Source organism: Streptomyces sp. So13.3, from assembly GCF_005860785.2.
Taxonomy (GTDB): Bacteria; Actinomycetota; Actinomycetes; order Streptomycetales; family Streptomycetaceae; genus Actinacidiphila; species Actinacidiphila fildesensis.
On record NZ_CP048835.1, the window covers coordinates 113,944 to 228,993 of the forward strand.

The 115,050-nt window shown below is 69.0% G+C and carries 102 protein-coding genes and 17 pseudogenes (1 of these 119 only partly in view); 66 read left to right on the forward strand and 53 right to left on the reverse strand.

Features of this window, described 5'->3' with window-relative positions:
• Positions 1-91, reverse strand: partial view of a hypothetical protein gene (locus C8250_RS00550; RefSeq protein ID WP_138358320.1) — the 5' portion only. Its footprint begins 497 nt before the window's first position; the window shows 91 of its 588 coding nt (coding positions 1-91); the start codon lies at positions 89-91; the stop codon falls past the left edge of the window.
• Positions 92-1,095: 1,004 nt separating this feature from the next.
• Between C8250_RS00550 and C8250_RS00560 the strand changes: the two genes are divergently transcribed.
• From C8250_RS00560 to C8250_RS00580, 6 genes and pseudogenes are all read left to right on the forward strand, one after another.
• Complete coding sequence (locus C8250_RS00560) at positions 1,096-2,661, forward strand: molybdopterin-dependent oxidoreductase (RefSeq protein WP_244808921.1); 1,566 nt, start codon at positions 1,096-1,098, stop codon at positions 2,659-2,661.
• A gap of 76 nt (positions 2,662-2,737) precedes the next feature.
• The gene (locus C8250_RS00565; RefSeq protein WP_138358314.1) at positions 2,738-3,397 is read left to right on the forward strand and encodes a fasciclin domain-containing protein; all 660 of its coding nucleotides are present in this window, start codon (positions 2,738-2,740) and stop codon (positions 3,395-3,397) included.
• A 529-nt stretch (positions 3,398-3,926) separates the two neighbouring features.
• Positions 3,927-4,040, forward strand: a pseudogene (locus C8250_RS43115) (zf-HC2 domain-containing protein); the annotation flags it as partial.
• A gap of 100 nt (positions 4,041-4,140) precedes the next feature.
• Complete coding sequence (locus C8250_RS00570; protein WP_138358312.1) at positions 4,141-4,503, forward strand: hypothetical protein; 363 nt, start codon at positions 4,141-4,143, stop codon at positions 4,501-4,503.
• Positions 4,504-4,529: 26 nt separating this feature from the next.
• Entirely contained in the window at positions 4,530-5,720 is a 1,191-nt protein-coding gene (locus C8250_RS00575) for a TniQ family protein (RefSeq protein ID WP_187144667.1), read from the forward strand.
• A 29-nt stretch (positions 5,721-5,749) separates the two neighbouring features.
• The gene (locus C8250_RS00580; protein ID WP_138358308.1) at positions 5,750-7,207 is read left to right on the forward strand and encodes a LysR family transcriptional regulator; all 1,458 of its coding nucleotides are present in this window, start codon (positions 5,750-5,752) and stop codon (positions 7,205-7,207) included.
• Positions 7,208-7,335: 128 nt separating this feature from the next.
• Here the strand turns inward: C8250_RS00580 and C8250_RS00585 are convergent, their stop codons facing one another.
• Complete coding sequence (locus C8250_RS00585; protein ID WP_187144668.1) at positions 7,336-7,569, reverse strand: hypothetical protein; 234 nt, start codon at positions 7,567-7,569, stop codon at positions 7,336-7,338.
• Positions 7,570-7,995: 426 nt separating this feature from the next.
• Here C8250_RS00585 and C8250_RS43120 point away from each other — a divergent pair, with 426 nt between their 5' ends.
• Positions 7,996-8,418 (forward strand): hypothetical protein, encoded by a 423-nt coding sequence (locus C8250_RS43120; RefSeq protein WP_244808922.1) that lies wholly within the window; start codon positions 7,996-7,998, stop codon positions 8,416-8,418.
• Complete coding sequence (locus tag C8250_RS44380; protein ID WP_269289582.1) at positions 8,361-8,714, forward strand: phosphatase PAP2 family protein; 354 nt, start codon at positions 8,361-8,363, stop codon at positions 8,712-8,714. The genes C8250_RS43120 and C8250_RS44380 overlap by 58 nt, the downstream gene beginning before the upstream one ends.
• 101 nt (positions 8,715-8,815) lie before the next feature.
• On the opposite strand, the gene C8250_RS00595 is transcribed toward C8250_RS44380, so the two are convergent.
• From C8250_RS00595 to C8250_RS00605, 3 genes are all read right to left on the reverse strand, one after another.
• Positions 8,816-9,970 (reverse strand): MFS transporter, encoded by a 1,155-nt coding sequence (locus C8250_RS00595; protein ID WP_138358335.1) that lies wholly within the window; start codon positions 9,968-9,970, stop codon positions 8,816-8,818.
• Positions 9,971-10,056: 86 nt separating this feature from the next.
• The gene (locus C8250_RS00600) at positions 10,057-10,962 is read right to left on the reverse strand and encodes a M56 family metallopeptidase (protein ID WP_244808923.1); all 906 of its coding nucleotides are present in this window, start codon (positions 10,960-10,962) and stop codon (positions 10,057-10,059) included.
• Positions 10,963-11,014: 52 nt separating this feature from the next.
• On the reverse strand, positions 11,015-11,395 hold the full coding sequence (locus C8250_RS00605) for a BlaI/MecI/CopY family transcriptional regulator (protein WP_138358304.1): 381 nt from the start codon (positions 11,393-11,395) through the stop codon (positions 11,015-11,017).
• Positions 11,396-11,749: 354 nt separating this feature from the next.
• Between C8250_RS00605 and C8250_RS00610 the strand changes: the two genes are divergently transcribed.
• The 5 genes from C8250_RS00610 to C8250_RS00630 are packed head-to-tail and all read left to right on the forward strand — an operon-like array spanning position 11,750 to position 16,267.
• Complete coding sequence (locus C8250_RS00610; protein ID WP_138358302.1) at positions 11,750-12,430, forward strand: response regulator transcription factor; 681 nt, start codon at positions 11,750-11,752, stop codon at positions 12,428-12,430.
• 1 nt (position 12,431) lies between these two features.
• Entirely contained in the window at positions 12,432-13,922 is a 1,491-nt protein-coding gene (locus C8250_RS00615) for a HAMP domain-containing sensor histidine kinase (RefSeq protein ID WP_138358300.1), read from the forward strand.
• A gap of 57 nt (positions 13,923-13,979) precedes the next feature.
• Positions 13,980-14,924 (forward strand): ABC transporter ATP-binding protein, encoded by a 945-nt coding sequence (locus C8250_RS00620; RefSeq protein WP_138358298.1) that lies wholly within the window; start codon positions 13,980-13,982, stop codon positions 14,922-14,924.
• A complete protein-coding gene (locus tag C8250_RS00625) occupies positions 14,921-15,805 on the forward strand; it encodes an ABC transporter permease (RefSeq protein WP_203218415.1) in 885 nt (294 codons plus the stop codon). The genes C8250_RS00620 and C8250_RS00625 overlap by 4 nt, the downstream gene beginning before the upstream one ends.
• A gap of 3 nt (positions 15,806-15,808) precedes the next feature.
• Positions 15,809-16,267, forward strand: a complete 459-nt coding sequence (locus tag C8250_RS00630; protein ID WP_138358296.1) for a hypothetical protein — start codon at positions 15,809-15,811, stop codon at positions 16,265-16,267.
• 237 nt (positions 16,268-16,504) lie between these two features.
• Here C8250_RS00630 and C8250_RS00635 read toward each other — a convergent pair whose 3' ends face one another.
• The 4 genes from C8250_RS00635 to C8250_RS00645 form a co-directional block, all read right to left on the reverse strand.
• On the reverse strand, positions 16,505-17,266 hold the full coding sequence (locus tag C8250_RS00635) for a hypothetical protein (protein WP_244808924.1): 762 nt from the start codon (positions 17,264-17,266) through the stop codon (positions 16,505-16,507).
• Positions 17,260-17,601 (reverse strand): hypothetical protein, encoded by a 342-nt coding sequence (locus tag C8250_RS43130; protein ID WP_244808925.1) that lies wholly within the window; start codon positions 17,599-17,601, stop codon positions 17,260-17,262. Before C8250_RS43130 ends, C8250_RS00635 begins: the two co-directional genes overlap by 7 nt.
• 736 nt (positions 17,602-18,337) lie before the next feature.
• Positions 18,338-19,702, reverse strand: a complete 1,365-nt coding sequence (gene ltrA, locus C8250_RS00640; RefSeq protein WP_138359627.1) for a group II intron reverse transcriptase/maturase — start codon at positions 19,700-19,702, stop codon at positions 18,338-18,340.
• 591 nt (positions 19,703-20,293) lie between these two features.
• Complete coding sequence (locus C8250_RS00645) at positions 20,294-21,739, reverse strand: NF041680 family putative transposase (RefSeq protein ID WP_138359647.1); 1,446 nt, start codon at positions 21,737-21,739, stop codon at positions 20,294-20,296.
• A 409-nt stretch (positions 21,740-22,148) separates the two neighbouring features.
• Here C8250_RS00645 and C8250_RS00650 point away from each other — a divergent pair, with 409 nt between their 5' ends.
• Positions 22,149-22,730: an IS5 family transposase gene (locus tag C8250_RS00650; protein WP_269290382.1), complete on the forward strand. Its 582-nt coding sequence runs from the start codon at positions 22,149-22,151 to the stop codon at positions 22,728-22,730.
• Entirely contained in the window at positions 22,691-22,930 is a 240-nt protein-coding gene (locus C8250_RS44385) for a transposase (protein ID WP_269290385.1), read from the forward strand. Before C8250_RS00650 ends, C8250_RS44385 begins: the two co-directional genes overlap by 40 nt.
• Here the strand turns inward: C8250_RS44385 and C8250_RS00655 are convergent.
• The 5 genes and pseudogenes from C8250_RS00655 to C8250_RS00675 form a co-directional block, all read right to left on the reverse strand.
• Positions 22,896-23,390 (reverse strand): hypothetical protein, encoded by a 495-nt coding sequence (locus tag C8250_RS00655; RefSeq protein WP_138359645.1) that lies wholly within the window; start codon positions 23,388-23,390, stop codon positions 22,896-22,898. The two genes, C8250_RS44385 and C8250_RS00655, sit on opposite strands and share 35 nt — an antisense overlap.
• Before the next feature lie 581 nt (positions 23,391-23,971).
• On the reverse strand, positions 23,972-24,454 hold the full coding sequence (locus C8250_RS00660) for a helix-turn-helix domain-containing protein (protein ID WP_138357052.1): 483 nt from the start codon (positions 24,452-24,454) through the stop codon (positions 23,972-23,974).
• Positions 24,455-24,556: 102 nt separating this feature from the next.
• A pseudogene (locus tag C8250_RS00665) lies at positions 24,557-24,952 on the reverse strand (NADP-dependent phosphogluconate dehydrogenase); the annotation flags it as partial.
• Positions 24,953-25,094: 142 nt separating this feature from the next.
• Complete coding sequence (locus C8250_RS00670) at positions 25,095-25,973, reverse strand: alpha/beta fold hydrolase (RefSeq protein ID WP_138357051.1); 879 nt, start codon at positions 25,971-25,973, stop codon at positions 25,095-25,097.
• A gap of 478 nt (positions 25,974-26,451) precedes the next feature.
• Positions 26,452-27,009 (reverse strand): annotated as a pseudogene (locus C8250_RS00675) (TetR/AcrR family transcriptional regulator).
• Positions 27,010-27,183: 174 nt separating this feature from the next.
• Between C8250_RS00675 and C8250_RS00680 the strand changes: the two are divergent.
• The 4 genes from C8250_RS00680 to C8250_RS00695 all read left to right on the forward strand — a co-directional run bounded on the left by C8250_RS00680 (position 27,184) and on the right by C8250_RS00695 (position 31,391).
• On the forward strand, positions 27,184-28,683 hold the full coding sequence (locus C8250_RS00680; RefSeq protein WP_138357050.1) for an MFS transporter: 1,500 nt from the start codon (positions 27,184-27,186) through the stop codon (positions 28,681-28,683).
• A 224-nt stretch (positions 28,684-28,907) separates the two neighbouring features.
• Positions 28,908-29,996, forward strand: coding sequence for an IS110 family transposase (locus C8250_RS00685; RefSeq protein ID WP_138357049.1), 1,089 nt, complete (start codon positions 28,908-28,910; stop codon positions 29,994-29,996).
• 242 nt (positions 29,997-30,238) lie between these two features.
• Complete coding sequence (locus C8250_RS44660; RefSeq protein ID WP_306665066.1) at positions 30,239-30,463, forward strand: hypothetical protein; 225 nt, start codon at positions 30,239-30,241, stop codon at positions 30,461-30,463.
• Positions 30,464-30,821: 358 nt separating this feature from the next.
• Entirely contained in the window at positions 30,822-31,391 is a 570-nt protein-coding gene (locus tag C8250_RS00695; RefSeq protein ID WP_138357048.1) for a TetR/AcrR family transcriptional regulator, read from the forward strand.
• 39 nt (positions 31,392-31,430) lie between these two features.
• Here C8250_RS00695 and C8250_RS43135 read toward each other — a convergent pair.
• A pseudogene (locus C8250_RS43135) lies at positions 31,431-31,888 on the reverse strand (TetR family transcriptional regulator); the annotation flags it as partial.
• 151 nt (positions 31,889-32,039) lie between these two features.
• On the opposite strand from C8250_RS43135, the gene C8250_RS00705 reads away from it, so the two are divergent.
• The 3 genes from C8250_RS00705 to C8250_RS00710 all read left to right on the forward strand — a co-directional run bounded on the left by C8250_RS00705 (position 32,040) and on the right by C8250_RS00710 (position 34,365).
• Positions 32,040-32,558, forward strand: a complete 519-nt coding sequence (locus tag C8250_RS00705) for an NAD(P)H-binding protein (RefSeq protein ID WP_232486206.1) — start codon at positions 32,040-32,042, stop codon at positions 32,556-32,558.
• A 117-nt stretch (positions 32,559-32,675) separates the two neighbouring features.
• Positions 32,676-32,801: a hypothetical protein gene (locus C8250_RS44390; protein ID WP_269289655.1), complete on the forward strand. Its 126-nt coding sequence runs from the start codon at positions 32,676-32,678 to the stop codon at positions 32,799-32,801.
• Between the two features lie 538 nt (positions 32,802-33,339).
• A complete protein-coding gene (locus C8250_RS00710) occupies positions 33,340-34,365 on the forward strand; it encodes a hypothetical protein (protein ID WP_138357047.1) in 1,026 nt (341 codons plus the stop codon).
• Positions 34,366-34,441: 76 nt separating this feature from the next.
• On the opposite strand, the pseudogene C8250_RS00715 reads toward C8250_RS00710, so the two are convergent.
• Positions 34,442-34,639: pseudogene (locus tag C8250_RS00715) on the reverse strand (zinc-binding dehydrogenase); the annotation flags it as partial.
• Between the two features lie 395 nt (positions 34,640-35,034).
• Here C8250_RS00715 and C8250_RS00720 point away from each other — a divergent pair.
• The 3 genes and pseudogenes from C8250_RS00720 to C8250_RS43140 all read left to right on the forward strand — a co-directional run.
• Positions 35,035-35,928, forward strand: a complete 894-nt coding sequence (locus C8250_RS00720) for an aldo/keto reductase (protein ID WP_138357045.1) — start codon at positions 35,035-35,037, stop codon at positions 35,926-35,928.
• Between the two features lie 124 nt (positions 35,929-36,052).
• Positions 36,053-37,560 (forward strand): annotated as a pseudogene (locus C8250_RS00725) (DUF4246 domain-containing protein).
• Between the two features lie 333 nt (positions 37,561-37,893).
• Positions 37,894-38,103 (forward strand): annotated as a pseudogene (locus tag C8250_RS43140) (helicase); the annotation flags it as partial.
• Positions 38,104-38,316: 213 nt separating this feature from the next.
• On the opposite strand, the pseudogene C8250_RS00730 reads toward C8250_RS43140, so the two are convergent.
• Positions 38,317-38,688, reverse strand: a pseudogene (locus C8250_RS00730) (hypothetical protein); the annotation flags it as partial.
• A gap of 74 nt (positions 38,689-38,762) precedes the next feature.
• Between C8250_RS00730 and C8250_RS00735 the strand changes: the two are divergent.
• From C8250_RS00735 to C8250_RS00760, 6 genes and pseudogenes are all read left to right on the forward strand, one after another.
• Positions 38,763-39,068 carry a CU044_2847 family protein gene (locus tag C8250_RS00735; RefSeq protein WP_138357044.1) on the forward strand — a complete coding sequence of 102 codons (306 nt, stop codon included), beginning with the start codon at positions 38,763-38,765 and terminating at the stop codon, positions 39,066-39,068.
• A gap of 957 nt (positions 39,069-40,025) precedes the next feature.
• Positions 40,026-42,677 carry a tetratricopeptide repeat protein gene (locus C8250_RS44665; protein ID WP_138357043.1) on the forward strand — a complete coding sequence of 884 codons (2,652 nt, stop codon included), beginning with the start codon at positions 40,026-40,028 and terminating at the stop codon, positions 42,675-42,677.
• 55 nt (positions 42,678-42,732) lie between these two features.
• Positions 42,733-42,864: a hypothetical protein gene (locus tag C8250_RS44395; protein ID WP_269770873.1), complete on the forward strand. Its 132-nt coding sequence runs from the start codon at positions 42,733-42,735 to the stop codon at positions 42,862-42,864.
• Positions 42,865-42,938: 74 nt separating this feature from the next.
• Positions 42,939-43,574 (forward strand): VOC family protein, encoded by a 636-nt coding sequence (locus C8250_RS00750; RefSeq protein ID WP_138357042.1) that lies wholly within the window; start codon positions 42,939-42,941, stop codon positions 43,572-43,574.
• Positions 43,575-43,661: 87 nt separating this feature from the next.
• Positions 43,662-43,799: pseudogene (locus C8250_RS00755) on the forward strand (transposase); the annotation flags it as partial.
• Positions 43,800-43,873: 74 nt separating this feature from the next.
• A complete protein-coding gene (locus tag C8250_RS00760; protein WP_187145372.1) occupies positions 43,874-44,050 on the forward strand; it encodes a hypothetical protein in 177 nt (58 codons plus the stop codon).
• Positions 44,051-45,757: 1,707 nt separating this feature from the next.
• Here C8250_RS00760 and C8250_RS00765 read toward each other — a convergent pair.
• The 6 genes and pseudogenes from C8250_RS00765 to C8250_RS00785 all read right to left on the reverse strand — a co-directional run bounded on the left by C8250_RS00765 (position 45,758) and on the right by C8250_RS00785 (position 49,344).
• Positions 45,758-45,976, reverse strand: a complete 219-nt coding sequence (locus C8250_RS00765; protein ID WP_187144671.1) for a hypothetical protein — start codon at positions 45,974-45,976, stop codon at positions 45,758-45,760.
• A gap of 635 nt (positions 45,977-46,611) precedes the next feature.
• Positions 46,612-47,223, reverse strand: a complete 612-nt coding sequence (locus tag C8250_RS43155) for a zinc-binding dehydrogenase (protein WP_244808927.1) — start codon at positions 47,221-47,223, stop codon at positions 46,612-46,614.
• 178 nt (positions 47,224-47,401) lie between these two features.
• Positions 47,402-47,596, reverse strand: a pseudogene (locus tag C8250_RS43160) (quinone oxidoreductase); the annotation flags it as partial.
• Between the two features lie 38 nt (positions 47,597-47,634).
• The gene (locus C8250_RS00775; RefSeq protein ID WP_244808928.1) at positions 47,635-48,603 is read right to left on the reverse strand and encodes an alpha/beta hydrolase; all 969 of its coding nucleotides are present in this window, start codon (positions 48,601-48,603) and stop codon (positions 47,635-47,637) included.
• Positions 48,600-48,890 (reverse strand): YciI family protein, encoded by a 291-nt coding sequence (locus C8250_RS00780; RefSeq protein WP_138357055.1) that lies wholly within the window; start codon positions 48,888-48,890, stop codon positions 48,600-48,602. Before C8250_RS00780 ends, C8250_RS00775 begins: the two co-directional genes overlap by 4 nt.
• 46 nt (positions 48,891-48,936) lie before the next feature.
• The gene (locus tag C8250_RS00785; protein ID WP_138357039.1) at positions 48,937-49,344 is read right to left on the reverse strand and encodes a nuclear transport factor 2 family protein; all 408 of its coding nucleotides are present in this window, start codon (positions 49,342-49,344) and stop codon (positions 48,937-48,939) included.
• Between the two features lie 343 nt (positions 49,345-49,687).
• Between C8250_RS00785 and C8250_RS00790 the strand changes: the two genes are divergently transcribed.
• The 8 genes from C8250_RS00790 (at position 49,688) to C8250_RS00825 (ending at position 55,995) form a co-directional block, all read left to right on the forward strand.
• Positions 49,688-49,990, forward strand: coding sequence for a 4-oxalocrotonate tautomerase family protein (locus tag C8250_RS00790; RefSeq protein ID WP_138357038.1), 303 nt, complete (start codon positions 49,688-49,690; stop codon positions 49,988-49,990).
• Positions 49,991-50,022: 32 nt separating this feature from the next.
• On the forward strand, positions 50,023-50,457 hold the full coding sequence (locus tag C8250_RS00795; RefSeq protein WP_187144672.1) for a heme-binding protein: 435 nt from the start codon (positions 50,023-50,025) through the stop codon (positions 50,455-50,457).
• Positions 50,458-50,521: 64 nt separating this feature from the next.
• Positions 50,522-51,355, forward strand: coding sequence for an alpha/beta hydrolase (locus tag C8250_RS00800; RefSeq protein WP_138357036.1), 834 nt, complete (start codon positions 50,522-50,524; stop codon positions 51,353-51,355).
• 155 nt (positions 51,356-51,510) lie between these two features.
• Positions 51,511-51,789, forward strand: a complete 279-nt coding sequence (locus tag C8250_RS00805; RefSeq protein WP_138357035.1) for a WhiB family transcriptional regulator — start codon at positions 51,511-51,513, stop codon at positions 51,787-51,789.
• 86 nt (positions 51,790-51,875) lie between these two features.
• Positions 51,876-52,211, forward strand: coding sequence for an STAS domain-containing protein (locus C8250_RS00810; RefSeq protein WP_187144673.1), 336 nt, complete (start codon positions 51,876-51,878; stop codon positions 52,209-52,211).
• Between the two features lie 52 nt (positions 52,212-52,263).
• Positions 52,264-53,100 carry an alpha/beta hydrolase gene (locus tag C8250_RS00815; protein WP_138357033.1) on the forward strand — a complete coding sequence of 279 codons (837 nt, stop codon included), beginning with the start codon at positions 52,264-52,266 and terminating at the stop codon, positions 53,098-53,100.
• A gap of 391 nt (positions 53,101-53,491) precedes the next feature.
• Positions 53,492-55,810 carry an AAA family ATPase gene (locus C8250_RS00820; protein ID WP_138357032.1) on the forward strand — a complete coding sequence of 773 codons (2,319 nt, stop codon included), beginning with the start codon at positions 53,492-53,494 and terminating at the stop codon, positions 55,808-55,810.
• Complete coding sequence (locus C8250_RS00825; protein ID WP_187144674.1) at positions 55,777-55,995, forward strand: helix-turn-helix transcriptional regulator; 219 nt, start codon at positions 55,777-55,779, stop codon at positions 55,993-55,995. The genes C8250_RS00820 and C8250_RS00825 overlap by 34 nt, the downstream gene beginning before the upstream one ends.
• A 279-nt stretch (positions 55,996-56,274) precedes the next feature.
• Here the strand turns inward: C8250_RS00825 and C8250_RS44400 are convergent, their stop codons facing one another.
• The 5 genes from C8250_RS44400 to C8250_RS00845 all read right to left on the reverse strand — a co-directional run bounded on the left by C8250_RS44400 (position 56,275) and on the right by C8250_RS00845 (position 59,554).
• The gene (locus C8250_RS44400) at positions 56,275-56,406 is read right to left on the reverse strand and encodes a hypothetical protein (RefSeq protein WP_269770875.1); all 132 of its coding nucleotides are present in this window, start codon (positions 56,404-56,406) and stop codon (positions 56,275-56,277) included.
• Between the two features lie 143 nt (positions 56,407-56,549).
• Complete coding sequence (locus tag C8250_RS00830; RefSeq protein ID WP_244808929.1) at positions 56,550-57,254, reverse strand: restriction endonuclease; 705 nt, start codon at positions 57,252-57,254, stop codon at positions 56,550-56,552.
• On the reverse strand, positions 57,251-57,454 hold the full coding sequence (locus C8250_RS00835; protein WP_138357029.1) for a hypothetical protein: 204 nt from the start codon (positions 57,452-57,454) through the stop codon (positions 57,251-57,253). Before C8250_RS00835 ends, C8250_RS00830 begins: the two co-directional genes overlap by 4 nt.
• 49 nt (positions 57,455-57,503) lie before the next feature.
• Positions 57,504-58,832: a hypothetical protein gene (locus C8250_RS00840; protein WP_138357028.1), complete on the reverse strand. Its 1,329-nt coding sequence runs from the start codon at positions 58,830-58,832 to the stop codon at positions 57,504-57,506.
• 182 nt (positions 58,833-59,014) lie between these two features.
• Positions 59,015-59,554 carry an ATP-binding protein gene (locus tag C8250_RS00845; protein WP_138357027.1) on the reverse strand — a complete coding sequence of 180 codons (540 nt, stop codon included), beginning with the start codon at positions 59,552-59,554 and terminating at the stop codon, positions 59,015-59,017.
• Positions 59,555-59,767: 213 nt separating this feature from the next.
• On the opposite strand from C8250_RS00845, the gene C8250_RS00850 reads away from it, so the two are divergent.
• On the forward strand, positions 59,768-60,316 hold the full coding sequence (locus C8250_RS00850; protein ID WP_232486208.1) for a GNAT family protein: 549 nt from the start codon (positions 59,768-59,770) through the stop codon (positions 60,314-60,316).
• Positions 60,317-60,398: 82 nt separating this feature from the next.
• Here C8250_RS00850 and C8250_RS43165 read toward each other — a convergent pair whose 3' ends face one another.
• From C8250_RS43165 to C8250_RS00865, 4 genes are all read right to left on the reverse strand, one after another.
• A complete protein-coding gene (locus tag C8250_RS43165; protein ID WP_232486209.1) occupies positions 60,399-60,602 on the reverse strand; it encodes a hypothetical protein in 204 nt (67 codons plus the stop codon).
• Positions 60,603-60,688: 86 nt separating this feature from the next.
• Complete coding sequence (locus C8250_RS43170) at positions 60,689-60,982, reverse strand: transposase family protein (protein WP_306665067.1); 294 nt, start codon at positions 60,980-60,982, stop codon at positions 60,689-60,691.
• Between the two features lie 501 nt (positions 60,983-61,483).
• Complete coding sequence (locus tag C8250_RS00860; RefSeq protein WP_138357026.1) at positions 61,484-63,850, reverse strand: non-reducing end alpha-L-arabinofuranosidase family hydrolase; 2,367 nt, start codon at positions 63,848-63,850, stop codon at positions 61,484-61,486.
• 597 nt (positions 63,851-64,447) lie between these two features.
• Entirely contained in the window at positions 64,448-65,998 is a 1,551-nt protein-coding gene (locus C8250_RS00865; protein WP_138357025.1) for a sigma-70 family RNA polymerase sigma factor, read from the reverse strand.
• 926 nt (positions 65,999-66,924) lie between these two features.
• On the opposite strand from C8250_RS00865, the gene C8250_RS00870 reads away from it, so the two are divergent.
• The 4 genes from C8250_RS00870 to C8250_RS00885 all read left to right on the forward strand — a co-directional run bounded on the left by C8250_RS00870 (position 66,925) and on the right by C8250_RS00885 (position 69,770).
• Positions 66,925-67,065: a hypothetical protein gene (locus C8250_RS00870; protein ID WP_187144675.1), complete on the forward strand. Its 141-nt coding sequence runs from the start codon at positions 66,925-66,927 to the stop codon at positions 67,063-67,065.
• A gap of 698 nt (positions 67,066-67,763) precedes the next feature.
• The gene (locus tag C8250_RS00875) at positions 67,764-68,381 is read left to right on the forward strand and encodes an expansin EXLX1 family cellulose-binding protein (RefSeq protein WP_306665068.1); all 618 of its coding nucleotides are present in this window, start codon (positions 67,764-67,766) and stop codon (positions 68,379-68,381) included.
• A 97-nt stretch (positions 68,382-68,478) separates the two neighbouring features.
• Positions 68,479-69,009 (forward strand): SigE family RNA polymerase sigma factor, encoded by a 531-nt coding sequence (locus C8250_RS00880; RefSeq protein ID WP_138357023.1) that lies wholly within the window; start codon positions 68,479-68,481, stop codon positions 69,007-69,009.
• The gene (locus C8250_RS00885) at positions 69,006-69,770 is read left to right on the forward strand and encodes a hypothetical protein (RefSeq protein ID WP_138357022.1); all 765 of its coding nucleotides are present in this window, start codon (positions 69,006-69,008) and stop codon (positions 69,768-69,770) included. The genes C8250_RS00880 and C8250_RS00885 overlap by 4 nt, the downstream gene beginning before the upstream one ends.
• Positions 69,771-69,822: 52 nt before the next feature.
• Here the strand turns inward: C8250_RS00885 and C8250_RS00890 are convergent.
• The 3 genes and pseudogenes from C8250_RS00890 to C8250_RS00900 all read right to left on the reverse strand — a co-directional run.
• Positions 69,823-70,091 (reverse strand): annotated as a pseudogene (locus C8250_RS00890) (RICIN domain-containing protein); the annotation flags it as partial.
• A gap of 351 nt (positions 70,092-70,442) precedes the next feature.
• Positions 70,443-72,194 carry a cellulase family glycosylhydrolase gene (locus C8250_RS00895; protein WP_138357021.1) on the reverse strand — a complete coding sequence of 584 codons (1,752 nt, stop codon included), beginning with the start codon at positions 72,192-72,194 and terminating at the stop codon, positions 70,443-70,445.
• A gap of 169 nt (positions 72,195-72,363) precedes the next feature.
• Positions 72,364-73,143, reverse strand: a pseudogene (locus C8250_RS00900) (X2-like carbohydrate binding domain-containing protein); the annotation flags it as partial.
• Positions 73,144-73,857: 714 nt separating this feature from the next.
• Here C8250_RS00900 and C8250_RS00905 point away from each other — a divergent pair.
• From C8250_RS00905 to C8250_RS00925, 5 genes are all read left to right on the forward strand, one after another.
• Entirely contained in the window at positions 73,858-74,868 is a 1,011-nt protein-coding gene (locus C8250_RS00905) for a GlxA family transcriptional regulator (RefSeq protein WP_198359397.1), read from the forward strand.
• Complete coding sequence (locus tag C8250_RS00910; protein WP_138357019.1) at positions 74,865-76,583, forward strand: thiamine pyrophosphate-binding protein; 1,719 nt, start codon at positions 74,865-74,867, stop codon at positions 76,581-76,583. Before C8250_RS00905 ends, C8250_RS00910 begins: the two co-directional genes overlap by 4 nt.
• A complete protein-coding gene (locus C8250_RS00915) occupies positions 76,555-77,208 on the forward strand; it encodes an SRPBCC family protein (protein WP_138357018.1) in 654 nt (217 codons plus the stop codon). Before C8250_RS00910 ends, C8250_RS00915 begins: the two co-directional genes overlap by 29 nt.
• On the forward strand, positions 77,205-78,221 hold the full coding sequence (locus tag C8250_RS00920; RefSeq protein ID WP_138357017.1) for a ketoacyl-ACP synthase III family protein: 1,017 nt from the start codon (positions 77,205-77,207) through the stop codon (positions 78,219-78,221). Before C8250_RS00915 ends, C8250_RS00920 begins: the two co-directional genes overlap by 4 nt.
• A gap of 320 nt (positions 78,222-78,541) precedes the next feature.
• Positions 78,542-79,588 (forward strand): GDSL-type esterase/lipase family protein, encoded by a 1,047-nt coding sequence (locus C8250_RS00925; RefSeq protein ID WP_138357016.1) that lies wholly within the window; start codon positions 78,542-78,544, stop codon positions 79,586-79,588.
• Between the two features lie 363 nt (positions 79,589-79,951).
• Here the strand turns inward: C8250_RS00925 and C8250_RS00930 are convergent.
• From C8250_RS00930 to C8250_RS43185, 4 genes and pseudogenes are all read right to left on the reverse strand, one after another.
• Positions 79,952-80,777 (reverse strand): annotated as a pseudogene (locus C8250_RS00930) (glycoside hydrolase family 3 C-terminal domain-containing protein); the annotation flags it as partial.
• A 190-nt stretch (positions 80,778-80,967) separates the two neighbouring features.
• Positions 80,968-81,309, reverse strand: a complete 342-nt coding sequence (locus tag C8250_RS43175; protein ID WP_244808930.1) for a transposase — start codon at positions 81,307-81,309, stop codon at positions 80,968-80,970.
• 74 nt (positions 81,310-81,383) lie between these two features.
• A pseudogene (locus tag C8250_RS43180) lies at positions 81,384-81,752 on the reverse strand (transposase); the annotation flags it as partial.
• Positions 81,692-82,129, reverse strand: a complete 438-nt coding sequence (locus tag C8250_RS43185; protein WP_346268795.1) for a transposase — start codon at positions 82,127-82,129, stop codon at positions 81,692-81,694. The gene C8250_RS43185 and the pseudogene C8250_RS43180, both read right to left, overlap by 61 nt.
• Before the next feature lie 128 nt (positions 82,130-82,257).
• On the opposite strand from C8250_RS43185, the pseudogene C8250_RS00940 reads away from it, so the two are divergent.
• The 3 genes and pseudogenes from C8250_RS00940 (at position 82,258) to C8250_RS00950 (ending at position 85,752) form a co-directional block, all read left to right on the forward strand.
• Positions 82,258-83,233, forward strand: a pseudogene (locus C8250_RS00940) (IS5 family transposase).
• 53 nt (positions 83,234-83,286) lie between these two features.
• A complete protein-coding gene (locus C8250_RS00945) occupies positions 83,287-83,847 on the forward strand; it encodes a TetR/AcrR family transcriptional regulator (RefSeq protein ID WP_138351636.1) in 561 nt (186 codons plus the stop codon).
• Positions 83,848-84,555: 708 nt separating this feature from the next.
• A complete protein-coding gene (locus C8250_RS00950) occupies positions 84,556-85,752 on the forward strand; it encodes a hypothetical protein (protein ID WP_138351637.1) in 1,197 nt (398 codons plus the stop codon).
• Positions 85,753-86,234: 482 nt separating this feature from the next.
• Here the strand turns inward: C8250_RS00950 and C8250_RS00955 are convergent, their stop codons facing one another.
• From C8250_RS00955 to C8250_RS00965, 3 genes are all read right to left on the reverse strand, one after another.
• Complete coding sequence (locus C8250_RS00955; RefSeq protein ID WP_138351638.1) at positions 86,235-87,683, reverse strand: WGR domain-containing protein; 1,449 nt, start codon at positions 87,681-87,683, stop codon at positions 86,235-86,237.
• Between the two features lie 207 nt (positions 87,684-87,890).
• Entirely contained in the window at positions 87,891-88,727 is an 837-nt protein-coding gene (locus C8250_RS00960; protein ID WP_138351639.1) for an ABC transporter permease, read from the reverse strand.
• Positions 88,724-89,728 carry an ATP-binding cassette domain-containing protein gene (locus C8250_RS00965; RefSeq protein ID WP_138351640.1) on the reverse strand — a complete coding sequence of 335 codons (1,005 nt, stop codon included), beginning with the start codon at positions 89,726-89,728 and terminating at the stop codon, positions 88,724-88,726. The genes C8250_RS00960 and C8250_RS00965 overlap by 4 nt, the downstream gene beginning before the upstream one ends.
• A gap of 121 nt (positions 89,729-89,849) precedes the next feature.
• On the opposite strand from C8250_RS00965, the gene C8250_RS00970 reads away from it, so the two are divergent.
• A complete protein-coding gene (locus C8250_RS00970) occupies positions 89,850-90,557 on the forward strand; it encodes a TetR/AcrR family transcriptional regulator (RefSeq protein WP_138351641.1) in 708 nt (235 codons plus the stop codon).
• A 48-nt stretch (positions 90,558-90,605) separates the two neighbouring features.
• Here C8250_RS00970 and C8250_RS00975 read toward each other — a convergent pair.
• Positions 90,606-90,764, reverse strand: a pseudogene (locus tag C8250_RS00975) (SAM-dependent methyltransferase); the annotation flags it as partial.
• Positions 90,765-91,003: 239 nt separating this feature from the next.
• Here C8250_RS00975 and C8250_RS00980 point away from each other — a divergent pair.
• The 7 genes from C8250_RS00980 (at position 91,004) to C8250_RS01010 (ending at position 95,539) form a co-directional block, all read left to right on the forward strand.
• Positions 91,004-91,183 (forward strand): hypothetical protein, encoded by a 180-nt coding sequence (locus tag C8250_RS00980; protein ID WP_138351643.1) that lies wholly within the window; start codon positions 91,004-91,006, stop codon positions 91,181-91,183.
• Between the two features lie 262 nt (positions 91,184-91,445).
• A complete protein-coding gene (locus C8250_RS00985; RefSeq protein ID WP_198359432.1) occupies positions 91,446-91,946 on the forward strand; it encodes a SigE family RNA polymerase sigma factor in 501 nt (166 codons plus the stop codon).
• A 17-nt stretch (positions 91,947-91,963) separates the two neighbouring features.
• On the forward strand, positions 91,964-92,611 hold the full coding sequence (locus C8250_RS00990) for a hypothetical protein (RefSeq protein WP_138351645.1): 648 nt from the start codon (positions 91,964-91,966) through the stop codon (positions 92,609-92,611).
• 264 nt (positions 92,612-92,875) lie between these two features.
• On the forward strand, positions 92,876-93,484 hold the full coding sequence (locus tag C8250_RS00995) for a hypothetical protein (RefSeq protein ID WP_138351646.1): 609 nt from the start codon (positions 92,876-92,878) through the stop codon (positions 93,482-93,484).
• Between the two features lie 178 nt (positions 93,485-93,662).
• On the forward strand, positions 93,663-94,559 hold the full coding sequence (locus C8250_RS01000) for an aminoglycoside phosphotransferase family protein (RefSeq protein ID WP_138351647.1): 897 nt from the start codon (positions 93,663-93,665) through the stop codon (positions 94,557-94,559).
• Between the two features lies 1 nt (position 94,560).
• Positions 94,561-95,142 carry a hypothetical protein gene (locus C8250_RS01005; protein WP_187144676.1) on the forward strand — a complete coding sequence of 194 codons (582 nt, stop codon included), beginning with the start codon at positions 94,561-94,563 and terminating at the stop codon, positions 95,140-95,142.
• Positions 95,143-95,368: 226 nt separating this feature from the next.
• Positions 95,369-95,539: a hypothetical protein gene (locus C8250_RS01010; protein WP_187144677.1), complete on the forward strand. Its 171-nt coding sequence runs from the start codon at positions 95,369-95,371 to the stop codon at positions 95,537-95,539.
• Positions 95,540-95,584: 45 nt separating this feature from the next.
• Here C8250_RS01010 and C8250_RS01015 read toward each other — a convergent pair whose 3' ends face one another.
• The 7 genes from C8250_RS01015 to C8250_RS42900 all read right to left on the reverse strand — a co-directional run bounded on the left by C8250_RS01015 (position 95,585) and on the right by C8250_RS42900 (position 103,697).
• Positions 95,585-95,878 (reverse strand): DUF1330 domain-containing protein, encoded by a 294-nt coding sequence (locus tag C8250_RS01015; protein WP_138351648.1) that lies wholly within the window; start codon positions 95,876-95,878, stop codon positions 95,585-95,587.
• Between the two features lie 112 nt (positions 95,879-95,990).
• The gene (locus C8250_RS01020; RefSeq protein WP_138351649.1) at positions 95,991-97,451 is read right to left on the reverse strand and encodes an MFS transporter; all 1,461 of its coding nucleotides are present in this window, start codon (positions 97,449-97,451) and stop codon (positions 95,991-95,993) included.
• 26 nt (positions 97,452-97,477) lie between these two features.
• Positions 97,478-97,936 (reverse strand): MarR family transcriptional regulator, encoded by a 459-nt coding sequence (locus C8250_RS01025; protein ID WP_232486225.1) that lies wholly within the window; start codon positions 97,934-97,936, stop codon positions 97,478-97,480.
• A gap of 207 nt (positions 97,937-98,143) precedes the next feature.
• Positions 98,144-98,911, reverse strand: coding sequence for a phosphotransferase (locus C8250_RS01030; protein ID WP_138351863.1), 768 nt, complete (start codon positions 98,909-98,911; stop codon positions 98,144-98,146).
• 304 nt (positions 98,912-99,215) lie between these two features.
• Positions 99,216-99,656: a hypothetical protein gene (locus C8250_RS01035; RefSeq protein ID WP_138351650.1), complete on the reverse strand. Its 441-nt coding sequence runs from the start codon at positions 99,654-99,656 to the stop codon at positions 99,216-99,218.
• Between the two features lie 180 nt (positions 99,657-99,836).
• A complete protein-coding gene (locus C8250_RS01040; protein ID WP_187144678.1) occupies positions 99,837-100,895 on the reverse strand; it encodes an LPXTG cell wall anchor domain-containing protein in 1,059 nt (352 codons plus the stop codon).
• A gap of 1,329 nt (positions 100,896-102,224) precedes the next feature.
• Complete coding sequence (locus C8250_RS42900; protein WP_203218417.1) at positions 102,225-103,697, reverse strand: polysaccharide deacetylase family protein; 1,473 nt, start codon at positions 103,695-103,697, stop codon at positions 102,225-102,227.
• Between the two features lie 819 nt (positions 103,698-104,516).
• On the opposite strand from C8250_RS42900, the pseudogene C8250_RS43190 reads away from it, so the two are divergent.
• The 5 genes and pseudogenes from C8250_RS43190 to C8250_RS01065 form a co-directional block, all read left to right on the forward strand.
• Positions 104,517-104,776, forward strand: a pseudogene (locus tag C8250_RS43190) (protein phosphatase); the annotation flags it as partial.
• 551 nt (positions 104,777-105,327) lie between these two features.
• On the forward strand, positions 105,328-106,149 hold the full coding sequence (locus C8250_RS01050) for a class I SAM-dependent methyltransferase (protein WP_138351652.1): 822 nt from the start codon (positions 105,328-105,330) through the stop codon (positions 106,147-106,149).
• 349 nt (positions 106,150-106,498) lie between these two features.
• Positions 106,499-107,314 carry a class I SAM-dependent methyltransferase gene (locus C8250_RS01055; RefSeq protein WP_187145233.1) on the forward strand — a complete coding sequence of 272 codons (816 nt, stop codon included), beginning with the start codon at positions 106,499-106,501 and terminating at the stop codon, positions 107,312-107,314.
• Between the two features lie 889 nt (positions 107,315-108,203).
• Entirely contained in the window at positions 108,204-108,626 is a 423-nt protein-coding gene (locus C8250_RS01060) for a peptidase inhibitor family I36 protein (RefSeq protein WP_138351654.1), read from the forward strand.
• Between the two features lie 354 nt (positions 108,627-108,980).
• Positions 108,981-110,585, forward strand: a complete 1,605-nt coding sequence (locus C8250_RS01065; RefSeq protein ID WP_138351655.1) for a hypothetical protein — start codon at positions 108,981-108,983, stop codon at positions 110,583-110,585.
• A gap of 326 nt (positions 110,586-110,911) precedes the next feature.
• Here the strand turns inward: C8250_RS01065 and C8250_RS01070 are convergent, their stop codons facing one another.
• Positions 110,912-111,793 (reverse strand): hypothetical protein, encoded by an 882-nt coding sequence (locus tag C8250_RS01070; protein WP_138351656.1) that lies wholly within the window; start codon positions 111,791-111,793, stop codon positions 110,912-110,914.
• Between the two features lie 116 nt (positions 111,794-111,909).
• Between C8250_RS01070 and C8250_RS01075 the strand changes: the two genes are divergently transcribed.
• Complete coding sequence (locus C8250_RS01075; protein ID WP_244808931.1) at positions 111,910-113,418, forward strand: serine/threonine-protein kinase; 1,509 nt, start codon at positions 111,910-111,912, stop codon at positions 113,416-113,418.
• Between the two features lie 228 nt (positions 113,419-113,646).
• Here the strand turns inward: C8250_RS01075 and C8250_RS01080 are convergent, their stop codons facing one another.
• Positions 113,647-113,874, reverse strand: coding sequence for a hypothetical protein (locus tag C8250_RS01080; protein WP_138351657.1), 228 nt, complete (start codon positions 113,872-113,874; stop codon positions 113,647-113,649).
• A 408-nt stretch (positions 113,875-114,282) separates the two neighbouring features.
• Entirely contained in the window at positions 114,283-114,930 is a 648-nt protein-coding gene (locus C8250_RS01085) for a hypothetical protein (protein ID WP_138351658.1), read from the reverse strand.
• Positions 114,931-115,050 lie beyond the last annotated feature (120 nt).

Here is a 115,050-nt window from a genome sequence, read left to right on the forward strand (position 1 = left end):
GCATCGGATCAGGCAGCACCGGCAGGTCCACCCCGACCGTGCGCAAACAGGCATGGATCTGCGCGGCATTTAACATCGGATCATCCGTCACGAACAGGACCTTCCAACGACACGGCCAACTGCCTCACCAGCGTGCCGGTACCCACGGCGGTCCCGGGACGGGTACGGCCCGATTCACCCCGCTCGAGTCCCGGACGGCGGTAGTGCGGGCAGTGGTTGATGTAAGGGCGAACACGTCGACGTATACAGCGAACCTGGCCGGGCGCGGGCCTCTGGCCGAACGCCCGTCGGAGCCAGAACAACCTACTACGGCCGGGGCAGGCACCCGTCCCGTCGATCCGGACGAAGGCGAGTGGATTTTCGCCTGCGAAATCACGGAAAGACAGCGGGTGGGCAGCCTTTTGTCAGGGCCGTCTCATAGACGGACAGCGACCCGGCCTCGGCTGCAACACCGCGTGCGCTCCGCGCTCGGCCAACACCGCCGCCCTCGCCTACGGAAACGGGCTGCGGCCCTGCCCGCGACTGCTGCCCAGCCTTCGGAAGGACGTCGCGTTCGCGGCCGTAGCGGCAACGTCGAACACCGTCCCGTCCACCGCCAGGCGCCCGTTCGACGGCCACGGCAGTCCCGCGAAAGCAACACCCGAAACGAATCCGGACCCAGCCGCAGGCGGGCCCAGACGATCGCCGCCGCCGTCGGCAACCGCCACGTTTTCGCCGCCCAGCTCTCACGTTCCAGACGCCGTACCAGGAGCCAGGCCACCTCCTCATAGCCCTGGCCGAAGAAATGGAACACGACCACCCCCTCCACCCGGGACGCGAGGCCACGCCAGGGGCCCGCGCGCATCCCGATACAGGGAACTCCCATGATGCCCCTCATCGCGCTTCGTCTCTGCTCGCTCGTCGAGAAGCATCTGCCCGGACCGCTGCCCGTGCGCGCGCGGGCGTGGGACGGCAGTGAGGTAGGGCCGTCCCAGGCGCCCGTGGTCGTCCTGCGATAGCCCAGGACTCTGCGCCGACTGTTGTGGCAACCCGATCGGGTGAAGGACCAATCCGGCTCAGGACCCGCTCCGAATGCCCCCTGTGACAAGGAATCGGATGAGCGACCTGCTGCTCGGCGCGGTAAGCGGAGAACTGGCGGCAGCCGTCTCGCTGGCCGCCGCCGAGCTGGTGGCGGTGGCCGTCGGACCGCAGGCGTCGCCGGTGACGGCGATCGGCGGAACGGCGATCGACGCGACTCCGGTCGAGGTGAAGGACTGGGCGATCCGGCACTTCGGCACCTCGGACAAGCTGGTGCTGCAGTTGGGCATCGTCGCCGCACTGGCGCTCTTCGCGGCGGTCGTCGGCATCGTCGCCGTGCGCCACCGCGTGGCGGGCGTCATCGGCGTGGCGGTCTTCGGCGCGGTCGGCGCGGTGGCGGCGGTCCGGCGGCCGGTCGGTGTGTGGACGGACGCGTTCCCCTCGCTCGTCGGCGCGGTCGCCGGGGCGGCGGTGCTGTGGCTGCTGGCCGGCCGGATCCGCGGGAAGGGCTCACCGGCCCCCGGCGATGCCGGGGCACCCGGGGAGCCGTCCGGTGCCTTCGACCGGCGCGGGTTCCTGATCGCCGCGTCCGCGGCGGCCGCGTTCTCCGCCGTCGGAGGCACCGTCGGGCGGCGGCTGAACTCCACCGACGCGGCGGCTGTCGCCTCCCGGGACGCCGTACGACTGCCCGCCCCGCTGTCGGCGGCGGGGCGGGTACCCGCGGGAGCCGATCTGCGGATCCCCGGGATGCAGCCCTTCACGACGCCCAACGCGTCCTTCTACCGGGTGGACACCGCGCTCACCGTTCCCCAGGTGAACGCCGACAGCTGGCGGCTGCGGATCCACGGCAAGGGCGTCACCAAGCCGTTGGAGTTCACCTATCAGGACCTCCTGCGGCGCCCGCTGATCGAGCGCGACATCACGTTGACCTGTGTGTCCAACGAGGTCGGCGGACCGTACACCGGCAACGCCCGGTGGATCGGGGTGCCGCTCGCCGCACTCCTGAAGGAGGCCGGGGTCCGTCCGCCGTCCGCCGGTGGTCCCGCCGATCAGCTGGTGGCGCGCTCGGTGGACGGGATGACGCTCGGCAGCCCGGTCGAGACGGTCCTCGACGGCCGGGACGCGATGCTCGCGGTCGGGATGAACGGCGTACCGCTGCCCTTCACCCACGGCTTTCCCGTCCGAATGCTCGTCCCCGGCCTCTACGGGTACGTGTCGGCCTGCAAGTGGCTGACCGACCTGGAACTGACCACCTTCGCCGACTTCGACGCCTACTGGGTCCGGCGCAGCTGGTCCCCGCAGGCCCCCATCAAGACGTCGTCCCGGATCGACACCCCCCGGCCCTTCGCCTCCCTGAAGGCGGGACCCGTGCCCGTCGCGGGCGTCACGTGGGCCCAGCACAAGGGTGTCGACAGGGTCGAGGTGCGGATCGACGGCGGTGAGTGGCTGGCCGCGAGGCCCGCCACGGAGGACACCGCCGACACCTGGCGCCAATGGTCCTACCTCTGGGACGCCAAACCCGGTTCGCACCGCATCGAGGTCCGCGCGACGGACCGCACGGGCTCGACCCAGACCGAAGAGCGCCAGGGCACCGTGCCCGACGGCTCGACGGGCTGGCACTCGGTGGTGGTCACCGTGGAGTGAGTTCCGCGCACCACATCACCCGACCACACCACACCATAACCATCCGGTCTTACCGGGCATTCTCAGGAGAATTCGCGTGTACACCACCACTCGTATCCGTCGTGTCGCCCTCGTCTCGGCCGCCGCCGCCGTCCTCGCCGTCACCGCGTCCGCCTGTTCCGACAGCGGCAGCGACAGCGCCAGCGACAAGACCACTGCCGCGCAGACCACGACGGCCATGCCGCCGTCGTCCGCCGCGGGCGACACGACGAACGCGTCCGCACCCTTCGGCCCCGCCTGCGCCGGGGTGCCGAAGGACGGCGCGGGCAGCTTCGACGGCATGGCCAAGGACCCGGTGGCCACCGCCGCCTCGCACAACCCCGCGCTGTCCACCCTGGTGACCGCGGTGACGAAGGCCGGACTCGTCGACACGCTCAACAGCGCGTCGAACATCACGGTCTTCGCGCCGACCAACGACGCCTTCGCCAAGATCCCGAAGGCCGACCTGGACAAGGTGCTCAACGACAAGGCGACGCTCACCAAGATCCTGACCTACCACGTCGTGGGCCAGCCGCTCACCCCGAACCAGCTCACCAGCGGCACGTTCCCGACGCTGGAGAAGCAGTCCCTCTCGACCAAGGGCTCCGGCGAGTCCTACATGGTCAACGACACCGCTAACGTGGTCTGCGGCAACGTCAAGACCGCCAACGCCAACGTGTACATCGTCGACACCGTTCTGATGCCGCCGGTCTCCTGATCGGGACCTGCCGCCCCGGGCGACCAATTCGCCCGGGGCCCGGCGACGAACCAGTGGTGTGACGACCACTGCTCGGAGGTGCGTATTCACGCGATAGCCCACGACAACGGACCCGTGGCGCCGGGCCCCGGAAGCCTGGAGACCCTTCTCGAACGGGTCTCCAGGGGGGACAAGGAGGCGTTCAACGGCGTCTACACGGCCGTGAAGAGGCGGCGTGACGCCCCAGCGTCATGAGGCTCGCCCAGCGAGGGGCGTCGATGGGGTCCGCTCAGTTCGAGCTCGTGCGACCGGGAGCAGCGGGCCCCGGTCCGCGACCCCACCCCGGACTTCGATTTCGTGTCGGAGCAGGTCGCTGGAGCGCAAACCAGTGGGCTGCAGCCTGGAGCATCTGACCGAGCTGCAGCGCGAGTCGGTCGACGTGGCCTATTACCGGGGATAGACCTGATGTGCTGGGAACAGCGCTCGGCACCGTCAAAACCCGCCTGCGGGACGGGCTCATCCGCCTACGGGACTGCTTGGGGGTGACGTCGTGACCGACTCCGCCGATCTGCACACACTGACCGGCGCCTACGCACTCTCCTCCGCCGAGGCGGACGAGCTCTCTCGACATCTCGCCGAGTGCCCCGCCTGCGCCCAGGAAGTGCATCGGTGTCGAGCTGAGCAACCGCGGCCTGTACTCCGAGGGCAACTCCCGCGGCACCATCACCCTCGCCCAGACCGCGCGCCGCACCACCCCGCTGACGATGGAGCCGTTCGTCGTCACCAACGACAAGCACCGCCGTGAGTGGCGCAGTATGCTGCTCGCCCTGGAGAAGCGGATCGTGCTGTGCCGGAAGTTCCCCGGCATGCTCGCCGACGACCTGTCCGACTACCTCTACATCCGCACCACCGGGCACATCGGCTCGTTGATGACGCTGATCAACCGTGGATGCCAGCGCGCCGCACGCACCGGCACCAAGCTCCTCGACGTCGACCTCCTCGACCAGGTGAAGCTCGATGCGGCGGCGGAGCGGGCGCGCAAGGCGCTCCCGAAGAAATTCGAACGCGGTCGCATGACGACCAAGCCCAATCCTGGGCGCTCGCGCACTGCGAAGCGCGTGGCGTGAGCTTCGTCCGTACGCTACCGATCCGCGTGGCACCGGTGTCGGGAGAAGCACTGGACTCCTGGGTCGAGGCGATCGCGCACCGCACGGACATCTACCTCAAAGACCTCCTGCCCGCCCTGGGCTTCCTTCCGCGCCACGAGGGGCTGTCACCGGCCCGGTGGGACTGGTCGGGGATGCCCACTGACGTGGAGCTGGAGTCGATCGCGTCGGCCACCGGCATCGCGTCCGGGCAGGTGCACCGGATGACGCTGCGCCCCTACGACCAGCGCGCCCTGGTGCTCAACCCGCACAGCAGGCGTGTCGACCAGCGGCTGCTGTGGGGCCGCGCGCGGGGCTCGCGCTACTGTCCTGTCTGCCTGGCCGAGAGCGGCGGTCGCTGGCAGGTGTCGTGGCGGCTGGGCTGGTCGTTCGCCTGCCTGGTGCACAACCGGCTGCTGGCCGACGACTGCCCTGGCTGCCTGCGCCCGCAACGCATGCGCCCGCACAGCGGCTACGGCATCCCGATCCCCGGCCGGTGCGCGAACACAACGCGGGGCAGCGACAAGCACCCCCGCTGCCACCACGACCTGACCACGGCCCCCAGCCTCCCGTTCCCGGCCGAATCTCCGGTGATCCAGGCTCAGCACCTGCTTGCCACCTGCATCGACACCGGCAGGGCCGACTTCGGGATCTACGCGGCCGACCCCCAGCCAGCCCGGGTCGCCCTCGCCGACATCCGCGCGCTGGCCGCCCGCTTCCTCATGGTCACCTCCCGGGCAGCGGATCTGATGTCCGACACCTGCCTCACCCGCGACATGCCCGCCGAGATCGTCACCCGCATGCCCACCCAGGAACGCGCCTCGCGCTTCCCCGACCGCCCCGGCGCATCGGCGCCACCGGGGGCGCCGTCGACAGCCGCGGCCGTTCTTGCCGCACTGAACATCCTCAACCAGCCCGCCTTCGCTGAAGCCGGCCAGCGCATGAGGACCTTGGTGGAAGCCGTCTCGCAGGTGTCGCCCCAGGCGGCCCTGACCGTGAGCACGTGGGGCGCCGACATCGGCCCTCTTCTCAAGTCCGTGCACCTTGCCGCTGCCCTGCACCGCCGGCCGCTGAGCGAGCAGTTGCGCCATCGAGCCGTCACTTCGGCCCCCAGAAGCCACCCGCCGACGCGGGCCCGGCGACCCAACGCGCCCGCAAGATCCCCACTCTCGCCTGGCCGGGCTGGTGGCTACGGATAGCCCCCGCGCAAGGCGCGTTCGACACGATCATGCGTCAGGCCCTGTCCGCGATGCTCTTGATCGTCGGCAGCCGTATGGACAGGAAGGCAGCCTTCACCAGCCTCGGCTCTCACCTCAACTCCAGCCACATGTCCCGCATGCTGCGCGTGCTGGAGCAATCAGGCCACTGGGATGCCGTCCAAGAAGCACTCACCCGCGTCAGCGACTACCTCGACAACACCGACATCCCCATCGACTACCACCGGCGCCGACACCTGGACTTCCGCGAGCTGCTGCCCGACGAGCAGTGGCACAGTATCTGCCGCACCGTGGGCATCGCGGCAGGCAAGCAGCGCAGAGCCGGCATCGTGCGCGCGGTGCTCGTCGAACGCCTCAGCACACAACCCACCCCCAACACGACACCTCGAACCGTGCGCGACCACAAGGTCGACTTCCCCGTCTGGCACACCCCCGCCCTGGCCGAAGCCCTCGACGACGTGGCCCGCGCCTTCCTGGACCGCCACCACCTCGCCCACGAACCACTCACCTGGCAGCCACCCACAACCCTGCTCGACGGACTCGGCCTGCCCGGATGCGACCCCCACACCGTCGACCTCGCCCGACTGCACCAGCTCATCCGCGGCCATTCCCAGTCACCCACCGCGGCCGCGCAGGAACTCGACACCACGCCCGAAGCGATCCGCTACCTCCTGGCCCTCCACCCGGCTCCCACCACCCAGCGCACAGCTCACGGCTGGCGACCCAATGCGGCCCTGCGTTATGCACGGGAGACACTGCCACCCGACGACCTCACCGGCCTCTACACCGTGCAGCGGCGCACACTCCAACAGATCGGTGACCAAATCGGGGTGAGTGCACGTGTGATCGCCAACCTCGCCGACGAATACGGCATCTCCCTACGTCGCCCACGCGAACCCGGACACAATCGAACTGTCGACATCGACCGGGAATGGCTGCAAGAGCAGTACCTCGTCCATCAGCGCTCCGCTACCGATCTCGCGGCCGAGCTGGGCATCGGCGCATCCACTCTGCTCAAGCGAATCAAGGAAGCCGGAATACAAACCCGCACACGTGGTGGACGAAGCCACCAAGGCGTTATCCACCGCGATACCGAACTCCAACACATCCCGTTACCGCTGCGGCCCGCACTCACCGGCAGGCTGGGCCGAACTCGCCTCGAACTCTTCGCAGCTGCGGCCCCCTATGGCAGTCTCGCCAAAGCCGCCCAAGCCCTCGGCGTCGTTGGCGCCACCCTCCGAGCTGCCATCCATCACGTTGAAGCAGACCTCGGCCTCCACCTCGTCGGACGCGCCACCCCCACTACGCCGATGCAGCTCACCGACCCAGGACGCCGCATCCTCGCCGTGATCCACGCGTGGCAACACGGCGAAGGCGCTCCGGCACCAGCGTTCTCGGCGACGGACCTGCCTCCGCCCGCAAGGCCGACCCCGCCCACCGCATCGCCGATCAAGAGGACAAGAAGGTGAGACCAGACGTGCGTTTCCGGCGAAGTAGCCCAGCAGTGTGAAGCGGATGCCGCAGGCCAGGCCGCCAGGGGCGTTGAACAGCAGGAAGCGCCGGTAGGGCATGTGCGAGATCCCGGCCAGCGCGGGCGTCATCGCGCGGAAGATGGCGATGAACCGGCCCAGGAAGACCGCTTCGGGGCCGCGGCGGCGATCAGGTCCTGGGCCTTGGCGACATGATCATGGTGGGAGCGCAGAGGGCCGCACTTCAGGATCCTCAGTCCGAAGTGGTGCCCGACCTCGTAGCCGAGGCTGCCGGCGATCGCGGCGCCAACAACCACTACCGCGAGCCACCACACCGAAACCTTGCCCTGGCTGGTGAGCACCCCGCCGAGGACCACCGCGGTCTCGCCGGGCAGGTCGAAGCCAACGCACAGGGCGTCCTCGCAGAAGACCAGGGTTGGCGACGACGGCGTATGCCACGGGTCCGGACAGGCCCCCGAGCCAGTCGGCGATGGTGTTCATGGGGCTGACCTCTCGCGCATTCGCGCAGTCCCGGCCGTGTGCGGCGGTGGGGTGGAACCACAAATGACTCTACAGCGTGTAGTAGTTTATGTCGGGCGGTCGCCGCTACATCATCTCAGCGCCACCTTCGCGTCACCTTCCCCCAGGGGGCGTGGGGTCGTGCGCGGGGTGATGGGCGGCGCCCGCTCCGCAAGGGTGTTGCCCCGCTCCTGGAAGGACTCCCCGCATGCCGTACGTGCGTCACTGGTTGCGCTACTCAGTTCTCCTGTTCGTGGCAGCGATCGCCGATGGGGCTGGCGGCGGCCCACACCTCGCTGATCCAGCCGCACGACCTGAAGTGGGACCAGCACCTGGAGGACGACACCCGCTCAGCGGCGCTGACGCCGGTAATGAAGGTGGTCAGTGACATCGTCTCCCCAGCCGGCGGGCTGGTCATCCTGGCGCTGTGGTGCGGCTGGCTGCTGATCCGCCGCCATCAGCCGGTCCAGGCGGTCTCGACGTTCCTGGTGGTGGCGGTGGGCTGGAACAGCAGCGAGGTCGCGAAGATCCTGGTGGCCCGCAATCGGCCCCCGATCGCGGCCGTCCACTCCCTGGACTCGGAGATCGGCTCCAACAGCTTCCCCAGCGGCCACATAGCCTTCACGTCTCCGCCGTGGTCGCCGCCTGCATCCTGGCCCGCCACACCCGCCACCGCCTCCCGGTTGCTCTGATCGGCGCGGCCGCCATCGCGCTGGTCGGGTTCTCGCGCCTGTACATCGGCGCGCACTACCCCACCGACGTGCTCGGCTCGCTGCTGGTGTCCAGCTCCGCGATCATCTTCCTGACCGGGCTGTGGCACACCTGGCTGCTGCCGCGCCTGCACACGATCCCGGTCGTCTCCCCGCTGCTGGCGCGCTTCGGCCCGCTGGAAGTCCAGCCCACCACCTCGCAGGCATCCCCTGCCGACGGGTTCGGCTGCCGATACCGGATCCAGTCGAGCCGACGCCACCGCCACGCCGCCCGCTGAACCAGGCGCGTCCGCTTTGGCTGGTCCCGTGCCGTGCCGTGCCGCGGTGGCGCTCGGTGTGGCGGCCCTCCTGGCCCCGGGGAGCCGTTGGTGCGAACAGGCTAGGGTCCGGGCTCACTGTTCTCCTGTGCTGTCTCGCGTCGCCGGGTGATGGGGAAGGACGCGATGACGGTCAGGGCGGCCAGGGCGGCGAAACCGCAGGTCAGGGTGGTCAGTGCGGCGACGCCCGCGACCAAAAGCGGTCCGCCCGCATCGCCCAGTTCGCGGCCCAGTTCGGCCGCGCCCATGGTCTGCCCGACCCGTTCGGGTGCGGTGGCGGCGGCCAGGGCGGCAAAGCCGAGCGGGGTGATGAGCCCGGTGCCCGCGCCGATCAGCACCGCGGCCGGCAGCAGGCCGAAAAGTCCCGGGAGCATGGCGAAGCCCAGGCCCGCACCGGTCAGGAGCAGGCCGGAGCGCAGGCCGGAGGCGGTGGTGATGGTTCCGCTGTCCAGGGCGCGGCCGGCCCGGGGCTGGACGAGGGCTGCGGTCAAGGCCAGCACGGAGACCGCAGCGCCGGTGGCCACGGTGCCCAGCCCGGCAGCGGCCCCCGACTGGGGCAGGAAGCCGACGCCGACCGACAGGGCGGCGGTGGCGAAGGCCAGTGCGGTGGTGGGGCGCAGGAAGCTGGGGCGGGTGAGCCGGCGGGCCAGGTCGACGACCGTCTGACGCTGCTTGGGAATCGGCGCCACCGCCGGTACGCAGATCCCCGTCCACAGTGCGACCGATCCGGCCAGGACGGCCATCACGGTGAACAGCAGCGGCAGGCCGCCGCCGTAGACCAGGGCGCCGCCCAACAGAGGGCCCGCGGTGTAGCCCAGGCTCTTGTAGAAGCCGTAGGACCCGAACGCCCGCCCGTACTTGGCCTTCGGATTCAGCCGGGCCACCAGGGCGGAAGCGGCCGGGGAGAACGCGGACGCAGCGGCGCCCTGGCCAAGACGCGCGAGCCACAGCAGCGCCGGGTCGCCGGCTACCGCGAACAGAGCTGAGAAGGCGGCGAAGGCGACCAGCCCGCCCAGGAGCACCGGGCGGGCTCCGATTTTGTCGGCCACGGTGCCGAAGACCGGCTTGAGGAGGACTTCGGCGCCGTCGTACAGGGCCAGCAGGCCGCCCAGGACCAGGAGCGACTCGTGGTGGTGGGTGGTGAAGGAGCCGAGGTTGGCGGCGATGCCGTGCGCGCCGAAGGCGGTGGTGAACCCGGCCGCGTACAGCGGCCACATCCGCCAGCGCGCCGCAGCGCCCGCAGCGGGGGGACGCGTGGTGCTGGAGGCGGCCCGCTCCGCGCGGTCATCGTCGCCTGCGGGGCTCACCACGTGCGCGGGTTGACCGGGGCGGCGGTGGTGTCGGCGTGTATGGCGTGTTCGAACAGCTTCTCGGTGTCGTGGGCGGCCTCGGCCAGGCTGGTGCAGCACAGTGCGAGCAGCAGGGCGAAGACCACCAGCGGCATCCGCCGCCGTCCAGGTGGCGGGGCAAGCAGGGCCTTAACCCGGCGTGGCACCGGGCCGCCGGTAGCGGCGAGCAGTGCGGCGGAGGGAGGACTGGTGTTCTTCTTGGCCAGGGCTGCGCGTGCCAGGGCGCGGGCCACCACGGTCCGGTCGCCGACCGCCAGGGCTGCGTCCTCGTCCGCCCAGCGCTCGACGGTGAACGCTCCCCCGGCTGCCAGGGGCCGCAGCAGCGGGCAGGCAGCGGAGGCGAGTTGCAGGGTGACCAGGAAGAAGTGGTGCTGGTGGCGCAGGTGAGCGCGCTCGTGCGCCATCAGGGCTTCGCGTTCGGTGGGCCCCACGGTTTGCAGCATGCCGGTGGACACCACAATCCTGCCGCCCGGCCGGGAGAGGCCGGGCAGGGCGAAGGCTTCCAGGCGGGCGTCGTCGATCACGGCCAGTTCGGTGTCCCCGGGCATTCGGTGGCACTCCTGGTACGCCTGCACGAGCACCCGGCCGCGCCACCACGAGGCCAGGCCCAGGGCGATGGTCATCACCGCCAGGACCGCGCCGGACACGGCTGCCACCGTTACGGGAAGGGGGTCCTGGGCGTGCAGGACCGTGGTGGACCACTGCCCGAAGAACGCCACCAGGGGGATCTGGCCGAAGCCGATGAATGTCAGCAAGGCCAGCGTCCCGGCCCAGCCCGCCACCGCGACCACGGCCGCGCACAGCAACGACCAGGATGCCGCGCGCGGCGGCAGCCGGTGTGCCAGGCGGGGCGAGAGCACCGCCAGTAGGGTACTGACCGCGAAGGGGATGTAGACCCTGATGCGCACCGGGTCAGTGCCCCAGGTCCCCGCGCAGCAGGCGCTGCATCAGCTGCTCGTCCCGCTCGCTCAGCTCGGACACGAAGCGGGCCAGTACCGCTTCGCGGTCCGATCCGTGCTCCAGTAGGGAGACCATCTTCTCCGCGGTGTGCGCGGCCTCGTCGCGCACCGGGGTGTAGGCGTACCCGCGCCCCACACGCCGGCGGATGAGCATGCCCTTGTCGTGCAGCCGGGCCATGATCGTCATGACCGTGGTGTGCGCCAGGTCCCCTGGCAGTGCCTCGTTGACCTGGGCCGACGTCAGCTCGTCCGGCGCCGCCCACAGCACGCCCAGCACATCGCTCTCCAACTCGCCGGCGGCCCGCCGTCCGCCGCTGCGCACTGGATCACGCATGGCTCACCGTCTCCTTCGTCTGCAGGTCCGCTCGCTGCCGCCCTGCCACCGGTCGGTCGCTTACATTGCGGTGACCGCGCGCAGTGCGGCCAAGGCCAACCCAGAGGTTAGCCTCCACGTGCGCCGCCGCGGGGTCGGCTGCGCGCGGACCGGCCACCCAAGCTACTACACGATGTAGATAAGCTGTGCGAGTGCCAGCAAGCCGGGGATCTCCAGGGGCGTCCGGGATGCGGAGGCGGCACAGCTAGGCCGCGGGCCGGTTCCGGGTCACGCCCAGGGCGGCATCGTGGGCCTGCGCGACATGGCCGGGCACGCCGGTCGGTTAAAGGTGGCCATTGCCCGGAAGGGGGAGCGGTGCGAGTTCTCGTGGTGGAGGACGAACGACGGCTGGCCGATCTGCTCGCCCGTGGGCTGCGGGAGGCCGGTCACAGCGTCGATGTGCGGCACAGTGGTACCGAGGGGTTGCAGGCCGCGGTGGTCGGCGATTACGACGCGGTGGTGCTGGACGGGATGCTGCCGGGCCTGGACGGCACGGCGGTGTGCCGGGAGTTGCGCCTGCGCCGCCTGTCCGTGCCGGTGCTGATGCTCACCGCCCGCAGTGAGATAGCCGACCGGATCGCCGGCCTGGACGCGGGCGCCGACGACTACCTGCCCAAGCCGTTCTCCTTCGACGAACTGCTGGCCCGGCTGCGGGCCCTGCACCGGCGTTCCGGCGGGACCGCCGAAGGATCCGAGCTGCACGCCGGCGACCTGGTGCTTGACCTCGCTCGGCGACGGGTCTTTCGCGGGGGCACGGAGATCGAACTGACCGCCAGGGAGTTCGACGTGCTGGCGCTGCTCCTCAGCCGCGCCGGGCAGTGCGTCACCCGCTACGAGATCCTGACCGAGGTGTGGGACGGCGAGAGAGACCTGCGGTCCAATGTCATCGACGTCTACATCGCCACGCTCCGCGCCAAGGTCGACAAGCCCTTCGGACGGCACGCGATTGAAACCCTGCGCGGTGCCGGCTACCGCCTGCAAGCGGACGGCGGCTGACATGCCGACAGTCAGCGCAGTACTGCCGGAGCAGGCCGACCGGTCGGCCCCGCGACGCCGACCGGTCGCCGCCGCCTGGGCCAGGCTCCCCTTGCGGGTGCGCCTGGTGGCCGGGTTCGCGGCGGCGATCCTGCTGGTGCTCACCGGGGCCGGCGCCTTCGTGTACCTGCGCGTCGAGTACGCCCTGGACCTGCGCATCAACGAAGATCTCAGTGGTCAGGCCGATCAAGTTAGCGCCGGCCTCGCCAAACCGGGCGGCACTCTCGACGCCGGGGCGGCCCGCTCCTACTTCCAGGTCCTCGACTCCACCGGCCGGGTCCTGGCCCACGGCCCCGGCGTGGCCGACACCTCGTTGCTGCGCCCGCAGGAGCTGGCGGCAGCGCTTCACGGCCCGCAGCTGGCAGATCGCGGCGCCCTGCTGCCGATCAGCACTCATCCGCTGCGCCTGTACGCGATCCCCCTCGCACCCGGCGCTGTCACCGCGGCGGGACCGCCCGCCGTGGTAGTGACCGCGGTGCGCCGCGACCAGCGCGACGAGGCGCTACGCGAACTCATCGGCCAGCTGGCGCTGGCGGACCTCGCCACGCTGGTCATAGCGTCGCTGGTCGGCTATCGCATGGCCCGCGCGGCACTGCTCCCGGTAGAGCGCTACCGGGCCGAGGCGGCCCGTATCGCCGCTGGCGCCACCGGTGTTCGGCTGGCCGTTCCGGACGCTTCGCACGACGAAGTCGCCCGCTTGGGCCGCACACTCAACGACATGCTGACCGCCCTGGACGCCGCACTGGAGCGCGAGCGGCGCTTCGTCAACGACGCCAGTCACGAACTGCGGACTCCGTTGACGCTGCTGTCCACCGAACTGGAACTGGCCCTGCGCCGCCCACGGATCAAGGAGGAGATGGAGCAGGCACTGCGGGCCGCCGCCGCTGACACCGCGGACCTCATCGCTCTGGCCGAGACCCTCCTGACCGTGGGTGTCCAGCCGATGGGCGGCCACCGTACGACGGCGGTGGATGTCGGCGAGCTCGTGGCATGCCTCGTCGACCGCTACCGGGCCGCGGCCGCCCCCAGAAACCGGGTCCTGCTCAGCGAGAGCGCCCCAGACCTGACCGTGCGCGGGGACGCGGCACGACTGGCCCCGGTCCTGACCAATCTCCTGGACAACGCCCTGCGGCACGGCGCCGGAATCGTCACCGTCACCGCCTGCGGCGATCAGGGCGCGGTCCTGCTACTGGTGCATGACCACGGCCCCGGCATGGACCCGCTGTTCGTGCCGCACGCCACCGAGCGGTTCGCCCGCGCCGACGCCTCCCACACCTCACCGGGAACCGGTCTGGGCCTGTCCCTGGTGCACTCCATCGTGCGCGCACACCGCGGCGGCCTGCGGATCTGCTCCAGCACCGTGCACCACCACGTCGACGGCGACCACAATCCTGCCTGCCGCCACCGCGACACCGGAACCACCGTCACCGTGATCCTGCCCGCAACCGCCTGAACCGGCCAGGACCCGCCTTCATCGCACCTTCATGTGCGATCTCTAGCGTCGGGGCGCATGAGCCAAGCGCTGGCGGTCAATGCCGCCGACCTGACCAAGACCTACGGGGCCCTGACCGCCCTGGACAAGATCAGCATCCAAGTCGCCGAAGGCGAGGTCTACGGAATCCTGGGCCCCAACGGCGCGGGCAAGACCACCTTCCTGCGGATGCTGTTCGGCCTGATCCGCCCCGACAGCGGCACCCTGGACGTCTTCGGCCGCTCCTGGGACACCCACGGTGTCAAGGTGCTCGACGGCGTCGCCGGATTCATCGAGAGCCCCAAGTTCTACCCGGGCCTGACCGGCCGCCGAAACCTCCAACTCCTGGCCGGCCTGGACGGCGGAGCGACCACCGAACGCATCGACGAGGTCCTCGACACCGTCGACCTGACCGAGCGCCAGGGCAGCAAGGTCGGCGGCTACTCCTTCGGGATGCGCCAACGCCTCGGTGTCGCCGCATCCCTGCTGCGCGACCCCAAGCTGCTCGTCCTGGACGAACCCGCCAACGGCCTGGACCCTGCCGGAATCCGCGACATGCGTGCCCTGGTCAAGCGCCTGGCCGCCAGCGGCCTGACGGTGCTGCTCAGCAGCCACGACATGGGCGAGGTCGAGCACATCTGCGACGACGTCACCATCATGCGCACCGGATCGGTCGTCTACCACGGCTCGATCGCCACCCTGCGCGAACAAGCACCCGCCCAGGCACACCGCCTCACCACCACCGACGACACGGCGGCCGAGAAACTCGCCCGCGACCAGGGCCTGGACGTCACCCGCACCGACGACACCCTCGCTGTGCGCGGACCGCAGGACCACATCGACAAACTCATCAGCGCCATCCTCGGCGAGGGCATCGCGCTGCGCGGCCTGAGCCTGGACGAGGCGCCGCTGGAAGCATTGTTCTTCATGCTCACCGAGCCCACCTCCCTCGACACCCCGGCCAGCAGCGGAGCGCATCAGTGAACGCACCCACCACCACCGCACCGGGCACCACAACAGTGCCCACCATCGGCCCGGCCCCCGCCCGGCGGCCCGGCACCGGGACCGCCCTGCGCTGGGAGATCACCAAACTCGCAGCCCAGGCCCGCAGCCGCTACACCCTCCTGGGCTGCGTGCTGGCACCGATCGCCATCGTGCTGGTCTTCAACGGCCAGCAACAGACACCCAAGGACACGATCTTCGGGCGGCAGATCCACACCAGCGGCTTCGCCATGCCACTGTTCCTCCTAGCCTTCGCCTCACAGTGGATCTTCCCCGTGCTCGCCTCCCTCGTCGCCGGCGACATCTTCGCCAATGAGGACCAGCACGGCACCTGGAAAACCATCCTGACCCGCTCCGTCAGCCGCACCCAGATCTTCTGGGCCAAGACCATCACCGCGACCCTGTTCACCCTCGCCGCAGTGACCGTCCTGGCCGCCAGCTCCATCATCACCAGCGTGCTCCTCATCGGCACCCAGCCGCTGACCGGACTCAGCGGCCAGCTGATCGCACCTGACACGGCACTTCAACTGGTCATCACCTCCTGGGCCACCGCCCTGCCACCCCTGATCGGCTTCACCGCCCTGGCGATCCTGCTCTCCGTCACCACACGCAACCCCTCCGCCGGAGTCGCCGCACCCGTCGTCCTCGGGCTGGTGATGGGACTGCTCGGCAGCATCGGCGGAATCGACCTCACTCGCCAGTTCCTACTGACCACACCCCTGGACACCTGGCACGGGCTGCTCGCCGCCCACCCCTTCCACACCCCGCTGGCCATCGGCCTGGCCGTCAGTGCAGCCTGGACCACCGTGTGTCTGGGCTGCGCCTACATCTCGCTGCGCCGTCGCGACATCACCGGAGGCTGACCCATGAACCGCACCCGCACACTCAAGGTCGGCGTGATCCTCGCCCTGGCCGCCGCGGTCATCGCCGCCACGACCGCCGCCGGAAGCCCCGACGTCACCCGCACCCGCGTCGAACAGGCGCTAGCGCCCACGTTCGCCAACCTCTACGTCCAGCAGGCCGGAATCCTCGGTGTCCCCGGGATCACCGCCGCCGGGATCGATGCCTCCGCCCACTGCGACCGCGGCGGCCCGAAGGTCGCCGACGTTGGCTCCGGCGCCGACTGGATCTGCATGATGACCTTCCACGACGACCAGCACAAGGTCCAAACCGGTAAGTTCGAACTGCAGATCAAGGCCGACTCCACCTTCGTCGCCGGCGGCCCCTCCAAGCTCATTGGACTGGTCACCATCACCGACAAGACCGGCACCGACGTCCCCAACCCCGTCTTCGAATTCGACGGCGCCCTGAACCCCAACGGCTAGCACTCCCAACCTTTACCAGTTCACCCTGTCCCATCGTAAACGTGCGGCGTCGAAACCTGACTTGGCAGCTTTCGACGCCGCGCGGACGGCATGATGCCTTCTCCGATGCCGAGGCCACCCCGATGAGACGAACCATCATGGGGACACGCACTGAGACAACGTCAAACGACCTGGTGAGCCCGTTGCCAGAGGACATCTGATTCGGGAACCTACACGTACGTTGGTCGGTCGCTCACGTCATAGTCCGTCGCGCCGTTCCGGCCCGTAAGGGCTCCATCCCTGGAGGTACGGCTTGAGTTCCTCCGGCGTGAGTTCACGTGTGTGCGGCATTTTCGGAAGCCTGCCCAGGGGGTCGATCGACCTCGCGTACCCCCCTGCCCACTCCAACCAGCGTCGAGCCGAGTCCAGTGTCGTCTCGTCCGCAACACCCTCCAACTCGCCGATGCGACGTTCCAATGCCATGCAGTACGCACGGAGGGCAGCGGCCTCCTGCCAGCGCCCGGCTTCTTCGCGCAGCACCTGGGCAAGCTGTTCACGAACAGCTTGTTCCTTCGCCACGTCCATGGCAGCTTGCCAACGAAGTGCACGTTCCGCGCTGGCCTGCTGCTCGTCCTGCCTGCGCCGAGCGTCCTCTACCGCCCGCGCCTCGATCTCTCCAAGGATCACGCCCAGGGCTCCTTCGAGCGTCCGGGTCTTCCGATCCCGCCAACGACCGGGCCGACCGGCCAAGCCGTGGGCGAGCTCCACGACGAGACGAACGGAGCGCTCCGGATCTGTGGACTCCGGAAACTCCTGTCTGACGGTGACCGCACATGCGAAGGAGCCGACAGCGACGTCCACTCCGCCCTCGCGCGGGTAGAAGAACGACCCGGCCTTCCGCACCTCGTACCCTCGCCGGACCGCCTCAGCCGCCAGACCCTGCAACAGCAGGAGCGACCTACGGCGCAGCGCAGACGGCATGACAAATCGGCGCTCATCGTCTTTGAGCGCGGTCACCATCGGGTGCAGATGCACCGTCGCGCAGGGATAGGAACAGAACCCCCGCGGTCCTTCGGCGGCTGACTCCGTGCGTTGGGATGCGGGCCCTCCGCGAGGAACAGTTCCAGCCCCGGCCCGCAGTACGGGAGCTTCTCGATGCGTTTGCCCACCGGTTCCAGACCGTGCCGCTTCGCATAGTTGACAACACGCCGCCACTCCGCGACCTCGTCGTCATCGGGAGCGGTGATCCGGATACGCCCTTCGGTGACGAGCCGCTCGACCAACTCCTGCGCCTTCGCCCGCCGGGCCCGCGCGACGGGCCGCTCGCTGTAGGGCGCCCGAGGCTTGGCGGGCACCGTCGGCTCCCTCCCGCCAGCGACTGCAGAGTCATCGTCGATCATCAGAAATCTACGATCCCGCAAAGATCCACCGAGCACCAGTCACCTGACATCAAGGTTCCAGCACCCTCGTCGACAACAGGGCCTTCGACGAGCCCGCATTGGCGTATAGAGCCGAAAGGGCGGCCGTCAGCACTGGGAGTCCTCTGGGACTTTCCTGGGACTTCCGACCCCATCAACCGGCACGAACGTGAAACAGCTGAAAGGTCATTCACGCAGTTCAGCTGGCATCAGCCCCTCATCGCGGCAGGTCACCGCGTTCGCAGGTCCCTTCCGCGACATCTGACTGGGCGAATGCGGACACCTCCTCTGAGCGCTTACGCAAAGCGAATCGGCACGACCCACACCTGCACCGCCAGACGAGACAGGCGATGCTCCTACGGCAGTACCTCTTGGGCAGAATTTGGGGAGTGCGAGCGCCTCTGGGAAACGTGTGGGGAGTATCAACTGCACAACCGGGCACGAGCTGAAAGATCCAGAAAGACGGATCCGCCCAGGCCAGAGCCCTGCTCAGCGACATCACCCAAGGTCAGAGCCGCCAGCTAGACAACTTCACGCAGAAAGTGCCTTCCCGCTGGAACGACAGAGACCTTAGTAGGGTCGGGGACTGGCGCGGTGGCTGACGCTCCGTTTCCAGTCCCCGCCGCTTCAAACCGTGCATGCAGTTCTCCCGCACACGGCTTTCCGACATCGTTCACCGGCTGGCATGCGCCGTCGCCCTGCGCACATTTCCGGTAAGACGGTAGACACCGAGCCGAGTGATCCACCCGTACGTAAATCGGGTGGCCCAGTTCCTGCCCGCGAGTCTGTGTTTCGCGCTGGCGAAAATCGCCAGCCGCTCGTGGACGTAGCCATCAACTACGTTGAACTTCCGCCCGGAGTTCCCGTTGCGGAAGTACGCAGCCCAGCCCCGCAGCACGGGGTTGAGATCGGCTACCACAGCGGATACTGGCCGTTCAGTCTTCGAACGAGCGGTCGCCGCGCGGACTTTGTCCCGCAGCACCCGCATCGCTCTGGCCGAAGGCCAGCGTTGCAAGTAGTACTTGCCCCGCCATTTCCACGACTCCATCTTCCGGTGGTGGAAGCCAAGGAAATCGAAGCCCTGTCCGCCTCCGGTGAGGCAGATGATGCCGGTCTTCTCCGGGTGCAAGCGCATCCCGAGCTGTTCCAGCACTCGCGCCGCCAATTCACGGGCCTGTTCAGCCCGTTGTGCGGTCGGCGACAGGACCACGAAATCATCGCAGTACCTCACCAGTGTCCCCAGCCGGCGGCCTTCGCTCTGCCACGCCTCATCGAGAACGTGCAGCGCGATATTCGCCAGCAACGGGGAAATCGGTGAGCCCTGTGGGGTTCCTGCCCCGGTCGGGGATGTCACCCCGCCCTCCAGAACTCCCATCCACAGCCAGGCCCGGATCAGCTTCAGCATCGACCGGTCCACCACACGCCGTGCCACCTGGGCCATCAGCGCCTCATGGTCGATCGTGCCGAAGCAGTCCCGGATGTCGGCCTCGAACACCCACTCCCGCCGCTGGTTCGCCGCGACGCGCACGGCTTCGCACGCGTCGATCGCGGACCGTTTCGGCCGAAATCCGTAGCTCGCCTCGGTGAACTGGGCTTCGAATACTGGTTCCAGGACCAGTTTCGCGGCCGTCATCACCACCCGGTCCGCCACGGTGGGGATCGAAAGCGGCCGGAGCTCGCCCGGCCGCCCCGGTTTGGGAATCTGGACCCGTCGCAGCACCGACGGACGATACGTATGCGTCCGTAGTCTCTGCGAAAGGTCCTGGAGGAATGCATCCACCCCCGAGGCTTCCACCGCCTCGACGGTCATGCCGTCCACACCGGGGGCTCCTCGGTTTGCGCACACACCGGCCCATGCCCGCCTGAGAACGTCCATGCGGTGGACATGGCCATACAGGGTATGAAACCGGCGTTCGGGTTCTTGCTTGGCACAGCGGTAAAGCGTCCGCTGCAGGGTTCGGACCTTGTCCAGAGAACGACGGCCCGGTCCTGCGGCGCCTTCCTCCCGGCGGATGGAACTAGCCGAAACGGCACTCATCCGAGTCCCTCCATGTTCGCGAATCGCATCGATGAAGCAGGGGCCCTTCGCTCCCAGCGGGTTGTGTTGTCCCGCCGATCATCACTACTACGACCCCCTCCGACTGCCTCTCGGCAACCCTCCATTTCCCGGTTCTGCCGGTTATAGGAAGGTCACGCTTCCCGGGCCGCAAACCCGGGGCCGAGGAGGCTCTCTCCAGTTCCCAGGACAACCTTCCGACCATTCCACGCCCCTTACGCCGGGAGGTTCTTCGGCGACCGCTCCAGGTCCGAGATCGCCTTCCGTGGCCTTCGCCAAACAAGCACAGGCTCGGCTCCTCCTTGGCCCGCCCATGGGCGGGGGTTAAATGACGACGCTGCAGGCTTCACTTCATGTTGCGGACTGGTCGGTTGCACGCCCCCGGAGGGCGCTTGTCACTCCACTTCGACGCCACCATTTCGGGTGACGCCGGGAGTCAGCTACCGGGGACCCTGGCGTCTCCCCGGACCGGACTTTCACCGGCTGGCTATCCTGAGCTTGACGTCCGGTTACATCACCCTCATCCCTTCTGAGCTGCGATGACGCCCGGACTGCTGGACGTACGCTTGAAATTTAACCTTTGTGGCCTTTAAGGCGATTGCGTTCAGTGATGCTCTCGGGGCGTCTGGTCGTTTTGCCCACATCGTGGCGGGTGGCGGGATGGCGGTTCTTCGAGCCGACTGGACGGCCTGGCCCGGGTGTTGAGGGTTTCGGTGCACGGGCAGGACTGTGCAGGTGCGGGCGGAGGTTGCGAAATCCCCGGCGGACGCGGGCCGGGGTGAGCCGGGCGGGCTCCGTTCGCTTCTCCCACGGGCGACGAAGGTCGGCGGCGGCTTCGCGGAGGAGCCTGAGCTGGGTGTGGGCCGCGATCACGAGCCACGTCCAGCGGTCCGCAGCCTCGGGGGTGCGGAGCTTGGGGCGGGTCCAGCCGAACGTCTGCTTGATCATGCGGAAGGTGTGCTCGATGTCGAAGCGGCGGAGGAATGCCTGCCAGCGCAGATCGACGTCCTCACCGGTCATGCCGGTCTTCGAGGACCACAGCCAGACCGGCTGCGGGTCCTGGCCGCTGGGCAGTCTGTCGACCGCCAGGCGGATCTGGGTGCCCTCGATGATGGGGAGCTCACCGGTGTGGTCGATCCATGCACAGCGGGTGGTCAGATGTGGATGGAGACGGTCGAAGGCCACAGCCCGAGCGGTGCCGTAGCGGTCGGTGACCTGCATGGTTTCCACGTCCGGGGCGCCCCAGGTGTCCGGATCGGCGAAGCGGAACACTCCTCCGTGCCGGGTCGGGCGGCCGGCCCGGCGGGTGCGGGGCGGCGGCGGGCGTCGCATGACACGGTCGGAACGCATCCGGCCCAGAACCTCGACAGGCAGACCCGCGAGGAGGTGGGCCAGGCGCGGGGCGTCGTAGCCGGCGTCGAGGACGATCAGGACGTCCGGATCACCGGGCTCCCACTGGCCTGCGTCGATCAGGTCGGTGACCACGCGGCGGACCTGGGCCGCGGTGACCTCGGCGACGTCGTCGTCGGGGCCGAGCCGCCTCGCGTCCAGGAGTTGGCACCAGGAGGTGCGGCCGGTCTCCAAGGCGGCCACGAACGAGTACGGCCAGCCGGGCACGAGCTGGTCGCTGGAGCGCCCGCTGCGTCCGTAGACGTGGCAGAACAGCCGGTCCGGGCTGCACGGGGCGTCGGGCCGCAGCCAGTGGGTCACGTCGACCGCGAGGACGATCCGGTTGTCGGCGGCCTTGGGCTGCGGCAGCATCGCCAGAGCGTGCCGCAACCCGTCCACGTCGATACGCCCGCAGTTCAGCGCGTCGTACAACGCGCCGTGCCCGCGCCGGTGTTCGGCCAGCAGCGTCAGGTCAACCGGCGAGGTCACCGGTCCGTTCTCGCAGAGCATCGCGTCCGTGAGCTCGAACAGAGTGTCACCACGCCGGGTCAGGGACGCGTAGAAGTCCTCCCGGAAGTGTGACGTGAAGTCGAGTGCCTCGTGCCAAGCATTGTGATGCAGCAGACTCACCCCTGCGGCCTTCGTATGAGTGCGGTTCGGTGACAGAACGCATGCTCATGCGGAGGCCGTCCGCCTGTCCGGTAAAGGCCCAGGTGAGTGATGGTGTCCTACTCGATGTTCGAGTCCGGACCATAAATAACAAGCTTAGAAGCTGTTGCGCTATCGATCTTGAGGAACGTCGGTTCGAGTGATGAGCCTCGGTCGGGTGGTGTTGGGTTGTGGTCCGCATGAAGGCAGGGCCTCCGGTGCAGCTCGTGGTTGTCGAGACCGTTGAGCGCGCCGGGAGGCCCTGTTGTCCCAGTTCTATGCCCTGGCCGCGGCTGGCTCCAACTTCGTTGCGCGTGGGTGTGATTGTCTCGCGCACCGGTTCGGGAATGCGGCGGATCATCCGCACAGGCGGTCGAGGTATCCCTCGGATATGACAGACGCGGAGTGGGTGCAGGTTCGTGATCTGCTGCCGGTGCCGGGGTGGTTGGAGGGCCGGGGCGGGCGCCCGGAGGCCTACTGTCACCGGCAGATGGTGGACGCGGTGCGCTACCTGGTCGCCGGCGGCATCACGTGGCGGGCGATGCCTGCCGACTTTCCTGCCTGGGACCGCGTCTATGCCTTTTGGCGGCGCTGGCGTGACCAAGGCTGGATCGCGGAGTTCCACGACCGGCTGCGCGACCGGGTCCGCGAGGCCGCCGGCCGGGATACGGAACCGACTGCGGGCATCATCGACGCCCAGTCGGTGAAAGGAGCCGCTTCGGTGCCGGCCGCGAGCCGGGGCTTCGACGGCGGCAAGAAGGTCAACGGCCGCAAGCGCCACATCGTGGTGGACACCCTCGGGCTGCTGCTGGCAGTGAGTGTCACCGCGGCATCGGTCACCGACCGGGACGCCGCACGCACGGTGCTGACCCGCCTGCACCAAAGGCACTGGCCCTGGCCCGGGTATGGGCGGACGGCGGCTATACCGGGCCACTGGTCGACTTCACCCGCAGCACCCTGCGGATCGCGTTGACGGTGGTCAAACGCAGCGACGACTTGTCAGGGTTCGTCGTGCTGCCCAAGAGGTGGCTGGTGGAGCGCACGTTCGCGTGGCTGATGCGCTCACGCCGACTGGCCCGCGACTACGAAACCCGCACCGACAGCTCGCAAGCGATGATCTGGTGGTCGATGAGCATGGTCATGAGCCGCCGCCTCGCCCGCCCACGACGCTGAACATTCCCGGGCTCGCTTCGGCCAACCAGCCCCGCACCGCCAGGCGCTTCGTCTTCGACCGCACCCCCTCGACCTTCGCGGGAACCGGCTCCAGGCCAAGTGCTACCGCCAGCTGCCGGCAGTCCATCGCCCCGCCGCCGGACCTGCCCCGCTCCTGCAGGATTTCCATGATCCGCCGGTAGCCCGGGGCCAGAGCATCAGCCTCAAGCCCGTCCCGCCGCACCGGCACCACCGAACCGGGCCCCGCCGCCGCGACCTGCACCGGCCGCTCGCCGGCCCCAGCGAGTGACGAATCCTCCGCGCTTCCGCGAGGTTCCGCGAGGATCTGGCCGACTGTCTCCCGAGCGATCACGAACCGCTCCCACACAGCCTCTGCCTCACCCAACTCAGCCTGCAAGACCTCCACCCGCTGCCGGGCGGCACGCTCACGCTCTTCCAACAAACCCATCACCGACGGCACCCCAGCACCTCCACCGAAGAGACGACACGACACCTCATCCCTGCCGCCAAGATGGCAATGTCATGCCTGACCAGCGGAAACACAGCGATCACTCGCGGAAAGACAACAGCTTCTTACGTCCCGGCACCACCCCGATGATCAGGCGCAAACCCCCTGATCAGGTGGAACCCATACACCACCACCCCGGACGTGACCTCCACCGGAGGGCTTCGCCATCCGCAGTGGGCGGAATCCTAACGGACGACGAGCGGGATCTCCGACGGCTGGGGCACAGGCTTTTCGGCCACTTGTCGGACCTCCACAAGTCCTTCGACGCCGGGCGGCACGCGCCTCGGCGTAAGTCCCGCGGAGTTGCCGTCTGCGATGCGGGTGCCGACCGTGCCGTTCTCCGGCATGCGGTCTGGCGTCACGTCCACACCGAAAGGACTCGCCGCCGCAGTCATGGACTGGCTCTTCATGGGTGTCCGGCATCTGCGAGCAGCCGCCGCTTCGCGCCGGACCCGCTTGGAACGGCCACGCTCGTGGCAGCGGACGCCGCCTCAACCGACAGGCCGGATCGCCGGTTCTCCAGGAAGCTGCGCCTACACGCCCCACGCCTCTCGAAGCGCCCTGCCGCCGGCCGTCCGCAGGATCTCGGTGACCAGGTCTTCATCTGAGCGGCCGCACTGGGTCGCCAGGCGCCGCAGTCGCCGACGGAGCAGGGCCGCGACCTCCTCGTCGTCACAGGCGGCAGCGCAACCCTGGAGGAAGAGTTTCGCGAGTTCACCATCGTGGCGCCGCATGAGCCGGAGGCGGTTCGAGGGAGCGCCCGCATCCGCTCGGAGCGAGCCGCCCTCGCCGACGTCCAGCAGGTCGAAGCCGTGCTCGAGCACCGCCAGGAACAGTGCGCCCTTGGACCCGAACAATCGGAACAGGTACGGCTGGGAGAATCCGCATCGTGCAGCGATCGCCTCCGTGGTGGTGCCTTTCAGACCGCACCGGGCGAACTCGCCGACAGCGCGCTCAAGCACCTGTCGTCTGCGCTCGGCAGAAGCGGTCCGCGGACCACGAGCCGGGCTGTCCATAGTCCCATCTCCCAATCAACTGGCTGCGCTTGCAGCACCATTCACATGACGTTTGCCGTATATATGGGTCTGCCGCGTCCACACTGCCGGACCAGGTCCCGTTCACGCCGCGGTTTCAGGGCGGTCGGGCTGGGACCAGTGGGTAGGGAAGGCGCCGGGCCGTTCGGTGCGCTGGTAGGTGTGGGCACCGAAGTAGTCGCGGGCCCTGGAGGAGGGCGGCGGGCAGCCGGTCGGCGCGCAGGGTGTCGTAGGAGGACAGAGCCGCGGAGAAGGCGAGGACGGGGATGCTGCGGCGGGCGGCGGAGGCGACGACCTCCATGGCACCTGGGCGTCGGCGGTCTCCGCGGTGAAGCCTTCCTCGGTCAGCAAACTGACCAGGTTCGGCTCGGCGGCGTGGGCGACGCGGATGCGGTCGAGGAACGAGGCCCGGATGATGCACCCGCCGCGCCAGATTCGGGCGACCGTACCGAGATCGATCTTCCAGCCGTACTCGGCGGCCAGAATAGCTCCCTCGCGCGAGCCGCACCGCGTGTGGGAGTGCTGTCGGCCCCGACCGAGGTCATGGCCCAGCTCTGCGTCGCAGTCTGGGGCCGATGACAACCGCCCGTCGACCGCACGACCGATCATCAGGCCCTCGCAGTCACGCCACCGCGTTCAACAGGTCGGCCAGCACGCCGGGCCTTTCCAGGGCGATGAAGTGGCCCGTTCCTGGCACCTGCGTGAATTCGGCGGCAGGCAGCAGCTCCTTGTTGGCTTCCCGGTCCGAGCGCCGGGACCAGTCCTTCTCCCCGTAGACGAGGTGAATCGGGGCCCTGACCTCCCGGTAGCGCGAGCGGGCCGCGATCAGGCTGGGCAAGCTCTGGTACACGGCCCGGGCCACGGTCGGGTAGCCGGGGCGGCTGCCCACCTGAAGGAGTTCGTCCACGTAGTCCGCCCGCAGAGCGGTCCTGTCACCCAGGCCGCCCTGCAGGACCCTGCGGAGAACGGGCTTGGGCTCCACTCCAGCGATCACCGGGCCCACCCCCGGCGTGAGAACACCGCTGACCACCAGACGGGCGAGGAGACTGGACCGGGCGATACCGTCGCGGAAGTCGTACGCATTCACGGCCACGACACGCCGTACCCGCTCCGGCAGATCAGCCGCCGTGGTCAGAGCTAGCACCGCCCCCAAGGACTCCCCGACCATCGTCACATCGCGGAGGTCGAGTTCGGTCAGGAGCCGTTCAACGCCCGCGCGCATCGCCGGCTCGTCGTACGACGCACCGGAAACGATCTCGGAGTAGCCCATCCCCGGAAGGTCGAGGGCGTACACCGTGTACCGATCCGAGATCAACGGGATGAGGAAGCGGAAGTGCTCGGCCTGCGTGCGCACGGTGTGCAGCAGGACCAGGGGGGCACCGGTGCCCGCTTTGAGGTAGCGCAGCGTCCCCTCGCGGTTCGGGGGTCCTCCGCGCGGGGCGATGGTGTGGCTGGTGGCCCCCGGAATGTGGATCGTGGGACGCGTCTCCTGATCGGGCATGACGCAGACTCCTTCTCTCCCGGGCATTGGGGGCGCGAGTACCCCACATGCGAAACCGATCGGTTTCCAGTCATCGTAAACCGATCGGTTTCCACGCGCAAGCGCGGGATCCGCGAAGACGGCCTTGGGGGCCGGCTTGTTGGCGTGCGTCTCCGCCGGCCCGTCGGTCTCCTTGATGCCGAACCGCGCATGGAAGCGCGCGAGTGGGCCCGAGGCCCACCAAGCCGCCCCGCCCAGGAGTTTCATGACGGCCGTCCCCAGCAGGATGCGCACCACCAGCACGTCCGTCAGGGCCGCGAACACCATGCCGGCACCGAAGAGCTCCATGGTCAGCACGGCGCTCATCTCGATCGCCGCGAGCCGTCCTCATAGACCGCCGACTCGCCGCCGAAGTACGCGTGGGCGCCCGGCGGCGCCGGGACCGGAACAGTAGGTGCCCCGGGTGCGGGCAATCTCCCGGCAGGCGGTGGGTCGCCGGTCAGCGGTTGTCAGGTAGGGAATTGCCGCCGCCGGTGGCATCGAGGAATGTGCCGGCGGTCGCGACAGCGAGACCGTCGAGACGCCGTGCGTGTACGACAGACCAGGCGCTGGCTCCGTCGAACACAAGGGTCAGCCGCCTGGCCAGCTGGGCGGGGTCGGCTGCGCCGCCGCGTTCGGCTTCCCGCCGAAAGAACGCGGTCAGCCTGTCCTTCTGTCGACGGGCGACCAGACTCGCCGGATGCTCGGGCGACTTGACTTGGACCGCCGCAGCGACGAACGGACAGCCACGGAAATCGTCTCATCGTTCGAGGGCTTCCAACCGTTCGAAGACATGCAGAATCCGTGCTCGCGGCGGACGGTCGTCATCATCGGCTGGCAGCAGAAAGGCCGCATAGTCGAACGCCGCGCGTTCCCGCAGGCCGGCTGCCACCAGTTGATCCTTGCTGCCGAACAGTTGGTACATCGAACCCTTCGACACCCCGGCGGCGCGGCACAGCGTGTCGACGCCGATGTGGACGCCCCGTTCGTGGAACAGCTGCGCGGCCACGTCGAGCAACCGGTAGCGGTCGAGACAGCACCGGCAGTCAGCGCGGGCGTCGGCCTTGTCGGGTCGCTCACAGGTCGGAGACTACCCGTTTACTTGCATTGTGGAAACCGATCTGTTTTCCTGAGTGGAAACAGATCAGTTTCCGACGGGTGTTCGGCCTATGACCAGCGATAAAGGGGAAAAATGACTACCACCTTCGATCGTGGGGCGCCTGCCTCCGGGAAAACAGACTCGGGCCGTCGCGGCTCACATGCCATGCGCTGGTGGGTGCTTGTCGTGCTGGGCGTGGCACAGCTCATGGTCACGCTCGATGCGACCGTCGTGAACATCGCGCTGCCCGCAGCGCAACATGACCTCGGTTTCAGCGACGGCAGTCGGCAGTGGGTCATTACGGGTTACGCCCTGGCATTCGGCAGCCTGCTGCTGCTCGGTGGCCGACTCGGTGACCTGTTCGGCCGGCGTACCACCTTCGTGACCGGCCTCGTCGGTTTCGCGGGCGCATCCGTCGTCGGCGGCGCGGCCACCAGCTTCGAAATCCTCGTCGCGGCACGTGTAGCCCAAGGTCTCTTCGCCGCGCTGCTTGCGCCCGCGGCCCTCTCACTGCTCAGCGTGACCTTCACCCAGCCGTCCGAAAGGGCGAAGGCCTTTGGCATCTTCAGTGCGCTGGCCGGTGCGGGCGGCGCGATCGGGCTGCTGCTCGGCGGCATGCTCACCGAATGGGCGTCGTGGCGCTGGGTGATGTACGTGAACGTCGCCTTCGCGGCCGTCGCGCTGGTCGGTGCGCTGTTGCTGCTGGCCAAGCCCGCGATCACCGAGCGGCCCAAACTCGATATCCCGGGCACCATCACGGTGAGCGCCGCGCTGTTCGCCATCGTCTACGGGTTCGCGCACGTCGAATCCACCAGCTGGACCAACCCGGTCACCATCGCCTCCATGATCGCCGGCGTGGTGCTGCTCGCGGTATTCGTCTGGCTGGAGTCCTGGGTCGCGCATCCGCTGCTGCCGCTGCGACTCGTGCGGGACCGTACCCGCGGCGGTTCGTTCCTGGCGGTGTTCGTCATCGGCATGGGGATGTTTTCGATCTTCCTGTTCCTGACCTATTACTTGGAGGCCAGCCTCGGCTACTCGCCGATCAAGACCGGTCTGGCGTTCCTGCCGATGGTCGCGGGCATCGTTGCCGCGTCGACCACGGCGCCTGCGCTGCTGCTGCCCAGGGTCGGCCCGAAGATCGTGATCAGCGCCAGCTTCCTGGTCGCCGCAGCCGGTATGGCCTACCTGACCCAGCTCAAGCTGGACAGCACCTACGCCGCCCACATCATGCCCGGCCTTATCTTGTTGGGTCTCGGCCTCGGCGGGGTGATGACCACCGCGTTCCAGGGCGCGACCGCAGGCATCCACCACGAGGACTCGGGCGTCGCCTCGGCGCTGATCAACACCGGCCAGCAGGTGGGCGGTTCGATCAGCACGGCGCTACTGACCACCGTTGCCTCATCGGCCGCGACCCACTACCTGTCCTCGCACAAGGCCGGCGCGCTGACCGCGGCGCAGGCCGGGGTCGAGAGCTACACGGCCACCCTGGCCTGGGGCGCCGGGTTCTTCGTGGTCGGTGCGGTGCTCGCGGCGTTCCTGATCCCGAATAAGGCCCTGGCGCCGTCGGAGGGCGAGCCCGTGATCGCCCACTGACAGTGAGGATGTTCATGAGCGTCTCCCGGCGGGGTCTGACCCACCCACTGACTGACCTCGGGTCCTCAACGGGATCTGTCGACTCTGTCCGGGAGACGCTCGTGTGCAGCCACCGGACCGGCCTGCGTGACTTCATAAGAGCCTGGCCAGAGGCCCCATCACTGTCTTCTCCGCCCGCTCGGCCGGTGGCTGCCGCCCTGACCGCTCGAGTGGAGAGGACGGCGATGTCCACCATCGCACAGCAGGACCGCGAGATCACCGGCGGCGTCGACACGCACAAGGACACCCACACCGCGGCGGCCATCGACTCGGCGGGGCGCCCGCTGGGCGCCGAGCAGTTCGAGGCGACAGCGGCCGGCTACCGCAAGCTCCTGGCCTGGCTCCACTCGTTCGGCACCCTGGTGCTGGTCGGGGTGGAGGGCACCGGCGCCTACGGGGCCGGACTCGCCCGCTACCTGCACGAGCAGGACGTGAGCGTGGTGGAGATCGACCGCCCGGACCGCAAGGCCCGCCGCTGGCAGGGCAAGTCCGACCCGGTCGACGCCGAGGCTGCCGCCCGCGCGGCTCTGGTCCGACGCCGTACCGGCATACCCAAGCAGCGCGACGGCCAGGTGGAGGCTCTGCGGAGCCTGCGCGTCGCCCGCCGCAGCGCGGTCCGCCAGCGAGCCGACGTGCAACGGCAGATGAAGACTCTGGTCATCAGTGCGCCGGAGGAACTGCGCGCCGCCCTGCGCGAGCTGGGTGACAAGCAACTGATCGCCACGTGCGCGGCCTCCCGACCCGACGCCGAGCGCGCCGGGGAGCCCGCCATCGCGGCCAAACTCGCCTTGCGCTCCCTGGCCCGCCGCCACCAGCGGCTCACCGAGGAAGTCGGCGAGCTCGACGATCTCATCGACCCGCTGACCTCGGAGATCGCCCCGACCCTGCTTGCCCTGAACGGCGTGGGCTCCGACGTCGCCGGGCAACTGCTGGTCACCGTCGGCCAGAACCCCGAACGCCTCCGCTCGGAGGCCGCCTTCGCCATGCTCTGCGGCGCCGCCCCACTTCCCGCCTCTTCCGGGCGCACCCAGCGCCACCGCCTCAACCGGGGTGGCGACCGAGCGGCCAACTCGGCCCTCTACCGCATCGTCCTCTGCCGCCTGCGCTGGGACGAACGCACCAAGGAGTACATGGCACGCCGGACGAAGGAGGGCCTGTCGAAGAAGGAGATCATCCGCTGCCTCAAGCGGTACATCGCCCGCGAGATCTACCAGATCCTGACCGCCCCCACGCCGACGACCATCACCGCAGAGCAGCTCACAACCGCCGCTTGACATCCATAAGAGCATCCCTGAATCCACCGGGGATACGCGGTTGATCACAACGAGTGGTCAGTGAGAAATGCCCTGCTACCTGCGATGATTGGTGTTCTCAAGGCACAAATCAGCGAAGGAGGACCGGGCATCTCCGAGATGATGCCCACTTCTACCCGCGCGATTCGTCTTCAGAAATCTGATCATCACAGGTAGCGGGCACCTTCCGTCAACACGGCGTCAGATCCACGATGTGGGCTGAAATGCCGAGGCTGATGGGCATGCTGGTCATGGCGGGCGCGGTCGGCCTCATGGGGGTGGACGCCTCCTACCTGCCGCCGCTGTGGCTGTACTCGGTGTGCGCCATCGCGGTCTCCGGGATCGGTGCGCTCACCCTCCTTGCCGTGTTCGGCACGCCCGGCATGCTGGTGGTCACGCTGTTCCATGTCGCGAGGGCGGTGCCGACGGCCGGTGCCACCGCCCCTTGAGGCGCTGTCCGTCTTCTACCGCTTCCTCGCGGAGTTCGAGCCGCTGCGGCAGATCACCAGCGGTGTCCGCTCGATCCTCTTCTACGGCGCCCAGGGTGATGCGTGCCTGGCCCGAGGCTGGGGGATGATGGCTGTCGGCGTCATCGCAGCCGGCACTCTTCGGCTTCGGGGTGACGGGCTGGTACCGCCAGGGGCTGCACCGCGGCCCCGCCGGGACGAAGCCCGAGAAGACCGCCGCCCCGGCGTAGCGAAACCGTACTCACCTGCCCGCTCGGCCATGGGCGGTGCGAAGATCGCCGCCCAAAGCTTCGTAAACCGATCGGTTTCCATTTCGTCGGAAGCGAGTTAACCTCGCAGTATGACCACCGAGGCGAAGTCAAGTTCCCGAGAGCGGCTGTTGGAGGCGGCGGCCACGCTCACTTACCGAGATGGTGTCGGCATCGGCGTCGATGCGCTGTGCAAGGCTGCGGGGGTATCGAAGCGTTCCATGTACCAGCTGTTCGAGAGCAAGGACGAACTGCTGGCGGCGAGCCTGGAGCGACGAGCCGATTCCTACGCTGCGACGCTCCTGCCCGAGGCGGACGACGGCCGTTCACCCCGCGAGCGAATCCTGCACGTCTTCGAGCAGCTGGAGTCGCAGGCCGGTGCACCCGACTTCCAAGGCTGTCGGTACCTGGCCGTTCAAATCGAGCTCAAAGACCAGAGCCACCCTGCGAGCCAGGTGGCCCACCGGGTCAAGGAGAACCTGACCGCCTTCTTCCGCGCCGAGGCCGAACAGGGTGGGGCGAGCGACCCGGATCTGCTGGCCAGGCAGCTGACCCTGGTCTTCGACGGCGCCAGTGCCCGCGCGGGAATCGGAGCCGACACCCCGACAGGGCTCATCGCTCCCACGGTGGCCACCCTGCTCGATGCGGCAGGCATGCGCTGACGCATCGCCTATGCGAGCAGGCTCGGTGACCGATGTGCTCTACGAGTTGATGCCGGCCTCCGGCGACCCGAGCAGCCCCCAAGGCTTCATGCCCTCTTCCCGGCACTCGGGGGAAGCCCCCATGGCCGTAAGAGTGCTGATGAGCATGCCGCGAGCCAGGAAGGTCGTGGTCTCGTTGACATCGACGACCAGCGGCAGGTGCACGGTCTACCAGAGCCTCATCCAGCCGGCCCGGACGAGCTCGCCGATCTGGCCATCGCCCTGCGCCTCGGCGGCTGCCGCGAAGGTGTGTCCCCGCATCTGCATCAGGAGCGTTTCGGGGCGCGTGGAGATCAGCTGCGCGCAAGCGCCCGCCATCGCGTTCAGGGCCTGCTCGCCCCCATCCCTTTCGCCGCCCTCTCGAAGGCCAGGCGAGTGTCTTCCATGCTCCGCGCCAAGGCGGCGACGAAGATCGCCTTCTTGCCCGGGAAGAGCCGGAAGAGGTACGGCTGCGTGACGGCATGGACGGCGTGTTCAAGCACGGCTTCGAACGGACCGCCGCACCCCGTGCAGGGCACATCCTGCACCTCAAGCAGCCCAAGACGGCGGCCGATCACATCCTGGGCTGTCTGAACAGCTGACTCACCCAACCAGACTTAGGACATATTGATGCCAGAGCGCAATCCCATCCTGATCACCGGTGCCGCCGGCGAAATCGGTGGTGTGAGTCGAACGATGGTCGACATGCTGCTTGAACAAGGGTACCCGGTGCGTGCGTTCGTGCGGCAGGACGACGAACGCGCGGACTCGCTCCGCCAGGCCGGGGCCGAGGTCTTCGTCGGTGACCTGCTCAACATCGCTGACGTGACAGCCGCACTGAAGGACTGCCGACGCATCTACTTCAGCATGAGCCTGTCGCCGTACTACTCCGACGCCGTCATCCTGATGGCCGCGGCGGCGCGCGCCCAGAGCGACATTGAGGTCTTCGTCAACATCTCCGAGTACGAGCAGTCGTTCATGAGGCTCGAGAAGATGACCTGTTGGAGGGCGGGCCCAAGAAGCCGGGCGGCCGCTTCGACCGCACCCGGATGCAGGCCCTCATGGCAGTTGCCTGGTTTTGCGACAGCCGAAGAGATCCTCGACTCACTCGCCCGTTTCTGCCGACGGATCTCCGGCGCAGGACACTAGCTCAACGCATGCGCCAGCAAGGGCGTGAACGCCTCCCTGAAGGAGGCCCTGGCGGTTACGCGGCTGCCGACGCAAGTGGACCGGGACCGGGCTCCCTTGGGGCATGTGCAGACGTCGATGACAGCCGATCTGCTTGCTCCGAAGCGGCCGCCGCGGCGTCGACACCCGAAGATGCTGCCGGAGGGAGCCAAGGACGAGTTGCGGGGCGTGATGAACACGGCCCGTGACGAGATGGTCCTGTAGTGGCTGTCGGACACCAGCCTGCGGCCGGGCGGGTCATCGTCATCACCCAGCCCACCGGCAGGCCGGTGCCCGACCTCGTGTCGTACGCCCCCGAAGCCCCCGCCTCACGCGAACAGCCCGGCTTGCCGCTTCGCCGCCCCTGACCAGCACTTCAGCGCTACGGTTATCCGTAGATCGGCCCTGGTGCCGCCCTCCCCCCCGTGGGGCGGCACCAGGGCCGTCTGCGTACTCACCATCGGCGAGATGCTCCACTTCAAGAGGTTCGGCCACGGCCTGCCGATGGAGATCGTGATGGGCCATCTCCTGACCGGCGGCGGTCCGGACGGAATGGACGCGTCAAGGTCGTCCCTGTCCAGGTGGTACGTGGCGACGAACCGCGCGCGTGGACGGACATCCACGCGGCGATCGTGGACCTGCTCGCGGGCCATCTGCCGGCAACGGATCGGCGGTAGCGCTCTCCCGGCTGGCGCCCGTGCCGGAACTCTTCGTGGGGCGGCCACGAGGGCCGTTGTCAGAGGCGATTGGCAAGATTGCGGCCATGAATGTCACTCCTGTCACTCCGCCACGGCCGATCGACGCTGCCGCGGTCTTTCCTCAACTGGCTCCGCTGGCCCGCACGGCGACCCGCCTGCACCCCCGCCCTGGGGCGCCGACATGGCACGACAGCTCGATCGGCGGGCCGCTGCTGTGGCCCGCTGAGGAGCCGTGGCCGCACTGCGAGGAACCGCATGTGGTGGATGGCATCAACCCAGCCCAGTCCCCGGCGGATCTGCGGCTGGAACGACGGATCTTCGCCGCCTCGCACGGCCGGGACCTGACTCCGGAGGAACGGGAGACTCTCGAGCGGATCCGGCCCCCTCGGACGTATCCGGTGAGGCTGGCCGTCCAGGCGTACGACGGCCCCATAGCGATGCTGCCCGTCGCGCAGCTGTACGTACGGGATGTGCCCGATCTGAGCCCGCCGGAGGGCAAGGACCTGCTGCAGGTTCTGTGGTGCCCCTTTGATCATCCGATCATGCCCAGGACCCTGCTCTTCTGGCGTTCGGCAGCCGCCGTCACTGACATCTTCGACACACCCCCCGAGCCGCCCGCAGTGCAGTTCGACGGCTATCTACCGGAACCGTGCGTGCTCGAACCGGAGCAGATCACCGAGTACCCCGACCATCTGGAGCTGAGCGAAGAACTGCGGGAGCAGCTCAAGCAATGGAGTGTGCCGCAGGCAGCAGAGGAAGACATGGACCCGGACACGTACTACGACTGTGTGCTGTCCAACGCACCCGGCTGGAAGGTCGGCGGCTGGCCCGCTTGGAACTCCACCGACCCCAGCTCGCAGCCCTGCTCCGAGTGCGACACCGGCATGGAGGTCCTGATGACCGTCGCCACGTTCGAGGAAGGGGACGACGCCGGGAACAGCTGGTCTCCGCACCCCCACCCAGGTGCTGGACCGTTCCCCGGCCACCGCGGCTACAACGCGACCGGGGTCCAGATAGGCAGCGGCTACCGGCAGCACCTGTTCGTCTGCCCGGCGGAGCCCGAGCATCCGCACATCGAGTTGATGACGTAGCCCGTCCGCAGTGTGCACCCGGGGCGTCACGGTGCGGGCATGCCGTGACGCCGGGTGGCCGCGAGGCTCAGGGTGCGTCGAAGCCCGCCGCTGCGTCCGGCGCGCCCTCACCGGAGCGGTTCAGGACGTGCGTGGCGCCCAGCTCCTTCGGGCGGGCACCACGCTCGGGCGACGAGGTGGTGACAGCCACCGAGACCGCGCCGCCCTTGGCCGCGAGCTGGACCGTTGTGATCCCGATGCTGCCCGCCGCACGGATGCTGAGGCCCTCACCCGGCAGGCCGCCGAGCGCGACAACACCGCCGCTCTGCTCGCCCTGGCCCAGGTGCGGGAGGAGGCCGGGGACCGGGACGGTGCCGCAGCCGAGGATCGGCGTGCTCGTGAAGCAGGCGGCGAGCTGAGACGCGCGGACGGGCACCGTCGCGACTGCGGGACTCCGCGAAGGCGACCTCGAGCATCCGAAGACCGGATGAGTGGACGATCACCGCGGACCACTCCCCAGACCGGTGCTCCGCCGTGGCTGCCGCCGCCCCTGGCGGAGCAAGCCGTAGGCCCATCGCACGCCTGACAGGAGCACTTGTCGAGGCAGTTTCCGCGCTCAGGGAGGGTAGGCGGGGTGGAGACTTCACGATGTCGCACCACGGAACGTGGTCAAAGAGGAGGCTCTTCTTCATGGGAAACACGCCGCACACGGGGACACGCCGTATCGGGGACATGCAGGTCAGCGCTGTCGGCCTCGGTGGGATGCCGCTGTCCATCGAGGGGAGGCCGGACCGGGACCGGGCGGTCGCCACGATCCACGCGGCGCTGGACTTGGGCATCACCCTGATCGACACGGCGGACGCCTACAGCCTGAACGGTGACGACTTCGGGCACAACGAGTCGCTCATCGCCGACGCCCTCGCCGAGTACGGTGGCGACACCTCCGACGTACTGGTCGCGACCAAGGGCGGGCACACCCGCACGGCGGAAGGCGGGTGGAGCCTCGACGGATCGCCCGCGTACCTGAGGCAGGCCTGCGAGGCGTCGCTGAAGCGGCTGGGCGTGGAGGCGATCGGCCTGTACCAGTTCCACCGGCCGGACCCGAAGGTCTCGGTCGCCGACTCGGTCGGCGCCATCCGCGAACTGCTCGACGAGGGCAAGATCCGATTTGCCGGGGTGTCGAACTTCGACCCCGCGCAGATCATCCAGGCCAACGAGATCCTCGGCGGCCGGCTGGCCGCCGTGCAGAACCAGTTCTCTCCCGCCTTCCGGTCCAGTGAGCCGGAGTTGGAGTTGTGCGACGAACTGGGCATCGCGTTCCTGCCGTGGAGCCCGCTCGGGGGAATCGGGAAGGCGGGCGGCCTCGGGACGCGGTTCGCCCCGTTCGCCGAGATCGGCGCCGCGCACGAGGTTAGTCCCCAGCAGGTCTGCCTGGCCTGGATGCTCGCCAAGTCGCCGGTGGTGGTCCCGATCCCCGGCTCGTCGCGGTCGGCCAGCATCCAGGACTCCGCCGCGGCGACCACGCTGGAACTGACAGCGCAGGAGGTCGCGCGACTGGACGCGTCGCATCAACCGGCGTCCTGACGTTCCGGGCCGGGCCGGGCCGCCCGGCGCCGGCAACGGGGGCCGGTCACTGACCGGGGCTGCGGTGTCAGTACGCTGACGTATTCTTCCGGCCACCGCACACCGACTCGAAGGACCACGCCACGTGACCGGCCTGTCTGCATTCCCTCTACCTTTCCAAGCTTCCCGTTCCCTGCCGTTCGCGACCCCCCGAACGCTGCGGGAACTGCAGATGATGCAGTGCAGCGCACATATCCGGGCGAAGCCGGGGTGGTTCGACAAGATGAGCGATGCCGACATCGCCGCCAGGTGGACTCAGGAGGCGGTCGCCCAGGGCTGACCGAAGCGCAGGTTCGTTACGTGCTCGGCGAACTCCGGTACTACGCCACGCTGCGGGATGCGCCGACCGGGGTCGAGGTGTCCGCCGTCGACGGAGTGTGGCAGTCGGACACGCTGGTCGACGACCAGCTCGGATCCCGGCTGCGCGAGGCGGTTCGGGTACTGGAACAGGTCCCCGCGGCGGATCAGGACTGGCATCCCGGATCCGACGGGCTGGTGCTGGATCTGGTTCATCCCTCGCTGTTCTGCCTGGCGAGAGAGGTGAGTGGGGCCCCCGAGCAGGCTTGGCAGAACCCGACGGACCGCTACTCGAAGTACGAGTTCTCGGAGAAGTTCCAGTGGCTGCCCACGGACGTCGACATCTCTGACGACGGCGATGCCGCGTTCTGCTCGTACGTGAACAACGTCCACCCCGAGACGCATCGCGAACTGGCTTCCGTCCTGCCGGACATGTTCGCGCGCATGCGCCCGCTGCTGGAGAACGTGCTGACCGATCTCCGCCACCCACGGCCCTTGCGGATCGAGGCCGATCCCTACGGATGGTACGACCCGGAGCCGGAGTACCCCGACAAGGCCTCCTACAGCGACAAGGAGGCCTTCGCGGAGGCCGTCCGGGTATGGGAGGAGACCCATGACGACTGGTGGGAAACCCGTCGTCCAACCATCCCCGACGCCCCGGCCTTCAGCGCGCCCGAGTTCCCCGACGAATCCTCCCGAGTCGACCTGTGCGGCCGCCGCCTGCAGGTCATCGTCAAGCTCGCCACCATTCAACTCACCCCGGACAAGACTGAGTATCCCGGAGGTAGCTGGCATGTCGAGGGAATGATGAACGAGCGGATCGTCTCAACAGGCATCTACTACTGGGACAGCGATAACATCACCGAAAGCCGGCTGAGTTTCCGGACGGCACTCGATGACCCGTCCTACCAACAGAGCGATGACAACGGCATGCGTGAGGTCTACGGCCTCGAGAACGAAGGCGCTCTGAACCAGATCCTGGGATCGGCAGCGACCCCCGAGGGCCGCTGCCTGGCGTTCCCGAACATCCTGCAACACCGCGTCAGCTCATTCCGCCTCACCGACCCCACCCGCGCGGGACACCGCAAGATACTCGCGTTCTTCCTGGTCGACCCGTCGGAAAGAATCGTCTCGACCTCCGATTTGCCACCACAGCAACCATGGTCCGACACATCGACGATGACGCTCAATCAGGCCAAGGAATACCGCGAACAACTCATGCAGGAACGCAAGTTCTTCGTCAATGAACACAATGAGCAGCTCTACGAACGAGAATTCTCCCTCTGCGAGCACTGAATCCCTCTGCCGTCGCGGCGCATTGGACGCTAGCGCCCAGGTGAGATAGTCGAGGCGCTGGACGGTCACCTGCCCCAGCACGTCACGGAGTCGGCGCGAAAGGCCGTCGGGGCCCGGGAGTGTCATTCCGCCCCCGAGGCCCCGCGCAGGTCCAACACTCCGCCCGAAGGCTGCCGTTTTCCGGCTCGTCCCCGTTGGGCTGCTCGGGAGGGTATGCGGCCGGAGCAGCCCCTGACGGGGTGCTCCGGCCGCTCGGCGTTCCAGCGGTGGTGGTACGCCAGTGTCACTTGGCCGTGAGGCAGCTGCCGCCGTTCATGGTGGTCGACATCGGCAGAGCGCGGCGTCGAGGCGATCTGCTTCGCCGACACCCGCGGCTCCCAAGTCGAGATCGTCCAGAACATCGGCCGGGCGCTCCGCCTCAACAAGGACGGCTCCATCAAGGTCGCCAGGATCATCGTGCCGGTGTTCCTGGAGTCCAACGAGGACCCTGACGACATGGTCGCCAGCGCCTCGTTCCGCCCCCTTATAGCCGTATTGCAGGGGTCTGCCGCACGATCGGGTGACATCTGAACTGGCTTGCCCTGCAGGGCAGGTGGGAAGGATGTCGCTGTGCCCAAGCCCTATCCGGAAGAGTTCCGCCAAGACGTCGTGCGGGTCGCGAGGAACCGCGGCCCGGGCGTGACGGTCGAGCAGGTGGCCGCCGACGGTGAGCGCCTGCCTTCGCAGGGCGAGGCTGCCGAGGACTGGGTGCGCGAAGCGCTTGAGTTCGTCACGGGCGGGTCGCGTCTCATTCCGCGCCCACAGACGGCGGAACTCCTCGTCCGTCTCCAACTCGGCGATCAAGCGGACGGTCCTGGGGTCGTGTGGGTCGGCTTCGGCGCGCAGGGCCGCTGCGGTCTGCGCGGCAACTTCGGCCCAGTCGGGCAAGAGCCGGCGGGACGCCGGGTCGAGGAACACCCGGCCCGGACCAGGTTGCGCCCGGGCTCGTACAGGGGGGCGAGCGCGCGGGCCTGCTCGTCGGCGAGGTTGCGGCTCACGGCCGGGGCGGGCGGACACGAGAGCGTAGAGAAGGGCCAGCGCCGGCCGAGAAATGTGTCGAGGCCCGGTCCGAAGGCGGTCCCCGGTCATGATCCCTTGCTCAACCGGCGGGCAGCAGGCGAGACTTCACTTCGGATGGGCAAGGGCACATATGAGGGGGATCCATGGGACAGCCGGCACTCGTGCGCACCGGGACGACGGAATTCTTCGTCGAACTCGCGGAAGGCAGCGGTCCGCAGACCGTGGGCATTGCGGACGCACTGTCCTTCGACGGGGTCCGCGGTACGGTGGAGGCCATCGGCGACCAACTCGCCGCCGCCTGGGACAGGGTGCGACCCGATGAGGCGACTGTGGAGTTCGGGCTGAACCTCACCGCGAAGTCCGGGAAACTGACCGGCATGCTGATCGAGGGCAGCGGGGAGGCGGCGCTGCGGATCACCCTCACCTGGAAGGCCGGAAGCCGGCCCTGACCGGTCGGGGCCGCGCGATGTACACACGCGTCGAATCGCGGGAGTTGCGCCGCTGTGTCGTCAGGATCGACACCGTGGACCAACTGCTGTGCGGCACCGGGTTCTTCGTGGCACCCGGATGGGTACTGACCTGCGCACACGTCGTCAAGGACCAGGCGGCGGTCAGTGTGGTCACGGACGCGGGCATCAGCGCGCACCCGGTACAGGGCACCGTCGTGGCACGGTCCGCGCCGAAGGGGGCCGGCGCGCTGTGGCCCTTCCCCGATCTGGCCCTGATCCGCCTCGACGCCGCACTCGACCACCCTTGCGTCCTGCTCGAAGCCGATGATCCGCTCGGGGAGCAGGAGTGCCAGACCTGGGGCTACCCGCCTCGGGAATACGGCCTCGACCCGCCCGGCTCTCCCGCCACCTTCCGTTTCGAGGGAGTGGAAGGCGACGGCTACCTCCGGCTCAAGGCGGGACAGGCCAGACCGGGGCTGTCCGGGGCGCCGCTGTTGTGCCCCGAGCGCCGAGCGGTGGTCGGCGTCGTATCGGCCTCCCGGAACATCGACACGGATCTGGGCGGTTGGGCGTCGCCCGTCTCCGCGCTCTTCGACGGCGGCCCCGGCGTGCCGGCGGACCTGCTCGCCGCCGGCCGGCGGATACGCGGCCTCAACCGCGCCGCCGTCCTCGCCGACCGGACCGCCTGGCACCGTGTCCTGCCGGTCGCGGACTGCGCCACGGCGCTGGAGCGGCCCTGGGCGCCCTTCACCCGAGGTCCGCGCTCCAGTCCCGCAGATCTGCTGCGCAGCGACTTCGCGGTGGTCCCGTATCTGTTCCGCGACGCGGAACTCGACGCTCTGACCGCGTGGTGCCGGGCACCGCACGCGATGTCGGTGGTCCAGGTGGCCGGGCGCGGAGGCGCAGGCAAGACCCGCTTCGGCCTGGAACTGGCCGCCCGGATGGAGCGGCAGCTGGGTGAGCGGGCTGTGGAGACGCGACAGCGCTCCAGCCGATCTGGCGCGGCTGCCACTCCCCCGGTTCGTGGTGATCGACTACGTCGAAGCCGTCGGCACGCCAGAGTTCCTGGCCCTGCTGGAAGCCCTGCGCCACGGCGCGACGGACATCGCGCCGGTCCGTGTTCTGCTGCTGACGCGCACCGGTACAGGTCCGTCGGCCGACACCCTGGCGAGGCTGGAGGAGGACGCGCCCGCACCGTTGCGGACGATCCTGTCCGAGGCCGGCGACAGCGCCACGGCCGCTGGGCACCTCACCGGCGAGCAGCGCCGGACGCTGTACCAACAGGCCGCTCACGCGTTCTCCCGTGCCTGGCACGCACCCGGCGGCCCGGTCGTCACGCCACCGGATCTGGACGACGCGCGCTACGGGCTGCCGTTGGAAGTTCTGTTCGAGGCGCTGGACCGCGTCCTTCGCCCGGATACCGAACCGGGGGCGGGGTCCGTCGGGGGGCCGGGCAACGAGGGACTTCCCGTGGACCGGATCCTTCGCCATGAGGAGCGCTACTGGGCGGCCACCGCGACCGCCGCCGGCGTGCCCTGGCTGGACGGTGCCTTGCGCCGCCGCCTGGTGGCGGCGGCGACACTCGCGGGCGCCGCCGACAGCCGGCAGGCCCACGCGCTGACCGCCCTGGCCGCGGCGCGGGAAGGCGGCTCGGGCCCGGAGAACCGGGCGCTCGTCGGATGGCTGGCAGGGCTCTACGAGGGACCCGCGCTCCTGGTCCCGTTGCGCCCCGACAAGTTGGGCGAAGCACTGGTGGCCGCGGTCCTGCGCGAGGACCTGCGGACGGGCCCGCCAGCGGACCTGGACAAGGCGCTGTTGACAGGTGTGCTGGGCCTGGACGCCGACGGCCAGGTCGTCCATGCGCTCGATGTGCTCGCCCGGCTGGGGACGGCGGACGGCGAGGTCACCACCTCGGTGGCTCAGGCGCTGGCTGCCCGGCTGCCCGCGCTCGCCCGGCGCGCCGAGCGAGCCGTGCAAGCCCCACCGACCGGGTCCGGCGACGTGTCGCTGCTGCACGGCCTGCTGCGGCTGGTCGGCGCCGAGCTGCTGGAGCGGATCTCAGCGGCCACCCGGTCCGCCGACGACAATGCGCTGCCCGACCTCGCCGCCGCCCTCCTGCGCCTCGGAGATCTCGCCAGGTCCTACGGACGCGGCGAGGAGGCCGGCCGGCTGTACCGCCAGGGCACGGCTCTCGGCCGGGACCTGATCCGCGATCACCCGGAAAACACCGGCCACCAGCGGGACCTGGGGGTGCTCTGCAACCGGCTGGGCGACACGGCCCGAGCCGCCGGGGACCGCAGTGAAGCCGCCAAGTGGTACCAGGAGGCTCTGGGCATCGCCGAGGGTCTGGTGCGGGCGACACCGTCGAGCCCGGTCCACCAGCGGGACCTGGCCGTGTGCTGCGACCGGCTCGGCGAGCTCGCCCGGTTGGACGGCCAGTGGTCCACGGCCGAGCGGCTGCACCGTAAGGCGCTGGCCACAGCACGCAGGCTCGCCACTGCGGAGCCGGGCGACGCCTCGGTGCAACGGGATCTGCTGGTCGCCTACAACCGGCTCGGGGATCTGCTGTCCGGCACGGAACAGCCGCACCAGGCCGCCGAGATGTACCGGCAGGCGGTCATGATCGGACAGGAGCTGGCGCGGCGCGCACCCGACAGCACCGTGCACCTGCGCGACCTGGCGGTCTCGTACAACCGGCTGGGCGATCTGGCCCGTGCCGAAGGCGGCCTGGACCGGGCCGCCGCTCAGTACCGCCAGTCCCTGCGGATCCGCGAGGAACTCGCGCGCACGGAACCCGAGAGCGCCGCCTCCCGCCGCGATCTGGGCCTGTGCTACGCCAGGTTGGGAGATCTCGCCCATGCCTCGCATCAGGGCGAGGAAGCGGCGCGCCTGTACCGGAATTCCTGGGAGGCGGCCTACACGCTCGTGCGGGACGAACCGCAGAACACGACCTATCAGGAGGATCTGACCGCCGTCCGCAAGCGTCTGGCGGCGCAACTGCGGGACCTGGACCAGCGCGCGCCGGGCGACGAGACCGGCGACGACGCGATGAGCTGGGCTGACCTGGCTCGTATGCTCCGGGAAAGCGCGGGAGAGGCCGACGGCGTGGACCTGGATGACGACGTCCAGGACATGTTCTTCGCGGAGCTGGGTTACGACTCGCTCGCTCTGCTGCAGGTGGCCGGCGCGACCGGCATCGAGTACGGACTCTGCCTGGACGACGATGCGATCGCCGAAGCGGACACCCCGCGCAGCCTGCTCGCCCTGATCAACGCCACCGCCGCCGACCTCCGCCGTACGTCGCGGCGCCCCTCGAACCGGAGAGCCGCGAACTGGAGAGCCGGACGTCCCGTCTCCGTCTCCGCCCTCCGCTCCTGGGTGGTCGGCTGGCTGACCGGCAACCTGGGGCTGAGTTCCGCGCAGATCGACCTCGGCGACACCTTCTCCGCGTGTGCGGGCTTCGACTCGATCCGGGCGCTCGATCTGTTCGACGACATCGAGATCGTTTATGGCGTCTACGTAGCTTTCGACTCCGGCTGGGGAGAACTCACCATCCGTAAATTCATCGGCGACCTCCACGCGGACGTGGCACGGCATCAGCAGCGCTAGAGCCTGTCTCTTGGAAGTGCGGTGCGCAGGGTGCTGCATGCCGGATCGAAATCTTGTGGCAGCAGCGTTCGCCCCGCAGCGGCTGATCGAGCGGGTCGTGGGCCTCGACGAGGCGGCAGCGCTGCCGCCTGGCTTCGACCGGGCCTCCCCCGCCGGGATGACGACGATCGATCCGCTCCACGGCTGAATCCACGGCGGACGCGGCCGGGGTGGCGGGCGTGGCGTCGGGATTTGTACGGGTTGTCGGGTGATGATGGCGCCGTGCGACTTGATCACGTGTCCTACGCGGTGGCCCGCGACAGCTTCGTCTCGACCGTCCAGCGGATCGGATCGGCCCTCGGCGCCGGGTTCGTCGACGGCGGCGTGCACCCGCGATTCGGCACCCGCAATTTTATTCTCCCGCTGAGCGGCGGCACCTACGTCGAGGTCGTCACCACACTCGACCACCCCGCCGCCGACCGCGCACCCTTCGGCCAGGCGGTCGCGCGCCGCGCCGCCGAGGGCGGCGGTTGGCTCGGTTGGGTGGTCTCCGTCGACGACATCGCCCCGGTCGAGACCCGCCTCGGCCGCACCTCGGCCGAGGGCCACCGCGTCCGCCCCGACGGGTTCGACCTGAGGTGGAAGCAGATCGGCCTGCTGGAACTGCTGGAGGACCCGCAACTGCCCTACTTCCTTCAGTGGTCGGTCCCCATCGAGGAGCGCCCGAGCGCCGACCCGCGCACCTCCACCACCATCCACGGGGTCTCCATCGCCGGCGACGCCGCCTCCATCGCCGAATTCCTCGGCGAACCGGCCGACCACCCCCTCGACCAGATCGACGTCACTTGGGTTGAGGATGAGGAACCGGGCCTGGTCTCGGTCGAGTTCGCCACCGCCCACGGCCCGGTCACGATCTGACCAGGGCCCGACTGCTCCGCGGGAGCAGCCGGCCGGGATCTCCCGGCTGGCGCGTGTCGATTTGGTGGATTGGTCAGTTGATCGGATGTGTCTGCCCGATCAGTGATCACTGATGCGATGTGGAGCCGGATCGAGCCGCTGATGCCGGCTGATCCGGTCCGTGGACGGCGGAGGGCCGATCACCGCCGAACGCTCGAGGCCATCGCGTGGCACCGCTACGAGACCATGGGCACCCCGGTCTATCCCGAGCCGCACACAGGGCTGCTGCCTTGCTGCACTCATTGGTCCGTGTCCCCGAGATGGAGCACAGCAACCTGCTGTACGCAGCCTCGGTCGCGGTGGCCTACCTCACCGCCAGCGGCCAGCCCGTCAAGGTCACCGCAGCCGAGGCCGGCGACCTCGTCGATCATGTCGACCACGGACAACTCGACGTCCGCCAGGCAGCCGCCGTCCTGCGCGGTTGGACCCATGCCTGACCTGCAAGCACCTCATGGGTGCCCACGGTGGACCTGCGGTGGTACCTAGCGAGCCCAATTTGGGGCATCCTGCCATCACGGCGAACAGCACCCCCAGGCGCGCGGCGGTCCGTCAACTTCGAGGCCGCCTGGTGCCGACCACCAACTAGTCGGGCCTTCATGGCGCATCGGCAGGACCAGGATGGAGAAGTGGGGGCCTGAACTCCAGTCCCGGCGACCCGGGGAACCCCGCTCCAGAGCCGAACCCTGAGCCTGAGCCCGGCGATGAGTGACGCGCCGGCGATCGGGGAGGTGGCGCACATCGCGGACCGGCTCCGGGTCCAGTGTGCGCAGGAGCTCGACGCACGCGAGAGCGGGTACTTCCATCAACGCGCCTGGCTGCGCACCGCCTTCCTGACGGTCCCCAGGGAGAACGTCGTCCCGGAGCAGGTGTGGTGGCCCCACCCCCGGGACGATGGCCTGCACCACGTCATCAACCGCGGCCAACACCCCCGCGCCTGGATCAAATCTGACCTCGCTGGGAAACAGGCGAAAGGACTGGGGGGACGCGTGGAGGGGCCCTGGTGCCATGGCACCAGGGCCCCGAAGGACGGAAAACACCACCTGCCGACCCCAATACTGCGCCGGCCTACTGTGTCCGCACCCGACCGGTAATCAGTCGGGGGTACGGGGATCGCTGATGCGTGACCGGAGACCACCTCACTATCGATGTCCTGCGGTACCCGGGCCCACTACTTCGCCCGGGCGATCCTGATGGCGCTCAACCCCTCCGTTCCCTCTGGATCAATCACTTGCTCGTTCGGTACTGCGCACTACGGGTGATACGTACTGCTGGTGGCCTTCACCGCACCACCGTCCGACAGCCAGCCCCGTCGCCCGTACTGCAACTGCCCTGGCTTAGAACCCCACTGCCGAACCCCTTGGCACGCGCGCCCGCAGCCCGACGCCTTCACCAAGAGAACTTCATGCCACTGCACTGCTGGTACTGCCGTACAGCTGTGTTGCGGGTACTGCTGGTGGCCTTCACCGCACCACCGTCCGGCAGCCAGCCCCGTCGCCCGTACTGCAACCGCTCTGGCTTAGAACCCCACTGCCGAACCTCTCGGCACGCGCGCCCGCAGCCCGACGCCTTCACCGAGAGACCACTTGTGTACTGCGCTGCTGGTACTGCAACCGCATCTGGTACTGCTGTCCTGCGTGATGCGGTACTTCGGGTACTGCGTGTCAGACCTGCACGTGCCGTACTGCGTTACTGCGGTCCTGCGCGGCGGCCCCTCCCGGGGCGGCCCGGCCCGGCAATCAACCCTGCGACCCACCAGCACTGCACTGGCCGCCGGATTCCATCACCGTGCCACACACTCCGCGCGGCAGTTCGTGTCTGCCGCGCCCTGCTTCCTTCTTGACTACGACCAGAACACTACCCACACCCGGAAGCGAATGTCTACTTCACACGCGATAGGTTTTCGCGGCACTGCCCGATAGGCATTCTGTCGCCCACTCAGCGACACCCCCGGTCGCGACACGGCACGGAAAGGGCAGGAGAACCGCATGAGACACGACCCCTCACCGCCCATCCCGCACACGGACATCTGCGACGTGTGCGCCCGGCGGCTCACCGACGGGTGCCGCCTGGCCGTCGTCCGGGACTCCTCCGCTGTTCACGCCCGCGACCCGGCACGTGACGGCCTGCGCCTGATCGCCACCTGCTCACCCGAACACCTCACCACCCTGCAGGATGAGTACGACCAACGGCCCTTCATCCCCGAGGAGCTGTGGGCCGGAAAGATCCTGCGCGCCCTGGCGCAGCAGCCCGTCGGGATCACCGGCGAAGCCCTGTCCGCGGCGACCGGGCTGGACGATCTGCAGATCCAACGCACCAGGGCATGGCAGCAGCACCACGCCCGGCGCATGCAGCGCTCCGAGCACCCCCCCACGATCCTCCGAGGGGTGACGGTTCTCGATTGCCGGCTGGGGGTTGTAGCAGGTGGGTATGGGGGCCGCCCTTCGAAGCCTTGGCAGGCAGGGGCCGCGGCTCGCCCCGCGACCATCTCGCGGGCCTGGGGTCCGAGTAGGAACGGCCCAGGAAACCGGTGTTGCTGTCAGAAGTTTTGACAGGTCGTGATCGGGGACGAGTGACGCGGACGTGGTACGAGGAGAATGCGCGGCGCGCTGGGCGCCGGCGAAGCTTCCTGATCGTCCTGGACGAGACGCGTGAACTCACCGAGGACGAGGTCGACGACCTGCTCGGCGACGACGGCCGCCGGCCGGCCGGGCCGAGGAGGATGACTACGAATGGGTGCGCTGATCAGCGCACCGTCAGGGCCCCGCGCGTGCGCGTCGCCGGTGCAGACGATGGCGTTCTCGCCGGGGACCGGGGTCTCAAAGCGGGTCGAAGAAGTCGTCCAGGGCTCCGGGGGTGGCGGTGAGCGCGTTGGCGCGCCGCCGCGGGGTCGGGCTTGTGGGCGGGGCCCTGTGGTTCCCGTCGGCGCCCGTGACGCCGAGCCCGGTAGCGCACTGGTCGCGCTACCGGGCTCTTGTGCGCTGGCCGACCGGGTGCCGGGTCAGATCTCGATGTCGACCACGATTTTGGCGTGTGCCGAGCCGTCCTCGACGGCGGCGTGGGCCTGGGCGACCGTGTCCAGGGTGTAGCGGCGGGGGTCCAGCAGCGGCTTGAGCAGGCCCGCGTCGGCCATGGCGGCGGCTTGGCGCAGGATCTCGCCGTGGTGCTCGCGGCCGCGGCCGGTGAGCATGGGCAGCAAGGTGAACACCCCTGAGTAGGTCGCGCCGCGAAAGGAGAGCGGAGCCAGGCTGTGGCTTCCCCACCCGAGGGCGCTCAGGACGTGGCCGGTGTAGGTGCGCACCGCGGCGAAGGAGTCGTCCAGGACGGCGCCGCCGACGGTGTCGAAGACGATGTCGAAGCCCTCGCCACCGGTGTGTGCGGTGACATACTCCTGCACCTCGGTCGTGGCGTAGTCGATCGCGGTGGCTCCGAACTGCCGCACGAGCGCGGCGTCGGTCGCGGAGGCGGTGGCGAAGACCTCGGCGCCGCGGGCGCGGGCGATCTGCACCGCGACGTGACCGATGCCGCCGGCGCCGCCGTGCACCAGGACCTTGTGGCCGGTGCCGACCTGGGCCCGGTCCACCAGCCCCTCCCAGGCCGTGACGACGGCCAAGGGCAGGACCGCGGCCCCGCAGGGTCAAGGTGGCGGGCTTGTGAGCGAGCAGTCGGACGTCGGCGGCAACGTACTGGGCCAACGATCCTTGGAGGTCACCGACGCCGCCGCTCAGGCCGTAGACCTCGTCGCCGGGAGAGAACCCGGTCGCGCCGGGGCCGACCTCTTCGACGGTGCCGGCCAGGTCCAGGCCCAGCACCGCGGGCAGCACCGTACGGGCGTGCGAGGCCAGGCCGGCGCGGATCTTGGTGTCCAGGGGGTTCACGCCGCTGGCAGCGATCTTGACCAGGACCTGGCCCGGGCCGGGTACGGGTTTGGTGATGTCGGTGAGGTGCAACGAGGTGGCGAACTCGGTCAGTACGGCTGCGCGCATGGTCCTGGTCCTTCGGTAGGTCACGATGGAGGCCACCGTTATGAGGAGCGGTTGGGCTGGGGGCGGGCCGTTGGATCGGGCAGGGCCAGGTCGAGGACCGCGGCCGCGAACGCGGCCGGGCACTCCTGGGGGAGGTTGTGCCCGGCATGCGGCACCCGCAGGTGCTCGCGCGGGCCGGTGAGGTGCGCGGCTGAAGCGGAGCCGTCGGTGGCGGGAAAGTTGCCGTCCGCCTCCCCGTCCAGCGTGATCGTCGGCACGGTGATGGCAGGCTGGCGGGCGAGCTGCCGCTCGAGCTCCTCGTAGGACGGGTCTCCCGGCGCCAGCCCGAGCCGGTGCCGATAGGAGTGGATGACCACGTCCACATAGTCCTCGTTGAAGAAGGCCCGGGCGGTGCGGTCCAGGAGCGTGTCGGCGAAGTCCCAGTCGGGCGGGTTGCGCCGCCAGATCACCTCAGCGATGTCGCGCCGGTTGGCGGTCAGGCCGCGCATGCCGCGTTCGGTGGCGAAGTAGTGGAAGTACCAGAACCCGGCTTCCAGGTCGGGTCGCAGGGGCCGGCCCGCGACGCTGATGTCCTGGATGAGGTAGCTGTTGACCGACACCAGCCCTGCACAGCGCTCGGGCCATAGCGCGGCAACGACGTTGGCGGCCCGCGCGCCCCAGTCGTAGCCGGCCAGCACCGCGCGCGGCAGGCCCAAAGCGTCCAGCAGTTCGATGACGTCGGCGCCCAGTGCCGCCTGCTGCCCCGACCGCGCGGTGGCAGGGTCCGCGAAGCGGGTGGGGCCGTGGCCGCGCAGGTAGGGGACGATGATCCTCAGGCCGGCTGCGGCCAGTTCCGGGGCGACGTCGACGTAGCTGTGGACGTCGTAGGGGAATCCGTGCAGCAGCAGGACGGCGGGGCCCCGGGCAGGGCCGGCCTCGTAGTAGGCGACCTCCAGGACACCGGCCCGCACCGTGCGCGAGGTGCCGAGCCCGGCAGGTCCTGCGGAGGTCGCCGCTGCGGGGATCACGGTTGCAGCAGCCACTGGGACTCGGCGCTTGCGCGCGAGGGGCGCCAGTCGATGACCGTGTGCGTGGCCACCTTGTTCCTGCCGAACGGGTCCCGGGCCAGGATGCGGCCCAGCTCCTCTCGGTCATTGGCCCTGGCCAAGATCAGGCCGCCCGTCCTGGGGTCCTGGCGGCCGGAGGCGATGAAGTGCCCGGCTGCGAAGTTCTCCTCCAGCCAGGTGTTGTGGGCCTCCAGGTGGCGGTCGATCTCGTCGAGCGGAGCGGTGTAGTTCAGGATCACGATGAACATGGTGTGCACGGCCAATCATCAGAACGGAGCGGTACGGGCCATGGGGTCAGGCGGGCTGGACCCGGGCCCAGAAGTCGTTGAACTCGACGCTGTCGAAGAACGCGACGGCGCTGACGATCCGGTGTTCGCGCATGGTCAGGAACCAGGCGTAGGTGTTGTCGTAGCGGGAGCCGTCACGCACGGTGGCGCTCGCGTCGAACAGGGCGACCACGGTGTCCCCGTCGGCGTACAGCGCCCGTACGGATGGCACCAGCGGGCTGCTCAACCGCGCATTGAACGGGGTGATGACCGTGTCGATGAACGCCGCACGGGTGGGGTAGGTGGCGGAGGCGACGCTGTTGCCGACGATGGTCCAGTTCGCGTCCTCGGCCAGGAGGTCGAACACCCCTCCCGTGCCGGCGGCCCAGGCATCGAACGCCTCCGCGACCAGGTGCTTGTTGGATTCCTCGGACATGGGATCTCTCGTTTCGTCGGTGAGGTGTTCGGCGGCTGCGCCGTCCCTGACCATGGTCGTCGCAGCTCCCGGGCCGTGCATGAGTCATCCGACCCGGCTTTCTGCACCGAAACGCCGATGAGCGCCCGCGGGTGCCGGTCCGATGCCGCCAATGGCGAGCGCACCGCCCGCGGCGCGGCGGACTGGCCTGCGGCGGCGATGACGTGGAGTGACCGCGGGGCCGCACAAAGAGCCCGCTGCAGTCAGGTCGGATGACTGATGCGGTGTGCGGGCCTGCGGGATGAGGATTCAGTTGTTCCCGCCGCTCGGCGGGGCAGCCCCATCGCATCCTTAGGAGCACCTCATGCCGTTCGTCAACGTCAAGCTCGTCGACGGAGTGTTCACCACGCAGGAGAAGCACGACATGGCCGCCGCCCTGACCGAGGTCATGGTCAAGTTCGAGGGATCCGAGGCCTTCCGCGAGATCGTGTGGGTCCTCATCGAGGAACTCCACACCGACGGCTGGCACATCGGCGGCAAGCCCTTCGCCGGTCCCGCCACCCTCCTGGACACCCTCGGCCGCTCCGCAGCCACCTACCAGACCATCGACGGCCACCCCGTCACCCGCCCCGACCTCGCCAAGGCCGCCCCCTACACCGGCAAGTAGCACCACCCGGCACCACCTGAAGGGGAATGGCCATGCCGCTCACACAGATCTCACCGGTCATCCTGACCCTTCGCGACGCGGCCACGGCTACCGCCGCAGGTGTCGACAAGGCCACTGAGCTCGGGGTTCCGTGCACCTTCACGGTCCTAGACGGCGGCGGCAACACCGTTTTGGTGACCCGGACGGACGGTGCGGCGCTCGCGTCCATCGACACCTCCGGGGCCAAGGCCCGCACCGCGGTGTACTTCGGCGCCGCGACTGCGGACCTGGCCCCGGCGGTGCAGTCCGGCGCCCCGCTGTCGTCGATCCAGACCGCCACCGCGCTCCCGCTGGCCTTCGTCGCCGGCGGCGTCCCGATCATCGACGCCGCCGGGGTCGTCGTCGGGGCGTTCGGCGCAGGTGGCGGATCACCCGCCCAGGACCACGAGGTCGCCGCGTTCGCGGTCCAAGCCCTGCGCCGCCCCTGACCCGGCAGCTATCTCCGCAGCGCCGCCCCGACACATCCCATCCCTCCGAAAGGGAAGCAGCGCCATGCCCTACATCACGGTTGCCAAGGAAAACACCACCGACGTCGACCTGTACTACGAGGACCACGGGCAGGGCTCGCCCGTTGTGCTGATCCACGGCTACCCGCTGGACGGCAAGTCCTGGGAGCTGCAAATCCCAGCGCTCCTCGCGGCCGGGCACCGGGTCATCACCTACGACCGCCGCGGCTTCGGTCAGTCCAGCCAGCCCACCACCGGCTACGACCTCGACACCTTCGCCGCCGACCTCGATGTGCTGCTCGACGTGCTGCGCCTCAAGGACGTCGCCCTGGTCGGCTTCTCCATGGGCACCGGCGAGATCGGCCGCTACATCGGCACCTACGGCACCGCCAACCTGCGCAAGGTCGCGTTCCTCGCACCCATCGAACCGTTCCTGCTGCAGACCCCCGACAACCCCACCGGCCTGCCCGCCGACGTGTTCGACGGCATCATCGCCACCGCGCAGAAAGACCGGTACGCCTGGTTCACCAACTTCTTCAACGACTTCTACAACCTCGACGTGAACCTGGGCACCCGCATCAGCGAAGAGGCGGTACGCAGCAGCTGGAACACCGCCACGACCATGTCGCCGTTCGCGTCCTCGGCCGTGGTGCCCAGCTGGCACACTGACATGCGCGCCGACATCGCCAAGATCGACGTGCCGGCACTCATCCTGCAGGGAACCGCCGACCGGATCCTGCCGATCGACGCCACCGGGCGGGTGTTCACCCAGGCCGTGCCGGCCGCGCAGTACGTCGAGATCGACGACGCCCCCCACGGGCTGCTGTGGACCCACGCGGAGCAGGTCAACACCGCACTGGTGGACTTCCTCGCCGCCTGACTCCGCGTGGACGGGCAGGTGACGGCCGCTGCCGCCACCTGCCCGTCCACGGCCCGCCCGCCTCCTGTCCCCAACTGGGCAGCCACGTCGAGGGCAGCAAAGGGACAGGCGCACAACACCCGATGAAGCCCCTGGCTGAGGAGAAGAAATCAACCATGCGCGCCAGTCCCCTCGTTCCCCTGGTCAACGTCTGGCAATGGCAGGCCGACGCCGCCTGCCAGGGCATGGCATCGGCCGTGTTCTTCTCACCCCCCGGCGAACGCGGCCACCGCCGACGCAGGCGCGAACAACGCGCCGTCGCCGTTTGCCAGGACTGCCCGGTCCTTAACAGGTGCGCCGCGTTCGCCCTGAACACCCGCCAGCTATCCGGGATATGGGGCGGCCTGACCGAACGCCGGCGCAGGATCCCGCAGCCCGCGTCGAGGGCCGCGTGAGCACAGCCGATCCGCTTCCTGCAGGGAACTGCCCTCGTCAACCCGCCCCGGGGCTTTGGATCACCGGGCAGCGCACCTCGAACAGCGTGACCTTGCGCGTGGGCGGTGAGATCGATCTGGATACCGCACCGGTCCTGGAAGCCGAGATCTACGCCTGGCTGCGCTGCCCACCGGTAGCCGTCACCGTGGACCTCAGCTCCGTGACCTTCATCGACTGTTCCGGACTCAACTCATTGCTGCGCTCCCACGCACGCGCGGCACGCGAGCACACCACCGTCCGCATCGGACCCGTGAGCGCCACAATGGACCGCTTCCTCACCCTGGTGTGCGCCATGCACCCACTGCCCGACGACCTGTTCCAGAACCACGGGCAGCCCGTACCAGCCACGGCCCCTGCGCTTCTGGCCCTCAGCATCACCTGAGCTGACCTCCCTTTGACCCACTGGACCCCACCACCTTCCGAGGAGATCCGCCATGTCCGTCCGCCGTCCCCGCCTGCACACCCTGCTCGTCACCGCCGCCGTCACGGCTGCGGCCAGCCTGTCCCTGACCCCGCTGGCCTCCGCCCAGACCACCCCCGCAGCTTCGAGCACCGCCGCCAAGCCCACGGTGGTGCTGGTGCACGGCGCGTTCGCCGACTCCTCGAGCTGGAACGGCGTGGTCAAGCGTTTGCAGCACGACGGCTACCCGGTCATCGCTCCGGCCAACCCGCTGCGCGGCCTGGCCCAGGACTCCACCTACATCGCCAGCGTCCTGGCCAGCGTCAAGGGCCCGGTCGTCCTGGTCGGCCACTCCTACGGCGGCGCCGTCATCTCCCAGGCCGCCGCGAACGACCCCCAGGTCAAGGCCCTGGTCTACATCGCCGCACTCGTCCCCGACACCGGCGAGAACCTCGGCGCGCTGGCCAACAAATTCCCCGGGACCAACGCACTGAACCCCTCCCTGCGCCCCATTCCCTTCAGCAACGCCGACGGCACCGGCGGCTCGGACCTGTACGTCGACCCCACCTTGTTCCGCTCCGTGTTCGCGGCCGACCTGCCCGCTTCACAGACTGTTGTGATGGCCGCCGAACAGCGCCCCATCGCCGCCGCCGCATTCGCCGCCTCGCCCACGGCCGCCGCCTGGCACACCATCCCGTCCTGGGCCCTGGTCGCCAAGCAGGACCAGGCACTGGGCGCACCGGTGGAGCGTTTCGAGGCCCAGCGCGCCCATTCACACACCATCGAGATCAGCAGTTCCCACGTCGCCATGATCTCCCACCCCGGCACCGTCACCCACCTCATCGAGGACGCCGCCACCACCACCCGCTAGGCCACGGCCTGAAACGACCCCCCGGCGGGAACGGGCGGCCGTCCCCAGGACGGCCGCCCCACGCCGTGGCCGCATTGCAGCATCAGCTGCGACACCGCGAGCCGAGACAGACTGCGGACCGCCGCCTATAAGACCCCCTGCGAGTTCGTGGATCAGTACGAGGCGGAACGGCGTCCAATAGAATCGGGACAGCAAGGGATGCATCGAACAGAGAAGATGATCATGAATAGGTCCCGCCGACCCGCGTCTCCGCGGACCCGGCCAGGTCCGCTGCTCGCGTTCGACGCGTTCGGCCAGCCCGCTGCGCACTCGGCCCGCCGAGGGATCCCGGTACCGCATTGCCGCATTCCCTGAGGTGACAGCACCCGCATTCGGAAAGAGGCACCTTCGCATGAGCGCAGAGCATCCGGGAACCGGGGATCGCAGCGCCGCGCCCAGTCTGACCGGCCGGTCCAGCGCATTGGACCTCATCAAAACGGTGATCGACGACACCGCCCGGCTGGGCGGCTCGTTGACGCTGTTCGGTGACCCCGGTGTGGGAAAGTCCGCTCTGCTCGATGCTGCCGCCGATCTCGCCCAGGCCGGCGGCATGAGGACGTTGCGGGCCGCCGGCGCCCAGTTTGAGGCCAATATCGCGTTCGCCGGCCTCAACCAGCTCCTCGTGCCGCTTTTCCCCCTGTTCTCCGACCTCGACCCGGACCACGACAGCGCCCTCCGCGTGGCTCTGGGCTTCGGCGAAGGCGCGACGCCCTCGCGCATCCTCATCTCGACCGCGGCCCTGTCCGTCCTGCTGCTCGCCGCACGCGAACAACCGCTGGTCGCCATCATCGACGACGCCCAGTGGCTCGATGACGCCAGCGCCGACGTCCTTTCCTTCGTCGCGCGGCGGGTCGCCGGAACCTCTGTGCGCATGCTTTCGGCAGTCCGCACCACCGGGCAGCCCCTGCACACGCGCGGGGACGTCAACAGCCTCACCATCCATCCTCTGGACGACGCGCAGTCCGAAGCCCTGCTGTTCGCCCGCCACCCGGACCTGGCCGAGCACATGCGCCGGCGCATCGTCTCCGAAGCCCAGGGCAACCCGCTCGCCCTCGTCGAGCTCCCAACAACGCTGACGCCGGACCGGTACCCCACGGCGGACACCCTTCCCACCGTGCTGCCACTCACCGAGCGACTCACCCGCATCTTCACTGCCCGCATCGCCGCGCTGACGCCGCAGACCCGGGACCTGCTCCTGCTGCTCGCCCTGGACGGCTCGGGCCAGGTCCTGTCCGACGAGCGCGTAGTGGGACCCGATGCCGCCACCCAGCTCGACCTCGCCGAACGTGAGCGCGTCATCACCGTCGACAGCCGACACTCGGTTGTCTTCCGTCACCCGCTGGTGCGCTCCGCTGTCGTCGAACTGGCCCGACCGGAGCAACGACGCCAAGCCCACCGGGCCCTTGCCAACTGCCGGCACTCCGATCCGGGGCACCGCGCCTGGCACCTCGCCGAAGCGTCCTTCGGCCCCGACGAGGAGGTGGCCACTCTCCTGCAGCACGAGTCGATCCAGGCCCTTAAACGCGGCGACCCCTCTGCGGCCGTGGCGGCGATGACCCGGTCGGCCGATCTGAGCCCGGATCCCGAGCACCGATCCCAGCGCCTGGCCGGCGCCGCCTACTTCGCCGCCGAGGTGATGGGAGACCTGCAATCGGTCTCGCAACTGCTCAGCGACGCCCGGCAGCTGGACGCAGGAGTCAGCTCGCTGGCGACCGCGTCAGCCGCGGCCTCCCTCATGCTGTACTCCGACGCCGACGTCATCTCCGCCTTCCGGGTCCTGACCACCGCCCTGCAAGCCCCTGGCCTGGAGCCGACCGCGGAGGAGATCAACGCCGCGATCTGGGTCCTGTCGGTGATCGCCTCCCTCAACGGCCGCAAGGAGATGTGGGACCCCTACCTCGAGCTGGTGGAGAAGTACCGCGGCAAACTGCCGGAAGGCGTGCTCATCCGCTCCGAGGTCGTATCCAATCCCGCCCTGGTCTCCCCCCAGGCGCTGCACACCTTGGACCAAGAGATCGCAGCCCTGACCACCGAGCTCGACCCCGGGCAGATCATCCGCGTGGGGTATGTGGCCAATGACGTCGACCGCCTTGCCGACCTGCGCGAACCACTGCTGCGCGTGTGGCAGGACGCCGCCCGTACCGGAGCCGTCGCCGCCGTCACCAACGCGCTCATGCTGCTGTGCGCGGAAAGCTACCTCGCCGGACGGTGGGACGACACCCAACGCTTCGCCGAGGAGGGACTGGAGCGCGCCGAATCCTACGGGTACGTCAACTTCGTCTGGTTCCTGCACTACAGCAAAGCACTGGCCGCAGCCGCCCTCGGACAACAGGAAGAAGCCGAGGAGCCCCTGGAGGAAATGCTCGCCTGGTCGATCCCCCGTCAGGCCTTCATCGTGCCGCAGCACGTCTACCGCGTACGAACCCTCGCAGCGATCGGACGCGGCGACTACGAGACCGCGTACACCCAGGCGACCAAGATCAGCCCCCACGGACTGGAACCCGGAACCGCCCGGCAACTACAACTCTTCGTCGCCTACGACCTCGTCGAAGCCGCCGTACGCGAAACGAACTCGGGGCAACCGGCATGTCCCGCAGGCAGGCCGACACGACGGACATACTGCTCACTCCGCAGGAGTTGCAGATCGCCACACTCGCGGCCTCGGGGCTGACCAACAAAGCGATCGGCGAACGGCTGCACCTCTCCGCCCGAACGGTCAGCGGACACCTCTACAACGTCTTTCCGAAACTCGGCGTCACCGCCCGCGCCGGCTTGCGCGACGCACTCACCACCCTTGCAGCGCAGGAGCACCCGTTGCCAGGTGCCATGGTGCGCCAGGATCCCGACGGCCGATAGGCCGTTGAGGCGCTGCCTCGCCCAGGACGCCGAGGGCCGGGCCCGCGACGCCCGCGCAGCAGCCGAGGCACTGGCCGCCGAATGCGGTGATTCCCCGCCAGCGCCCCGCGCCGTGTGAGGCATAACCAAAACGGGGTTCGTTCGCCCGATCGAGTACGCCCCGCACACCCGTACCGCGATATCCTTTTCTCAGAAACGTTCCTTTCCCGGAGCAAGCTGCGGACCGGTGTGACCTTGCCGACCAACTCTTGTTCCCCGGGGTCCGGACGGGCCGCCTACCTACCGGCGCCTTCCGCTCCAGCCCGCCCAGGGGAGCATCAGTGCACCGCCTGCCATACCGGCGGTCACCGTGGCAGCCAGTTCCGCCGCGTCCCGCCACCAGCGTCCGAGCAACAGGTGCATTGCCGCCATGCCGACCGATGCTGTTCCGACCATCAGCAACCCGATCAGCACGACCCTGCGCAATCCTCGCCCCCTCCCAGCCCGCTACCCGTCGGCGCCCTCTCAACGCCGGTACCGGGCGAGGCAGTGTCCAGGCGGGCAGACGCGTCTGCCTACCCGGTGACCTGCGGTTGACGGCGCATCCGTGTGCGGGTGCGGGCGGGGATGCGGAGCACCTTGTGCAGGGAGGTGCCGTGCTCGGCCCACTGGCGGAGTTTGTCGCGGTCGAGCCAGTGGACGTGGTTGATCTCGCCCCAGGTCTTGGCGTCGCGGGTGAAGCCGCCGTTGGTGACGACGAACGCGATGTCGGCGCCGTGCACGGGTCCGGCGGTGCCCTTGACCTCGTACATGGTGCGCGAGACGACCCGGCCGGCGACGGTGGTGTGCTTGCACTGCGCGACGAACACCCGCCCTACCGGGTCCGTGCCGACCGCGTCGGCGGCTTGGTCGCCGCGCTGCCCGACATGCCGAGCAGCGATCCCGTCACGGATCATCAGGTCCCGCACCGCCAACTCGAACCCCGTCGGGTCCAAGGCGTCCAGCTCGGCCAGCGTCAGGCACAGGTCCTTCAGGCGCAGCGCCCGGGCGCGGTGGGCAGCTTGTCGCCGGGCCCACAGCACCAGAGCCACCGCGGCGGCTGCGGCGGCCAGGGCCGGCAGCAAGTACCAGGCCCGCACCAGCGCCCCGAGCGCGGCGCGGACCAGCTGCAGCACGATCAGGAAGCCGAAGAAGCCGGCGATGACGGCGGCGATGCGCTCGTTGCGGTGGCGTGGCGGCGGCGGCAGCAGCGCCCGCCAGCGTGTCCAGCGGCGGTTCACCGGGCGGCGGCCGGCTGGGCGACGGTCGGCGTCGGTGTCGGGGTGCTGTTGGTGTCTGTGCTGGTGCTGAAGCCGCCGTGCAGCGCCCCCCATCCCAGGACGGCTGCGACCGCGAAGCCGATCCACTTGCTGCTGCTCTTCGCCCCACGGGTCGAGTTGTTGACCCAGTGGCCGCGCCGGTAGTGCTTGCCTTCGGGCATGAGGAGTCCCCCTCCACGAGCGGGCCGCCCGGTGCGGCCCGTCTCCCTTTCAGATGTAGCAGCGGCAACCGACAACAACCGGTGGATCATTACTCAAAAGGCCGCATTCGAGCCAGAGCGTGCAAACCGTTCCGGGCCATCGACCTGCGGGCATAGGGCGCCGGACACGAGGCACGGGTAGGGATTGCGCCAGATTTCGGGGCAGGCCGCGACGGCGGCGGCCGGCGGCGATGATCCGCGCGCCGTCCGGGGCGTCCTGGCCGACCGGCACCGTGCCGGTCACGATCCGCGGGCGCTGTGCGAACCCGCCGATCCCATAGAGCAGGATCGAGCGGACCCCGCGGGAGGCGAGGCGGGCGGCTTCGCGGCCGCGCTCATCGCCGTGCAGTTCTGCTTTGCCCCGCAGCAGCGACCAGGCGTCCTTCAGCTTCTTCGACCACGCCTTGAGCGGGTCGCCGGATTGCCACACCAGGCCGTCGAGGATCTCGATCCGCCACGGGGCGATCGGGTTGCGCAGCGCCAGGTTGACCTCCGCTCCCCCGGCCCACGTCACGCACGAGCCGCCGCCCTGCGACGGGTACTCCCACGCCCGGTCCCCGGCCGACGGTGCCGGCAGAATCCCGACGTGCTCCCACCTGTCGGGGACCGTCACCCGCACCTGCCAGTGCGACGGCGCGAACAACGCGTTGACCTTCTCCTTGTCCGACATCGCCGCGAACGTAGCGGCGGTGACCCGACGAGGGGTGCCGACGCCGGAGGCCCAGGCGTGCTTGGCGTAGGCGAAGGTCCGGTCCAGCTCGATCAGGCGCGGCAGCTGCTCGGGCACGTACGGCGGCAGGATCAGCTCCGTGCGGCCCTGCCCGGCCGTGACATGCATGAGGCTGCGGATCTCCTCGGACATCACCGGGTAACCGTCGGCCCACTTCGCACCCGTCTTCGCCGGGATGGTGCGGGTCCACAGGTCACGGCCCGTCTGGGACGGGGAGCCCATCACCGTCACGTCCGACCAGAGGATTTTCAGGGCCTTCCACAGCTCCACGAACGCGTCCCGCACGGTGGCCGGGTCAGCGTCGCCGACCTCGAACCACTCCCCCACCGAGCGGATCTCGGTGTACTGCTCGCCGCGCTGCCACCGGCCGACGGGGTTGCGCGGGCGGACCAGGTGCCCGGCCATCCGGTCCCTGCCCCGCGACGCCTCCACCCTCCAGCCCTCCCCGGGTGGCGCGTTCAGCCACGCAGCGACCGCGTCGCGCAGGAACGGGTAGCGGGCGGCGTCGGCGCGCCACGGGTCACCGGCGGTGATGTAGATCCGCTCCACCGTGGCGGGCAGCACCGCGTACACCGCGGCCGGTGCCTGTGTCTGATGCTGACATGCCAAGAGGAGGGTTTTCGGCGAGACGGACGTTGAGCACGTTGTGGCGCCAGTAGCGAGGGCGGGGAGAGAGTTGGGTAGTGGCCCGGCGGCTCATTTTGAGAGCCGCTGATGGTGAATGTGCCAGCTCGCAAGGCTCCTCCCCCGTGATCTCAAGACTGTCACTCGAACGATCGGGGCCCGCGGCCTCACGGCCAGCCAACTGTTGCGATAACGGCGGCAGCGACCTCGGAAATGGGGAGTGTGGTGGCATCGACGGTGAAGTCATCGACTCCTGCCCCGTCGAGGATCCCGGCCAGTTCACTGGATCTCTTCAGGTGCCAATGCAGCGCTTCAGGCTCGTTCTCGTGGCGGCGGGAGAGTCGCTGGTGGACCACCGGCAGTTCGACCTGGAGCCGACACACCGAAAGACCGATACCGACCGCGTCGCCGCACTGCTTCCGGTCGTCCAAGTCCTCGACCACACCGGCCAGGACCATCCGGACCGCACCAGCGGCGAGGTAGTTGCTGGCGATACTGTGCAGGTTCTGCAGCATCATGCCGAAGTTGAAGCGGTCTCCCGGTGCCGCCGGCCAAGACCGCCTCAGCCAGTCGAGGTCGATAACGGCATTCGGCACCCCGGACTCGGTGAGAAGACCGCCCACTGCCTCTGCCACCGACGTCTTGCCGACGCCGACGGTGCCGTTGATCAGGAGGGCACGGGGTTCCAGAGGACTGTCGGCATACATGCCCGGAACCCTACGGCCTGGCGTGACTGGCGAGCTGTGCAGGTCAAGGGCTTGTCGTTTGGCGCCTATTTTCACAGCTGCCGTGCGTATCGCCCGCCTCAGGATCCGAGCAGGTGGTGAGCTCGGGCACTGCAGCCGAGGCCACGGGGGGGGAGAGCTGCCAGCCGGCAACCTGGCGGTTGTGCTGCTGGGCGGGCTGCGTAGGGTTCCTCGATGTCTTCCACCATGTCTTCCACGACCTATCTTGCGCAAGGGCCACGGGTAGCTATCCGCCACGTCTGTCGCCAAGACTACGAGGAGCTCGAAGGGCTGGCCCGCGAGAGCTCTGAGATGCTGCGGCGCTGGCTGTCGGCTCGAGACTCGTCCTTCGAAGCCTTCGAGACTTACCTCGGTCGGTTCGAGCAATCCACTCACGAAGGCTTCGTAATTTGCTTGCAAGGCACTGGCGCGATCGTTGGCGGTGTCAACATCAACAACATCGTCCGGGGCACGATCCAGAGCGGGACTCTGGGGTATACCGCCTACGCATCCACGACCGGCCACGGTTATATGACCGAAGGGCTCGGACTCGTCATGCAGTTCGCCTTCGGCACGTTGGAGTTGCATCGGCTCGAAGCGAACATCCAACCTGAGAACACGCCGTCGTTGAACCTGGTCAAGCGCCTTCGCTTCGTGCGGGAGGGTTACTCGGCCGACTTTCAATTCATCAACGGGGCGTGGAGAGACCATGAACGTTGGGCCATCACAGCGGAGATGGCCTGATCGGAGCAGGGCTTCGAAGGAGGAGATTCGACGTGCCTTGCCGGCGTTGTGGTGGGCTCACGTCGCTGGTCGAGCTGACGGCTCATGACGGCGGTGAAAGGATCGATGCGGTTCCGCAGATCAGGGGCCCCTCCATGGCGGTGGTGAGGACCAACGCCGGGTTGATCAGTCCCGTGCCGTGCTCGACGCGGATGCGGCGTGAGGAGTGGGCCTTGCGCTGGCATTCGTGGATCTCTTCGTACCAGTGCGGTGCGTTCTTCTTGAACTTGCGGTGTGGCGGTGTCACGACGCGTCCGCCTGCCGCGGGACGCAAGGACCGGGAGAAGTTCATCTCCGGCAAGAACAAGCAGAACGCCGTCAAGTCCATGGTCCTCACCGACGCCGACGGCACACCATTGAGATGGCGCAGCCGCGCGTCGCGAGCAGGGGCCGCACCTCGCCGATGGCGCGGGTGATCGTAGAGCCGTCGACACCGAACCAGCAGGCCAGAACATTGTGAGTAGCACCGTGGCGAAGGTGATGGAGGGTGACCAGCAGTGGTCGATGAAGACCAGCCTGTACTTCGCCCCAGCGCCTACAGCCCAGCCTTGCGACGAAGGCGCGACACCAACGCCAACTGGTGCCGCTCGTGCCACACCGGGCCGATCTCAGCAACGAGTTCAGCAATCACGTCAGGCGACAGCCCTGTGACCCGATGACTCCGGAGGATCGCTGCACGCGCTCGGTTGCCCACCACACGAAACATGATCAACGATCAAGATCCCGACGCGCCAGTCCCAACTATGCACGAGCTCGTCATCTGACTGCGGCGGCCTCCGCCAGCTCGCCCCGGCTCAGCCGCTTCTCACCCATCGCCCCGAGTGCGGTGGGCTATAGGGTCTCGGTCCCCGCCGAGGGGAACCCTGGCCTGCGGCGCCCGCGGGTCAGCCCTTGCTGCTGTGAGACGCCAGGCGGCTGGTGCGCTGCGGCCCAGCGGCCACCGCACAATCTTCGGGAGTCCACACAACCCCCGTCGATCACGCGGTGGCCGTTCCGTTCCTGCCCGGTCCGACGCGAGATCGCGAAGTCGATCCGGAGTGTCAGCAGGTGGAGTTGCCCACGCCGTAAGCCGCTTGTCCGATGCACCGGTAGAGCGCATCACATCGCGATCACCGTGGATCAGGCGGGTTAGCGCTGCAGGGTAAGGACACCCGGCCGGTACGGCAGTTGGTCGTAGGGACCGCCGGCGGTGGGAGACTTGCCCTGGTAGAGGAACTGCAGGTTGCAGGGGTCGATGGTCATGGTCTGGTCGGGGTTGTTGCGGACCAGGTCACCATGGCTGATGTCGTTGGTCCAGGTGGCACCGCTGTTGGCCTTGCCAGCGAAGGGGTTGCTCTCGCTGGTGGCCTGCGGGATCCACGAACCGCTCAGGCTGGAGGCCGTGAACGAGCGGAAGTAGCGCTGCTCACCGGCACCCCGAGCCTCAACGATCATGAGGTACTGGTTCTGGCCCTGGACCTTGTAGACCTGCGGCGCCTCGAACAAGTTCTTCACCGTGTCGCTCATGACCGTCGTGTACGACGAGCCGAAGTTGCCGGGGAAGTTCCCGATCGGCATGCTCGCCCGGTAGATGCTGCCGTTGTCACCGGCGAAGAACAGGTACATGTTCTGGCCGTCGGCGATCAGCGTCTGATCGATCGGGGCGGCGCCCGGGATACCGCCGGTGAACAGCGGCTGCGGCGCGGACCAGCCATTGGGGTTGGTGGGATCGCTCGACGTGCGGTAGATGAAGGGCCACGCACCCCACTGGTACGCCAGCACCCAGATGTTCTTGGGCGCGAAGTAGAACAGCGTGGGCGCCACCGTGGACTGGCTCATCCCGTTCTGGCCGGCCGACGCCATGTCCGACCAGTTCGTGAAGGGACTGAACATCATCGAGCCGTACGACGAACCCGACACGTTCGACGCGTAGACCAGGTGCTTGCCGTTGTACACCACGTTGGTGAAGTCCTTCAGCGCGGCCCACCCGTTCGCCGGCTGCGCCAACGCACCCGTCGACGACCAGCGGTACGTCGACGGAAGAGAACACGGGCTGCCCGTCGGCGGAGGGGTCGACGTCCCGGACGGGCCGGTCCACTTCTGGTTGCTGCCGGACCCGCAGGAGTACAGCTGGATCTTGGTGCCGTTGGCGGTGGCCGCGCCGACGGCGTCGAGGCACAGCCCGGACTGGCCACCGGCGATCGTGCCGTTGGTGTTGATGTTCCACTGCTGGTTGGCGCCGCCGTTGCAGTCCCAGATGACCACCGCGGTGCCGTTGCTGGTGCCCTTGGCCATGGCGTCCAGGCACTTGTTGCCGTAGATCATCAGCTGCTTGCCGGAGGTGTAGGTCCAGCGCTGGTTGGTCTGTCCATTGCAGTCCCACAGCTGTGCCTGGGTGCCGTTGACGGTGGAGGAGCCGTTGATGTCGATACAACGACCGGCGGCGACGCCCTTGATCTCCCCGGTACCGGTCCCGCCGGTCGTCCCGCCCGTGGCGGGACCGGGCGCGGCCTTGAGGGCGTTCATGACTGCGGTGTACGCGGCCTTGGGGTTGCCGTTGTTGTCGAACAGCAGGGGGCTGTCGCCGCTGCGCCAGGAGTCGCTGTCACGGATGCCCCATACCGTGATGCCGGTGCACCGGGCCACGGACAGGCAGGCGTTGACGGTGTTGGCGTAGTTGGCTGGCGATGCCTGGGCGATGTCCAGCTCGGTGATCTGGACGTCAACGCCCAGGGCGGCGAAGTTGGACAAGGTGCTCCGGAAGCTGGACGGCGGGCCGCCGGTCCCGAAGTGGCTCTGGAACCCGACGCAGTCGATCGGCACGCCGCGGGACTTGAAGTCCTTGACCATGCTGTAGACGCCTTGGGTCTTGGCGTCCGACCAGTTCTCGATGTTGTAGTCGTTGTAGCAGAGCTTGGCCGAGGAGTCGGCCGCCCGGGCGGTGCGGAACGCTTCCTCGATGAAGCCGTTGCCCAGCACGTTCTGGAACACCGAGCTGCGGTGCTGGGTGGAGCCGTCGGCGAACGCCTCGTTGACCACGTCCCAGGCGTAGATCTTGCCCTTGTAGTGGGTCATCTCGGTGGTGATGTGGTTGTTCATCACGCTGCGCAGCGTGTTCGCGTCCCGGATGGAGCTGACCCAGGTCGGGAGCTGTGAGTGCCAGACCGTGGTGTGGCCGCGCATGCGCTGGCCGTGTGCCGTGGCGTGGTTGACGATCTGGTCGGCGGGGCCGAAGGTGAAATTGCCGCGGGACGGTTCGATGGCGTCCCACTTCATCTCGTTCTCCGGGGTGATCATGTTGAACTCCCGGTCCGCGATCGCGGCGTACGTCGAGTCGCCGAGCCTGCCAGCGGCCACAGCGGTGCCGAAATACCTGCCCGAGGGCGCCGCCTGCGTACCCAGGGTTGCGGCTCCGGCGGAGGGGAGGAGCGTCACGACACCGGCCACCACCGCCGCGGCCGACAGTCCTATCGTCCATGTCCGGCGACGCCTGCCGAGCCTGTGCAGGCCCTTCATGATTCTCCTCGGGGGTCGCGGGTCACTCTGGGTGCCGTGATCGTGCGCGCATCGGCCGGTACGGCCTGATCCGCCGCGGGGTGGGTGCGGTGCAGGACGTGAGGTCGTTCCTGTGGACCGGTCGCCCGGGGTTCATGGATGTGTCGCGTCATTGGAGCGGCTTTCTTCAGGGGATACGTCAACGGGGGAAGTCGGGGAACCTGCCACGCCGGCACGTCGCGGTGAGCGGCGGGAAAGACACCCCACGAAGTGGAGGCCTCCGAACTCGCGGTCTCGTAACAGAAAAGACGCGCCGTCCGAACGATTGCTCAGTGATGCATCTCGCAGACAAAAAGCGTTATGCCAAGCCCCACGGTCTGGTCGTCCCTGTGGAAAGGGCGCGCCGTCCTGATCATCAGTGAAGGTCTTTGGAGTGGTTACGGTGGCGGTGGCGGTGATCAGACTTCAGACCCGTCACGGCGAGGCAGCCGTCGATGAATGCGGATCGAAGCTGGCGTTCGGGGCAGCACTCGGCTCACCGCCGATGTAAGAACGGCGTGGTGCAGGATCACCAGCCGTCACAGCACTACTCGGTCCAACATGCTCAGGGAGCGGCTCTCAAGCCCAGGCCCTGCGGACGATGAAAGAAGCCTGGCCGGCGAAGGCCTGAGTGCCGTCGGAGCCATCGAGCCAGATGCCACCGTCGCGGTGGCGGAGGACCGATCCGGGATAGTTGTGCGCGTGCAGGGTTACCGCCCCGGCGACCGCTCCGGGGCGCGGACAGAAGGTGGCGTCTTCACGGAGCAGTTCGCTGCCGTCGTTGGTGCTCAGCCGTAGCCGCAGGTCACGATGGCGCAGATAGCGGCCGTCGGCGGCGCGGAAGGTGACGCACCGTGTGTCGGCCAGCCCCCGGATGACTGAGAAGGTGACTCGCTGCCGTGTCTGCGCGCTGCTGGCCGCGGAGACTCGGCCGAGCGTCGCGAAGTCTCCGGCATACGTGAGGTACAGGGCGGGCTCGTCCACGGACTCCAGCGACTGTGCGCCCGGCGGGACAGTGCCCGCGACGGCGGACGGACTCACCGGGGACGGTCCGGCCGACGCGGTGGTGCGCGACGGGATCGGCGTGGGATTGCCGACCGTGGGCGCGGCGTTGACGCCAGGCACCCGATGCGCCGGTTCGGGCCAGGTCGCGTAGGTGGCGGTCCCGGCGATGAGCACCGCGCCGGTGGCAAGGCCCACCAGCTGATGAGCGGTCACCGCGTGGAGTTTGCCGATCAGCGAGCTGTGCAGACTGCCTCCCCCCGTCGCCGTGCCGACGGCGACCTGTGCCGTGACCTGCCCGGCGGCGCTCACGGCCGTTCCCGACAACAGGCCCTTGGCGGCCAGCGCGGCGATGAGCCCGGCCGGGACCGCCAGCTGCGCGAGACTGAAGAGCAGTAGTTCGGCCGGAACCCGATCTGTCGTCGACGCCGCGCAGACCAGGCATCCGCGGGTGTGCCGCGCGATCCGCTTGCGCCACACCGAAGTACGGAGACCGTCCCAGCCCACGACGGTCTCGTCCAACTGCGGACAGCGCGGGTCTGCCTCCAGGGCGGCGACGATCGTCCGGCACAGTTCCAGCTGCTCGCGCATGCGTTGCAGACGCACTCCGACGTGGGCGACCGTGAGCCCCGTCGCGGCGGCGATGTCGTCACGGCTCAGCGAGCCGGAGCCTTCCTGCCACCACAGCGACAGCAGCACCCGATGGTCCGGGTCGAGCCACCGGCCGGCGTGGACAACCTGACGGCGCTCGTCCGACGCATGCAGACGCAGGATCGTCACGTCCCCCGGTTCGGCGCCGGCATCCGGTATCTGGCGTGCCTCGTCAATGACCGCGGTCCGGCGGAAGAAGGCCCGTTGCCGGTTCCGATGAGTACTGATCTGACGGAGCGTGATCGACACCAGCCAGGACCGGAAGCTCTCCGGGGCACGCAGGGCAGGCAGGTCGCGCACCACGCGCAGCAGCGTTTCCTGGACGACGTCGTCGACGTCGGCATGTCCGCTCAGCGCTCGCCCGACAATGTTGTAGAGCAACGGCAGATACGTGGCGATCAGCTCCTCGCGCGCCCGGTCGTCACCGGCTTGCGCCGCGACAACCAGCCCCGCGTGGTCCGCATCCGTGAGTTTCATTGCCACTCCCTCTGGGGAGCGATCCGCTCCGTACGGCGCCACACCTTGGCGTCGGCAAAGGTATCCTCTGCGCCAAAGGCAGGTAAACGGGAGGGCCGCTGGAGCATCAGTTCTCTCGATGCTCCAGCCAGCCAAGGCGCCAACGCTGTCACCGTGGATGAGACGCTGTTCAATCGCCGCTGACTCCGGACTGGCGCGGCAGATGTCTTCCTTGCCCCGCTTGGGTAGGCAGGCGACTGCGGCGAGGGCCTGAGGCGTGCGCGGCTTCAGACGCCCTGGGTGCGTCCGTCCGTTCCGTGCCCTGGGCTGTCCCGGTCCACGACGGCGGCAGATTCTCCTGCAATGGCAGGATGCCCACCGACCGCGGCGCCGACGTGAAAGGCATCGGCCCGCCGGGCTGAGCCGGCGGGCCGATGCCCGATCATGTGTCGTTCCCGGTGGTGGGGCCGGTCGGTCCTCGCCGGTGAGCCGCCGGATCTGGTTCTTCTTGGTGGTCAGGGTGCTGCCGGTGTCACACGTCCACTGGTGGACGCCTGCGCCGCGTGCGGTGGAGATATTGCTGACGTCGACACACTTGCCGCTGTTTCCGGCGACCAGTTGGAAGTCGTGGCTGTTGCCGGGTGCGGTCACCGCGCGGACGCACTCGGCTCGGCCCAGTCCGCCGTCAAGTAACGAGGATCCCGGCCAGCCGATGAAGCACACGACACAGTTGCCGGAGCGAAGATCATCGCGGCTGACGGCGCCCCTCTCGGAGCCATCAAGGGAAACCGTGTCACCTTCGGCGCAGTCGCCTTCACCGCCGGCCACGCCGCAGGCGGCCGTACGGTGCTGACCGCCACCACCACCTCTCGCCCGGCCCGTCCCCGGCCGCGGTCGGCAAACCCACCTCCGCCCCGTCGGCTCCCGCCGCCAAGGCCGGTGACGACATGGCCAGGAACGGCAGCGGCGGCTCAGCGACCGTGTGGACGGCCGCGGGCCTGGCCGCTGCCTTCGCCGTCGCGGCGACGTTGTTCACCGCCACCCGCAGCCGTACGCGTCCCCGTCGCACGGCGCGCCACGGCCGCTGACAGTTGCGCACCGAACGGCCGCAGCACCGCCCTGACAGGGACTGTCCTCAACATTGCGTATGCCCCGGTGTGGCCTGGATGGCGTGAGACGTGGCCTCTGCCGGGAAGGATCACTCACGGGGATCAAGGACGAGCTCCCCGCTACAGCTCGAACATCGTACGAACGGGGCGGAGTGCCTCCGCGTCCGCGACACGCATATCGTGCTTCAGCAACTACGAGCTATGCGTGACCCTTCCGGGCGTTGCGGCCCCCCGTTTCGGAGTCACCGGTGTCGCCGCCCGCCCCGGTCGCAGCGATGCCGGCATCGGATCGGCAACCTTTTCGCCGCCGGCGGCCACTGAGAGGTACATCGTCGACTCGATCAACCGAACGGATGGGCATGAGAACAACGAACCACCGCGCTCCGAAGCCGCGGCGCGGGCGCGGGCCGGCCATCAGCATTGCGTCGGCGCTGATAGCCGTCGGGGTTCTGGCCTGTCTGGCCATCGCGCTTCTCCCTGGGAGCAGGGCCGATGCCGGGCGTCGCGCCGGCGCCTCCGTTGCAGCTGCCCCAGCGAGCGTCCCGTCCGGTTCCGGGTCTTCGGCCGCGGCGGCCGGCGCCACGACCGCATCGGCGCGGCCGCCGGTCACAAGCTCGCCGCCGTCAGCCGGCGGTACCCGGACACCCGCGGCCTCCAGTACCGCGCGAGCGACATCCTTGGCGGGACGGATCAAGCCCGCGGTCAGCTACAAGGGAGTCGCGACCTCCTATGCCGCAGGTGACGGCAATGGTGCCTGCCTGTACGGCCCGTCCAGTGATCTCATGATCGCGGCGATGAACCACACCGACTACGAGTCGGCCAAGGCGTGCGGGGCGTACGTGCTGGTCCGCGCCGCCAACGGGGCCTCCATCACGGTGCGTATCGTCAACGAGTGCCCCCTGCCCTGCGCGCCCGGGCAGCTCGACCTCAGCCAGCAGGCCTTCGTCAAACTCGCCAATCCCTCGCTCGGCCGGATCCCGATCACCTGGACGCTGCTGAGCCCCACCGCGCCCAACACGATCTCCATCCGGTACAAGACCGGGTCCAGCCGCTGGTGGTGCGGCGTCCAGGTGATCGGCCACCGGAACCCGTTGGCGGTGCTTGAGCTCCGCACCGCCAACGGCTGGCGGCAGCTGCCTCGCGCCGACTTCAACTACTTCCTCTCCACCGACGGCAGCGGATGCGGCGGGGCGATCAGGGTCACCGACATCTACGGAGAGCGACTCACCGTTGACGGGATCGCCTTGAAACCGGACGTCGCGCAAGCGACCCGCGTTCAATTCGCCCGGCATTGACCGTATGTCAACCCACCGTCGGGCTGCGGTGACGGGCACTGTTACGCTCCAGCCGGTTGTTAACGCGCACATAGCAGGGAGAGGGCGACCGAGGGAGATGCTCCTCGATGACGCGTCCGCGGAGTTCCACGACTTCTTCGAACGCCACTACGCCGAACTGGCCCGTCTCGCCCACCTCCTGACCGGCCAGACAGACGCGGCCGACGACCTCGCCGCGGATGCCCTGGTCGCCCTGTGGCAAAACTGGGACCGGTTCCGTACGGCACGCCACCCGCTCGCCTACGCTCGCGGCGTGGTGGCCAACCTGGCGCGGGAACGGATCCGAAGTGCAATCCGCGAGCGACGCCGGATCGTGCTGTTCTGGTCCCGCACTCCCGAAGGGGTGGAGCCGCAGGACGTGGCGGCCGTGCTGGACGTCCGTGCGGCACTCGACCGACTGCCGTTCCGCAAGCGAGCGTGCGTGGTGCTGCGCCACGCCTTCGACCTGTCGGAGAAGGACACCGCGATGGCACTGGGCATATCGATCGGCACGGTGAAAAGCCAGACCTCGAAGGGGATGGCCGAACTGGAACGGATCCTTGGCGCACGAGCGGCCGGGGAACTGGCGGCGGGAAGGAGGGCTCGGTGAACGACGAGATCAGCCGACGGCTGCGCGAGGCCGCCGAGGCCCACCAGCCCGACCGCGCGAGGATGCTGGCGCGCACGGAGCGCGGCGCGGCCGGCGCCACCGTCCGGCACCGCTCGCCGTCGATCACGTGGTCATGGCCCAAGGCGGCACTCGCCGGCCTCGCTACCGTCGGCATCCTGGCGTCGGGTGGTTTCGCCGTCGCCGGCATCGTCGGAAAAGCGTCGCCGGCGCAGACCGCCACCGCTCCCGCCGTCCCGACCCCGGCCGGCACTTCCCGTCCGGCGCCGTCGACCCACACCACCACCGGTCCGAGCCCGACCGCCACCCCCGGCAGCTCGCGCCCCACTCCGTCGACCGGCAACCGGATCCAGAACGGCCCGCTGTGGTCGAAGGGCTCGGTGGACCCGCACAGCACCGTGTACTGGACCCAGAGCAACCTCGCTCTCAAGACCACCCGGCCGCTCACCTCACTCACGGTGGAACTGCGCATCGCGCAGACCGGCGGCGTGCGGAACACCGGCAATTGGCGCACGCTGCCGAGCGACGACTTCACCGTCACCGTCCGGGAAGCCGGCGGTGCGCTGGTCTACCGCTGGGTTCTCAAGCCCGGCCGCACCGTGCCGGCCGGGCAGCACGAGTTCGCCGCCCAGTACAACCACACCACCGGCGTGCGCAGCGCCACGGACGACAGCTACCGCGTCGATGGGCGGACCGCGGGCGGCTCCGCCGCGGTCTGGGGAGGATTCGCCCCGGCACATTAGGGTTCGGGGCCGGGGCCCCGCCGCTGCCCCAGCCCCAGCCCCGAATTCCGTGTCAGTTCTGCGCGCTCCACCGCTGGTTCGCTTTCCGCCGGAGGAGTTCCACAGCTGGATCTTGGTTCCGTTGGCGGCACCTGCACCACTGGCGTCAAGGCACAGTCCCGACTGCACCCCTGTGATCGTGCCATCGGACTTGATGTTCCACTGTTGGCTCGCCTGTCCGTTGCAGTCCCAGATCACCACCGCGGTACCGTTACCGGTTCCCTGGCCCGAGGCGTCCAGGCACGTGTTGCCGTAGACCATGAGCTGCTTGCCCACGGTGTAGGCCGTGCGCTTGATCTTCACTCCAGCCTGGCGCCGCACCGAATGGCAGCCTGCCCCCAGTCCGACGCGCCGTCGAACTGCCGGTACGGGTCCCAGACCGTGTACACACCAGCAGCCGCGGAGGCGTCGTCCGAGCCTACTGAGGACGACCCTCCGCAGGCGGCGGCCGTGAACATGACCAACCCGATAGCCAGCGACGCGACGGCGATCCGCCACCGTATGGATGTCTTCCTGGCGTCTGTCCTTGTCGCCCCAGGGCTTCTCCCTTCGAAGAGGCACCGGGCACGGTCGTGGCCACGGCTCCGCCGAAGCCGGAGTGAACCACGCGCAGGCGCCGGCCCCAGCCTGCCTTCAGGAGGTCTTGCCGGTCACGGTGGATCCCGACTTCGTCACGTAGTACGTCACCTTGGCGCCGCTCCAGAAGTGGAAGGTGACCGTCACGCGCGCATCGGCCTTCACCGCGTCGAGGAAGGCAGGAGTGAGACGGATGACCTGCTTCGCGTAGTCGGGCACGAAAGCGGCGTTGAACTGCTGGTACGGCGTCCAGTCGGTCGGGCCGGCGTTTCTGCCGTCGGCGTACGTGGCGCTCATCGTCGCCAGCACGTCCCCGCGGAACTGGGTGGGGATCCGGAACGCATCGGCCGCTCCGGTCGTGGCCGACTGCACCGGGGTGCCGTAGGTGATCACCTGGATCCGCCAGGGCACGCCTTGGGAGAACTCGGCCTGGAGCGTCGCATTGACGCCATCGGCGCGCTGGCCGACCAGCCGGGTGAGTGTGGCCGCCTTCAGGGTGAGCCGGCTACCGGAGAGGGTGTAATCCTTGCCGTTGACCAGCTTGGTGGTGCCCTGCTTGAGAGCCTTGAAGGTGGTGCCGTTCAGGTCCAGGGTGAGCGTGTGGGCCTTGACCGGACCGGACTTCGGCACAAAGACGTTGTCCGAAGCTGCCGTTGCCGAGCGCGTCGCCCAACTCGACTTGATCTGACGGAACAGCCCGGCATCCTTCCACTGGAGACGGCTGCGGTCGAAGAGCGACCCGTTGTCCCACAGGACGGTGGTGACCTTGCTGGTGCGGGACGCGTGGCCGAGCGCCTCGAAGTACTTCAGCATCTCGCCGCGTTCCACACCGCCGGGGCCGTGGTCGTCGCCGAGCAGACCGTACTCGCCGAGGATGACGGGGATGCCTTGGGCGACGAAGGTGTTATGCATCCGCTGGAACGCCTTGTCCAGGTCGCCTTGGGCCATGGCATCGAAGCGGGTGGAGCCTGCGAGGTTCACACTGAACGGCCAGTAGCCGTAATAGTGCACGGTGGCGATCAGTCTCGCGTCGTGCAGAGACTTGATCTCGGTGGCCAGGTTGTTCATCAGCGCCTGGTCGGGCGTGCAGCCTTCGGTGGGCAGCATGAGCAGACGGCTCTTGTTGTTCCCACCCGATGCGCGCACGATCTGGTCGAAGGAGGTGTTCAACTCGTTGAGCAGACCAGCCTTCCGGGTGGCGTCGGCGTTGTCGAATTGGGGCTCGTTGATGCTCTCGAAGACGAGCTTCGCGGGCTCGTTCTTGAAGGCGGCGGAGATCTGGGTCCAGGTGGAGTTGAAGCGGGACAACACCTTGTCGTGATCGGTGGACATGGCCTTCGTCCATTGCCATGAGTCATGATGGACGTCGAGGACCACATAGAGGCCGTCGTCGATCGACCAGTCGATCACCTCCTTGACCCTGCTGATGTACGCCGGGTCGATGGTGTAGTTCGGTGCCGCTCCCTGGTGGTCGCTCCACGTCACGGGGACGCGAATGCTGTTGAAGCCCTGGGCGCGGACCTTGTCCACCAGGGACTTTGAGGTACGGGGCTGGCCCCACGCCGTCTCATTGGGGACGGCGTCGAGACTGTTGCCCAGGTTCCAGCCCGGCTGCATCGCGGCTACGGCCGCCATCGCGTTGGCGGGAACCGGCGCTGCCGCCGCGGACGCCTTGGGCGTGGCGTCGTCTCCGAACGTTCCGAAGACCGTGCCGTACGTGAGCGCGCTCGCGACGACCGCCGCCAGCGGCACCCCCACGGTCAGCCGCAGTCTGCGGCGGCGGTGCTGTGGGGCCTGCTTGTTCTTCATTGCTCATCCGTTCTGGAAGATCGGGCGGTGTCTCCCTGTGAAGTTGCCGCCGACCAACGGGAGGTTGCTGTGTTTCACCATCCAGTTTTCCGTTTCGCTAAAACGTTTCGGGCGCGGAAAAGGCTGGTTGCCCGGCGGAGCCGGGCAACCAGGGCGAGGGGCCGTTCGGTCAGGATGTCGTGCCGGTGACCGAACCACCGGACTTGGTCACGTGGTACGTGACGGTGGCGCCGCTGTAGTAATGGAAGGTCAGCTTCACTGGTGCGTTGTCGTGCAGCGCGGCCAGGAAGGCGGGGGTGAGGATGGTGGTGCCGCCCGGATAGTCGGGCGAGAACGCCTGGTTGAACTCCTGGTACGGGTTCCGGGAGATCGGGCCGGCGTTGCTGCCGTCGGCGTACGTGGCTTCCATACCCGCCAGCGCGTCACCGCGGTACTGCGTGGGAATGGTGAAAACGTCGGCCGTACCAGTGGAGTTGGAGAGCACCGGAGCGTCGTTGGTGACGATGTCGATGCTCCAGGGCAGACCGCGGGAGAACCGCGCCTGGAGCGTCGAGTTGACCCCGTAGGCCCGGTTGCCGGTCAGCCGCGTCAGTGCCGTGGTCGTGGGGGTGAGGCGGCTGCCGGAGACCGTGTAGTCACGTCCCGCCAGGAGCTGGGTGCTGCCTTGCCACAGGCCCCGGAAGGCGGTGCCGTTCAGGTTCAGCGTAAGCGTCTGGGCCGCGATGGGGCTCGACTTCGGTACGTAGACCTTGTCGAAGGATGCGGTTCCCGAACGGGTGGTCCAGCTCGACTTGATCCAGGCGAACAGGGCCGGGTCGCGCCACTGCATGGTGGCACGGTTCAGGTAGGAGAAGGGGTCCCACAGGGCGGTGGTGACACCCGCGGCGCGCGCCGCGTTGTTGACCTCCTCGAAGTACTTCAGCGCCTCACCCCGCTCGACGCGCGGGGGCTGGCGGATGTGCATCAAACCTGGCGGATATTGTCCGGGTTCGAGTCCTGGCTGGAGCTGGACCGGGTGCCGCTGGCGCCGGCCCGAGCCGGGACGGCTCGCGAGCATGAAGGACCGGTGGCCGGGGTCGTGGGTTGAGGCTGGCGGGCAGAGCGTCTTCCCACACGCGGGTGATGGGAGCGGGCGGACGCGGCACGGGCCCGGGGCAGTGACGGGCCCAGCGACGGAGCCCGGAGGATACGCACCGACGGCGGGGCCGGTCCTGCTGCGGATTCGTGCAGTGCGACGGTGGCGCCCGGCAGCGCGTACGGCAGGCCGCGGATGAACGCGTCACCGTCCCAGCGGGTTGTGGCGGTCGTCGCTACGGCGCGGGTGGGTCTCGGCTCCCCCCGGCGGACATCTCCCGCACGCCCTGCCGGCGTTCGCGGTCGAGCGCGTGGCGCAGCCGCTACGGACGGCTCGCTCGGCTTCCCGCGATGCACTGCAATGAGCCACCGCGGCCGGAAGCTGCGTGTTTGATTCCTCGCAAGTCCTTGGGGACTCCGCGGCAGAGTCCTCCACGGGCGTGACCTGTCTCACCCGTTGCCGACTGAAGCTTCGTCAGTTTCCTGTTCAGCGGCGTCGCGCCGGGTTATCTCGGTGAGCCTGGCAGGATCCGTCAACAGACTGTCATTGCGGCCGTCCCCGCGGCGGATACAGGCTGTGACCGTGCTGATGCGACGTGTTGTGGTGGTTGTCTATTCCGGGGTCCAAGCGCTGGACATCGCCGGTCCGATCGAGGTGTTCGACACCCTCAACCGGCTGTTGGCCGAGCCGGGGACGGGCTACCGGATCGAGTGCGTCTCCGCCCACGCTCCTATGGTGTGCACCTCCTCGGGAATGGTGATCCAGGCCGAGCCACTGGACGCTGGCGAAGGCCCGATCGACACCCTTCTGGTCCCCGGTGGCTCGGGGTTGAAGGAGGCGTTGGCGGACCGGGCGCTGATCTCATGGATCGGGCAGGCCGCCGCCCGGTCCCGGCGGGTCGCGTCGGTGTGCGGAGGAGCATTCCTGCTGGCCGAGGCGGGGCTGTTGGACGGGCGGCGCGCCACCACCCACTGGGCGTACTGCGAGGAGATGGCCCGTCGATATCCGCAGGTGACGGTGGATCCGGGACCGATATTCGTCTGGGACGGCCGGTACGTGACCTCCGCCGGGGTGTCCACCGGTATCGACATGGCCCTGGCACTGGTGGAGGCCGATCACGGGGCGGTGATCGCACTGGAGATAGCCCGGTACCTGGTCCTGTTCTTCAAACGGCACGGCGGGCAGCCGCAGTTCAGCGCGATTCTGGACGCTCAGCTGGCCGACCGGGCGCCGGTGCGGGCCGCGCAGGAGTGGGTTCTGTCCGGCCTCGAACGTCGGCTGCCGGTCTCCGAGCTCGCGCAGCGGGCCAACATGAGTCCCCGGAACTTCGCCCGCGTCTTCCTGCGTGAGGTGGGCACGACGCCTGGCCAGTACGTGACGCGGATGCGTATCGCGCGGGCCCGCGAACTGCTCGAGACCACCGATCTGCCGGTAGGCCACGTCGCCCGCCGCTGCGGCTTCCCGAACGCCGAGACCTTCTGCCGCTCGTTCGGCCGTGCGGTGGGGCCCACCCCGGGCGAGTACCGACAGCGATTCCAGGCCATTTCGCCGTCAGGTCTCATGGTCGAGCCGGACCGGGCCGAGAGGAGCGCGGTATGACAGCCCGAGTGCGCCTCGTCGACTACCTTGCCGCGGAGTTGGGCCGGATGGGTGTCACGTACATGTTCGGCGTAGGTGGTGCGAACATCGAGGACCTGTACGAGGCCGTCCATGGCGCGACGGAATCCGTCCGCGGCATCGTGGCGAAGCACGAGTTCTCCGCTGCCACCATGGCCGACGGGTACGCCCGTGCCACAACACGTCTGGGCGTCGTCGCGGCCACCTCGGGCGGCGGTGCGATGAACCTGGTGCCCGGGCTGGCGGAGGCGTACGCCTCTCGGGTTCCGGTGCTGGCGTTGGTGGGGGAACCGCCGACCGTTCTCGCCGGTCGGGGAGCGTTCCAGGACTCCAGCGGTCAGGCGGGCTCCCTCGATGCGCTCGAGCTGTTCGGGTCCGTCACTCGCTTCTGCGCCCGGGTCGTCGAACCGGACTCCATCATCTCATTGTTGGCGCGGGCGGTCGCGGTGGCGCGGACGGATCCCAAGGGGCCGGCGGTGTTGCTTCTGCCCAAGGACGTACAGCAGGCGCTTGTCACGGTTCCCGGGCCGCGCGTGGCGGCGCACACCCCGCCGGCGGCGCTGCCGGAGGCCGCGGCCCTGGACCGTGCGGCGGCCGTGCTGCGGGGCGCGGACCGCGTGTTGCTGATCGCGGGTGAAGGGGTGGCCGCGGCCGGCGCGCGGGCCGAGCTTTGCGAGGTGGCGAGGCGGCTCGGCGCCTGGGTAGCGGTCACCCCGGACGCCAAGGACGTGTACGACAACCACGATCCCCGGTTCGTCGGAGTGGCCGGGGTGATGGGACATCCGAGCGTCGAGGACTGTCTGCGGCGGGCCGAGGCGTGTGTCCTGGTGGGTACCCGGCTGCCGGCAATGGCGCGTGGCGGATTGGACCGGGCGCTGGCAGACACCCCACTGATCTGCGTCGACCCAGAATCGCCGTTCGTGCCGGGCATCGCGCTGCACGGCAGTGTGCGCGACACACTGCGCGCACTGACCCGGCGGCTGGAACCGGCTGCGCGCGCCTGCCCCGCGCACATGGGCCCCACCCGGCTGCCACTGCCGCTGCCACTGCCGCCGGCCAACAGTGGCAGCACGTCCCACGCCGATGCGTTCGCCGCAATAGCTGCGGCGTTGCCGCAGGACGCGCATGTCTTCGTGGATGCCGGCAACACGGGAGCCGGCGCGATCCACCTTCTGCCCGCCCCACGGCATGGCCGCTTCGTGGTCGCGGTCGGCATGGGCGGTATGGGCTACACCTTCGGCGCCGGCATCGGCGCCGCGCTGGCCACCGGGCGGCGCACCTACGTGCTCGCCGGGGACGGGGCGTTCTTCATGCATGGGATGGAAGTGCACACCGCGGTGGAATACGCCGTGCCCGTCACCTTCGTGATCCTCAACAACAACGCGCACGGAATGTGCGTCACGCGCGAGCACCTGTTCCAAGGCGGCGCCCGCGAGGACAACGTGTTCCTCTCGTCCGACATCGCCGCCGGCGTCGGCGCGATGTTCCCGACTCTCGACGTGACCCGGGCCCGCAACGCGGCGCAGCTGCGCCAGGAGCTGCTGCGGAGCAACACCGGCGACGGTCCGGCATTCGTCGCCGTCGATGTCGACCGCCGCGAAATCCCACCGTTCCTTCCCTTCCTGACCGCCCCTGGTGGCAAGCCGAACGACACTGAGGAGACTGCAGATGAACGCGGACCGGTCCATGTTGGCTGATGTCCCCGGACTGATACGGGTGGAGAACACCAGTACCGAGCAGATGGCCGCCCGATGCCTGGAGATGACCCCTGCGGTCCACCAACACCAACAGGTCTACGGGCAGTACTGCACCATCCAGGCTTACGCCGACTGCCCGCCGGAGCAGACCTACGAGTACCTGAGCCAGGGACACCACCTGGAGGAGTGGACCTTCAGCCTGCGCGGCTTCGCGCCGACCGAGACCCCGGGGCTGTGGGCCGGCTGGGACCTGCTGGCGCAGGACACCCGAATCTACTGCACGGTGGTGGCCAACCCCGAGGCCATGACCGTCGACTACCACTGTGCCTGGGACCAGGGCGACAAGCTCTGGATGATCTACCTGATGCGTGTCCTGCCCGCACAGTTGGTGCTCGACAAGCCGGGTTCGGTGATCACCTGGACCAACTGCCGGCACCCGTCCTACGACGACAACCCGCGCCCCGACCTCGCGCCCAGCGCGGACCGGCCATGGGTGGGCGACTACTGGGACCTGTTCTACGCCGGCCACACCGTGGAGATGGCGAACCTCACAGCGATCCTGGAGCACCGGCACCGAGGCGGCCTGCGGGTCAGCGTGGCGCCGGGCAGGACGGTGACCCGGTGACGACGGTGAGCCTCATCGACGTCGCCGGCTACCTGCCCGGTGAGCCGGTTCCCGCCGAGTTCTACACCGGCTACCAGGGCGCGCAGGACACCCTCCGCGACAACCCGATGTTCCGGATCCCGCCAATGCGCCACCACGTGGCCGCCGACGAGACCAACGTCGACATGGTCGAGCGTGCGGTACTTCCGCTGATCGAGCGGCACGGCCGGGACGAGATCCGGTCCGTGGACGTCCTCCTGGTGCACAGTCAACTGCCGGACATGCCGTTCGTGGGGGCCGGCACGGAGGTGGCACGCAGGTTGGGTCTGCATCCCGAGTGGCTGATCGACGTGGCCAACGCCGGCTGCGCGTCCTTCGTCTTCATGCTCGGACTGGCCCGGCAGATCCTCGCCACCACGGATGCCAGGTCCGCTCTGGTCTGCAACGCGCAGAGCGCTGCCGGCCGGCTCTTCACCCGGTCCGAGGTGCGCGGGCTCGCCCAGGCAGCGGTCCCCGGCGACGGGTGCGGCGTGGGATATCTGACAACATCACACGCTGCCCCGCTACTCGGCGTGGAAACCCTGCACGTCGGCGAGTACGCGGGAGACATGACAATGGTGCGGGACGACGGCCGCAGGTACTGGGAACCCGGGCCGTCGGCGTTGCGGATCGGGTTCACCGAGGCCGGCCTCTCGCAGGTGCTGGCCCGCGGCAACCGGCTCGTTCCACAGGTCGTCACCACCCTGTGCGGACGGCTCGGGAAAGCCACGACCGAGATCGACGTGCTGGTGACCAATCAACCCAACCGGACCTTTCTGCGGAACTGGCGGGACGCGCTGGAACTGGCCCCCGACCGGCACCCGGACACCTTCGACCGATGCGGCAACCTGTTCGGAGCCGCCATCCCGGTCACCCTGGACCACGCCATCCGCTCCGGGCACGTCAAGGACGGCAGTCTCGTGGTGCTGGGCGGGTTCGCCCACGCCGGGGACTTCGCCGGAGCCGCTGCGGTCCGGTGGCACGGGCAGGGGTAGCTGATGGTTCCACCCCGGCCCGCGGTCGGCCGCGGCCGGTGTCGGGGCCCTGACGGCTGCCGGCTCGCTCGCAGTTGCTCAGAGCCATCGCCCAGCCAGCCGGGACGGACAGGTTTCCAGCCACTGCGACGGACGCACTTCCGAGACTCATCGGTGTGTCCGCATTCCGCCCTGTCGGCCTCCGAACACGGGCAGGTAGCGTCCCGGACTCCCACGCGGGGGGTCACCGTCGCTCACTTCACCGACCACCGGAAGAGGAAAGAGCCCAAGTGCCCACCACTTCACGCGATCACGCTGGTCGTCCTCGGCGCCTGTTCGCCGTGCTCACCGCGGGAGCTCTCGCCGCCGCCGCGCTGTGCGCGCCCGCACCCGCCGCGGCCGACGGCCCATCGGAACGTCCGGCCGCGATCGTCGCCATGGGCGACAGCCTGACCGCCGGTGAGGGAGGCGGCGCCTACGAGCCGGGCCTGCCGCCGTTCGGCAGTTACTGCCATCGGTCACCCAACGCCCAGGTGCCGCAGGCCAAGCCGGCGGGGCTGGGCGTCGCGGTGAACCTGGCCTGCTCCGGCGCCACCACGGATGACGTCCGTATCGGCGGCACCGGCCGCTACGGCAAACCACCGCAGGCAGAACAGCTCAGGACCGCGGCTCGCACCTACGACATACGCACCATCGTGCTGAACGTCGGTGCCAACGACATCCCCGCAGCCGGATTGACGATCACCTGTGCCAGCGCCTACCTCGTACCGGGGCCGCCGTGCTCCCGCGCGTGGAACACCCTGCTTCCCGGGCGGCTGTCGGCCATGGAACCGCGGATCGAGAAGGACCTGCGCGACATCCGCACCGTGATGCGACAAACGGGCTACGACGACGAAGCCTACGACCTCGTCCTGCAGTCCTACCCTTCGCCCTCCAGCGGGCTCTCCCGCTACTCCAGCGCACAGCGCGGCCTGCAGGGCTGCCCGTTCCAGGACGCTGACTTCGCCTGGGTGCACGACGTGGCGTTCCCGATGCTCTCGCAGTACCTGGAAAGGGCGGCGGCCAACGTGAGCGGCGTACGGTTCCTGGGACTGTCGGCGGCCTTGCAAGGCGGTCAGGTCTGCTCACCCGGCATCACCCACGGCGGTGAGCTCTCGTGGGGCCTGTTCCTGGACGTGTCCGCCCTCAGCCACGGCATCGGCCCCGATCTGGTCTCACAGTCCCTGCACCCCAACGCCGGCGGCTACCGGCAACTCGCCCGGTGTCTGCAGGCATTCGAGCAGTCGCCGGTACGCAGCGCGGAGTGCGAGCGCGGCACGGACGGACAACCGCGTCTCACGGCAACGCGGCGAGCCATCGGTCGATCGCCACTGAGCCGGAACCGCTGATGGAACGGTTTGCTGAGGCCGCCTGGGATCCGCAGGTATCCGCCCGGCCGCATCAACGCAGCTTCCACGTTCCGCTGAGAGCCCTCCGGCGTGCTGGCCCCGCAGTGCTCACGACGGCGCGGGCAGCAGAACTACCACCTAACCGCTTGATCTCGGCGGTCACTTCAGAGGATCCGCACCCGACCGCCAGGTGCGCCTGAGCCGAGCGCAGGGTCAAGGGCAGGGGCACGATGACAGCGTTGGCGCCGTGCCGAGCGAGTATGCGGAGGCCGCCTCATGGCTCTGCCGGCCACCTTCCGCTCGTCCACCGCCGCCGACCGGCCTGTCGTGGTGGCGGGATGCGCCGGTCGGGGCGTTCCATGGTCAGGCCATCGTGAACGTCGCGTGCAGGCGGCGCGTGTGGTCGAGGGGACGGACCGGGCCGGTCAGCGTGAGAGGGACGCTCAGTCGGGTGTCGGTGCTGGATGCGGCGATATGCAGTACCAGCGCGCCGGGTTCGACCAGGCGATGGCCCGCGCGTCCGGTGAAGGATGCCAGGTCGGCGGGAACAGCGACGCGAATGCGCACCAGTTGGCCCGGGGCGAGGGGGACTCGCCGGTATGCGACCAGGCGTTTCACCGGTTGTGCGACCGAAGCCACCGGGTCGTGCAGGTAGATCTGGACGACTTCGGTTCCCTCGCGGTCGCCCGCGTTGGTCAGGCTGAAGTCGAACCGGAACGCGCCGTCGGTACTGGCGCTGCCTTCCACGATGTCGAGTCCGGAGTAGGTGAAGTGGGTGTAGGTAGGTCAAACCATGGCCGAATCCATAGGCCGCAGTCGGATCGGTGCTGGACACCTCACCGGCCTGGGCCAGTCGGGCCGCGAGATAGGTGGAGGGTTGTACTGCGGGGCGACGGGGCACACTGACGGGCAGTTTCCCCGAGGGATTGACCCGTCCGCTGAGCACACCGGCGAGGGCGCGGGAGCCGGCTTCACCGGGGAAGAAGCACTGCACGATGCCGGCCGCCTCTGTCACCGCGCGGCCGAGCGCATAGGGGCGCCCGGCCAGGAGGGTGAGCACGACCGGTGTCCCGGTGTCGAGCACGGCATCGAGCAACTGCTGTTGGACACCACGGAGTTGAAGCAGTTCGACATCACATCCCTCGCCGCTGGTGCCGCGGCCGAAGAGCCCGGCCCGGTCCCCGACGGCTAGTACTGCAACGGTCTTTGCTCTGATGTGTGTGCAGTTTCTGGTGGTGTGTGGCCGCGTCGTTTGTAGTGGCTGATGCGGGCTTGGAATTGTCGTCGTCGGCGCCAGTGTGACCAGTGCAGGATGTGGTCGGTGAGGTGGGCGCGGGGCCGGGTCAGGCGGGTGGTCAGGCGCCGGATTTCGGGGAGGGTCAGGGCGATGAGCTGGGAGGATCCGTTTCTGCTTTCTCTGTGTCGAGCGCGCGGGCGCGCAGGACGGTCAGGCAGGCGTGGGCGGCCATGGCGAGGGTGATGTGGCGGTGCCAGCCGGGGTAGCGGCGGACCTGGTAGTCGTCCAGGCCGCATTCCTGCTTGGCGGTCTGGAAGCACTCCTCGACGGCCCACCGGCTGCTGGCGACGTGGATCAGCTCGTCGAGGGTGGTCTCGGCGGGGCAGTAGGCGATGTAGTAGGAGATCTCCTGCGGTCGGCTGACGCTGCGGCGGGCGATGACCCAGTGCCGGCGGTCCTCGCGGTGCCACGGGCGGACTTCCACTCTGGCCCAGTCGTAGACGCGCGGGGGCCGTGGGCGCCGTTGCCGCAGGAACGGCGTTTCCACTTCTGCCGGGACAGTCCGGGAAACAGGTCGTGAACCGGGTGGTCCATCGCCCATCGGGTCACGACGGTGTCGTGGCGGGTGGTGGCCATGACGTGGAAGACATCAGCCTGCTCGAGTTCGGTCCGCCAGCCTTTGGAGAAGCCGTAGGCGGCGTCCGCGGTCACCCACCGGAAGGGGATCTTCTCGGTGATCGCCCGGCGGACCATGGCCTTGGCGGTCACCACTTTCGTCTCGAAGGCGACCGTGTCCTCGATCCCCGCGGCCCGGCAGCGTTCCCGGTCATCGGTCCATGACGTGGGCAGATACAGGCGGCGGTCGATCAGCGTGCGACCGCGGGCGGCGGCATAGGCGAGGAAGACGCCCACCTGACAATTTTCTGTTCGGCCGGCGGTTCCGGAGTATTGGCGCTGGACTCCGGCCGAGCGGACGCCCTTTTCAGGAACCCGGTGTCGTCCACGATCAGCACCGCTTCCGGGTCGCCGAGATGTTCCACGACGTAGTCGCGGACATCGTCGAGGACTTCGTCGGCGTCCCAGTCGCACCGGTTCAGCAGCCGGTGCATGCGATCGGGGGCCGCGTGGCCGGCCTCCTCCGCGAGCGTCCAGCCGTTCTTCCGCTCGAGCGGAGCGATCAGCCCCTGCATATACGCCAGTGCCGACTCCCGGGGCTCCGACCGGGCGAATCGGTGGACGAACCGCTCGTGCAACTCACCCAGACCCGCCGCCCACGACCTGACATCACCCAGTTCCCCACCCATAGTCAGATCAACGACTGTCCTGGCCACCAGTCACGCCAAACGCCGTTGCAGTACTAGGGCGTGTGTGGGGTTGTGATCTCGTGGGTCCCCGGGCGGTAGGGGCGGGGGCTTTGGGGTAGAACGGTGGGGTGTCTCGACCTCAACTTTCGGATGCTGAGTGGGAGTTCGTCTCTCCGTTCCTGCCGGTCGGTGAGTACGGGCCGTACCCGGAGAACCTGCGGGCGCACTTCGAGGGCGTCGTGTGGCGGTTCAGGAACGGGGCGAAATGGCGGGAGTTGCCCGAACGGTTCGGGCACTGGTCGACCGTTTACGGCCGGTTTCGACAGTGGCGGGATGCCGGGGTGTTCACCGCGGTGTTCCAGGGTGCGATCGCCGAGGCGGCGAAGCGGGGCTTGGTGGACTTGTCGCTGGTCAGCGTGGACTCGACTACGGTCCGGGCCCATCACGATGCTGCCGGGATGATCGTGGAGCCCGAGATCCTGGACGCGTTGGAGAAGGCCGCCGCAGAAAAAGGGGCACCAGCCAGGAACAAGACGGACAACCGGACCCGGAGCGGGAGGAACGACGACGGGTGAGGCGTCGCCGCAAGGCCCGGCTCGCCGCCGCTGACCTGGGGCGTTCCCGCGGCGGACTGACCACCAAGACGCACCTGTCCTGCGTGCCGCAGTGCCTGCCCCTCTCCCTCAAGATCACCGCGGGGGGCAAGCCGGGGACAGTCCGCAGTTCATCCCCGTCCTGAACAAGATCCGCGTCCCCGGCCCAGTCGGTCGACCCCGCACCCGGCCCGACGCAGTCGCGGGCGACAAGGCGTACTCGTCCCGCAAGAACCGTTCCCACCTGCGTAAACGTCGGATCAAAGCGGTCATCCCCGAGAAGAAGGATCAGGCCGCCCACCGCAAGAACCGCGGCTCACGCGGCGGGCGGCCCGTCACCTGGGACAAGCAGCTGTACAAGCTCCGCAACAGCGTCGAACGCACCATCAACAAGATCAAGGACTGGCGCGGCCTCGCCGTCCGCTACGACAAAAAACCCGAAAGCTACCAGGCCGGACTCGAATTATGTGCCGGCCTCCTCTGGATCCGACACCTCGAATCACAGCCTTGATCACAACCCCACACACGCCCTAGAAGCGACGGATTCGCATTAAGGTGGATGGTATGAGCCCCCAGCCCATGACCCGCCCCGGCGGGCGCAGCGCCCGCGTACAGCAGTCCGTCCACACCGCGGTGCGTGACCTCGTCAGCGAGGTGGGCCGCGAAGGGCTGACCGTCCCGATGGTGGCCACCCGGGCCGGCGTGACGCCCTCCACGATCTACCGCCGCTGGGGCGACCTGCAAGAACTCCTGTCCGACGTCGCTGTCGAACGGCTGCGCCCGGAAACCGACCCCGCCGACCTGGGCAGCCTTCGCGCCGACCTCGACGCCTGGGCCGAGCAGTTCCTCGACGAAATGGCATCTCCCCCCGGACGCGCCTACATCCGGGACGCCCTGCTCGGCGACCCCGACGGCAGCAACGCCGGCCGCTGCTCGGTCTACGCCGCCCAGCAGATCGACACCGTCCTCAACCGCGCGGCACTACGCGGGGAACGGGCACCCGATACCGAACTGGTCATCGACCGCATCGTGGCACCGATCATGTACCGCATCCTCTTCCGCCCCGACAACCTCACCACCCACTACGCGCGCGAGCTCGTCACCAACGCCCTCCAACAACCCTGACAAACAGCCCCCGTGCACACCAGCCACAACGACGACCGTCGCCGTCGCTGCGGAGCACCGAGAGGGCTCTCGCACCCGCGCCGGCCCTTCGGCGCCCGCACCGCCCGCACCGGCGGAACCGCCCGCACCGGCGGAACCGAAGTCCGTGGCCCAGGAGTTCTCCACGGCGCCGGCAGAAGTACCCACGAGCGGCAGCGGCCGGACGGCGGCAGGCCGGAGGGGACGCGGCCGGAGCGCAGCAGCCGGCACGGCGGCCGAGGTGCGCGGGCCGAGGTGCAGCTGGCCGGCGGCCGCCCGCGGCGTGCTACAGCCGGGCACAGACGCAAAACGGCGCCGGACAGCCGAGACGGTGGGGCCGTGGGGGCGGCGGAAGCCGAGCTGCGACCGGTGACGGGCGCGGCTGCACCACGAGCACCGACACCTTCAACCGTCACCAGGCTCGGAACCGACGCGGCGGGCCATATCGACGCCCTCGCCGCCACCTTCGTCCAGCACGGCGAAGGCCGCCCCCCACCTTCCACGGCACGATCCACCACTACGCCTGACCGGCGCGGCCCGATACACAGCGAGGCCGGCCGGACGGTCGTGCGGCAGACCCCGCTTCCGCGTCACCCGGGCGCCGACCTGACGCAGGATGAAACATCCGCCGTCGGCTGGGACGTCATAAGAGCAACGGGGTGCCGCACCCCGAGCCTGGGGGGTTACGACGTGGCTGTCGGCATACAAGTCCGAACTCTGCTCATCGGCGCGGTATCCGCGCTCGTCATCGGCGGGGGGCTACCCGCGACCGCCGCAGCGGCCCCCGCCGCCGCGCCGCGCTGGAGCGCGGCCGAACTGCCGGACGGCGACACCGTCCTGAGCGGTTCGATCCGACCTGACGCACACACCACGTGGACGGCCGGCTTCCGGCTCGGCGACGAGGACGGCAGCGGCTCGTTCCACCCCGTCGTCTACACGCACGACGACCGCACCGACGGGCCCTGGACCGCCATGCCGACCGCGCCCGGAGCGCTCGGCCGTGTCAACGCCCTGGCGGCGACCTCGGCCCGCGACGGGTGGCTGGTCGGCGACACCGACCGCGAGGGCGATCCCGTCATGACACAGCACTGGAACGGGCACACCTGGCGCGTCGAACCGGCGCCCGTGCCCCAGGACACGATCAGCGGTGGCCTGCTGGGCGTCGACGCCCTCACGCCGGACAACGTGTGGGCGGCGGGCTGGGCCCAGGTCCTCGACGAACGGATCCCCGACCCGGACGGCGGCCCGACCCAGATCATCGACCATTCCGAGGGCCTCGTCGAACACTGGGACGGACACACCTGGCACCGCGTGCCCCTGCCCAAGCAGTACGCGAACTGGGGCCTCAACGCGATCGCGGCATCCGGCCCGAACGACATCTGGGCCGTCGGCAGCGGCTACGGCGACGACGACCGGCCCGTCGTCCTGCACTACGACGGGCGCTCCTGGACAGCACTGCCGACTCCGCCCTACGGCGGCCTGTACGGCGAGTTCAACGACGTCATCGCCAAGGGCCCGCACGATGTGTGGGCGGTGGGCCGCACCCTCCTGGACGAGGACGACCGCGGCCACGCGCTGACCATGCACTGGAACGGCCGCACATGGACACCCCTGGACCGCCCCGCCGACGCCGGCCCGCTGACGGGCGCGGCCGCCACACGTGACGGCATCGTCGCTGTCGGCATGACCCACGACCGCGAGAACGGCTACGCACTGCGGGTCGCCGGCACCCGTGTGACGTCGCTGGGGTTCCCCGCCGGGACGGACGGGACGGCGTACTCGCCCTGGAAAATCTCCGCCGCCGGACGGGAAGTGACCGTCAGCGGCTCCCTGACCTCACCCAAGGAACAGTTCCCCCGCCCATTGCTGCTCAGCACCCGCCTCTGACACACCCACCCCTGACCCGGCCGCCGTGCCCCCGACGGTCCTGACAACCCGCCGGGGGCACGAGCGCGGGTGCGGGCGACGCGACGGGCGGCGGTCAGCAGGCTAGGGCCGGGCGCGGGCGCCCGGCCCTACCGTCGATGCCGGTCGACGAGGAGCACGGTGCCCTCGCGGAAACGTCCACCCAACTGCCGCACCCCGCACGAAAACCTCGTCACTCACGCCCGTAGGTACGCCCATCGCCGGAAACCCAAGGACCCGTACGGCATGCACCGGCCACCAGGCAGCGAGCAGTTCCAGCACACGGGGCGTTACCGGCCAGGCCGGCGGCCCTCCAGGAGTGGTAGCCGTCGCAACTCCGCTGGCCGTACGGCGGCGCAGTAGCACTGCATGGCCTGCAACTGGTCCAGCCACGGGCCGCTGGGGGCAGGCAGCGCAGCCCGGCCGGGAAGGGGAGCAGGAAGCCGGGAGCACCGTCCGCAGCCTTACACCAGCTGCTTTATCTCGCCCCGCACCCGGTAGAAACCGCCGGATGAGGTGTGCAGCGCGTCCACCACATAGCGGGCGCCGATCTGCCGCATTGAGCGCGGGAACTGAACGTGCCACGTCGGCTCAAAGCCGTCCGAGACGACGTGGACCCGCAGCCGCCCGCCGACCTGCACGCACTCCACGACGATCCCGGTCCCCGGCGCGGGCACCGCGCTCACCGTCGCCACGGTCGCCGCCGGGGTGTAGGTCGGCAGCGCGGCTGCTTCCTTGACATCCCTGGCCACCGGCACCGTGCCGGTCTGCGCCGCCGCGATCGCCGCCGCGCTCGCGTCGATGCAGGCCAGCGAGCCGTCCGTCGTCACGATGTACAGCTTCTCGTCCCGGTACTGCATCGAGAGCGCCGAGCCCCCGCCCGTGCCCAACTTCCACAGCCGGGTGCCGTCCGCGTCGAAACAGTAGACCGAGGAGGCGGAATCGCCCGCGAAGACGTACTGCCCGCCCTGGGACGTGGCGCAGGAGTACACCGCGGTGTCACAGGCGTACGTCGCCTCGATCCGGCCCGTCCCCTTCGACAGTCGCTCCACCACACGCCGCCCCGTGCCCGCGTACACAGCGGTGTCCTCCTGCCACCCGAACAGCACGTTCCCCGTGGTCCGGGTGTGCCACAACTCCCCGCTGCCGTCGGCCGCGTAGGCCGTCACCCCCTGGTTGTGCCCGTGGAAGACCGCACGGTCGTCCGCCCGCACCATCCACGCACTCGAACCCGCCGACTGGCGTGACCACTGGAACTCGTCCTCGTGGTCGATGACGGTCAGACCGCCGTTGCGGTCAGCGACGTTCAGCACGCCCTCGTGGATGTCCAGCCAGAAGATGTCCACGTCGTCGGCGATCTCATAGGCGGCGAAGGGCACCTTCGACGACAGGTCGTACACCTTGCCGTCGTCACACCCCGCATAGATCCAGAAGTCGTCCGCCACCAGGCACTTGACCCCGTCCGGCAACGAGAACCGGGCCAGCACCTCGCCGTCGTGGCCCAAGGTGTAGACATCGCCGCGCTGGTTCCCCACCCAGCAGCGGTCCTCGTCGATATGGATCCCGAAGGCCGAAGCGCCCGTACGGAACCGCCACAGCACCGGCGCCGTCGCCCGCGCCGTGGAGGGCGCCGAGGTCACCTGGCGTCGCGTCACCGCACGCGCGGCGCGCTGCCCCGCCACCGCCGGCGCGTATCCCTTCCGGACCTTCTCGCCTATCTTCTTCGCCGCCGCGGCCTTCGCCTTCTCCGCCGTGGGGAACGTCGAGACCTGGTGCTGTCCGCCCGCGCCGATCCGCCCGTATCGCACGGAAACCGTTGTGCCGTCCACGGTCACCTCGTAGAACTTGTGCGCCCCGCCGTCGTCCTGCGACAGCTCCAAATACGTCGTCACTTCCGCATGCGCAGCCGCCATGGCACACCCCTCCCCCACGGACCGGCCAGTGCGGCCGATCTTCAATGATCTCAACGTAGCCGCCACCACTGACAAGCGGTCACACAAAGTGGTGACCACAGGTCAGGCTCAGCAGTGCGGCGTCGTTGCACACGACGTCGCCGCCGACCGACGCCGATGACCTCGACGATCTGACCCGCTCACCACCGGTGGCTGCCGAGCTGCGCGTCAGCTCTTGGTCGTGAACCTGTGGATGGCGATAGGCGCCATGAGCAGCGTGAGCCCGGCGCTCCAGGCGAGCGTGACCACCAGGCCGTGGGCGATCGGGCCGCCGATCATCAGGCCGCGGGCCGCGTCGGCCAGGCCCGACATCGGGTTGTACGCGGTGAAGGTGCGCAGCCATCCGGACATCGACCGGGTCGGGGCGAAGATGGAGGAGCCGAACTGCAGCGGCATCATGACCAGGAACCCCATGGCTTGCACGGACTGGGCGTTCTTCAGGGTGACGCCCAGCACCAGGAAGATCCACATCATGGCCGAGCCGAACAGGACGGCCAGCCCGACGGCGGCGAAGAGGCCGGCCCAGTTGGTGAACTCGAAACCGACCAGGGCGGCGACGATCATCAGGATGGTGGTGGCGACCAGCATCCGCAGGAGTTCCACCGAAATCTTGGCGATCAGGACGGAGGAGCGCCCGATGGGCATCGTCCGGAAGCGGTCCATGATGCCGTTGTGAAAGTCCTCGTTGAAGCCGGTGCCCACGCCCTGGGCGATGGTCATGCTCATCATGGCAAGCATGCCGGGGATCACATACTGCACGTACTGGTGGTGGCCGCCGCCGAGGGAATGGCCGATGGCGCCGCCGAAGACGTACACGAAGAGCAGGGTGAAGACGACGGGCATCAGGACGGCGTCGAACATCGACTCCGGGTCCTTCTTGATCCACAGCAGGTTGCGCCGGACCAGGGCGCCGGTGTGCCGGAGGCCGGCGCGCAGTCCGATGCGGTCGTCGGCCTCGCCCTGCTGGATGGCGGGAAGGTCTCGGGTGGGGATGGCGGTGCTCATGCGGCGACCTCCTGGTGAGCGGGGGCGGCGTCCTGGGAGATGCCGGTCCGGTGGCCGGTGACGGACAGGAACACCTCGTCCAGGGTGGGTAGTTCGGTGGTGATGTCGGCGAGGGCGACGCCGTGGGCGGCCAGGGTGCCGACGAGCGCGGTGAGCTGCTCGTCGCTCTGCACGGGAACGACGACGGTCCCGGTCTCGCGGTCGAACGCGGTCGCGGCGAGCCCGGTCAGGCCGGCGGCGTCGAGCTCGGTGGCCAGAGAGCTCAAGTGCAGCGGGTCGGCCGGGCGGATGCGCAGGGTGCGGCGGCCGACCTTGGCCTTGAGCTCGGAGACACCGCCGCGGGCGATGATCTTTCCGCGGTCGATCACGGCGAGTTCGGAGGCCAGCTGCTCGGCCTCCTCCATGTACTGGGTGGTGAGCAGAACGGTGACGCCTTCGCCGACCATGCGCCGCACCTCCTTGCGGGTGCGCGGGTCGAGACCGGTGGTCGGCTCGTCCAGGTAGAGGACGGCGGGTCGGCCGATCAGGGAGGCGGCGAGGTCGAGGCGGCGGCGCATGCCGCCGGAGTAGGTGCCGGCGGTGCGCTGGGCTGCCTCGGTGAGGGAGAAGCGCTCCAGGAGCTCGGAGGCGCGGCGCCGGGCGTCGGGCCGGGACAGGTCGAGCAGCCGGCCGATCATGTAGAGGTTCTCGATGCCCGAGAGCTTCTCGTCGACCGAGGCGTACTGGCCGGTGAGCCCGATCGTGCGGCGTAGCTGCCGGGGTTGGCGCAGCACGTCGCAGCCGGCCACGTAGGCGGTGCCGGCGTCCGGCCGGACGAGCGTGGACAGAACGCGGACCAGGGTGGTCTTGCCGGCCCCGTTGGGGCCGAGCACGCCGAGGACGGCGCCGGGGCGAACGTCGAGGTCCACACCGTCGAGCGCTGTGGTCGGGCCGTAGTGCTTGATCAGTCCCCGTACCTTGACGGCGAGGGCGCCGCTGGCGGGAGCTCGGGACGTGGGCATGGCGTGTCAGTTCCTTCCAGGAGGGGGTCGGGACCGGAGGCGAGAGGCGAGCATCCGGTTGCGTACATCGCGTACATCCAACCCATGCGTACAACGTACGCAGCGCGTACGATGAAAGCAAATGGTGAACTGGGAGAAAGCCGGACGACCGGCACGAGCGGCACGCGCTGCGCTGTCCTACGACGCGATCGCCACTGCGGGCATCGAGGTTGCCGACGGCCAGGGGTTCGACGCGGTGACCATGCGCAAGGTCGCCGACCATCTCGGCGCCGGCGCCATGTCGCTCTATCGCTACGTCGACAGCCGCGACGATCTGCTGGACCTGATGGCCGACCGCGTCAGCGCCGAAGCCATCGCTCCCCCGCGCACCGGTGACTGGCGCGCCGATCTGACGGGTGCGGCGCACATCCTCCGCGACGTCACGCTGCGCCATCCCTGGCTGACCCGCCACGCCATCACCGCGGGCGGCTTCGGGCCCAACACCGTCACCATGACGGAGTCCACCCTGACCCTGCTGGACGGCTACGGTCTCGACATCGACGAGATGCTCGACGTCTGGAGGACCCTGGTGGCCTTCGTCCAGGGGTACGCCTCGGCGGAGGCCCAACGTCTGGAGGCGCACCGGCGCCGTGCCGAGCAGCCCGCAGCGGACGGGGACGAGACCGGACCGTCCTACCTCGACACCGTCGCCGCCTCCGGCCGGTACCCACTGGCCTCCCGGGCGCTGCTGGGTCCGAAACGCCCCGTCGACCCCCAGCAGACCTTTGACCGACGCCTGGGCTACCTTCTCGACGGTCTCGCCCACACCTTCTTCGCGGGCCCTCGCTAGGACCGCCACCGGCCGGCGACCGACCGGCCGGCACGTCCGTGCTTGCCCTCAGGCGCGTCCTGCCGCCCGGACGGCGCGCTCGGTGCGCACCATCAGTTCGTCGCGGCGCAGGACGCTGTGCAGACCGGTGGCGTCGAGGAGTTGGTCGAGCGCCGTCAAGTCGTCGTCCGCTGGTGCCTCGGCGACGCTGCCGCGCAGGCGGCGCAGGTGAAGCGCAATGCGAGCGTCGGCAGATGACACGGATCGGCCGATGCAGGAGCTTGATGGGCAACCCGGCGCGACCTGTGGTCCATGAGCGGCGAGCGGCGCCGTCGGTATCCTGACAGGCGCCGTGCCCACCTGGGCCGCCTGGGACCTGATCACCTCCGGGGCATGGCGCTGCAGCGGCGATGCTGCGCGCCTTCCCCCTGGCTGTACCTATAAGGACCTGGAAGCCTCCAACGTCGGTGGCATGTTCGTCCCTCGTCGCCGGATTCCTTTACGCCCTCCTCGTCCTCCTGATCTACGTCCTCATCCCCGCAGCCCGCGGCATCCGCCTGCGCCGCCGGCTCATCGCCGCACTCCTGCCCGCAGCGCAGCCGGCAATGATCGTGGTCGCCGCCATCGCCATCGCCATCGCAGGATGAGCGGCACACACGCAAGCCCAGCGCTGCGGCACTCCCCCGTTGACGGGATCCACCCAACTGGCCGCCGCGCCCGCCCCGGGAACGAGATGAGGTGCTGGGTAGCCCCGGGGCGCGGGTGACCAGAGGCCCGGCCCTGAGGCCAGTCCATTTCGGTCGCGGGATACCGGATCGGCGAAGGGCAGGGCCCAGTGCAACAGAACGGGTCGGTCACGACGTTCTTCGGTGGAGCCGTCACGAAGTGCGGCCGGGGAGGGGAACAGTGATGAGACCCATGGAGGGCTCCTTTGAGGAGTACGTGCAGGCACGTGGTCCGGCCCTGCTCCGGCTTGCCTTTCTGCTGTGCTCGGATCGGCATCTGGCCGAGGACCTCACGCAGGACGTACTGATTCGGGTGTACCGGCAGTGGCGGCGCATCAGCGGCCTCGGTCATCCCGACGCCTACGTCAAACGGATGCTGGTCAACGAACATCTGAGCTGGCGCCGGCGCAGATCCAACGGTGAACTGCCTACCGCCGAAATGTCGTCCCCTGCGGAGCAGGGGGATGCCGCAGACACGGTGGTGCGGCGCCACGCCGCCGTGCACCTGCTAGCCGGACTACCGAAGCGGCAGCGCGCGGTTCTGGTGCTGCGCTTCTACGAGGACCTGACCGACCAGCAGATCGCCGAGGTGCTGCGCTGCTCTCCCGCGACGGTGCGCAGCCAAGCCTCCCGCGCTTTGGCGACGCTGCGCACCTCCCGCGGGCTCACCAGACAGGACGTATGAGAGTGAGGGACGAGAGCATGAACGACGAGCAACTGGGCGCCTTGGTGAGTGGGTCGCTTCGAGCACAGGCGGCAGACGCCCCCGGCGGGGCGCACTTGCTGCAGGCCGTGACCACGGGCGTACGGCGCAAGGCAGTGATCCGCCGGCGGTGGGTCGTCTCCTCAAGCGCAGCGATCGCGCTGGCAGCGGTGTCGCTGGGGCTCGGGCTGTGGTCCTCGGCCCGGCCGGGGGACGGCACCCAGCAGGCCGCCGCGCCCAGCCTGCGGCCCTCCTCCTTCCACCATTTGCAACTGGAGGTCCCGGCGAGCTGGGCGTTGAATCCGGAACCGTGCAGTCCGCACGGCCGGGACCGGGTCATCGACCATCCGGACCTGCTGCAGGTCCCCTGCCTGACGCCGCTCACCGAGGCAACGAGACTGGGACAACAGGTTCTGTTCAGCACAGGCAGAACGTTCTCCACAACCTATCTCGGCCCCGCGGCCACCACCCGCCCCATCACCATCGGCGGAGTGAGCGGAACGCTGTCCTCGAGCACCAACGAACAAACCGGCATGACCGAATTCGCGCTGGCGCTCCCGTCCCTGGACGTGAGCGTGCTGATCGACGTACGGTCCCCCGCCCTGGCTGAAACAATCCTCCACTCCGCCCGCGTCACAGGCCAGTGAACTGACCCCCGCTTCCCTCCGGAACCACAACCACCACCGCACGCGCACCGGACCGGCTCGTGGATACCAGCCGATCCGGTACGCGTGCTCGGCGGACAGCATGTGCGTCAAGCCCAGGGCCGGGCCGACCCTGCCGCTGCCGCTGCCCAGGACGGTGGCCGGCTCGAGACGGTGCGGTCGAGAGTGCCACGCCGCGCAGCTACGCGAGGCTGCTGCAGCCGTTCCGGAGTCGGCCCTGTCGGTGCTCAGTGGTAGGACAGCCTGATGACCCATAGCTTCGACAGCGCTGAAACCTTCTTCCAGGATGGCTGTCAGCTCCTACGCAATGACGCCGAGAGCAGAGGAACGGTCGAACGGTACTTCGAGGCGGCCGCGCACGCCGATCCAGAAATCGCATGGCGGGTCGCCAGGGAGTGGGCAGCCGTCGCCGACGGGCGCGCGGCTCCCTGGCTGAGACGGGCGATCACCTCGCTACCGACCCGCGCCGGCATCACCGTCGCGCCAGGGACACTGCCCATCGTCACCGAGCACGGCTTCGCCGTGCACCAGATCTGGCGGATCACGGTCGCGGCCGACGACCGCAACCGCGCCGTCGCCGCACTGGAGTCCGCCCGACCCCGCCTGATGCGTACCACTGACAGCGGTCAGGAACTGACTGCCACAGCATTCGAAGCGGCGCTGGCCCACGTGCACTTCTACAGCCCCAACAACGTCACGGTCCACGACAAGCGCACCGGCGACCCCGTCATACAGCTGAACTGCAAGGACGTCATCCTGCCGCTCATGGCCCGCACGGTGATCTGCATCATCACCGACGAGCTGGCCCGCGCGGGAGTCACGGCCTCGCTGTCCACACCAACCGAACCGGCATAGACGAGACACCTCCAACAGGCACTCAACTTGCTTCCTTTCTCTGAACTTGGGGGTCGGTTCGTCCCAAAGCCTCTGATCTGCCGCTCTCTGAAACCAAATCGGTGATGCCAGAGGAATCACAGCGAAATGTTCAGGAGCGAGAGCCCCTCCGCCTGCCGCCTCAGTACTGTGACTTCGCATGACCGACGCCGAGATCGAGATCACCGCCGACCTGGTCCGCGACCTGCTGCAGGAGCAACATCCAGACCTTGCAGGGCTGGCCGTCCGCGAGGTGGCGGGCGGCTGGGGCAACCAAATGTGGCGCCTCGGGGACGAGTTGGCCGTGCGCATGCAGCGCATGGACCCCACCCCGGAGCTCCAGCTCAAGGAGCGACGGTGGCTCCCCGTGCTGGCCCCGCGCCTGCCGCTCCCGGTGCCGATCCCGGTGCGGTTCGGCGAACCGTCCGAGCGCTTCCCCAAGCACTGGACGGTGATGACGTGGGTTCCCGGCGAGCCGCTGGACCACGGCTCGATCAGCCGCGGCGATCACGCGGCCGACACGCTGGCGGGCTTCCTCCGGGCGCTCCATGTGGAGGCGCCCGCCGAGGCGCCGATCGCTACGGACCGCGGTGCCCATCCCAGGAACTGCACGGACGGCTTCGAGAACTTCTTCCAGGCCGTTGCCCCCGACGACATCACTGCCGATATTCGGGCAGTCTGGGAAGACGCCGTTGCTGCCGACGCGTGGGAGGGCCCGCCGGTGTGGGTGCACGGCGACCTGCATCCCGCGAACGTCGTCGTCTCGGACGGAACGCTCTCGGGCATCGTCGATTTCGGTGACATGTTCGCCGGGGATCCGGCGTGGGACCTCGCCGCCGCATGGGTGCTGCTGCCCGCGGGCACGGCCTCACGGTTCTTCGACATGTATGCGCATGCAGACGAGGCGGCGATCCGGCGCGCCCGCGGGCTGGCCGCTTTGAAGAGCCTCTTCCTGATGGTCATGGGGCAGAACGGAGATCGGGGCATTCCCGGTGGCAAGCCGAATTGGGGACCTGTAGGCCGGGCGGCACTTGATCGCGTTCTGGAGGGTGTTTGATGTGCGCTTCTTTGAACTTGTTCTCGATCTTGACTACCTGCAGCAACGCTGGGACGAGGGCGAACACAACGCCAAGATCCTCCACCAGGAACTCGTCGGCAAGGGCTACCTGAGGCACTACCAGCGCGTGAAGATGGCTCTCGCACCCCTCAGGCGTGGCCCTACCCCTGAACGAGCCCGCGAACGACCGCCGTCCCCACGCGAAGCCGCACGCTGGATCATCACCGCCCCCGACCGGCACGGCCCGCAGACCGCCGAGCGTCTGCGCCGGCCGCTCGAACACTGCCCGGAGCTCAAGCGCACCCACGACCTGGTCCGCGAGTTCGCCGCCAGGCTCGACACCCGCGATGCCACCCCTCTACCGGACTGGCTCAGCTGGCTCAGACGACTCACCAACAGCGGACTGACGCCCCTCGCCCGCATCGCTACCGCCCTGCGCGAAGACCAACTGCGGTCGCCCAGGGCATCACCACGCCTCACAACCCCGGAGTCGACGAGGGCCGAATCACCGACGTGGAGCTTCAAAAGCGCATCATGGGAAGCCGTGCCGGCATCCCGCTCCTGCGTCATCAGGTCGTACTGATCGCCCACCTTCGCCGCCGCTACATGTGCTGAGGCTCTCCAACCTGACGCGGCGCGAGGCCTCCCGCCGGCTCAACCACGGCCACCACTTCGACGACTACCTCCTGCACGCTCCCATCACCGACCAGCACCCGAGCCCTAATCCGCACCACTCTGTCCCGCCTGTACCGCCCCGGAGGCACGTTCTACTTCTCCAACATCGCGACCCCGAACCCTACGCCGCCCTGATGACCCACGTCGGCCGCTGGAACCTCGTCGAACGCACCCCCGCCGACATCGAGGCCGACGTCCGTGCCGCCGCGCCGCCGGGAACCGTCGCCGGACTGGACATCACCGCCGATGCCACTGGCGGCCTGACGCTTTTCGTGTCGGTGCGGCGCGCTGACGAGCCGGGGTGATCCCCGCAGTCGGCTTCGTGTCCGTCGCCGACGCAGCCTCGATCGTCAGTCGAGGCCCTCGATGATGCGGAAGTCGCGCTCGACGCCGTCAGCAAGTACGGCCAGCGCCTCCTGGTAGGCCGCACTCGCGCGTGCGGCGACCGCCTGTTCGAAGCTGTCGAACTCGATCAGGATGGTGCGCTCGGCGATTCCGGCGTCGTGTGCGACGACCCGGCTGCCGCGGGAGAGCAGCCGCCCGCCCGCGGCCCTGACGGCTGGACCGGCCAGCTCGTCGTAGGCAGCAAGCCTCTTAGGATCTGCGATGGTGCGGTAGACGCTGACCCAGTAGCCCTTGGCCACGGTACCTCCTGTGTTCGGAATTGATGACCGGAAGCATGCTCAGATCCATGGCCGGCGCGCTGTGGGTCAGCGAGCCGACGGAGACGGCGTCGAAGTCGGACGGCTTCAATCCTCAGCTTCCGGTTCGACTCGACCGGCCCAGGCCGGGCACACCGACTGGGGCTGTGATCGGATTGGTCTCGGGTGAGCGTCGGCGGGCGAGGGCGAGGCTGGCCATCGTCGTGATCGCCATCGCGGCGACGCCGACCAGCGCCGCGGTCGTGTAGGCGTCGTCGTTCGGGAAGAGGCGGCCCGTGGCGGTGCCGGCGGCCAGGACCAGACCGCCGATGGCGCTGCCCAGGGAGTACCCGACGCTGCGGACGACGTAGTTGAAGCTCATGGCGCTCGACGTCTCGCTCGTGGGGGTGACGGCCAGGATGACGCCGGGCATGGCGGCCGAGAAGCTGCCGACGCCGAAGCCCAGCACGCCCATGGCCGCGAGCAGTTCGGCCAGGTTGGACCGGGCGGTGGCGAACAGGACGAACCCGCCGCCGACGATGGCGGCGCTGCCGGCCAGGAGCAGGGGGCCGTCGATCCGTTCGCGGACCCGCGGCGTGAGCTTGCCGGCGACGAACCCCAGCACGGAGAACGGGATGAGGACCAGCCCCGCCACGAAGGTGGTCAGTCCGAAGCCGTAGCCGGCGCTGTGCGGCGTCTGCGCGTAGCGGGTGATGAGCGTGAGCAGGAGGTACATGCCGCTCCCGCCGACGAACATGACGATGTTCGCCCCGGCGACCGCCGGGTGCCGTACGGCCCGGACGTCGACCAGGGGCGTCTTGGTTCGCAGTTCGGAAACGGTCCAGACGCAGAGCAGGAGTACGGCGGCGATAGCAAGGGTCACCGCCACGGCGAGGTGTCGGCTCCACAGGCTCCTCTCGCCGGCCAGGAACAGGACGAGGAGCAGTCCACCCGCCAGGACGAGCGCACCGGCCACGTTCACGTGAGCGGAGCGGCCTTCGGGAGCTGCGGGCATGGAGCGCCACGCGGTCACGAAGGCGATGGCGGTGACGAGCAGGCCGAGGCCGTAGGCGGCCCGCAGTCCGCCGAACTCGGCGAGCAGCGCGGCCAGCGGGTAGCCGACGCCGGCTCCGATGATGGAGACCACTGAGATCAGGGCGATCGTGGCCGCGCTTCGCTCCTCGGGAAGATGGTCGCGGGCCACGCCCATCATCAGCGCCGTGAGACCGAGTCCGACGCCTTGGGCCGCTCTGCCCACGAGCAGCCAGGCGAACGGCAGCGGCAGCGGCAGCACGGTGAGCGCGCTGCCGACGACGACGATCGCCAGCGTGGCGAGAATCGTGGCCCGCCGGTGCGGACCGGCGCCGAGCCGGCCGAGGACGGGTGTGGCGACGGCGCCGCTGAGCAGGGCGATGGTCAGCGTCCACTGCGCGCTGTCGAGGGAGACGTGGAACGTGGTCGCCACGCTGGTGATGAGCGGCGTCCCGAGGCTGGCGACCGCCGCCACGACCAGGGCGATGAACACCAGGGCGGGGACCAGCAGACGTGCCTCGGAAGGTATCAGGGCAGTACTCATGGGCTGGTCATGAGCCTGGGCCTCGGTCACCGGTCCGACTCCTCTCGGGCGTAGCTTTCGAGCTCCGCCAGATGCAGCAGCGCCGGAAGGGCTGCTGTCAAGGCCTCGACCTCGTCACCGGTGAGTTCGTCGACCAACCGCGCGTACGCGTCGACGCCCGCCTGGCGTCGCGTCCGGACGTACGACGCGCCGGCCTCGGTCAGGCACACCAGCGTGACCCGCTTGTCGGACGGATCGCCCTTCCGCTCGACCAGCCCGGATTCCTCCATCACCCGGACCAGGACGGTCATCGCGGGCTGGGTGACGCCCTCGGCCACCGCCAGATCGGTGATCCGTCGCGGGCCGGTCTTGTCCAGGGTGGCCAAGGTGGCGGCGGACGTCAGGCTCATGTCGCGGGGAAGGCGTCTCACTGCCCTGGTGGCCAGACCGTAGAGGGCTGACCCGATGGCATCGGAAGCGCCGTGCGCGGCGTCTCGGCGACTCATGCCTGAAGCATAGCAGCTTTATATGAATCCTTTATGCATCTCCCGATCGGGTTTCGGCGATACTCGACTCACAACGCGTTCGCGTCAAGGTTGACTCTGACGTCTGCCACGGCTGGCGTGCTCCCCTCGGTGTGGTTGGCGACGGCGCAAAGACGATCTTCGCTACGAAAATCTTGCCAGTGTCAGATACGGGTGTACGCCGACAGTTCAGGCCAGCAACGCCGCCGTGAACCTTTCCCGCTGGGCCGCGAGCCAGGTCTGGAGGCGGTCCCAGCGTTCCCAACCGCCGTGCCCGGCCAGTGCGTGAAGGTAGACGGGGTCACCGTCAGAGACGCGGCCGGCGACGAAGGCCCGGGCCACCTCGGTCGCCTCTTCGATCACTCCGGGCAGCTCGGCTCGGTCGTGGGGAGACATTCCGTAGCCGTCAGCCAGCAGCCGCAGCCGCGCTGGTGCATCCAGGCCGTCGGGATACTTGAGGGCAGCGGAGGTGGGATCCAGCGTCGGGACCCAGTAGCGCGCGGTCATCGCAACGTCCCAGACAGGCCGGCCCGGAGCGGCCAAGTCGAAATCGATCAGTGCGACGGCTCGGCCGTCGCGGAAGACGACGTTCTCCGGGCATACGTCGTTGTGGCACAGCATGGTGCCGCCCAGCGGGTCGGCCAGGTCCCGAGCCCAGTCGGCCGTGGCGTCCAACGGCACCAGCGCGCTCGCCTCGTGCAGGCGTCGGAGCAGACCACCAACCGATCTCAGGGCGGTTGCCGTCATGACCCATCGCGGAAACGGCGGCAAGGCAACGTCGCCGGGGACGAAGGTCAACTCCTCACGGCCCTCGGGGATGAGGCTGATCGGCATCGGACCACCGTCGAACCCGCGTTCCCTCAACGCAATGAGGTAGGCGTGAATGGCCTGCGCATTCCGTGGCGCGGGCCGTTCAACCAGCGCACCCCGGCGGAAAACCGCGCCCGCGTTCGCCATGCCACCGATCAGCGCTTCGCTGTCCACCACTCCCCCGTCCCATTCCCAACGGCGACCTCGCTGTCCCAGGCGGTCGCCCCTCGAAGCAACGCTACGAGGACAGACGAGTCACAGGGACACCTTGGGCACCCACTCGGGCGGCGGGTACCGTCTGCACCGCAGCCGGCGTGCGGTGCCGGGCACCGCGCGGTCCAGGCAGCCGAGCGCTCCGGCGACCCGTCATCGTGCCCTGCGCCGCGCGGCAACTGGCCGACGCGACGTGGGCGTCGGTTCAGCTGGTGGCGGGTGCACCGGTGAGACCCGGTCAGCGGCGGCCGGCGGCCAGGACGACGAGGAACTGACCGCCGCCCGCCTCGATGTCGGCGGTCACCGGCAGCCCCGGCACCAGTCGGGAGAACCGGTCCACCAGCCAATCCGCCGCCTCCTGGGCGTCCCGCTTGGTCGGACAACGACCTACCATCTCGCGGCCGCCCTTGCGCTCCAGCCTCCCGGCAACGGTGATCAGCGGCGCGGGCTCGACCACATACAGGCGCTCCGGCCAGGCGATGACCACCTTGACCGCGCCCTTGCGGCTGTTGCACCCGCGGTGCGCGAGCCGCTCGGCGACCTTGGCCTTCCGGTCGGCAGTCCGGCTGTCGACACTCGGCCCCCGCGGGTCGTTCACCGACTCGTCGGGATCGACCGGTTCGTCACATACCCAGCAGCGCCAGCCATCGCGCTCAGCCACATCATCAAGAAGACTCACCCCAGCAAACTAGCCTGCCCAGCCCCCACCCCACACACCAGGGCGCGCCAGCGCGCTTCAGCACTCTCTCGACCGTCTCCATCCTCACCGGGGACGGCGTCTCGTGTTGAGACGCCGTCCCCCCACATTTCTGATCTCAGCAGCGGCTGTCGAGTGTCGGCGCCGGTGCCGGTGCCGGCGTCAGTGGCTGCGGCTGCGGCGCCTGCCGCGCGTGGCCAGCAGCAGGCCGCCGCCCACTGCCGCGACCGCTCCTGCTGCGAGGAGCGCGGGTCCGGTGTCGGCCGCTCCCGTGTCCGCGAGCTGGTCGCCGGGCGGGGTGGCAGGCGTGGTGCCGCCGGGGCCCGGGCTGGGGGCCGAGATGGTCGGCTTGGCGGTCGGCTGCGCGGCCTTGTCGGAGACGTGGACCACCAGCGCCGTGCTGTTGTCGTTGATGTCCTGCTCCGACGGCGCACGGTCGGAGGTGACGCGTGCCTCCCGGCGTTGTTCCTTGCCGAGTGCCGCGGGGAAGACAGTGAAGCGGAAGGTGAAGGTGATCGATCCGCCAGGCGGTACCGATGTCTTGGGGTTACACATCAGGCCGTGGCCCTCGGTGGCGGTGCCGCAGCTCTTGTCCTGTTTCCCGTAGAGCTCCATCTGTGCCGGGTAGTCGGACGGGCCGCTGGTGATGATGTACGGGACGCCGGCCTCCGCGCCGTGGTTGGTGACGACCAGCTTGGTGGTCACCGGTGTGCTGCCGGGCTGCACCGGGGTGGTGGGGCCGGTCCACTTGACGCTCCAGTCCGCGCCCGGCTTGACCAGCACCACCTGCCGGGCGGTGTTGTCCTCCGGATGGCTGTCGACCGCGTCGCCGATGTCGGCCGACGCGGTGATCGTCAGCTCGGTGCCGACCGGCACATCGTCCGCCACCTGGATGGTCGCTCCCGGCTCACCGGGAGTGCAGGCGATCTCTCGCTGGTTCGCCGACGTCGCCTTGCAGTTCCGGTCCGCGTTGGGGACGAGAGTCATGCCCTTCGGCAGGTGCACCAAGGTGCGGAATGTGTCCAACGTGCCTGACTTCAGGTGGCCGAAAACGTCCAGATCGAACTGCCGGCCGGGCGCAACCTGCGGGTTGTAGAACTGCAGACTGACCGTGGCGTCCACCGGGTCGGCAGCCGCCCGCGCCTCGACCGCCGGACCGGCCGCCAGCAACAGCACCGCCAGCCCGCACCCGGCCAGAAATGCTTGTGTACGCCGTCCCATCGGAACCCCCTTGCCCGTTGACCACAGGGCCCACGCGGCCGTGTGTTCACTGCAAGACACCCCATGGCCAAGGAAAGTTGTACGCGACGCCTCCTTCCCATGCCCACCGGGGGCCCCACCGTGCAATGGCGCGGAGGCAGCTGCCGATGTGACGTCTTTCGTGGCCGCAGCACAGTAGAGAGTGAGCCATCTGGTCATCGGCAGCAGTCACTCGCACGATGCCCAGAAGGCGCGATGGGAAGGGAATTCTGGCGGACGATCCAGATGGGCGATACAAGCCGACCACCGGGCGCCACAGTTGAGGCTGCGCGCGTTCCCCGATCGGGAGCCGGAAGTCGAGGCATAGCGCACGCCAGGAACAGATGATCTCCGCCAGCACAGCCTCCGTGAAGCACCGTCCAGGGGAGATGGCGAAAGGCCGTGGGTTCGCGTTCCCCGAAGGGGGATCGAAGTCGAACTGCATTGATCGGAATGGCTTCCCTCTGTAAGGATGTCGTCCATGACGAACCGACGAAAGGCCGATGGCGCGTAGACCGCCAGGCCAGGTGCGCGCCAAGCTGTCGCGCAGGCTCCGCCCGGAGCATGGCAGGAAGACCGTTTCTGGGGTCTCGGCACGCACACAGAGCGAGATTGCCACGTTCGAGGATTCACATCTGCGGCCGGGGGCCATCGCCGATGCGGTGACGCGATGGATCGGCACCGTTCACGGGCCGGCCCGTGGGCTGAGAGATCCTCAGCTCCGTGGCTGCGGAGTTGAGGCGTGCTGCCCCTCTGACCCTCATCCACGGGAGATGCTGGAGCAGGCGCTGTGCGGACTTCCGCCAGGATCGTCGCGGGAGCTCCGGCGACGCGTGCATCCGCTTGACGAGTTCTACCGTTCCCGCACGATCATGGACTCCTATGGCGATCCGTCTCAGCCATGGTGGATGCGGAGATGCTGAACCTCGTACAGGGGGATGCCACGTAAGCGCCCCTCCGCCGTCCGGCCGGAGTCCGGATCATGCCAGCGGTGCGGCACCAGGCAGGAGTACTGCGAACGGTATGACGCAGCGCTGTGCGTGGTGTGCGACCGGTGGTGTGAAGGCGTCTGCGATGATCCTCATTGCACGTATTGCCGACGACGGCCCGAACGACCAAGCCTTGCCGTGGAACACGTCCCTACAGAGGCCGTCTTGCGTCGGGCGGCCCGGCTGGCCGCCCGACGATCACTCTGGTCCCGGCCGAGCGGGCCGTGAGGAGGCGGTCGGTCTCCTGGTCCGCAAGGCTCCAGGACAACCTTCTGCCGCAGTGATCAGCGCGTCGGGCCGTTGAAGGTCCCGCCCCGGTCCCTCACGTGAACTGGGCCACCGTGACGAGGGAGTAGCCGCGGGCGCTCAGAGCGGAGAGGACCGTGGGCAGTGCGTCCGCGTCCAGGGTGCTGCCGTCGTCCGGGTTGGAGCCCACGTGCATGAGCACGATCTCGCCGGGCCGCAGGTTGGCCAGCACCCTGTTCACGACGGTGGACACGCTCTGGCCGCCGGAGTTGCCCTTCCAACCGAGCGTGTCGACGGTCCAGTTGATCGATGCGTAACCGAGGGCGTTGACGATGGAGAGGGTCCGCGCGTCGCTGGCGCCGAAGGGGAAGCGGAACATCGGCCGCGGATCGTAGGCGGCGCCGGCTTGGACGGCGACCTGGGTGCGCAGGATCTGATCGCGTACGGCGGCGTCGCTGAGGGTCGTCAGGTCGGGGTGGGAGAAGGAGTGGTTGCCGGTCGGGTAGCGCAGCCGGAGCAGCCGGGTGTCCTGGGGGAAGGCGTTGGTCCATGTCCCGGTCAGGAAGAACGTTGCCGGCGCGCAGGCGTTCTGCAGGGCGTTGAGGATCTTGGGCAGGCCGGCGGCGTTGGCCCCGGCGTCGAAGGTCAGTGCAACCACCTTGGCTCCGGTCGGCAGCACGGTCATGTGCCGTCCCGCGAGCGACGCGGCAAGCGGGCGGCCGCCGCGCTCGCGGACGAGGGTGGAGGCGGTGGAAAGGCCGATGTCACAGGCGTTGCCGAAAGCGAACGACACGTTCGCCACGCCGCTGGTGTTGCTGTTGCGCAGATACCAGTTGGCGCCGCGCATCACGCCTGGGGTGAACGTGCCGTTGCCGTCCCAGTCACCGGCCACGGGGCGGTCGCCCGCGCTGCCGTAGGTGAGGGTGGTGTTCGCTATGCCGCTGGTGTTGCTGTTCCTCAGGTACCAGGTGTCGCCCCGCACCACACCCGGAGTGAACGTGCCGTTGCCGTCCCAGTCACCGGCCACCGGGCGGTCGTCCGCACTGCCGTAGGTGAGCGCGATGTCGGCCACACCGCTGGTGTTGCTGTTACGCAGGTACCAGGTGTCGCCCCGCACCACACCCGGAGTGAAGGAGCCGTTGCCGTCCCAATCACCGACGATCGGTATGTCCCCGCGACTGCCATAGGTGAGCGTGATGTCGGCTATGCCGCTGGTGTTGCTGTTGCGCAAGTACCAGGTGTTGCCGGCCACCACGCCCGGTGTCAGAGTGCCGTTGCCGTCCCAGTCACCTGACATCGGCAGGTCCCCGGAAGTGCCGTAGCTGAACGTCGTGGTGGCGGGGTCGCTGCTCAGCGAATCACGCACATACCAGGTGTTGCCCCGCACGATCAGTGGACGGGTCGCGGTCGTAGCAAGTGCCGCCTGCGCGCTCACCTTCAGTCTGCCGGTCGTCCCCCGCGACGCCGCGCCGGGGTCCATGCCGACCGCTGCGGGTACTGCGAACACCGCTGCCAGCGCAAGAGCTATGACACCCGTGCCAGTCCGCATCCCAATCACCTCTCGGGGAAGCGCCCGGCCGCCCGGACCCGGGCGCCCAGGCGCTGCTCTCTCGGATCCGACGGGCGCGGCACGTCCGGACCGTAGGAGCGTGGCTTGTCATCCGTACGGGCGGCCGACCGCCGCCTCGGGTTTCGCTCGGACGCCGACCGTGCTCGGGAACAATCACCGGTACTGACTCCGGAATAGCTAGTGCGGCGCTACTGCAGGCGCACTGGACCCAGAAAGATCAAAATTCGCCTACCTTTCCGCCCCTTCCCCGGCGACGCGGTGGTGTCGCCTGGGCCCGGCCGTCGTCCGGGGCGCCGCACCCTGGTCCTCAGCCGGGACGCCCGCTCCCGCTGGCCGTCACCTGATTAATGTAGTACCCGAGCTGTCGGGTGAGGGGATTCCCATCACGCCATTACCGAGCAAAAGGCGTCACCACCACCGCCACCGCCACCCAACCGCTCTCGCGTATCAAATGTCAGTCCTCATTCATAGGATCACGGAGCATGTCCGCCGACCGTGCATAGAGCAGCCCGGTCAACGCAATCTGTGACGGCCGCACCGGCGGACAGGGTGGGGGGTGCCCGGTGCGGTGCACACGCCACCGTTCGTCACGGTCGCCGAAGGGGCCTACTCACGCGCACCGCACCGCACGTGCGTCCGTCGCACCGCCCACGCAGGGCCGGCTCAGGCAGTGCTGCCGGCCCAGCTCACCGGGTCCAGGCCCCGTCCACGCCCTGGTGTCTCGCCCTCGGCGGGGCTGGCACGGGCCCGTACGGCCCATCGCGGCGCGGACGGCCCCGGCCCGATGGGCCGACACAGGCCCTGCAGCGCTATGACGTCCAGCCCACGCAGAGGCCCGGCGAGTGGGAGGAACGGTACTGGAGCCCGGTCAACGCGCCCGTCCTCGACCACGACGGCAAGGTCGTCCTGATCGTGCACCGGGTGGAAGAGGTCACCCAACTCATCGCGGCCCGTGGCGCACCCGACGGCAGCCGAAGCAGGGTCCTGGAAGGCGAGCTCTACACCCGCGCGAGGGAACTGCAGAAGTCAACGACCGACTACGCCAGGCACACACCCGCGTCACCTGAACTGGAAACGACCACGAGCTGCTGCGGGAAGCCGGATACGAACACACCGAACAGCGAAACGACCCGGCAAAGGCCTGTTGATCAACCGTGGAGCCGAGCAGCGGATGTGTCTGCCTGCCGCGTGGGGTCAAGGCGTGCAGCTCACCAACCCTCCCCCCGATGACCTCACCGAACCCGCAGGAGCAACCAGCGCCCGGCACGCGGGCGTCCAGCTCCAGACGCCTGTTCATGTCCAACTCCAACCGGCCGTAGGTATTCACGTACATCCAGAACAGCCATCGCCGCCGCGCGCACGGCCGGCGGCCTGGGAGGTGGCGGTGGGCTGTCGGCCGTCGACGTCGTAGCCGAAGACGTACGTCATACCGTCCGGGTCAGTGCGGTTGGCTCCGATGCCCAGCACCTGTGTGGCGCCGCGTCGCTTCCGTACCTCTGTCTTCGGGTGCCGGATTTTCGGAGCCACGAAACAGCCGGATCGCGCGGGGCGGCCTTGGGGCGGTGAACCGTCGTATGATCGAAAGGGGTTTCGGCAGAACGGAGACCTTGTGGACGGGCCCGGTTCCGATGCGGTGTTCGCAGGCTCGATTCCCGAGTTCTACGACGACCACCTCGTGCCGCTGATCTTTGAGCCTTACGCCGAGGACCTCGCCCGCCGCGTGGCGGATCTTGTTCCGGCCCAGGTTCTGGAGATCGCTGCCGGCACGGGCGTCGTCACGCGCGCGGCGGCACGAGCGCTGCCCGAGCCTGTGGAATTGGTGGCAACCGATCTGAACCAGGCGATGCTCGATCATGCCGAGGCCGTCGGCGCCACGCGACCGGTGCGGTGGCAGCAGGCCGACGCCATGCGGTTGCCCTTCGCGGCCGCGAGCTTCGATGTGGTCTTCTGCCAGTTCGGCGTGATGTTCTTCCCGGACAAGAGCCGCGCATTCGCCGAGGCTCGACGCGTGTTGCGTCCCGGCGGAACCCTGCTGTTCAACGTATGGGATCGCATCGAGGAGAACGAGTTCGCGGACATCGTCACCAACACACTCGCCGGCGTGTATCCGGACTGCCCTCCGCGCTTCCTGGCACGCACACCACACGGACACTCCGATCTGAACGCCATCTCCGCCGACCTGGCACGTGCGGGCTTCACCGCCGCACCGCGCCACGAGACGATCACCGCGCGCAGCCGCGCGGCGTCGGCGCAGGTGCCGGCAACCGCGTACTGCCAGGGGACACCGTTGCGTGCCGAGATCGAGGAGCGCACCGGCGCAGACCTTGCCGAGGCAACTGCGGCGTGCGCCGCGGCGATCGCGAAACGATGCGGCCCGGGCCCGGTCAACGGCAAAATCCAGGCGCACGTCGTCACCATCGGGAACCTGTGACGGCCCTGACGGCTGATCACGGCGTGCGCGAAACGATGGACAGTGTGTATTCCGACCCGGCGTATTCCTTGGGCCAGGTGATCAGCCCGTCGCGGGAAGGTCCCGACGCGTGGTCGTCCGGTGCTGCCCCGGGGCCTCTTACAACAGCCGGGGCTGTCGGTGGGCGCCTACGGCGGCTGGTGCGCCCGGGCGATCGTTTGGTCCACGCTGACGTCCCAGGTGCTCTGGATCCGCAGCCACAGCACGGACCCAACGCGGCATGAGGCCAGCCCCCTTCATCGGGCCACTTGGAATCGATCGTTAGGCTGGCCTGGTGACTGATGAGCGGGAGCGGGTGCAGCCGTCGGGAGTGTGGGCCACGGCGGTGGGGGTGGCCAGGGTGCGGGCACTGGAGACCGAGCGGGAGAACCCGCTGTTCCGCGACCCACTGGCACAGGCCTTCGCCAGCGCCGGCGCCTTGTGGCTCTCCTCGCCGCCGCTGCCCGATGACGAGGGCGCGCGACGCCGCCGACTGGCCGTGTCGTTCTCCATCGTCATCAGGACGAAGTTCCTCGACGACCTGTTGCAGCAAGCCTCCGCGTCCGGGGTCCGGCAGGTCGTGCTGCTCGGCGCCGGCATGGACAGCCGGGCCTTCCGGATGGACTGGCCCGAGGGCACCCGGCTGTTCGAGGTCGACACCGCCGCGCCACTGGACTTCAAGGCTTCGGTGCTGCGCCAGGAGCGGGCCGTCGCACGCTGCGAGCGGATCACCGTCGCGGTGGATCTGCGTGAGGACTGGCCAGGCGCGCTGGCCGCCGCAGGGCACGACCCAGCCGTGCCGACCGCGTGGATCGCCGAAGGGCTGCTGATCTATCTGCCCGAGGATGCCGTGGAGCTACTGCTGGCCCGGATCAGCACGCAGTCGGCGGCTGGCAGTCGGATGGGGCTGACCTTGGGCTCGCGCGGCGTGATCGAGCGCTTCGGCGCGGACGCCGCGCCGGGATCGGCGGCGTCCATGTGGGTCTCGGAGATGCCCGACGACCCGGTGGGCTGGCTGGCCGCGCACGGCTGGGCGGCCGACAGCCACACCCTGCGCGAGCGCGCTGCCGCCTACGGCCGCCCGATCAGCACCCCGCCGCAGCGCGAGGAGCGGCCCGGCGGACTGATCTCGGCGGTCCGCCGGTAGAGCGCCTCCCCCGTTCCCTGGATGATCGATTCCAAGGGGAGCCTGATGAGGGGAGTTAGCTTCCTGCGCGGTCAGCCTGTCATGCGCACGCTGACCGCCTACGACCACTAGACCCGCCAAGGCGAAGATCAACAGTCACCCTGTGTACGCGACCAAATAGAGCTGACCAGAGCCCTTGTGGGGCCTGGTTCAACTTCCGTGCAGCCGCCGCTCTCCGTCATGCGAGGAGAACTCGCTTGCGAACGAGTTGGAAGCCCGCTCGGCTTCGGGCAACTGGCTGAAGGTGTCCTCCAACGTCGGCGGGCACGCCCGGTGATCGCTGCACAGACGTTGACCCGGAACCGGAAGTCCTGAACAGAGCCGGCAAGTCAGACGTCGGTCGGCAATTGGCCTGGGGGTGTCCGACCAGACGTCGAAGACGAAACGTGTCTCGTCGGGGCCGCCCTCCAACCACCACGTGCTCACTGTGGCGATGTCGTCTGTGACCTCTTCCACCAACCGGGGGTCGCATAGAGCTACCGGTGCAGGGGCAACGCGTTCCACCACCACTAGGACCTCCACCGACTCGTCCGGCCCGGCGCAACCAGCGGCTCGGCGCATCCGTATGGGTGGACAGCGGCAGGCCCGCGGCCAACAGCGAACAACGACCAGACCGCACGCCATAGCCCGCTCACCCGACGCCCTCCGCAGTGCACCTGCACGTCACATGTCCTCTCCGCGATATTCACGTCAACCGGCAGCACCCCGGTGTTCTCCGTCCGTGGAGGAATCGCTGCCTTGACGCCGCATACCGTAGGTGGGGATTCTGGCTCAGACTTGGCTCCGTGCAGGTGCAGCCCGGTGCGCGAGCATTTCGCCCGGACATGCCTGCGCTCTCGAAGGGAACCCAATGATCAAAGTTACGCGGGCGCTCACGGCGATCGTGCTGGCCAGCACCTTCACCATCGGCGGCGCCTCGGCCGCTTCGGCCGGTCAGCAGTCTCCTGCTGGTGCGAACAGCTGGGCTCAGTGCGAGGCCGGCGACTGGTGCATGTGGGACTACGACAACGCGGGCGGGGACATCTACGACGACCAGAACGCGGTGAAGTACAACCCGAATCTGGCGGCCCCGGGCTATGGGTGGAACGACCGGGCCAACTCCGTCGCGAACATGAGCACCAGGTACGTCTGCGTCTTCTGGGACAAGAACCTGGGAGGGAACTACGTGCGCATTGCCCCCAACGGCCGGGTGAACCTCCCCGTCTCATGGAAGAACAAGGTGAGTTCCTACCCCAGCCTGCCCGCCGGCGTCAGTAGTTGTGTCTTCGACTGACAGCACTGCGGATCGGGGGTCCCGCTGCCCGGCTGGTCATACACGGCGGTCGCCGCCGCACGTTCCGCCGACGTCGCCCGCCCTCGTCCAGGAAGAGTCGATCACCGGGCCCAACCCGGGCGCCGGTTGTCCGGGGTGGTCATCCGTGTGCGGGCTCGTCCCTGGAGCGCATCGGAGCTTAATTGACCGCATATGACCGCATATGAGCGCGTTGGAGCTCATTAACCCCCCTTCCACGACCAGCGCCCCTGTCCCGCCGTCCGGAAACCGCCTCGCCGCGGTCGAGGAAGCGGTCCAATGTGGAGTAAGCCGGACAGTTCCGGTGGGGGTGGCGGGCGAGCCAGGGGGACAGACGTGGCACAAACGGCTGCGGCAGGGCCTCCGGTCCTCCGGCTGGTCCCCTGGCAAGTGCGGGCCGGATGGCTACTGCGGGCGCATCGGCTGAGTCATGCCGACCCGGCACTGCGGCGGCTGACCGGCTTCGCCTCCGTCTACCGCGAGGACTGGCAGTACGCAGGAGGCAGCCCAAGCTGCCTGTCACGCTGGGAGAACGGCCTCGTTCCGGTGACCGCCTCGTCCGTCCGCCGTTACGAAGAGGTGCTCGGCCTCCTCCCGTACCGCTTGCTTCTGCCGATCCAGACCATCGCCCGCCACGAGGGGGGTCCCGCCGCGGCAGCGTTCCTCCGCTCTGGCGACGGCTCACCGCCCGCGGGCCGGGACCGGCGCGTCGACTTGCTCCTCGACCGCGTCCTCGATGGTGGAGTGCTCAGCGCGGCCGACTGGGACGAGCTGACCCGGTGGGCCGCCTACGGTGGCGGGCAGGTCTCCCCGAGCCGCATCCGCGAGGCCGTGGTGCAACGGCTGCTGGAGGAGACCCTGGTCTCCGGCGGAGCTTCCTGGATGCGCCGCTTCGAGGCACTGGGCCGGCTGATGGCCGACCCGCAGTGGGGGCCGGAGGCGATCGCCGTGTGCTCCGGTGTTGCGGAGCAAGCCGAGCATGCCGGCTTGATCGAGGCGGTGTGCGCACTGGACGGCAGCCCGCACCCCGATGCCGGACGAGCCGTGCTGCGCCAGCTCACCGATCCCACCACCACCGACAGCTTGTACGGCGCTCTGCTGGCCTCAGCGCGAAAGACCCGCAAACATCACTTCACCCCTGAGCAGACCCGGACGCTCGTGGACGTGGTGGAGGGTGTGCTGACCAGTGGTCCGCGAGCGGCGCACCCGGGGTCCGTCGTGGAGGCTGCTGCAGTGCTCCTGCACCAGTTACCGTTGTCCGCCGCCCACGCCGCGCGGCTCACCGGCGCCGCGGCCGATCGCCACCCCGTCGTCCAGGCCATCGTCGTGCACGGATCGCTGACCGATACGGCCGTGGCATCGATCGTCGTGTCGCGCATCATCGCCCGGCTGGGCGACCATGCGACCGCTGTGCTGGGCGGCATCGTGGACGACCTGCTGCACCACCCCGTGGCGGACGTGCGGCTCTACGCGGCGATGCTGCTGCACGCCAGCCCCTATGGACCAAGGGTCGCCGCCGCCCTGGCCGCAGACCTGCGGCAGACCGCGACCCTGCGCGACGAGGTACGCGCCGTTCCGATGCTCGACGCTCTGCGCGTCCTCGGCGGGCACGGCCAGCGGGACGTGGTCGCCGATCTCACCCTCGCGCGGGGTCTGCCCAAAGAAGTCGTCCTGGCGGCAGTGCACGCGTTGGGGCACATCGGGGGCCGCAGCCCGGAGAGCTACTGGCGCGCCGTCTTCCACCAGCACACCGGATCCGCCACGGACGCCATCGGGCAGACCCGCGTGCTCAAGAGGCTCGTGTACGGCTTCGCCATGGCCGGCGAACTGGACCTGCTCACACGGCTCGTGGAGGAGCAGGCCCAGGCCGCACCCACGCAGCATCTCTCCGGCTGGTGGAGCGGCCTCGCCCGTCACGTACGCGAGAGTGCCCAGCAGTAGGACGTTCCTCGCTGATCGGCTCGCCTGCCAACTGCGAACGGCGGGGACGTCGGCCCCCGTGGCCGGCACGCCCCACCCGCCACTCCTCCGCGCGCGGCAATCGACCAGCACGATCACCTACGTCCCCGCCCCACGATCCGCGACAGGCGCTTGCCGAAGGCCGTCGCCGCAGAGCGGCGTCGCCGCCTCGCTCATCGCCCGGCCCAGGATCCGCAAGCCCGTCTGCGCGGTTGGTCCGGCTTCCGGAGCCTCCCGTGCCGGAGCGGCGCAGGCGACCCCTTTGCCTACGCCGCTCCGCTACACCTACCGGTGGGGCTCCGCCACACCTACCGGTGGATTCGAGTCGCCGGTGAGCCGGTCAGCCAATGGCCGTTCGTGTAGAACTGGCCATAGACGAGCGAACCGTCGGGGAAGTTGTGACCGATGGTCATGGACACCCATGCCGCCCCTGGCACGCAGCGGTTCTGCATCGGCGACTCCCAGTATCCCCCCGTGCCCCAGAAGCGGACCTTGTAGTTGCAGATGGTCGTCTTGCCGCCGACATTGGTGACTTCGACCCACGCGACGTTGAGGCCACTGCCGTAGACGTCGAGGCAGGTGGTGGAGGCGTTCTCCGACCAGGCACAGTTGTTGGTCGACGTGGCACTGGCACTCGGGGACAGGACGGTCATGAACCCGAGAGCCAGTAAGAAGGCCACCACGGTCGAGGCGAGGGTTCGACCCACGGTGCGGGTTGACCGAAGTGCGGGCGAGGTCCGGCATCGTTCACTGAAATCAGCGGGCACAAGCCCTCCTCTGCCGTGAGCGAAGAGCGTGCCGATACGTGGGTGCTTCTTCATGTTCCCTCCGGGGTGGTCGAGTCGATCGGTGTGCCGATCCTTTCTGCCCGAGCACGCCCATGGCGGCGCTGTTGCAGAGCGAAGGCGCGCGTGCAACGGCGCTTGCGCTCGATCACCGGATGCGCTAACCATCGCCGGCGCGGGCGGGAGCAGCACGAGCCGCAACCCCGGCGACAGCTTGATCGGGGAGCAGCAACCAGTTGGGCAGCGGTAGATGCCCATGGGGGCGCGGAAGAACACTTCGCGCTGCGGTCTGTGCGCGGGGCTCCGCATGCTGATGGCCGCGCTGGTGGCGTTGTCGGACCGGTGGGCGTCGGTGCCGACGAGAGTGGGGCCCAGGGCGATGCGGTGGCTGCGAATGGTGCGCATGACAACCCGGTCCGCCCGTGCTGCAAGGTTGTGTCGGAATGGACCCTTTGAGGATAGAAAGCCGCCCCGGTGCGCGGCTCACCGCTACTCTCCGAAGGGGTGGAGGGGGTGGGCTTTTGAGCGATGCAGGTGATGTCATCGATGGGCGCTTCGAGCTGCTGGAGCGGCTCGGCGCCGGCGGAATGGGAACGGTATGGCGCGCCAGGGACATGATCTTGCATCGCCAGGTCGCACTCAAGGAGGTCCTGACGGCAGACCTCCCGGCCACCGACCCTGTTCTGCGCGAGCGGGTCCTGCGCGAGGCGCGCGCGCTGGCACGGCTCAGCCATCCACATGTGGTGACGATTCATCAAGTCGTAGAGGAGGGGCCCTATCCGTGGCTGGTGATGGAGCTGGTGCCAGGACCCTCATTGCAGGAGGTCATCGCCACCGCTCCGCTCCTGCCGCACATCGCGGCCGGGATCGGCCGGAACCTCTTAGCAGCCCTGCGAGCCGCGCACGCGGTGGGCATCCACCACCGGGACGTGAAGCCGGCGAATGTCCTGCTGCGCACGGACGGCCAGGCCGTCCTCACCGATTTCGGTATCGCTGCTGTCCAGGACGCCACGGCCTTGACCCTTACCGGCCACCTCATAGGCACTCCCGAATACATGGCCCCCGAACGGATCCGCGGCGAGGAGGGTAATCCCGCCTCTGACCTGTGGTCGCTGGGCATGCTGCTCTACGTTGCGGTGGAGGGCGTAAGCCCCATGCGACGTCCCAACACTCTGGCCACCCTCGCCGCCGTTCTCGACGAACCGGTGCCACGGCCCCTAAGGGCCGGGCCACTGGGGCCCGTACTGGCCGAACTCCTTTCGAAGGACGCCGGTATGAGGCCTGACGCATCTCGGTTGGATGCGATGCTTGCGGACGCCGTAGCGGCCACGCCGAGCTCGGTGCTGACGCACTCACCGACACAACTCGACTCCCCTCGACCCGTACCCGCAAGCAGGCGGAAGCGGCCCGAAGTCCTGGCCGTCGGAGCCGTCATCGTCATCGCAGCGCTCGTGAGCGTTCTGGTGTTCGCACTGCGGAACGGCGGACCCGAGCGCACTGAAGGTCAGGCGCCGCCTGCCTCCTTGACCACCAGCGCAAGCGCCGCCCCGAACAAGAGCGAAACGCATGCCACGACCACCACGCCGACCCTGCCGACACTGCCGACACTGCCGACAAGCGTCGCAGCGCCGGAGCGCACGACCGACCCGCTACCAACCACTGCGACCGCCGACAACCGTCCGGCCGGCGAGGACTCTGCAGACACCTGGATAGCCCAACTGTGGTCGGAGCCGATAGTTTCGGAGCCGGTTGCCCGTGACCGGCAGCTGACGATCGTGCGCCGCCAGGTCCCGGAGGCCATCGTCTTGCGCAGTGACGACTTCGCCTCGCTCCGGGCGGGCTACTGGGTCGTCTACGCTCCTGGCCCCTACGCGGACGGGAGCGCGGCCGTGGCGTTCTGTGCGGAGCGCGGCCGCACAACGCCGAACCAGTGCGTGGGCCGATACCTCAGCCATCGTGCGGCCGACATCGTCTACATCTGCCGACCCGCCGGAGGCGGCACCACAGCGGGCGCCTGCCGCCGCCCCTGATGCCGCGCGCGCTCGTGCTCACCGCAAGGCGTCGGCTTGGCCAGCGTGGGAAATGGGGTGGAGCGAGCGGCCTCAGCGATCTGTTGGGCCAACTGTCCGGCGAAGTCCCGGCCGGCGCAGCACTCACCCGGAAGGCGGGGTAGGGCCGCGCACGACCGAGTGCAGCAGCACCGCCGGGACACGCGTCCGGTTAGGTCCCTGTCCCAGCGATCCTCGCAGTGCGGTTGATCATCCTCCGGACACCTCAATCCGGGAAGTCTGCCAGAGCCCGCCGCCCAGCCACCCGTCGCTGGACGGCGGCGATATCGCCCGCAGCCGGCCATCCAGGGCGTGGGCCTCCGCGCGGGCGGGCGCGTACGGCTGCTGGACCTCGGCCATGAGCTCGCGCATGAAGCCGACCGCCTCCGTGACGGCGGCCAGGCCCTCGGCGAGGTCGATCGCGGCCTCGGCCCGCACCCGGTCGGGGACGTCAGTGCCAGGGCAAGGTCGCCCCGTCGTGCCACGGGGTTGATCGCGGCCTGCTCCCGCATCATCGCCAGGGCCCGGGTGGTGACTTCGGCCGCCCCCGGAGTCCCAGGTCGGCCGGCGCCACCGCGAGCACGGGCAGGGCGTCGGCGAACAGCGCACCTGGTCCAGCTCGTCGAGGATTGCGACCGACTCCTCTGCGGCGCCCGGCGATTCCTACCTCGCTGATCGAAGCCCGCCCGCCAGGCTGCACACCCGGCAGTTCGTCGCCGCGACGAGGCTGAAGAGGTCCCAGGTCACCTGCGGGATCCGGACTCTGCGCGACGTCTCCGCGGCCGAACATCTGACCCCGACCGCGAGACGGTCTTCATCGGGACAACCCGCGCCGCGAGCCGACTTTCACGGGGTGCGGTGTGGACGGGCCAGATGCCCGTAACCCCCTGCTGCCCAGACCACCGCTCTGAAGTCCGCGAAGGTGAGCGGCCCGGCCGGGTCCCCCGGTCGTGGGGGGAAGTACACCGTTCCGCAGCGCCCGCAGTACCAAGCCCGCGACCACAGTCGCTCAGCGGCCGGACGGCCCGCCTCCACCAGGCGCCCGAAGTCGATCGCGCGGAGCACGGCCGGGACGATCAGGCTCGCCGCGGCCACCAGCGCGAGCAGCGAGATGACGCCGAGGTAGGCGTAGGTGGGGTGGGCCTCGGCCGGGAGCCGGGCACCCGCCGGCGGCACCGGGTAGCCGCCGAACCAGTGCCCGCTGGTCGCGCCCCCGATGAACGTCCCGATCGCCACCACCAGCAGGGGAACGCCAAGGCAGCCCGTCCAGACACCAGCAGGTGCCGTGGGCGCCGGTGCCAGGGCGTCCGACAGGGCCGTGGTCACCAGGCGCGTCTCGGTGTGCTCCATCCGGTCGTCCGTCCTGGAGACGACCATGTTCACCTGGTTCCGCCCTGCCACGTACACCGCCGGGACCCCGGAGATCCGGTCAGTGAGGCCGCAGCTCGGGCAGGGGTGGAGCCGCGGTGCCGCAACGATTCCCTCGTAGGCCATGGCGTCCCCCGAATTCCTGCTGTCGCTCGACCTATGACACAGCATCACCTACTCCTGACGCCATGGGAGCGGCGCGGCGGAATGCGATCGCCACCGAGTGGCTCGCGCGGATCGGCGACC

Excerpts from the sequence above, each read along its gene's own strand:
- C8250_RS00560 (WP_244808921.1), top strand. The coding sequence starts at position 1,096 with ATGAGCGACCTGCTGCTCGGCGCGGTAAGCGGAGAACTGGCGGCAGCC.
- C8250_RS00570 (WP_138358312.1), top strand. The coding sequence starts at position 4,141 with ATGGAGCCGTTCGTCGTCACCAACGACAAGCACCGCCGTGAGTGGCGC.
- C8250_RS00580 (WP_138358308.1), top strand. The coding sequence starts at position 5,750 with ATGCGTCAGGCCCTGTCCGCGATGCTCTTGATCGTCGGCAGCCGTATG.
- C8250_RS43120 (WP_244808922.1), top strand. The coding sequence starts at position 7,996 with ATGGGGCTGGCGGCGGCCCACACCTCGCTGATCCAGCCGCACGACCTG.
- C8250_RS00595 (WP_138358335.1), bottom strand. The coding sequence starts at position 9,970 with ATGTGGCCGCTGTACGCGGCCGGGTTCACCACCGCCTTCGGCGCGCAC.
- C8250_RS00605 (WP_138358304.1), bottom strand. The coding sequence starts at position 11,395 with ATGCGTGATCCAGTGCGCAGCGGCGGACGGCGGGCCGCCGGCGAGTTG.
- C8250_RS00615 (WP_138358300.1), top strand. The coding sequence starts at position 12,432 with ATGCCGACAGTCAGCGCAGTACTGCCGGAGCAGGCCGACCGGTCGGCC.
- C8250_RS00620 (WP_138358298.1), top strand. The coding sequence starts at position 13,980 with ATGAGCCAAGCGCTGGCGGTCAATGCCGCCGACCTGACCAAGACCTAC.
- C8250_RS00630 (WP_138358296.1), top strand. The coding sequence starts at position 15,809 with ATGAACCGCACCCGCACACTCAAGGTCGGCGTGATCCTCGCCCTGGCC.
- C8250_RS00635 (WP_244808924.1), bottom strand. The coding sequence starts at position 17,266 with ATGGTGACCGCGCTCAAAGACGATGAGCGCCGATTTGTCATGCCGTCT.
- ltrA (WP_138359627.1), bottom strand. The coding sequence starts at position 19,702 with ATGAGTGCCGTTTCGGCTAGTTCCATCCGCCGGGAGGAAGGCGCCGCA.
- C8250_RS00650 (WP_269290382.1), top strand. The coding sequence starts at position 22,149 with ATGACAGACGCGGAGTGGGTGCAGGTTCGTGATCTGCTGCCGGTGCCG.
- C8250_RS00660 (WP_138357052.1), bottom strand. The coding sequence starts at position 24,454 with ATGGACAGCCCGGCTCGTGGTCCGCGGACCGCTTCTGCCGAGCGCAGA.
- C8250_RS00670 (WP_138357051.1), bottom strand. The coding sequence starts at position 25,973 with ATGCCCGATCAGGAGACGCGTCCCACGATCCACATTCCGGGGGCCACC.
- C8250_RS00680 (WP_138357050.1), top strand. The coding sequence starts at position 27,184 with ATGACTACCACCTTCGATCGTGGGGCGCCTGCCTCCGGGAAAACAGAC.
- C8250_RS00685 (WP_138357049.1), top strand. The coding sequence starts at position 28,908 with ATGTCCACCATCGCACAGCAGGACCGCGAGATCACCGGCGGCGTCGAC.
- C8250_RS44660 (WP_306665066.1), top strand. The coding sequence starts at position 30,239 with ATGCCGAGGCTGATGGGCATGCTGGTCATGGCGGGCGCGGTCGGCCTC.
- C8250_RS00695 (WP_138357048.1), top strand. The coding sequence starts at position 30,822 with ATGACCACCGAGGCGAAGTCAAGTTCCCGAGAGCGGCTGTTGGAGGCG.
- C8250_RS00705 (WP_232486206.1), top strand. The coding sequence starts at position 32,040 with ATGCCAGAGCGCAATCCCATCCTGATCACCGGTGCCGCCGGCGAAATC.
- C8250_RS44390 (WP_269289655.1), top strand. The coding sequence starts at position 32,676 with ATGACAGCCGATCTGCTTGCTCCGAAGCGGCCGCCGCGGCGTCGACAC.
- C8250_RS00710 (WP_138357047.1), top strand. The coding sequence starts at position 33,340 with ATGAATGTCACTCCTGTCACTCCGCCACGGCCGATCGACGCTGCCGCG.
- C8250_RS00720 (WP_138357045.1), top strand. The coding sequence starts at position 35,035 with ATGGGAAACACGCCGCACACGGGGACACGCCGTATCGGGGACATGCAG.
- C8250_RS00735 (WP_138357044.1), top strand. The coding sequence starts at position 38,763 with ATGGGACAGCCGGCACTCGTGCGCACCGGGACGACGGAATTCTTCGTC.
- C8250_RS00760 (WP_187145372.1), top strand. The coding sequence starts at position 43,874 with ATGGAGCACAGCAACCTGCTGTACGCAGCCTCGGTCGCGGTGGCCTAC.
- C8250_RS00780 (WP_138357055.1), bottom strand. The coding sequence starts at position 48,890 with ATGTTCATCGTGATCCTGAACTACACCGCTCCGCTCGACGAGATCGAC.
- C8250_RS00785 (WP_138357039.1), bottom strand. The coding sequence starts at position 49,344 with ATGTCCGAGGAATCCAACAAGCACCTGGTCGCGGAGGCGTTCGATGCC.
- C8250_RS00790 (WP_138357038.1), top strand. The coding sequence starts at position 49,688 with ATGCCGTTCGTCAACGTCAAGCTCGTCGACGGAGTGTTCACCACGCAG.
- C8250_RS00795 (WP_187144672.1), top strand. The coding sequence starts at position 50,023 with ATGCCGCTCACACAGATCTCACCGGTCATCCTGACCCTTCGCGACGCG.
- C8250_RS00800 (WP_138357036.1), top strand. The coding sequence starts at position 50,522 with ATGCCCTACATCACGGTTGCCAAGGAAAACACCACCGACGTCGACCTG.
- C8250_RS00805 (WP_138357035.1), top strand. The coding sequence starts at position 51,511 with ATGCGCGCCAGTCCCCTCGTTCCCCTGGTCAACGTCTGGCAATGGCAG.
- C8250_RS00815 (WP_138357033.1), top strand. The coding sequence starts at position 52,264 with ATGTCCGTCCGCCGTCCCCGCCTGCACACCCTGCTCGTCACCGCCGCC.
- C8250_RS00820 (WP_138357032.1), top strand. The coding sequence starts at position 53,492 with ATGAGCGCAGAGCATCCGGGAACCGGGGATCGCAGCGCCGCGCCCAGT.
- C8250_RS44400 (WP_269770875.1), bottom strand. The coding sequence starts at position 56,406 with ATGGCGGCAATGCACCTGTTGCTCGGACGCTGGTGGCGGGACGCGGCG.
- C8250_RS00835 (WP_138357029.1), bottom strand. The coding sequence starts at position 57,454 with ATGCCCGAAGGCAAGCACTACCGGCGCGGCCACTGGGTCAACAACTCG.
- C8250_RS00845 (WP_138357027.1), bottom strand. The coding sequence starts at position 59,554 with ATGTATGCCGACAGTCCTCTGGAACCCCGTGCCCTCCTGATCAACGGC.
- C8250_RS00850 (WP_232486208.1), top strand. The coding sequence starts at position 59,768 with ATGTCTTCCACCATGTCTTCCACGACCTATCTTGCGCAAGGGCCACGG.
- C8250_RS00860 (WP_138357026.1), bottom strand. The coding sequence starts at position 63,850 with ATGAAGGGCCTGCACAGGCTCGGCAGGCGTCGCCGGACATGGACGATA.
- C8250_RS00865 (WP_138357025.1), bottom strand. The coding sequence starts at position 65,998 with ATGAAACTCACGGATGCGGACCACGCGGGGCTGGTTGTCGCGGCGCAA.
- C8250_RS00870 (WP_187144675.1), top strand. The coding sequence starts at position 66,925 with ATGGCCAGGAACGGCAGCGGCGGCTCAGCGACCGTGTGGACGGCCGCG.
- C8250_RS00880 (WP_138357023.1), top strand. The coding sequence starts at position 68,479 with ATGCTCCTCGATGACGCGTCCGCGGAGTTCCACGACTTCTTCGAACGC.
- C8250_RS00895 (WP_138357021.1), bottom strand. The coding sequence starts at position 72,194 with ATGAAGAACAAGCAGGCCCCACAGCACCGCCGCCGCAGACTGCGGCTG.
- C8250_RS00905 (WP_198359397.1), top strand. The coding sequence starts at position 73,858 with ATGCGACGTGTTGTGGTGGTTGTCTATTCCGGGGTCCAAGCGCTGGAC.
- C8250_RS00910 (WP_138357019.1), top strand. The coding sequence starts at position 74,865 with ATGACAGCCCGAGTGCGCCTCGTCGACTACCTTGCCGCGGAGTTGGGC.
- C8250_RS00915 (WP_138357018.1), top strand. The coding sequence starts at position 76,555 with ATGAACGCGGACCGGTCCATGTTGGCTGATGTCCCCGGACTGATACGG.
- C8250_RS43185 (WP_346268795.1), bottom strand. The coding sequence starts at position 82,129 with ATGGGTGGGGAACTGGGTGATGTCAGGTCGTGGGCGGCGGGTCTGGGT.
- C8250_RS00945 (WP_138351636.1), top strand. The coding sequence starts at position 83,287 with ATGAGCCCCCAGCCCATGACCCGCCCCGGCGGGCGCAGCGCCCGCGTA.
- C8250_RS00955 (WP_138351638.1), bottom strand. The coding sequence starts at position 87,683 with ATGGCGGCTGCGCATGCGGAAGTGACGACGTATTTGGAGCTGTCGCAG.
- C8250_RS00960 (WP_138351639.1), bottom strand. The coding sequence starts at position 88,727 with ATGAGCACCGCCATCCCCACCCGAGACCTTCCCGCCATCCAGCAGGGC.
- C8250_RS00965 (WP_138351640.1), bottom strand. The coding sequence starts at position 89,728 with ATGCCCACGTCCCGAGCTCCCGCCAGCGGCGCCCTCGCCGTCAAGGTA.
- C8250_RS00970 (WP_138351641.1), top strand. The coding sequence starts at position 89,850 with ATGGTGAACTGGGAGAAAGCCGGACGACCGGCACGAGCGGCACGCGCT.
- C8250_RS00985 (WP_198359432.1), top strand. The coding sequence starts at position 91,446 with ATGAGACCCATGGAGGGCTCCTTTGAGGAGTACGTGCAGGCACGTGGT.
- C8250_RS00990 (WP_138351645.1), top strand. The coding sequence starts at position 91,964 with ATGAACGACGAGCAACTGGGCGCCTTGGTGAGTGGGTCGCTTCGAGCA.
- C8250_RS00995 (WP_138351646.1), top strand. The coding sequence starts at position 92,876 with ATGACCCATAGCTTCGACAGCGCTGAAACCTTCTTCCAGGATGGCTGT.
- C8250_RS01000 (WP_138351647.1), top strand. The coding sequence starts at position 93,663 with ATGACCGACGCCGAGATCGAGATCACCGCCGACCTGGTCCGCGACCTG.
- C8250_RS01010 (WP_187144677.1), top strand. The coding sequence starts at position 95,369 with ATGACCCACGTCGGCCGCTGGAACCTCGTCGAACGCACCCCCGCCGAC.
- C8250_RS01020 (WP_138351649.1), bottom strand. The coding sequence starts at position 97,451 with ATGAGTACTGCCCTGATACCTTCCGAGGCACGTCTGCTGGTCCCCGCC.
- C8250_RS01025 (WP_232486225.1), bottom strand. The coding sequence starts at position 97,936 with ATGAGTCGCCGAGACGCCGCGCACGGCGCTTCCGATGCCATCGGGTCA.
- C8250_RS01030 (WP_138351863.1), bottom strand. The coding sequence starts at position 98,911 with ATGGCGAACGCGGGCGCGGTTTTCCGCCGGGGTGCGCTGGTTGAACGG.
- C8250_RS01040 (WP_187144678.1), bottom strand. The coding sequence starts at position 100,895 with ATGGGACGGCGTACACAAGCATTTCTGGCCGGGTGCGGGCTGGCGGTG.
- C8250_RS42900 (WP_203218417.1), bottom strand. The coding sequence starts at position 103,697 with ATGCGGACTGGCACGGGTGTCATAGCTCTTGCGCTGGCAGCGGTGTTC.
- C8250_RS01060 (WP_138351654.1), top strand. The coding sequence starts at position 108,204 with ATGATCAAAGTTACGCGGGCGCTCACGGCGATCGTGCTGGCCAGCACC.
- C8250_RS01070 (WP_138351656.1), bottom strand. The coding sequence starts at position 111,793 with ATGCGCACCATTCGCAGCCACCGCATCGCCCTGGGCCCCACTCTCGTC.
- C8250_RS01085 (WP_138351658.1), bottom strand. The coding sequence starts at position 114,930 with ATGGCCTACGAGGGAATCGTTGCGGCACCGCGGCTCCACCCCTGCCCG.